The sequence below is a fragment of the Galliscardovia ingluviei genome (genome assembly GCF_014635685.1).
Lineage (GTDB): Bacteria > Actinomycetota > Actinomycetes > Actinomycetales > Bifidobacteriaceae > Galliscardovia > Galliscardovia ingluviei.
Map to the genome: position 1 here is coordinate 1 of NZ_BMDH01000006.1, position 92,946 is coordinate 92,946.

Sequence of the window (92,946 nt, forward strand, 5' to 3'; positions counted from 1 at the left end):
CATGTGGACAAACACGGACAAGCACGTGGACAAACAAGAACAAAACCGTTATTCTGTGGAAAACCATGGGATAACGGGAACAAAACACGTGGACAAACGAGGACAGTAAGCGCTCACACAATCCGAACGCAACTATCCCGTGGAAAACCATGGACTAACAAGGACAATCGTGGAAAACCATGGGATAACGGGAACAAAACACGTGGACTAACAAGGACACTCACCAGATAAGCACCCTAAGCGCGTGGACTAACGGGAACACTCTATGTGGACTAACAAGGACAAACATGTGGACAAACACGGACAAGCACGTGGACAAACGAGGACAGTAAACCCCTCAAACCCCTTGCCACAACAAGCAAAACCCACACCCCATATAGTTATATACTATTATATTTTTATTTATAGCAAACCAAACTAGCTCTCCAACACTTGCCTCACCCGCTTAGCACTCACACTTGTAGGAGATGGATACAACACCACACCCTCACTAATAACCTCCCAATGAGCCAACGGGTACACCAAACTCACCTTCTCCAACGTCTGCTTAAACTTATACTTAAACTTTCGCTTCACTGTAATATTCTCCCCAAACCGCTCATACAGCCAATCCCACGACACCGTAATTGGATACCGCAACCCATGCATAGAAGCAGTAAGCCACACATACACGTCATACGCGAGCACACTACGCCCATTCAACAACACCACAGCCGCGCGAGTATCAAACGGCGCACTATCACGAGCCAAACGCTCCCACACCTGCTCACTCAACACAAACGCAAGCGAACCATCCGCAGCATCCTCAAAATCACGCACAGCCTCAATCAACGGCAAATACAACGTGTCCGACATAACCTTATCGCCCACACGGTTAATTTTATGAATACTAATACGCGCGGCAAGCAAACGGCGAAGCTGCACGCGCATCTGCTCAACCGTGCGCCCACCATGCCCCAAGCCAATCTCATCACACAACCGGTTCACACTGTGAATAATAATCATATGCTTACTGGGCACCACAAAAGCAGTTTCCTTATCACCAGCAGCACGAATCTGCTTACTCATCCACGCCATCACCAGTCGAGGGTATTTCCCAAACGGAAACTTACGCTCCTTACTCACTGAATCCACGCCAGCCTCAAGCATATACTCGTAAGAACCGTTCGTTTTCATCACATAATCAGGGTCGTTCTTCGGTTCGGTAGCAGGAAACAATGCGCTCGTCAAAAGCGTGTGACCGTACCAGATTTCCTTACGGCTTGGCTCACGGTTGAGAATATCACTCACCTTATAGGCTTGCTGGAGAGCTTTCTCCTCCGCGCTGTTACGCTGCGGGTACGCGCCTTCAAAGTTTTCGTCTAACACATCTACCATACGTTCTAGTGTACACGCCACCACCGTAGCGTACTGCAACACGGCTTTTGCTAGAAAAACACTTAAAGGATAGTATTAAAGCAACACACAACAGTAGCGCACACGGTTTAATGGTAGTTCGCCATACCGTTCTTTAACGTGCACTAACACCCAATACAGGAAAGGAAACCACGGTGAACACTAGTATTATTCAAGGCGAAAGCCTATTAAAAGAAATCCCATCAGGCATAACCCCGGGAGTGCCCTACACGCCGCCCGAACTGTTCATCGCCCTGTACGCGGACTACGCGAAAACCCATGAAACAGCGCTCATTCCATTCTCTAGCATGTTCGTGCCCGCAACACTAAACGAACGGTGCGAGCATGTTATTTTCCTGAACTCAGCAACCATGCGCGCGCTCGTGGCGGAAGTCATTGAATTTGGTTCCGACTATAATCCACAAACATGGAACACGGAAAGCCCCTACCAGATTCCTGACGGGTTCCCCGCAGCTCCTACAGGCTGTTGGGTTGCTGTCGAACAAGTACGCGAAACAGTGATTGATATTGAAGCATACAATAAGATACGCTACCGAAGAGTTGGTAAAGAACTCGTTGAAGTCACCCCGTTGAGCAGAGAGTTCATGAGCGCTCACTCGTCTCACACGGAAATGATTATCGCCCCACGCGCGTAAAACAGGGGTGGTGCATGATGAAATTTACACAGTACGTGGTGCAGCGCACGAATAAACGTTACATTCGAGCAACCCAGTATGAAATTACTCCAGCGCCGGGGTTCACGTTAAACTACAACAATCGCAACGACTTACAGTCAGTGAACCTCACCGCCCCAACCTACATTGACATGTACGCGCAGCACGCCCAACACCATGGCGGCAAGCTCCTCCTGCCGGTGGCTTCTGTAGCTTCTGTCAGCAGAATGGAAGCTGTGCAACGGTTTCTGCGCCTTGTTGTGGACGCTGATACGGGCATGTACACGTTTCTTGACGCTCGTATTGACTTGATGGGGCAACAGTATTCGCCCGGATTGAGTTTCAACGGGTATACGACCGTGCCCACGCTCTACTATGGTGAGAAAAAACTGTGGTTCGCGCTCTCCGACATTCACACGGGTGAGGCTGATAATCTTGACGAGTTTCAATACTACACGGTGGCTGGCGCTCAGCCGCTTGCTGAGGCACTCAAGTATACGAGTACGAGTTTAATTTACGCAACGAGAGTGGAGGCATGATGGCTGGTGTGAGTAAGGAAGCGGCGATTATCCCGTTCACTATGCGCGTGAAGCATGATTTTGAGCAGCCGATTACATTCCGTGCCGCTGATATTGGTGGCATGGTATCGGACATGCTATACGAGTGCAATTGGTGCAGTATTCTGCTTGTCCGATTCGGGTTTGACCAGCCTTGGCAGGTGGCTCAAGTGAATATGAGAATACGCCATAGTGGCGATACCACTGCCGTATACCATTACCGTAATGTGGAGCGGGTTGATGGCAAGTTAAGCCGTACCCTACTCGATGTGGTGGGGGAGGCGTTCGCGCTTGAACAGCGTTTTTCTCTCGGAACCCCACCTTCTAGTATCGGTAGTATGAGCTTGCACGGAGTTCCGGAATACCCGACCGACTATAGTACGCTCGCCTATTAGCGCAATCGGCGCATAGTCCTTCATACGGGTGTGTGCTGCCTCTGTTGAGCTGCCACCCGTCCTCTTCGAGCTGGCTGCATGGGGCAGTGTGTTCGCCGCCACAGTCTCTACACGTGTAGGTGGTGCAGTTGGGGCATACTGCTTCTTGTAGGCTGTCGTTGTCGAATATCCAATCCTGTTCGTAGAGCTCGCAGATGGCGTACTCTTTGGGATTGTCGTATTTTCGTGGTGCTGGTAGCGGTAGGGTGGCGGCGGTGTCGCATTGTGTGCAGGTGATGGTTATTCCTGTGGGCATGGTGTGCTTCTTTCTGCTTGTTTTGTTGCCTGTTATTGTAGGCTGTGAATCTTGGTGAAGCGAGCTTGTTGAACAGTAGCCGCACCCACTCTCAAGGGCAGGGGTTCGTAGACTAGCCGTTATGGTACAGTTAAAAACTAGTGAGCGGCATGACTGCTGGCGACAAGGCGACAAAACTCTCGCTTTCTCAGTGGCAGTTCTTCCGCTCACCTTTTTATTTCTATAGCATTGTGCGGCAGTAGCCGTGTTTATTTCCACAATAACGTTTCACAGCATAGTATTAAAGTAACAACAAAATGTTACGTGAAGAAAAGAGCAGTCTACTATGCGCATCATCTTATACATTATCATTCTCATCAGCGTTATCTCCATCAACCTCATGTGGTGGTCACTTTGCCGCGTCAGCACCAACTGCGATAGGGAGGAAGAAGTGCAAGCAGCCACACGCAACAAGAGGGAGAAGGAGGGAAACAAGTGAACACTAACATGTTCAACCCGATTCTTCGAGCAGCTAACAACACGGCAAGCCAAGCGCTACGACAGCAGCTCGACACCTACCTGCATCCTGAAACCACAGTGACGATGAGCCTCATGAGTGAAAACCAAGTGTACATCACATTCAACTATCTGAATGCGGAAATCTGCTTGAACATGTATATCACTTATCCGACTATTGAACACGCATATTTCAGTAACAAGACTAGTGGCGTGGAATCCTACGGTAACGTGGATTTTCCTCAATTCCTTACTGTGGTGCAGCAGCTTCTCAACACGATACACGAGAATGGTGTGTTGGAGGCTGTGGAAGCGTATGAGCGTTTGATTGAAGAGTAGCGTATGTTGTACACGCATTATGCTCGTCTCGCGCAAGCTGTGCGGGAAGCGTCACTCTCTCAAACAAGGTTGGAGACGATGCTCACGTATTTTCAGAATCTGCAACGCTACCAGCCTGATGTGATTGATATTGATGTGGATACGGGTGAGGAAGAACCTGATTTTTAACGGTTTAACGCGATTCGCAAATCTTGTAATACACCCAAGAAGCGCCGACTACAACTGCTCGAACAATAGCGCCAACCACTCGAATGGTGAATCTTACCACAGCTGGGATTACCCAAAAAAGAAAAAATCCCCATATAGCGCCTGCTATACCAAATATTGTTCTTAACATGCTTCAATTCACCACCCTTCTTTTCCGTGCGTGTTTGCGTGCGATAGTTATTCTGTACTAGCATCATATCTCAAGAGGAAACAAAAACCATAATTTCGTATCCACCTGCCGCACGAGCGCATCTACAGGGTTAGGGCAAGCCAATATTGTCTTGTTCTGTGTGCCACCATGATGGTTAAACAGCTCTTGACGCTACACTATCATGTACGTTATACTGTACATGTTTAGCAGGGGAGGATTACTATGGTTACCACAACCGCAACCAACTTTCGCCGTAACTTATTTGGAATGCTTGAACAAACTATCGCATACAACGAACCAATAACAGTGAGTTCTAAAAACGGCAACGTTGTAGTATTAAGCGAAGAAGAATACGACAACATGATGGAAACGCTATACCTTACATCAATTCCCGGTATGGAGCAAAGCATTATCGAGGGAAAGAATACCCCTGTCGAAGATTGCATTCCTGTAAGTGAGATTCTGTCGTGAAATATGAACTAGTTATGACCAAGCAGGCGGTTAAAGATTTGCAAAAAATTACCGCTTCAGGCTTGCTTCCTAAAGTGCGTGCGCTCATGGATGTTGTTGGCGACAACCCTTTTCAAACGCCACCGTCATTCAAAAAACTGGTAGGCAATATGCAGGGTATCTATTCACGGCGTATTACACTACAGCACCGTTTTGTTTATGAGGTAGATGAAGAGCGTCATGTAGTGAAAATTATTCGCTTGTGGACGCATTACGGCGAGTAGTGCGGCAGGTGCAAAACAGGCTACGTAGTGCAACACCTCACCGCCTACAATAAAACCATGAACACACAACAATCGATAAGGAGTAAATGCGTTATGGCATGTAATCAAACAAGCGCTCACGTATTCACCGTGAACGCGCTACCCGACACTAGTGATAAATCTCCAGCGACTGGCACGTTCCCAGTGGACACGAATACTATCGACTTCGAGCAGATTATCGCATATTTCAATCTCAACACAACAGTTGCAGAGCTGGCTGAAGATATGGAGGATTATCTTACCACCGCAGCTTACGTGTACACAGACTACAATGCAAGCACATTCTACAATGGGGCAATTAACCACATCGACATCAGAATGGAATACCTCGTATCCTACATGTATAAGATTCCTGAACGTTTCCACGGAGATGACACGTTCAGTAACGTGTGGGTGCAAGTGAACATGTTCAGTGAGAGTACGGAAAATTACCGTAATCCTCGCGCGGTGAGTTTGTTGAGCGGTGACGAGTTGAATGAGTTTATGAGCAAGAGTATGCAGGGATAGCGTGCTGCGCTTGCAAACGATAGAGCCTCAACCAGCAATCATGTTGGTTGAGGCTCCACTTTTGCTAGGCAGCGGCTAGACTACCTCACACGATGCCTGCCGGTTCTACGAGTACGCACAAGCAGCACGCCCGCAACACCCGCAAGCAGTACACTAGTTATCGCAGCCAGTGCAATATTCGCGCCCGTGCTCGCCAACACTGACTGTTCAGGCTCAGCAGGTTCGACCGGTTCAGGGAGTTTATCCCACTGTGCGCACAGTTCCACGCCACCGTCAGGGAGTGTAATCTCACTGCCCGCCTTGTACGGAGTGCTAGTCTTGCACTCCTTCCAGCCGGTGAACTGGTATCCGTTTCTGCTTGGTGTCTTGCCGGTAACTTTCACGGTTTCATCCACGTGACCCTTAGTGTCTGGGATACTGCCGTCTCCGCCCTTGAGATTATAGGTGACTTGAGATGGGTTCGCAGACCACATGGCGTACAACACCATGCCACCATCAGGCAGCGTAATACTATCCGCCGGCTGCATGACATCACCCGACCCGTCAGGCTTCACATTCCAACCCGTAAACGAGTAGCCTTTACGCTCGAACCCGCTACCCGCAGCCTTAACGGTTTCATCAACCTCACCCGTGGTCGGGTTAGTGACACCCGTACCGCCGTTCGGGTCATACGTGACTTGGCTAGGGTTCGCAGACCACTCGGCACACAATGCGACACCACCATCATGGAGCGTAATCTCACTGTTTGGCTGATACACGGTGTTCGCCTTGCAATCCTTCCACCCGTTGAACGAGTAACCCTTACGTGTCGGGGTTTTATCAGTCACATGCACGGTCTCATCAACCTTACCAACCGTGTTCGGGATAACGCTATCACCGCCCTTAAGATTATAAGTGATGCGGCTTGGGTTAGCAGCCCACATGGCGTACAAGACGAGCGGCTGGCGAGACACTTTCAACGCATCCTGAGGCTGATACGCTACCGTGCCTTGAGGAGTGAGAGCCCACCCTGTGAACGAGTAACCCTTACGTTCAAACCCGTTTTTAGCGACCGTCACGGTCGCGTCCGTAATGGTTTCCACGTCACTCATGATACCCGCGCCGCCGTTCGCATTATAGGAGACGATAGCCTTGTTTGCAGTCCACTGTGCAAACCATGTGGTTGTTCCCGCTGGCAGCGTGTACTCGGTTTCTGGCGCGTGCCCCACGCCATTGCCGTCCTTGCTGGTGTTCCAGCCGGTGAGCGTGTAGCCTGCTCGGGTTGGCACATGCCCCGTAGTGGATACTTGACCGCCGGTCACACCATTCAAGGTTGCCGTGTCGCCTACACCACCGTTAGGGTTGAGGATGAGTTGAGCAGGGTTGGCTTTCCACTGCGCGTACACGATACTGTCGCCAATATGCAGGCGGAATGTGGAGTTTACGGCAACTGGAGTGCCTGTCCCGTCAGCCTTGGTGTTCCAGCCGGTGAACGTGTACCCGTTGCGCGTGAACTGGCTGTCTGCCACTCGCACGTCACTGTCAGTGTGCCCCGTGGTGGCTGGCATCATGCCGTTGCCGCCGTTATGCATGTACACGAGGCGTGCTGGTAGCGCATACCATTGTGCGCACAAGCGGATACCGCCGTCTGGTAGGGTGAGTGGACTGTTAGCGTGGTAGATGGTGGTGCTGCTAGCCGTAGTGCAGTCTTTCCACCCGGTGAACGAGTAACCTTTGCGGGTTGGTGGGGTGCTGGTTACGGTTATCTTGTCGTCCACGTGTCCGTTTACTGGAGGGAAGTCACCTTCACCGCCGTCAGGGTCATAGGTGAGGCTACTTGGGTTCGCTTGCCATTGCGCGTATAGGGTCATGCCGCCGGCGGGGAGGGTTACTTTCGACTGTGGTTTGACTGTTGTACCGTCCGCTGGCTTTGTAGCCCACCCGGTGAACGTGTATCCTTTACGGGTGAACCCGTTCTCGGATACGGTGACCTGCTCGTCCGTGTGACCAACGGTTGGGGTCATTTTCCCTGTTCCACCGTTAGGGTCGTAGGCGAGTTGTGTTTTGTCGGCAGACCATTGAGCGCACAAGCGTAAACCGCCGTCGGGTAGGGTTACCTGCTGGCTTGCATGATACGTAGCTGTAGCGTTGCAGTCTTTCCAACCAGTGAACGTATACCCGCCGCGGGTTGGCTTGTCTGGCGTGATTTTCACGGTTTCATCCACGTTTCCTGTGGTTGGTGGGATAGTTCCCGAGCCCCCGTTAGGGTCGTAAGTGACTTGAGCTGGGTTCGCTTTCCACTGCGCGTAGAGGGTTGCTCCTCCTGCTGGTAGCGTGTATTTTGCTCCTACGTTCACACTGGTGCCGCCTGATGGTTTAGTGTTCCAGCCCATGAACTTGTAGCCGTTGCGCGTGAACTCGTTGTTTGCAACAGTAACCTGCTCATCAGTGTGACCTTTGGTTGGTGGCATGGTGCCAGCACCGCCGTTCGCATCATAGTTCAGTTGCGCACTATCAGCCTGCCACTGGGCAATCAGCTCCATGTTACGACTGATAGTAATGGGGTCTCCGGGCTTATAGTTTGCGCCGTATGGTGTCTTCCACCCGATGAACGAGTACCCTTTTCGAGTGTATGGGTTGTTTGGCGCAGTGGTTGAGTTGCCGGTGACGAATGTTTGCTTGTGGTCATCGTCCGTGGGGATGCCATTGCCTGCGTTGAGAGTGAGTGTGGCTTGTGGAGGCTGGATAGGGTGCAGGTAGATGCCTCGCGTAGTGTAGTCGTAGAGTGCTCCAACATAGTATCGCATGGTGAAATCAGGTTTTACGGTAGTGAGGAGCATGTGTTGCATAATATGGTCGTTTAGCTCCACGTTGTTTTCTGATTCGTCTAAACCTTGATACCCGTTTATGCCGTATTCTTTGAGGTGCCCGCCCGTGTCAGGGGTTTTGTAGATAGCTGTTGCTCCGCTAACGAGTTCCACGCCTTCTTTTTCGTCTAGGTCGCTGATGCCGGTGAGGAATTCTTTGCCTTGTAGGCTACTGCCGTCCTCGCTGGTTAAATGCATGGTGATGTCGAGGGTTTCACTGCCCGGTGAGAGCATTACGTTATATATGCTGAATCCTACGCTTTTATGACCGTTCACATTGTATCCGCCTTGATACATGATTACGTTGGGATTTTGTGGGGTGGCGAATGTGGCGTTCACCCAATGTTTATTACCGTTTTCGTCTGTCCAGTATCCGATATGGTTGATGGTTGCAATGTTTGTCGGGTCGCTGGCTTGGTAGCAGATGTTTCTGCTGGGGTCGCTGCACTCTATGCTAAAGTCGCCATTGACTTGTCGGAAGCCTTGTTGAATAGTGATACTGCCATGGTTGAGCATGTCGTAAGTGTCGATAATGTTACCGACTGTGTTTGCTGGAACGTCTGTGATGTTGCGTACTGGGATGGTGTGTTGTATTGGGGTGTCAATGTTGGCTGATGCGCTGGTGATGCCAACCATCAGCATGGTGGCTGTGGCGGCGAGGAGCGCTGTGATTTTTCTCCCTATTTTTCTTGGGGGAGGGTATACGTTTTGTGCATTTTTACTCTCTTCATAAAAAGGGAGCGTGGTATGCGAAAAGCGGGGATTAACAGTCGCACACCACGCAACATATTGGAGGAGGGGGAGTGTTAGCCGCCCCGAATGGGAGACAGCTAACACTCTCACGTGCATGGGTTAGGCAATATGACGTGCACGATTACGGCGGCGTACCGTGTGTAAGCCGAGCGCGCCAGCCAAGAGGCTACCTGCCGCAACCATGAGCATGGTGGCGGTTTGTGCGCCAGTCTCAGCCAAAGTGAGCTTGTAGCCGCTCCAGTCGTCCGTGTTGGAGGTGACTTCTGGGGCATCGCACTCAGTGGTCATGCCACCGTCCTCACTGGTCTCGCCAGTCTTACCGGTGTTCGTGTTGAACGGGTCAGGGTCAGTGACAGGGCACACCACGTTAGGCTTACCAGTAACCTGCACGCGGTCAGTGTGCTTGTCGCCAGCGTTCACGCCCTTAAGCGTGCCAGTCACCACGGTGCTTTCACCCGGCTTCAACACGAGCGTGTCCCAACCGTCCGGGTACTTGAAATCTTCAACCGTACCCACGCCGGCAATGGTCTTGTCGGTGAGCTTCAAGTTCTTACCAGTAAAGGTTGCACCCTTACCAGTCCTTGGGTCAGTCTTGCTCGTGTTTGTAATCTTGAAGCCGATTTCCACCCAGTCGCCGTGAATCTGCAAAGCATCCTTCACATCGTCACGGTCACCCAACACTTCGCCGGTTTCCACATCGTACTTTTCAACGTGCAGGCTAGGGGTTAGGTCTGGAGTGTATGTCCACACGATGTTGCTTTCAAGATTCTTGTCATCGAAATGCTCAACGAACTGGTTCTCATGATGCTCAACGATGGCGATGCGCTTGACTTGAATGTAGGCGCGCCATGCTTGCTCATGAACGGTGTCAGCGGACACCATCTTGAGATAAGCGGCGGTGGCTTGAATACTCACTGCGCCGGTCTTAGGGTCAAGTTTCGCAGTGAACAGTTCACCGAGCGTGCTCTTGAACTTGCTTCCATCGAGCTTATCGCCCTTAGCGGCAACCTTCTTACCATCCTTATACAGGTCAGCGTTCGCGTACACTGCCCACTGACCGGACAGCTGGTCTACGGTTGGGTCGAGCTGGTCGTCAATACCCCACTTCGCTACCTGAGGGTAAGCGCGGTTGGTTGGGATAGTGGAGGAATCCAGCTGGTACAAGAAGTCGGAGTTCAAGTAGATGGCTTGCGTGTCCTTGCTTTCACCATTCACCTTGATGGTCACGTCCTTGTCAGGGTTGATTTCCTTGATTGGGTTCTTGACGGTTTCGGTTTGCTTCTTCAAATCGTTGGTGACTTGCAGTGCCGTGTTTTTCACTACCGTGTTGTTGCCGCCGGCGATGACCGTGTATGGCAGTTCGATAGTGTAGCGGTGTCCAAGCAGGGTTTGGTCAATGCTTGGGTCTTTCAACGGGTTGTACTTGCGGTCGAGTTTGCTGTAGGCTGCAAGGTCGCTTGGCTGTGGGTCGCCTTTTGCGTTTTCGCCGGTTGCTGGAATCAGCGTGTCTACGGTTTTGGCGTAAATGTAGGCGACACCGTTCTTGACTTGAACATTGAACTTGCCGGTCACGTCTTTGCCAGTGTCAGACAGTACGGTGATGTCCTGCGGGTTGATTTTCACGTATTTTTCGTCAAAATCATCCGTCATGCCTAGTCGCCATACTTTGTAAGCGTTGTTGTTGTCGGTTGCGTCCAAAGATAGCTGGTATAAGCCTTGTTCGCCTACCAGTAGGGTTTTGCCGTCAATGTTTACGCTCTTGTTTTTGATGCTCTTGTCCTGCTTGTGTGGTTCGAGCTCTGGTGGCTCAACCTTGACAATGTTGGATGGGGTGATGCTGTTGTTTAATGTCAGCTTCCACTCGTTATCCACAGTCTTAGTGGTTGGAGCGTCCTTACGCACCGTGCCCTCGAAGCGGACAAGGAGACGCGGGTTTTGACCGTTTTTCCACTGTTCTTGCGCGAACTTGCTGTCGAAGGTGAGCTGGAACTGGTGGTTCTTGTCATCCCACTTGGTGGTGTAGCGTGTTTTCGCAATCATGGTGGCGGTGTTCAGGTCGGTGACTTCCACGGTTTGCTTGTCTGGGGTGAGGAATGGGTCGTAGGTGTCGGTTACGCCAACTTTTTCAATGGTGTAGCCTAGGTTGTTTGGTAGTTTTGGCTGGGTGACCAGCTGGTATTCTACTTTCTGCCCGGGGTACACGGTTTTGAGTTCGATGTTGGCTTGGTCGCCGCCCTGTGAGCTTTCGGCGATGATTTTCTTCTTTACTGGTGGCGTGTATACGCAAATATGAGGCTCGTTGGTGGCGACATTGTGGTTGTTGAGTTGTTCTGCGCCACTGTTGGAGAGCTTACCGCCATTAACATCACTGCCAGTGTTTGGGTTTACGCACGTGGTGAGTTCGTCTCCCGGCTGCTTGCCGAAGTCTTTGCGTGCTTGTGCTGCGCCTTTACCGTTCGCCAAGTTAATGGTTCCCGGGATGAAGAGGGTGATTTGCTTAGCCTTGGTGAGACCCTTCAAGCCTTTGAGATAGGAGGCTTTGGCGGTAGCGGTCACCACCGTGCCTTTAACCGTGATATTCCACTCGCTGGTCACATCCTTGCCCGTGTTAATAATGTCTGCGACACTGCTCTTACGGTCAGTGTCCGCGTCCGCCTCGTACACGCGCATCTGCTTAACATCCTTAACGGTGTCCCACACGTAGTCCGCGTTCTTATAGTCGTCAGTCAAAGTGAGGGATTCTGGGGCGGCAATCAGGTTCTTGCCGATAGTGCCGTTCACCACGGAGCCTACTTTATCGCCGTCCAAAAAGGTCATCGTGTCCGCGCCCGTAGCGTTACTATGCTCAGGGTCGATAACCGCCTGCCACTTACCCGAAGCCTTATCAAACCTAATCCAAGACTTATCAGGCTTAGGCTGCCACGTGTCAAAACGCTTCTCATCAGTGGAAACTGCTGGCTCGTGATTCCACGTGCGGTCTGCCGTATCCTTCACCTGCTTAAAATCAGATGGCTTATCCACAGTCACGCCGAAACTGAACTCAATCTTATGGTTCAATGGCAGCATATCCGTTTCTTTGAATGGTAGCGTACCATTGTTTGGATTGTAGACTGCGGTAACCGTGTTCGCATTCTTATCCCACGTGGTTTGATACTGGCTGGTAACATCTTTCTTGTCGGTCAAATCAGTAACCTTCATGTTGCTGATACTGTAGTCAATACCGTTAGGGTTGATATGGTCGGTAATCGTCATCTGATAGCCACCACGACCCGTACCAGTGGTGATGCGCGTGGTGTTGGTCATGCGGCTTGCGGATACTGGCTTGTCGATGGTTTTGGTGAGTTCGGTTGGTGGCTCTTCTACCACATCGAACATTTCCCTACCGTCACGGTCGTTGGTGTTTACCGCACTGTCCATGTTGCCTTGTTTTGGCACGTCAATGTCGAACCAGTAGGTGCCTTTTTGCCATGTTTTCCACCCGAAGTCCGCTGGCGTGAAGTCTGGGCTTTTGGTGGTGCCGTTGTTGGGTAGGGTTACTTGTTTGGATACGGCTTGTGGCTTGGTGAGGTAGAACTTGTCATCAGTATCAACGTTCAACCATACAGTGGCGTTGATGTTTTCTGGTTTGACATCCATTTGCTCGTTGCCGTTTTGTGGGCTGACTGGCTTGGTGTGGATGGTGTCGGCTACGGGGTTGGTGTCGCCGACTTTGTATTGGCTTGCTGCGGCGCGGTCGGTTTCCACGTGTAGGCGGTAGTTTGGTGGTGCTGGCTGGTTTTTGTCGAGTACGATGATGATGAGGTTGCGCTTGTCTTTGCCGGTGCTGTCTGGCATTTGTTCGTAGGCGATGCTGTCTACGCTGCGTCCGGGGTCGTCATCGAATGGTTGTGATGTCATGTATGGTCGTAGACCACCGTAGTTGTATTTGTTGGGTTTAACGAGAGTGTCCCATGCGTTCTTCCAATCGTCACGGGGTGTCCAAGCTAAATTTTCATCCCATGAGCGCTTACCCGCGTGAATAGGAGCACCCACAGCTACAACACGGCACTCACCGTCACCCTGATTCGGGTGACGAGCCATGAACCCGGTTGCGCACTTAACACGAGCACGCTCTAAAGTCGTCCTAATCCTATCCATGCCACCATTTTTGATAGTGATACCAGCCGCATTAAACGCATTCACCACGCTCTGCGGGTCAGCGGCAGAACCGAATGAGCCGGAAGCATCATCCTTATACTCCCACATGATGCTCATCGGGACGGCTTCACCACCAGCACCATCACCATGGTCGCCCTCACCCGCAGCATACGCGGCGACAGCGCCAGTACCGAGCGTGGCAACAGCAAGCACCGAAGCCACCACGGGTTTCCATGCTTTACTCCACTTGCTTGTATTGTTTCTTTCTGTTGGGGATTCCATGCACCCTCCAAATGTGCTTAGAATATGGTCGATATTGCACAGCACGCGCCAACCCGCGTAACCGGTTAGGGGACTATGGGTTGAGAGACGAGTATTGTGCTTGCTTTAATTATAGACTGTAATACAAAACGAACGCAACACGACAACCAAAGACAGACAGTAAGAGCGAGCTATTGCATACAAAAAGGAGGGCGAGACTTGAATAGTGTCGCCCTCTTATGTGTTGCGCCGTAAAACCTCCGGCTTTAGCCGGGGGATATAAGGCGCTTCTCTTTTACAATTCTAGCTCACATATGTAAAAGAGGGTGCTATAATGGAAACATGAACACCAAGACAGTAAAGCGGGCATACCGGTTCCGCTTCTACCCCATGACGGAACAGGAGAATATGCTTCGTCGTACTCTGGGATGCTGCCGCAAGGTGTACAATATGGCTTTGGACGCACGCTCGACCGCGTGGACACTCCACCGGGAGAAGGTCGGCTACAAGGACACGAGCCGAATGCTCACCGCTTGGAAGAAGACCAAGGAACACTCCTATCTGACGGAAGTGTCGTCCGTCCCACTGCAACAATCGCTACGGCATTTGCAGACCGCATTCAAGAGGTTCTTCGACAAGACCGGCTCCTATCCGAGATTCAAAGCGAAACACGAGGGCGGTTCCGCCACCTACACCGTCTCCGCATTCACATGGGATGGGGAGCGCAGGACGCTGACGTTGGCGAAGATGCGCGAACCATTGCATATACGTTGGTCGCGCACCCTGCCACGCGAAAGCCGACCGTCCAGTGTGACGGTCAGTTTGGACGCGGCTGGACGTTGGCACGTCAGCATACTGGTCGAAGATGTCATCCTCCAACCAGCCAAGAATGGAAACATGGTCGGCATCGACATGGGATTGGAACACTTCGCTATCCTCAGCAATGGTGAAAAAATCGACAATCCACGATACTTGAGAAAACACTTGAAGAAACTTCGGCTGGCGCAACGAAAACTCGCCCGGAAGAAGAAAGGAAGCAATAACTATCGGAAAACCCGGTTGAAGGTGGCTAAGGCGTATGTGAAGGTCAAGGACAGTCGCACAGACTTTCTCCACAAGCTCTCGACCAGAATCATCCGTGAAAACCAAACGGTTGTCATCGAGGACTTGGCTGTCGCGAACATGAGCCGACGCTGCAAGCCGAAAACTGACCCGGACAATTCGGGACAGTACCTCCCCAACGGGCAGAGGGCGAAAAGCGGTCTGAACAAAAGCATCCGGGACGCGGCTTGGAGACAATTCCGCACCATGCTCGAATACAAAGCCGAATGGTACGGACGCCAACTCACAGTCATCGACCAATGGTATCCCAGCAGTCAAATCTGCCACACGTGCGGCAAAAACACTGGCAGGAAGACATTGGACGTCAGAACATGGGAATGCCCATACTGCCATACCGTGCAAGACCGCGACCTGAACGCCGCCGTAAACATACTATCCGCCGGACTGGCGGTTCGAGCCTGCGGGGATTCACGCCTCACCGAAGCGACACTCCGGTGAACAACAGAGTGTGAATCGTCTAAACCTACAGGAAACTCCTCCCTGCGAGGGGAGGAATCCCTTGACTTCAGTCGGGGGAGGGAGTCAAGTCTAAGAGAAAGAGACGCGAATAACAAGCGCCTCGCCGAATGCAACCATCTCCCTGTAAGTCTATCTTGTGCCAGCGCACCAGCTTTGGGAGATGTGACCTGTTACCTTCGACAGCATTCATTGTATTGAGTATGTTCGACTTGTCGAGACGTTTTCTTTAACCGGAGAACGTATTGACCGTGCCGCTATTCGGTGGCAGGATGGTTGAGTTGTTTTAATACACCACATTATTGTGATACATTATTGTGATACAATACTAGTATGGTACTAGACAGAGGCATCGAATTTGAAACATCAGCCAGCAAACATGGCTACACGCTCGATGACGTACTCTACGCAGTACAACACCCTATAAGCCACGACATGTACATGGAGAATGGTCAAACATACGTGCGATTCATCGGCAAACATCATGGAGACCCACTCGTCCCATACATAGAAATAGTTATGAGACAAGAAAGAAATGGACGCATACATGTGTTCCATGTCAATGCGGTACAAGGAAAATATCTACACTAGGAGCAGGCTCATGAAAGAATATGAATTTGATGAATCAAAGGCTACGCACTATGAGGGTGAAGAATCTAAGCAAATGCTCCAGCACATGTTTATGGTTGCTGCTGATGATGCGCCAACGATAGAAGAAGCGGTGCATAGGCTATCGCAGGGCAGACCGCGCCTAGGACAGCCTAGTAAGGAATCAAAAGGAATTAATACGCGATTCACTGATGATTGGATTGCTATATTGGATTCCATTAGTAAAAGCGTAGGTCAAACGCGCAGTCAGCTCATTCGTAATGCTGTGTACCAAGTGTATATCCAGCCTAGCCAGCAGCACTGAATAGTTAAGGTGGGTAACTCACTAAAAAGGAGAAGGCTATGAATCAAGAGGAACGTTACGAGGCTATGAGTGACTATTTTGTTGAACATACTCCACAGTTAGGGGAGCATGTGGTAGCGCTACCACATCGTCAAATTGAGGTCAGTGACCTTGATGACATTTTTGCTGGTAGACCACTTGCAGAACAGCCACGATATGACACCGCCAAGCAGGAAAATACTGTTAGGGTTGGAGTGGAAAGGAGATAAGTGTGGATATTGAGCGATTTATGCGTAAGCATCATGTAACTGATGAAATGCTCGATGAAATGGCTGCCCCTTTCGAGCGAGGCGACTTTGAGCTGTCTGATGGTACCATGTATTCAGGTTCTCATCTCGGTGCAGGAGCGCCTAAGACCCCTAATGCAGAAACTATCGAAGCTATAGATGAGGTGCGTAGGAGAAAACAAGACCCAAGTATTGGAAAAACCTACGATAGCGTTGAGAACATGATGAAGGATTTACTATAAGAGCGTACAGATGTTTTATAGGGGGGAGGCTCAAAATATGAGCCTCCCTAGGTATTCATCAGGACAGATTATGCGCTCTACAGTAGGCAGCCAACCTCTAAAAGTCTCTAGTTTCCAGCACCCAAAGGTGAGAGGAAGTAGCACGCCACCATACTGCAATATCTATTACAAACCCAAGTGTTGTTTAGCGCACAGCACCTAGAGTACGTGCTTTATCTACATGGTGCGTGGGCGACCTACTAGCTTAATATTTGCTTCTTCTAGTGTTTGTGAGTGTGTTGCTTGTTTGAGGAGTTTGTTCATGTAGTTTTGCGCTTCTACACCTTCGCGTGTAGTGATGATGAGGTCGCCTTCAATGCGTGTGGTTGCCATAATGTTTCCCTGTTTGCCTATTCTTGCTGGGTTAAGCCTGCCGCTTCTCTAGCTTTCATGAGCATGTATGCTGCGTCAAGTTCGCGTCCTGCTGCTTCTAGACGGTTTTTATCTTCTTGTGTGGGGTATTGTTCGGCGAGGTGTTGTTCAAAATTTTTTAGTGGCATGACCATTCCTTGTGCTGTAACAATATCGACTATTGCTGTTTGAATGAGCTGTGCGTCTCCTGTTGCTGTGCAAGCGTTAAGGTAGGCAATAGCGTCCTCTTGACTGTTGAGGTATTTGCTCGCGTCCCATGGATTTGTTTCCATGCCAATATGGTATCGCATAAGATATAAATGCCTTGGTGCGAGCGTTGTTGCCTTGCTCTTTTTTGCGGCTGTTGTGTTTTTGGTTTGACAGGTTGTGTTGCCGCTGTTGATGCTGGTAGCGTAATATACATGTACACGCGCTTAGGGGCGTGTGGAAGAGGAAAGGATTTTGGGGGAACCTGAAATGGAAAACAAGCAAACAAACGAACAGGTATCAGAAGAGGTACGTGAAGAACGTAAGGTAGAACAGGATACCACTGCGAGCATTAAACAAGAGGATGAGACCACGGTAATCACCTCGGTAGAGGATGAGCAGTCTACCAACGATGAGAATGCTGAGGATACTCCTCCATCTGCTGGTGTGGCGCCACAGGGAAGTCGGAAGCGCACAGCAATTATTGCAGGGAGCATTATTGTCGCACTGTTGGCTGCTGGTGGCGTGTATGCTGGGGTGACTGCGCATGAGAATCGTGCTGCGGAGAGCATGTATTTGCAGGCGCAGAGCATGGATAAGCAGCTTGTTAAGAGTGTGAACACAGCTACTCCTCTCGCTAAGTTGGATAAGAGTAAGGTCACTGACGCGAAAGTACTATCCGAACTCAAACAAGCGTTGGATGATGCGAAAGCTAATCTTGGGGTCAGCCAACAGGACATGAATCAGGCGCTGTTGTGGCAGGTGTTGGGTGTGAAGCAGGATTACGTGCAGGATAAGGATACTGCCAGCAAACTGCGTGAAGCCTTAGATAAAGCAATCAAGAAAGTAAACGCATCAGTTGCTGCGAAACAGCTTGCAGACGCGAAACAAACCCTGACCGACAAAGTGAATGCTGCACAACAGTCACTCACTGATTCAGATGGTAAAGTGGCGGATAATGCGACCCGTGACCAGTTGCAGGCTGCCATCGACAATGCAAACAAAATCCTCGCCAACAAGAACGCCACGTTGAAAGCCTTGCAGGACGAGCCAGCAAAACTAGACAACGCCATCAACACCGTAAACGCATCAGTGGAAGCGAAACGCCAAGCAGACGAGGAAGCAGCACGCAAGGCAGCAGAAGAGGAGGCTGCACGCCAAGCAGCAGCTGCGCAAGCACAACAAACCTACAACGCGCCACGATACTCATACAATAGTGGAGGATACTCCGGCGGCGGATACACAGCCCCGCGCAACAGTGGAGGCGGAAACTACAGCGCACCACAACAAAGCACCCCACCAACAAACAACAGCTCTGTAGGCTTCATCGGCGGAGGACACGGCATTGAATGCGATGATGCATGTTGGGCACAATGGAAAGATGTCCCTATTCATCACTAGTAATTGAATGGGAATTCACAAAAAGTTCTATGGAATATAGAAGTTCTCTGGCATTCCATTTCCTCACAAGAGTGAGCATCTAATATGATGCTCACTCCATTTTTTTATATGGACACATTGTTAGGGCACATTCATGAGTATTGTTGGTGTTACGCCGCAGCGTGTAAGCGCACTCACACGCGCATAACCCAAAAAATAAAGAGGAATAGTGCTGGAAGGTAGACGAAATGGCAGCACCCGTAGGCGCTTAATAACACACAAATAAAGAAAGAAAACCAAACGTCACACTTTGGAATCTTCCAGCACTATACAATTATTACACGCAGTAAGACTAACCATGTCCTACAATCTAATATTATACGATACTATTCTGAAAAAAACCTGAAAACATGCGGGATAGTTAGCAAATCCTACGGGAAGCCTCATGCTTAATCGCATACGCGCGTGTATTCACCTTAAGCACATCTAAACCGAGTTCACGAAGCAGGCGCACAGCATCATCATCACTATCAGCTGCTGGTAGTTGCTCGCGCTGACGGTCAAGAAACACGGTGAGCACGTTCAACATGTTAATCACATGCTCAGTCGTGTCCACAACCTGCGCCCAAGTTTCAGTATTCTGTTCTGTAACGTCACCCATTGTTTCTCCTCCTAAAAAAGTGTTTAGCGTTGTGGGTTACGAGCTTTAATATAGTTGCCTCAACGTGAGGAGGGAACTCATTGATGCTCATGCCGCACAACACCATACAATCATAACGCCGATAATCTACCTTATGTCAAAAAATATTTTATTCGTCCGCGTCAAGAATACGAAGTAACACACGCAACGCATCATCCTCACTCGCAGCTAACACTGGCATTAAAACGTACACAACCACTGTAGTCACAGTCCGCTCCCTGTCATCAAACATGCCATCATAGCGCTCTAACAAATACTCTTCGGACATGTTCATCAATCGGGCAACCAGTCGAACACTTAAACCCTCAGGAATTTTCATGTCGTAAGCAACCAGCACGGCACCAAGATAATTGTCCTGCTCATCGAACAAGACCATGCCGTCCGGTGTTACAGTCTCACCGTCAGCCATGAATGGTGTGCACATAAGCATTGGGGTATGCTCGCTACTTGCAATCATCGTGTGCTGGAGTTCATGCCAGCTGTCCTCATCAATGTTGAGACGGACAATGTTCAAGTTTTCCATACTAGGCTCCTCAAAGGGTGAGAGGGTGCTGCTAGGTGAAGCGTTCGGGGAAGAAACCTAGCAGCACGTTCAGGGTTGAATTGAAGTAGAGGAATTTTTTGAAGGGGATTTTCCTCACTTGTTAAGCGTACACGCTGTTGTGGTTTTGCGCATTCGACACGCTACACGTGGGGTTTGCCGTGCTTTTGGGCATGTTGCATACGCAAAAAAGGTTGGAACAAAACCTAAGGCATGGTTTTGTTCCAACCTTTCCACTATTGCGCCAGAGTACTGGAGAAGGTGCATGTTTTCTCCACTCGCCTAGTGTACGCGCGTTCAGAGTTTCCCGCACGTGGACACGCTAATCCTAGGCTGTACGACACGCAATATTCGGGATAGTTGAGCATAAAAAAGGAGGCTAAACGCTAGTGAAAGAGTGCTTAGCCTCGGATGTTCTGCATACCCAGCCTTAAGGAGCATAATGTGGCTGCGTACATTATCCATAATACGGGTGGTGTTTAGTTGGCGCAATCACACACGCAGCCTACCGCACAGGCACTCGTTTCAATCTGCTGTAGCCTGTTACGCTGGCAACGGCGCAACTGTAAGCGTACCACCCAAGGCTTGAATAACCTTAAGCATGGTTTGGAATGATGGGTTTCCGTTCTTGCTTAAACTTTTATACAGGCTTTCTCTACCTACGCCTGCTTGCTGCGCGATGGTGCTCATGCCTTGTGCCTTTGCGATATCACCTATGGCTGATTGAATAAGTTGCGCGTCTCCTGTTTCCATGCAAGCGTTGAGGTAGGCTATTTTATCTTCTTGAGTGTTAAGGTATTTGCTTGCGTCCCATGGTTGTGTTTCCATTTGTGACCACTCCTTAGTTCTCGGATAATTGTTGTGCTAACTGTTTTGCGTTGTTGATGTCCCGTTGTTGGGTGCTTTTATCGCCTCCAGCAAGCAGGATAACAAGAGTATTTCCGTGTTGGGTGTAGTAGATTCGGTATCCCGCTCCGAAGTGGAAGCGCATTTCGTGTACGTTGTCTCCTACGCTTTTAATGTCTCCGAAGAGTTGTCCTGCTTGTTGGCATTGCTGTATTTTTGCGATAATTCGTGTTTTTGCAGCAATGTTTTTCATGGTGTTAAGCCATTGGTCGAACGTTGCTGTGGTGCGTATTTCCATACACGTACTGTATCATACAGGATACAGTCATGCAAATTTTACACTGTCTGCCGCATAAGCGTATAAAAGCATTATCACTAATGGTTAATTATTTCCACGGCGTAAGCGTTGTTAAACGCGCAATATTGGTTTGCGCTCTAACTGTTTAAGCTCCCGCGCAATAAGCAGCTTGCCGAGTGTATCGTCCGGCAATCCTAACTGTTTAAGCCGGCGCTTCGAGTACCCGCCCGCCACCAAACTACCTATTTGGTGTTCCAGCCATTGGTCTGTTGGTGTGAGCAAGCGTCCCGTCTCCAAATCAGTGACCGGGCGCTTCAAGAGAAAATCATGATGCTCGAACGCATACAAGGCGCTCTGCTCGCTCGGCTGCGGGTAGAAGGTTCGTGCCGGGCAAGCCGTGTTAGAGCATTCGGCGTACCATGCGCGGAACCATATCATGACTGGCTTGCCTTGGTTGGGCGCGTAATGTCCTTCAAGTGTTGTGCTCGTGGTGGCGTGCCCGCGAACGCACACTGGGCAGAGAATCGTGGTATCCATGGTTGTTGGCATTATCCGTTCTTGTTCGAGTTCGCAATATTAAAAAGTGTATTTCCTACACTTTAACCATAAAAAAATAAGCAAAGTGTAAAAAATACACTCTTCCGTCTACCGGGAGCGGGACATAATATCCAAACGCTCCACCAGCATCCAATCGCTAAACGGGATGATACGTGAAGCTGGCACATGCTCGCGCACGAGCCTCCACATGCTCAACGTCTGGCTATCGTCAAGTTCAAGGTTTTGCTGGAAGATAACCGTGTGGTTCTCATCCTCCACACTGAAACTCGCTGTCCCGTCACTATTACCATGCACACTCAATACGCGCACCTGCTCATACGGTACTCTTTTCCGCTTGGCGAACCGCTGCCTGCAATACATGCCATCCTCAGCAAACACCACATTGCCGTAGAGCGCTTGTTCCGCGAGCAGTAGTATGCATGGGAAAACAATGAGCGCGAGCAGCACCCAAATTGTGTGAGACGTGGCGGGAAACCACCAGTTGCTGAGCAAAAACAGCACTGAACCGGGCATGATAAGCAAAAACAGCACGCTCATAAGCCGGTTAAGATACCGCTCCCCGCCTGCCTCGAACCGCACACTCTCAACCATGGTTTACGCGCCGCCCTTCGAGTGCATGAGCTGCTCCCACGTAACCCACGGAATTTCAGGCAGTAGCCGATGCACTCCCTCATGCTGCCCGAACAGGATAGCAGCCACAATCAGTAGAATAATCACCACAATGAGACCGCCTATAAACTGTAGAAACGGGTGTCGTCCACGCATCAGTAACCCCTCCTCACATAACGCCTTGAATAATGGTGACAATCAGCGCGACTGCGAGAGCACCCACAATGATTTCGCCGAGGATTTTACCGCGCCCGTAATTGTTTTCACTCAGCCACTCGTTGAACGTCGGCTTATTGTTGTTGTCCGTCATTGTTCTGCTCCTTCTGCTGCATGAGCTGGCTAATTTTGTTTTCATCATCGAATGTTGGAATCATGGTTTTGTCTACAGCGTGAGCGAACGGGCGTAGCGTGGTGACAGCCCCGTTACTTCCCCAATCCACGATGCGCGCGCTACCCGAGGTGGGGTTTTTCACGAGCACGAGCATTTGCGTGCCTACGGTGGCGCGTTCTGAGCCGGTGGGTTTGAAATTGATGCTGATTTGCGCAATCGCATACTCTGGGTTTTTGGCTTCCTCATCGCTGGCGGGTTCTCCACTGCTGGTGGATGCTACCATCCAGTCGGCGCTGCTACTCACCCACTCTCCTAACCCTGCTGGAGCGTAGGCGTGTTCACTGTTGGGGTCGCTGACAAGCACGGTGAGTGCGTTACTGTCTGTGCTGAGGTAGGCTTTGCTCCATGATTCGACCATGCTGCTGATGGTTGGTGTGGGGTCGAGTTCTCTGTACCCGTTTGGTTTGCTTATCATGGTGTTGGTTTCGCCTGCCGCTTGGATGGGTAGGATGGTTGGCTGCCCTATCACGGTGGGGATGTTGTTGGTGACTTGTACGAGTTGGCTTATGGTGCGGGGAATGTTTGACCCGTGGACGAGTATGGTGAACTCGTGGCTCCACCAGCTGTTGGTGTCGCCGTTGTTGTCTGTCCATTCTTTTACTTTGTTGCCGCGCACATACTGGTAGCTGTCTATGCCTGTTGGGAATGGTGGATTTTCGCTGTTGTTGAGCCACTGGTATACGTTTTCAGTGGCTTGTGTTCTACCGGGTGTTCCGGTGTCGCCGCGTTTGACGTAGTTGGTGATGTTGTTGATGCTTTCGGTGACTTGGCTTCCTACTCTCATGCTGATGGTGAGTGCTGTGATGCTGATGATGATGAGGGTGATGAGGAGGATTGCTGTGCCGTTGATGTGGTGTCCTGTTTCTATGGCTAGGATGCGTGCATCTTCCCAGTCTTGGTTTGTTTTTTTGGTGTTCCACATGTCGCGTGGCTTGTTGTGTTTGTCGCGTTTTGGTTTTGTTGTGCGCATTATTTGGGGTCTTTCATGGGGTTGGGGAGGTAGGGTTGTGTATTACGGTCTAGTATAGGAGCGTTTGCTGTGTGGTGGCAAGCTAACATGGTTGGGTCTGGTATGGTTGTTGGCATGGATGTTGAAGTGTTGTTGCAAATGGTTGAGGATTATCGTGCGGGCAAACTTGAAACAGTAAGCCTTGAGGAGGTGGAGCGTCAGCTTGACCGGTTAGGTGCTCATGCTGAGTAGAGTTTGCAGTTCTTTGTCAGGTAGGAAGTATGCTGCTGACCACACGGATGGTGGTAGTGTTTTTATGGCGTTGATGTTGCGCCGTGAACGCTCGGTGATAATGCGTGTCATGTCGCGCTGGTTCACAAGCACACTCGTAGTAGAAAACTTTTGATAATAGTGTTCGTACCGCTCGTAACTGTTGCATGGCTGGAAACTAGGGTCGCGTTGAGCCAGCAACGTTTCCACTTCTTTCTGGTGTAGCATGGCGTAGATAGTGCGCTGCTTCAAATACTTAATAACCATGCGCGGCTCACGCACCGCGCTAATATCGCCCGCTTCGTGCATAGCATACACACCCACCCGTTCACCGCAAGGCATGTGCTCAAGTAGTCCACACAGTTCACGTATCTTCTCATCTTTAGCTAACACACTCACATGCGTGAAGCCCGTAAAGTATTGGGCAATCTGGTGCTCAAGCCGCGCGAAACTATCAAGGTCACTTTTAATCTCGATAGCCTCACCACGCTCGCAGTCGATAAGGTCAGCGACACATCTTCCCGCCCAGTTTTGCCTGAGTACGCTCACGCTGGTTTGGTGTTGGGCGAACTGGGTGAACCATTGGTTTTGGTAGTAGTATTCGTTGCGCCTTGACTGTTCGGCAATATTGTATAGTTGGTCGAGCGCGTCCACTAATGGCATGTTCGGGTTGTTGAGGAGTGTGCACACAGTGCGGAATGTTTTATCCTCGTACCCGCGCAACAATTTAGTGAGCGTTTGCTTGTAGTACACGTAGTCGAGTGCTTGTAACGGTTGCATATTATTCCTCATCGGTCGAATACTTAAAACGACATGAAAGCGCATAAGGGAACATTCCATCAATAATGGTTGCACTCACAATAAAGGCATCAAGTAGCACGCATAACACTATACTCTCGTAACCTTGAGAGCGGACGAGTATAAACGCAATGAGCGCGAGTGGCTGCGTGGTGAGCGTTGCATAGATTACGTTTTCGGCAGTCTTGTTAGCAGTATGAGCGTCCACAAGGTCGATGAACTTGCAATATGCTTGGTAGCTTGCCGTCCCCGTAGCGATAGCTGCTAATAGAACAAGAATCATGAGCAGGTCTTGCGTGCTTGCGTGTAAGCTATCCAAAACTGACTGCACGTGCGCGTTGTATAACCGTGCTTGTGGGTTGAATCCTTTCCATAGAAGCCATGCTTCAACCATGGCACAAACCACGGTAAGCATGGCGTACACTATGAGCTTTAACCGCGCCCTCATACCATCACCTTCTTCCGCGCAGTCCAATAAGCACGCCTAACTGGGTTGTCGCACACATGGTAAACAATGCGAAGAAACCCGCCCCCACCATGGGCGCAACACTAGCGAACACGACAACGAGCAGCGCGCTCACCACCATCACGCCGAGCGCCATGAGGTCAAGATTTATATCCTCAAGCAGTATGGTCACCTGCTTGCCGGTAGCGCGCGTGGCGATAGCCACCATTGCTACACTGCAAGCCAATAACAGTATTGCGGATAAGAACAGGGTGAGGCTGATTGGTTTCGCCATGGTGATGCTCAGCCAGTATATGATTCCGCTTGCTAGGGTGACTATTGTTGCTGCGAGAATGTGTGCTTTTTGTTTAATGCTCATGCCTTTTATTGTAGGCTGTGAAACTTGATGGTGCATGTTCTCTTTGGGGCTGCCGCACATCGTGTTAGTCTAATGCTCCGCGAAGAAACTGGTTCAGCGCATGAACTACCGTTGGGTTGAAACCGCAACGGTTTCCTGTTTCACTGAGCGCGTGGAGAACATACGTAGATTAGTTGCGTATGACTCCGATGCGTTCTCCGCAGGCTTATATTCCCCTCGTTCCAAGGGTATTTGTTGAGCGTATTCTGTCTGCCCTATCCATACCATGCTCTGCGCCGCTTTAATATCGCGTGGCGCGGTATAGTTGCAATACTCACAACGGTAGGTGTGTTGGGTGAGTGGCGTGCGTGTTTTTTCATGGCAGATGGGGCACAGTTGTGTAGTAGCCTCCCATTTTGAGAGTACTACGGTTTGCTCATGGTGTCGTATTAGTCGAGTTTTTACTCGACCAAGTACGCTATGTTGGATTGTTTTTCCATATCGGCGTTGCCATTGTTTAATCTGTTCGTCTTGCATAAACACAATTTGGTTGCGCAGTAGTTTGGCTACTATTTGGTTGGCAGCATTATTGAGTTTATGCTGTTGGCGCTGGTAGACTCGGTTTATGGCGTGTTTGGTACGGCGATAATTGTTTGACCCCTTGTGTTTGTGCCGCAACGTTCTTTGTTTGCGTTTGAGGCGGTCTGTTTCTCCAATCATCACGTTGTATTCAGTGCCATCTGAGCAGGTGATTGAGGTTTTCACCCCCATATCGATGCCGATAATGGTGTTGGCTTGTGGCGCTAGGTTTTTTGCTTCACGGCGTTGAGCGTATTCCTCCTTGTTCATGTAGCAGGTGACATGTAGATGCCATCCGTCTGCTTCGCTGGTAAGGTTGGCTTTGGCTTGTTCCCAGCCTTCGAGTTGTCTTACGCCTCGTACTCGAACCCAGCCGGGAATGTTTTGTATACGGGCTTTTTGCCCGCGTATTTTATACGTGGTATCAGGTTGCGGCAACCCGAGTGCTGTGACTGCTTTTGTGAATCCGACTGCTCCTACTTTTTTCCCTTGCTGTTTGAGTGTGGCGAGGGTTTTAATGTTAGCGCGTATAGTTTTTACGAGCGCTTGTTTCATTTGAGAGCCGAGTACGTGGTATTCTCGTTGTTCGATTGTTCCTGAATGGGTTTTTACTGTGACGCTGCTGGCTGGCTGGTATGTGAATGGGTTGCCGCTAGCAATACATTCGTTCCATAACCATTTTGCTTCGAGAAATACCCTAGTGAGTGCTTCTCGTTGTGTTCGTGAGAGTTTGTTGGTGACTATTTTAAGGTCAAAGGTTGAGCATACTTGTGTTTTACGGCGTGCTTTTGTTGCTTTGATTGATTGTTTTATTTGCTGGTTTTTAGCAAGTCTTGCAGTTTCGGAGGTGGTGCGCGGTGAGCCAATAAGACGAACAGTCATGCTAACACCTCCGTTTCTTGTATAATGCTGTTAGCATTAAGTATACATGATTGGATACCCAAATGAACAACACTCAATACAAGGCAAAAGCCTCAGCAAAAGTCCGTACAAGATACCATATTGTACTTGTCACAAAATACAGAAAACAAGCCTTAGCGGGAATAGAACAAGCCGTCATTACCAGCATAAACCAAGTAGAACAACAATCAGCTTTCACTATACATCAAATCAACACAGGAGACGGCAATCATGTGCACATGCTCATCAGCATTCCCCCAAACAAAACCATTAGCGAAACTGTCAGTAGAATAAAACAGCTCACTACACACGCCTTATGGCAACAATACGCCGACCATTTACAACACTACTATTGGGGGAAACACCATAAACTCTGGTCAGGCGGCTACTATTGCGAAACCGTAGGAAACAGTAGTGAAAAAACAGTGAAACAATACATTACACACCAAAAACAAGCCTCATAGCGATTCATCCGTGACGTTCAAAACATCACGGCTTTCTCGCACAACAACACGACAAGTAATGGCTGACTGGTGGGGATAGTGCGTTTTTCTGATAGTCCTTCTCTCGCGTAGTACAGCTTCATGCTGGTTACGATGTCTTGCACGCAAGCTAGGTCGATACACACCCATGGTGGTGTGTCAGTTAAATCCGTGCCGATGAGGATACTGCACTGGCGTGCGCCTTCGAGAGTAACCACTATAGTGGCATGTTTTGGTAGGTATGATTGGAGCATGGCGTGCATATCGTGCTGCGCTACAGTCTCCAGTTTTTCGTACAGCTGGTCGAGCATGATAGGTGCTTCCTTGTTAGATGAGGTGTCGGAATGCTTGACGGATTTGTTCCTGCTCAAGATAGGCGATAGCTTGTTTAATTCTTGGCAGTATGTCCTCTAGCGGCTCAATCCAGTTACCAATCGCGTAGAGCGTATTGTTCATGCGTGCTGGTGTATCACGAAGGTTGTGTACAGCAAACCCGAGGTACTGGATTATTTGCCTGCCGTTTACCGTGATGGTGAGCAAGTATTTCATACGGGTTGAGTATTCGCGCTCAATATCTATACTCGTATTACCGTTGTTCCGTTCCTCGATGGCAAGCGTGTAGCCGTCTGGAATATACGGCGTGATAATTGCTTGATTGATTAACATAAGCATAGTCTTTTCTCATTAGAGGTCAGTGAGCACTTTCATTGCGTCATCTAGTTCGTCTTGTTCCACCAGCGTGAGCGCTTCTTTGATATTGTCTACAATGTCGTCAAGCGCTAGGTCGGTTTCGTTAATATCTTTGCCTAAGCCTGTAGCACTACCGACACCAACGGAAATAGTGTCGATATAATCTTCATCCATGGCGATTTCTATGTATGCGCCACCTGTGTTTTCGATGGTGATGGTGTAGTCGCTGAACAAGTCTTTATCCACCGTAATGAAGTACGGTTCGGGTACGTAGGGGCATAGTAGTTGTTCGAGTTTTTGTTGGACTACTTGTTGTACTGCTTCTTCTACTTGCTCGAAAATATAGCTGCTCATGGTTTTATGTTTCCTCCTGTTTATTGTTGCAGGTCTTAAACGCGCTATCATTCGACAATAGCTGTGAGTGCTTCGTTCACCATGCCTTGTTTTAACAACTCAAGCGTGTATTCAAAGTTGTTGGCTAACCCTTCAAGAATGAACTCACCGTGTTTGACAAGTGCGCCATCTTTGTTGCCGACAATAATTTTGGTAACAACCTCGTCTTCTGTAGTGAGTTCGATATAGGACGATTCCTTTTCGCCAATGAGCATGGTGTAGTCGCCGAACATGTCTGCATCCACGCTAATATCGTACTGTTGAGGAGTATAGTAGCGCAGTTCGTGCACGAAAGCGTACTCTCGCGCCTGTCGGGCTGCTGCCTCTACTCGCTTGAAAATATTGTTGCTCATAGTTTTATGTTTCCTTTATTAGGTTCAAGTATTACTACGCCCGGTTGGGCACAAAGCGCGTGCAAAGCAAGGTTTGTTTGCTCTTGTTCCAGTAAGTAAAGCACTTGAGCAAAATTGGGCGCAATGTCATCAACACGTAGGTGCTGTTGGCGGATACTTTGTCCAATATTGGGTTTTCCAGTCGCTTTCATGCGCACCCACCACACGATATCATCAGCACGGTGGCTTGTTTCCAATTCCACAGCCACGCCCGTTACGTCACCCACCATGATACGAAACTCTAATTTGTCGAGTAGGGACACGGTAATCGGATACTGTTCAGGCACGTAAGGGCGGAGCAGGCGCTCAAGCGTCGAGCAGGCAGTCTGCTCCGCCATGGTGAGCGCCTGCTCTACTATCATCGTCTCAGCCCTTCTAACGGACGGAAAATGTCCCTCGCCATGGCTGCCGCGTCACTGACACCGAACTCTTCGAGTTCTTCCATAATCTCAGGCAAGTGGCTTACCATGCTGCCAATATCAATAAAGAGGTCGTCTATAGTTACCCCTTCATATGCCTGTTGGTCGGCTAGTTGTATCTCCTCCACCCACCCGGGTAGCTCCACGGCTACACGAACACTGCGTACTTGCTTTTCAGTAGCAATCGTGCAGATTACACGTCTATGTTCCACAGTGGTCGTAATACGATAGGGGCAATCCTCAAACACACGCTTGACCTGAGTGCTGACACGGGTTTGCAGCTTCTTCACTTGCTTATCCAAGCATGAGGGGCAACGCACGAAAAACGGTCGCACAACCCAACCGTACTCCTCATACTTGCAGGTGCCGAGATAGTGTGCCAACCCGTAGCAGTCCTCACCCCCACACTCTTCTTCACGCATCGCTCTCTTACATAGGTCGCACGTAACCTTCGCATAATGCAACTGTTCAATACTCATTGCTCTTCTCCCATCTCCACGCGACAGTAATACTGTTCTGTTTCCTCGAAACGGTCAAAAACGTTAAAAGCGCTGTCAATGCCTTGACTGGTGAACGCTTCCAACATGTCTGGTATCCAAGGCAAGAGACTTTGTGCCGAGTAGCCGATTTCAAGCTCTTGTTCTTGCTCTTCGGCTATATCCTCCAGCTTCATAGCAACTACCGTGTTAGTAGCGTCAATCAGCATGGTGAGATTAACAAGACGCGGATTGAACGTGGTGACCGTGGCTGCTGTACCAATTTCTACAACCACCAAATCGTCATCAACCTGCACATCCACCTCGTAAGGGTAATCTTCGAGGATTCGTGTAAGTGTTTCCAGTACTTCGTTTTTAATCTGTTCCATAATAGTATGCTCCTTAGCGCGTAACCATACGTGTATGCTTCTACTATAGGCTGTAAAACAGTGTGAGCCTATTTCTTATACAGTCTGCCGCACTCGCGAATAAGCTGTTCTAATCGGCGCATACACTGACTTTACGGTGCAGAATAAACGTGCCTAGCAGGTTCATGCGGGCTATTGCCTCCTCTAGCGAGGGGAACTGTTTTGATTCAACAATAATGTTCTCCACTTTCATGGGAGTGAGCTTCCCCTCCTCCACTTCGAGGAGAAAATACGGGTGTTTGCTTGTTGGATTGTGAATAATCGCGTGCATGTGTGTGCCTTGACTACTCACGCCCATGTAATCACGGTACAGGAACGTGTAATTGTTGGATATGGTAATGCTGTTACGCATATAATATTCCCCTTCAAATATTGTGGTGTGTGTTAGCGAGAGAGTGTGTGTTGTTTCTCGTTTATTCCAGTATAGTATTACGTCAGCCGATTTTTCTGTAATTGTCCGGATTGTCGCCGCAAACTGTTGTTTATTGCTTTTGCGGCAGCTTGTGTTTCTGTTTTACGCTTCCTGAACTACAGGATACTATTAGAGTGTTCTACACGCGAGATTTGACCCACACTTTCTCCTACCCTTGCACGTGAATATTGGAGTATTCGCACGCGAGCTAGGGGGTGTGGTTTTTGGAGGGAAAAACATGGTCATGAACACTAATACACGGGCGGTGAAATTGCCATCAAACCTGTGGTACAACGAACAGTTTTTGCAGCTTGCCGAGCTTAATCCGCACGCTTTCTGTGTGTGGCTGCTTGCCTTGGATTATTGCGCAGCGCACGACACGGATACGTTCACTTGGTTTATTGCTGAACGGTTTTTCCAAGCTACGCAAGATGATTTTCAGACGCTCCGCGAGTTTGGTCTTATAGGTGAGGCTGACGATAAGTGGCGTATTAGACGTTTTGAGCCAGCTGTTATCGAGCAGCCTGTCTGCCACGATGATGATGGTGAGGCTGTTGAGTTTAAGCCTTGGTATGACAAGGTTTCTGCACAGTCGGCTGACGGTTCTGACGTGTTTTTAGATTAAGGAAGATGACTTATGAGTGGCATTCAGAACCTTTCTGGTTACGCGAAAATTAGTAACGATTTTTTCTTGAATCGTAAAATGTTGCAATTCGCGCAATCTCACTACCGGGCAGCTTTCAAATGGGTGGTGGCGTTATCGTATTGCAGTTTCAGGATGTCTGATGGGTTGTTTGATGATTGGGATAATGCGCAGTACTTGCATATTGAGCCTGATGACCTTGAAGTATTGGTGAATGCTGGGCTGTTGGATGTTGTGAATGGTGGTTACAGGATTCATGACTATGAGCAGTATCAATTGCCATCAACGGATACGCGAAATACCATGGCTTTTTTGCCGCATCAACGCGGTATTTTTGCGGAGGACTGTCACAGAGCTGGTCTAAGCGCTCAACTTAAAGCAAATAAGAAAAAAGCGTATACGAGTTTTTGAGCAAATGTTTAGGTAATAATCTACCTATTACTAGCCCCTACATAGGGGCTATATAGCCCCTATCAGACCCCTATTATATCCCTATCAAACCCCTATCGGACCCCTATTATTTTTACGAAAGAAAACACTCTTATGACACTCACAGATGAACGATTCGCTAAACTTAATGTCAAATTTTGGCAGAACCAAAAAGCACACGAACTTTCCAAACAAAACCCCCATGCTCTCAATATTTGGACATTCGCTTTGGCTTATTGTTCAGATAATTACACCGATGGAATTTTTACAGATTTTATTGTGAAACAATTTCTTGGTGCAGAAGAAAAAGACATCGAAGCATTATTGGAAGCGAATTTTATAGAGCTATTAGATACTGGAAAATATAAGATTCACGACTTTGAGCAGTATCAGATATCTGTGAACGATGCTCAAGATATACGCAGTAAATTTGTCGAGGCTGGGCGCAGAGGAGCAATGAAACGTTGGGGTAAGAAGCATAAGGATGTCTCACATTCTGAAACGGAAAAAACTGAGAGTGATTCAGAACTCGATTCTTGCGATAGCCTCCATGATAGCCCCCATGTAGCCCCTAATAACCCCTATATAGCAGATAAAGATAAAGATAAAGAAATAGATAAAGATATAGATATTAAAAAAGAAAATATTAAAAGAAAAAAATCCGAAACCGAAAAATCTGAACCTAACCCTCAAAGCGAACCCACGCCGGAAATTTCTCACACTGAGCTCACGCCCACACAAGACAGCGAACCCAGTGCGGAACTCACTGCCTACCCCAAACACAACCCTCAACAGTTCGCCGACCTCACCACGAGGCTCAAAGCCATTTACCCCGTAGCACGCTTCGACCTTGAGACCAGCCACAACCAGAACCTACTGGAAGCATACTGGTTCAAAGTCGAACAGCACGCACACAAAGCAGGAGCAGTAGACCCGTTCTCGTGGCTGGTATCGCAGACACTCGACTATGTGAACGCTACCGAACCGAAGTACGTGAAACGGTTCAGCAAATACTTCATGGAGGAAATCTACTGCCAAGACTGGCATAACGCTGAACGCCCGATGAGCAGGAGTGAAGCAAACCTGAAACACAATCTTGCCTACATTCGGCATCTTGCTGAGTTGGAGGCTCAAGGCATTAACCCGTTTGCGAAGGAGGCAACGGTATGATTACGCCAAAACAGGCAGCGGCTATTCTCACGAAGATTAACTTGCATCACGGGAATATGCCTATCGACGATTTTGCTTTGGCTACGTTTTTGGAGGAGATTGACCCTCATGTCACTGTTGATGAGTGCATGGAGGCTGTACGCTCGTATTATGCGCAGAATGCTGGGGATAAGTGGCTTACTGCGGGGAAGATTAACGCGATGGTGCGTGCTAAGCGTGATGCGTTGCGTCCTAGTGATTGGCAGGTGCAGGAGGAATCTCGTCAGCTTGAGGAGGTTCTTGGTCGGGTTCTTACGCCTGATGAGTTTTGGTGGTTTCGTAGGGCTCGCCGTGGTTTGTTGTCGTTGGAGCGGTCTGCTCGTGCAGCGTTGGAGCCGGCTAGTGAGGAGCGTAGGTTGATTGCGGTGAAGCCTCGGGTTGAGTGTTCGGGGTCTCGCGGTTTGTCTCAGCTTTCTGCTGCTGATTTTGGTTTGCGTGGCGTGCTAGAATCCTCTCACGCCCCAAATCGTGAAATAATGGGGTCAAACACGCAAGAAAAAGGCGAACATGAGTAAAGTATCACGTTCGCCAAAAAAGTTGCTTACAGGGGCGTTTATGTGAGGTTTTAAGAATTACGCTCCTGAACATACGCATCAAACACGCGCATATCAAAATTCCCCTCAACCAACGCCCAATGCAAAACCTCCTCAACAATCGCCTGCTTCTGCATATCACGCTCAAACGCAGCACGGCGAAGCGCCTCATACGTCTCATCGCTCATCTTCGAGGAAAACCGCTTACGCCCAGCAGCCAAACGCTCATCTAACGCGCGAGCGCGAGCAGCATAACCATCCTCAACCACCGCGCGAACGGGGGTATCAACGGGGGTGTGCTCCACAGTAGGCGCAACAGGCTCACCACTCACACCCTCATCAACCCCAGCATCAGTAGCAGTTTCCTGAACCTCAACCACAGAACCAACCGGCTTAGCAGGCTGCTTCCACACATTCTTATTCACCACAGCCACAACAATCACTCCTCACCCAACTGCGCAACCACATCAACAAGCTCACCAGCAATCGCAGCATACGCCACATCACTAGCCGTGGAACCCCACAACCGCTTCACCGATTCACGGTCAGGAACCACCGTTTCAAAACGCGACACCTCAGCCTCATCCAAATCAGCCAACGCCTGACGCGCCAACTTCGTATGAGCCTTAACCTTCGTCAGCAACACCAACGACTGAGGAATCGCCGCATACGTTTGCGAAGCCAGCATCATATCCGGAGGAGAAGGCGTAGTCGGAATAATCGTAATATCCGCAGCTTGCACCGCAGCGTCAATTACGCTCGTATCCGAAGGAGGCGTATCAATCACTACCCACAACCCCGGATACCGCTGCTGTAAACGGTCACGCTGCATGTAAGGAATATTCACCGGAATCACATCAAAACCAAGCTGCTGACCACTATCCATCACATCATCAGACCACTTAGTCGCACCACCAGTCTGGTCAGCGTCAAGCACCAACACATGCTTTCCGCGAACGGTTAAAGCGCGTGCAAGCATCATTGCCGTGGTGGTTTTCGCCACCCCGCCTTTCGCGCACGCCACTGCAATAATTGGCATAGTACAACTCTTTCTTCAAACCCCTGCAAGACAGGGGATGCTTGTGTGTTCTATACCAGCGTAAGCGATACTCATTGCGCGCGCAAACATGCTTGCGTGTCCAACAGTTTACAAGCAGCCCAACGTGCGAACGCACAAGTGCACGAGTGTGCGAGTGTGCGCACGCGCATCCGTTTACGAGTTGTATCCGTTGAGCGCCACCTCGAACATGCGGTGTAAAAACATGCCAAAATCGTTAATAAGGCGAGGGAGGAACGCGAATACAGTTTCCAAGGTTGCGCGCACGGGCACACCCCACGCCTCTAACAGTCCGCCGAGCACAAACAACACGAGTAGGGTGAGGCACGCGCCCATAAGCCACATGATGAGCCGCGCCCCCTTGCCGAGGAGACGTAGTAGTCCCGCTACAGCGCCAAACCCCATGGATAGGAGCGACAAGGTAGCGCCTGACGGTGACACTATCCACGACAAGAGCACGGTGATGAGTGGTGTCGCTTGGTCGAATAGTCCATTCATGTGTGTTTCCTTACATTGGTTGGCGGTTTACGCGGGCGCGTTCGTGTTTGACAGTGATTACGGTGTCGCCGTCTGGTTTGGTGTTGGTTTCTACTATTGGTTGTGTTTCTGTTGGTGTGGGGGTTGTTGGCTTGGGTTGATTGCCAGTTGGTTCAGGGTCAAGGGTTTTACGGTTTTCGCTCTTGGGTTGTGGTGTGGGTTGTGGTGTGGGTTGTGGCTGTTGTTCGCTTGTGGGCTGGTTGCTGTTCTCAGTGTTTGTGTTGGTTGAGTCTGAACCGTGGGTGTTTGTAGTTTCACTCGTGTTCTGCGTGGTGGTGTTCTGCGTGGTGGTGTCACCGCTATTTTCATTAGCGTCCTGAGCCGGGTTCGGTTTCGGCTGAGTGGTGGTTTGTGGTTGTGGCTGCTGCTCATCTTCCAGCACACGGCGGTTACCACGATAACGCCTACCGCGAACGCCACCACCCGACACGGCATGAATACCACGGCGAACACCACGCTTACCCATACGCTCAGCACGGCGCAGACCTCGCACACCCTCACGTTCCACAGACTTCAACCCCTGATACACTGCGCCACCGCCAGCAGCAGTCATGAACGCGCGGAGGTTAAACGGGTTTTGAATCTTCAACAAGCGAGTGCAGGTTATTATCATCAGCGACAGGGCGATAGCTGGAGAACAGGATGCGAGTGTTTGAAATAGGAGCGTGTCCCCAACCATGCTACCCGCGTCAAGCATGAGCATAGTAATGAACGTGCACAAGTTAGCGAGCATCGAGTAGACGACACCAACAAGGCTCATGTTTAACGTGATTCTAGCCCAATTCTTCACTGCGCCGCTAGCAGGACGGAAGAAGCTCGCGCTTTGCAACAGGAGCGCTACTATCCACAGGAGCGCCATGAGTGCCATCATGGTTTTTGCAAAAATCAACACGATACTGAAACTGCCGAAGATGACGAGCGCTACAATACCGCCCAACATGCTACTAAACGCGCCCAGTGGGTCTATGCTCTTGTTGCCGTACATGATGTCTACAGTTGTTTTCACCGCCTGTTCGCTTGGGTTTGAAGGCGATTGCATGTTTGCTTCATTCCATGTGGCTTCATGATTCGGTATGTCAAACCTCCACCCAAGAGCGGCAGCTAAATCATATTTGGTCTCAATCTCTGCGCCGGTGACAGCCTTGTATGCGGTAACCCAACTTTTGATAGCTTCCTGTGCCATTTTTGGAAGAGCTGTGAAACATGGTTGGTCTGAAAGAAGGTCTACTCCGGGGAGAGTGATTGCGCAGCTGCTTGCAGCACTCATCTCAGCTTTAGTGAGACCTTTTAACGAGTTCAAATAGTCATCTAGAGTAACCGTGCGACTGCCCGCAAAACCTTTAGGATTACTAAACACCGTTTGACAAAGGTTCCGCACCTCTGAGGAAGCATCAGTACTACTCCCGGCAGAAAATTCAGGAGCTTGGTTGAGCACTGAAACGGTATCCTCGTTATCGACACCCGGTCGTAAGAGAGCGCCACCGTTACCTTTTATATCTCCAGAATTAGCGTCACTAATATTGTGAATGAGTTTCGACCAGCCATCACGCGCCACTACCTTCGACCCTTGAGTGGAACACGTCTCCCAAAACATGGCAGCACGATACTCGCGCAATGTGTTATCGCCACCCGCTGGAGTAGTATCTTTACTATCTTTCGTGTACACGTAACGCGAATACGGGTCAGCCCACCCGTCATGCGAGAAAATCATACGCCCAGTATCCGCGTTAATCTTCGTGCCGTAAGCCTTATTGGTTAGTAGCCGCTGCTGTTCTGTACTAGTGTTTGCTTTCATTTCCAAAATATGACAGTAGGCTTGCAAACTATTCTCCGCCACACCATACGAAGTGGTCACGCTCTCCGTAGTGTTACCATACTGCATGTTCACCCAGCCGCGTAGAGCGGTCTCCTGCCACAATCGGTCTACAGCCAGTGTAATAGCACTCGCCTGAGCATTATTAGCCTGTGACAGTAGCGTACTATTATCGGCTTTAGGCTGTCCACGCTTATATGTTTCCTGCATCTGATACAGGTAGTCACGGCACGACACCACGCTACCATTCTTCGCAGTGTTCGCAGCCATGAGACTATCATTGTTATTGAGCAAACTATCGGAAAAATCAAGCTGCGCGCCAACTTTATTCACCGCGGAATTGATGGTGCGCACCATCCACCACGGGCTACCCACGTGAGGAGAATTTGTCACACCGCCCTTTACCCCGGGAACATCAACGTGGGACACTTGTGAGGCTTGCATTCCACTAAAAAGCAGCATACCGAGAGCCAGTACAGTTACGCCGATACGGCGCAACCCGACAGCGGTTTGCCCACGCCACACGGCAACGACAATTGCAGAAAGAATACTCGCCGCCACAAGAGCAGCAAGAATAGCACTCCATGAGGCAGCACCATGAGCGTCACCAGCAGAAAACATACTCTCCACGAGCGTGCGAATCGTCTCATCAATCATCGCACCCGCTTTATCCAGTATTTCAAACGAGGCAGCAAACTGACTAAGCGAAAGCGTCATACTCCAACAGATTTGCATGAACGTGAGCATGATATTCGGCAACAGCGTGCGCTGAACAATACTAATATAGTTGCCAATCGAGCTAAGTGAGCCGAAAAGACCGCCACTTGCTTCGGTGCGCATGTTAATCACGCCAATAGTCTGACCCCACCTGCCAGAAGGCAAGCACGACACGTAAGACGTGGTATCCGCATACGTGCCCAACGACTGCGCACACTCCGTAGGGTCAATACCCTCAGACCCCGAGCCAGTAGCAGCCAACGCCTGCTGCGGCACCATCATCAGCGCACACACTACAGCCACCAGCGCCAGCATCGCCAAAGGAAACCAGCGAACACGAACCTCACTTGAATGCTTTACGCGACCCATACCACAAACCTTTCCACCAGCATACCCGTTAAATGCTCAGGGGTAACCGAGTTCGGGTAGAACACGCCCCCGTCAATGTTCTTCGACTTCAACCGTTGATGCAGTCTCCTCCAACGGAAATCCGCAGCACGGTCACGCACCCGCCCCGCAAACAACAGCACAAACGCAACTACAGTCACAGGAATCATGACGCTCACCGCCCACACCACGCCAATAAAAGGAAGCAGCGTACCCACAATAAAACCCATGAGTGCGCCAACACCAAGACCGACCAGCACAGCAAGCACCGTGCGTGAACGCATCTCCATATTGCGGGTCACATCAATCGTGTTTTTCGCGCTCACACGAAGCGGATTAGACACGTCTGTAATATCATCCATCGTGGTACGGGGGTGAGCCATCATACACTCCAAACTGTGTTACGAGTTAAGTTTTGGCAGGAAGTCAGAACCAAGGAACGTGATAAGCAAATCAGTCCACCCGAGGAACAAGCCCATCAAACCGGCTGGAAGAAGCAATAACGCGATAAGCACGAGGCAAAAGAGCGTGGATTTCAGCGAGCAGAACTTGCCGGTAAATGACGGGGCACGTCCCATTGCGTGGCAAATCCACGCGACAATAAGCACAATCGCTAAACAAAGCGCCGCAATTGCAAACAGGTTGGTGAGGATACGCCCGGCAGGATGGTCAAGAATCGGGGCGAGAAACTTATCCCACCCAGCTTTCAACGAGGACTGCCCGCCAACCGCGAGCACCATAGCGTCACCCATAATAGTATTCCCTTCTAGGATTGTGGGGTTTCGAGAGAGAAAAAGGGGGTTACGAGTAAGAAGCATGTAATCATGCTCCACGCTCAACCCCCATTATACTATTATGCCTGCTTTAATACTAGGCTGTGATACATAACCATGTTGCACCACCGTTCAACCAATAGGCTCACGCTCAAAATCACGCACCCGCACCAAAAACGTAGGCTGCTGCTGCACCGCCGTCCTCGTGCGCACCGCGGCAGTAAACTGCGGCAGATTCGTCACCGCCGCCCGCGTCCAACCATCCTCACCATCCGCATCAGTGAAACGGTCAGCCGTCTCCTGAGCCACCAGCGGGTTTGCGTTAGCAAACGACACTAGCGTGCCATACCCCATGAAACTCGCCCGAAGCTCCACCGGCAGTTTCGCCGGAAACTGCGTAGCAAACACCAGCATCGCCCCATACGCCCTCCACTGGTCACGCATCTTCGGCAAAATCGTATCCCCCTCTTTAGCAAGCACACTCAACTCGTCACACACAATCATCACATGCTTACCCTGCTCTTGCCAGCCCTCACAAAAACGCGGCACATCACGATTCAACGCATACAACACCCACTTCGCAAGAATAGGGTGCATGTCATCAGCAATCGAATGCCTCACACCCTGCTCGTCCGTAACCGGAGCAAACACCAAATGACAGTCAAACCTATGCTGCAACACCGACTGCCACGAGATACGCGCACGCTTCGGGTCAAACACATGCTCAATAGCCATAAGATGCTGAATCTTATTCAAACTCGCACGCACCTTACCCAGCACCGTGTTATCTGAAATCTTCGGCACATTATCAATCCCACCATACAGTTGTTGCGCAGCGCTCGCCGCCTGCTTCAAGTCCACACTGTCCGCATACTCAACAGCCAACCCAGCCATCACCTGTCCCAACGCCCGGGCGGCGCTAATCTGCCCCTCCGCGCTAGTCATCGCCATAGCAGCCCACCCGAGCGGGGTTCGCGGTGTAACCGCCTTCCCCGCACCCGGGAACGCCTGCTCCAGTGAGCGCACACGGTCAGTAATCACCTGCGGGTGTTGTTCTTCAAAGCGTTGTGCTGCCACGCCAATGGTGAACGCTTGGACGAGCGCGTAGAGGCTGTCACCGCGAATGTCTCCCTCCTCGAAGGAGTATTGCATACTTGCTGCGATATGTTCTGCCGTGTTGCGTGCGCTCATGTGCTCATGGTAGGCGAACAGGTCTAGCGTGTACGTGTTTGGGTTGGCGAATTGGATGGCTCTGCCGAGAGCAAGATGATGGTTGGTGCGGAACTCGTTTAAGTATTGTACGGTTCTGGTGTCTTTCATCTCGAAAGTGATGATGCGTGCATCGTTGCCCCACACGCTGCTTGGAGTGTCTTGTTTGTGTAGGACTGCCCATTGGAGGATGCCGAGTGTGAGGACGCTTTTTCCTGAACCCATTTCACCGAGGATGGCTACGCCTTTCCATAGTTGTTGCGCGTCAAGATAGCCGTCACGGTCGGTTTGGTCAGTGCCGATGAGTACGCCGCCGTGCGTGAGGGTTTCTGGCACGGGGTGGAGTTCTTGTCTTGTGGCTTGCCCTTCCCCGCTTGGTGTGATGAGGCAGGTGGTGGTCATGGGGTCGATGATGAGCGTGGAGTATTGCGTAGGGTAGGCTTTTGCCCATTTAGCTTGGTTGATGTGCCCGTCTGGAGCGATATTGTCAGACGGGTTGCTGCCTCTCAACCGTGGGATAGGTGACCAGTAGTGTCTTGGTCGTGTTTCAATGTCATCCCACGCGCTGTCGCGGGTTACAAGCCGGTAGGTTGCGTACACGGTGAGTAGGCTTGGGAATGTGAGTGTCCACCAAGGGATAGGCAAGGTCATGAGCGCTATCGCTACTGCCATGAGTATGGCGGCACGGAACACGGGCAGTGGGATACTACGCGGTCGATGTACCAGAGAGGATACGCCCACTACTAGTATGTTAGTGGCAAGTAGCACAAGCAGTGGCGCAACCCCAACAAGGGTAACCTGCCATTGGACAGGCGATATAATACAGCCAACCGTCCACACGACTAATACGAGCAGGCTCACCGCAAGCAACCCCAAGCGTGGGCGTGAACGGTGCGCTTTCATCGTGTCCATGAGCGGCATCAGCGCGTGCCCCACATTATACGCAAGGTCACGGCTTACCATGGCATCATTCGTGCCTACGCTCACACGGCACATGAGCGTACCGGCAGTAACCAGCTCACTATCATCCTCCGTGCGCTGATACTCGTCACTCACCCAATTGTGAATACGCGCGTGCTCAAAATGCCCCTGCTGTCGAAAATGCACAGCAACGAAACTATTCGCCGGCATCTGCATTTCCAGCACGTGGCGCAACTGGGTAGTGTCCGTGCGTAGCTTTTCCATGTTACTGACACGGTTCAACCGCGACCTGAACGGGATAACCGGGTGTGCCATACTAGTCGCCTCCACAGGAAGCAGCTCCTCAAGCTGCTCATCGGCAACAGGCTGCACCGTAAACCCAGCAGCACGACCCGCTGTTTTTAACCGCTGCGCATCCCCATACACGTACTCTTGCACCGGCTGCTCATTGTGGCGCACCAGTAGCATAATCCCATCCGCGATTTGTGAAGGCACACTCCTACTACGCTCACGTAGCTGGTCGCCGTCAAGCTGCGTGAACGTGCGCTCCACGCGAAACCATCGCATATCTCGTTGCCCAACCATCATCTACTCCTTTACCGTATACAACTGTTGATAAGGAAACCCGTCAGGAAGCACCAGTGCCGCCCGCTTTTCACGCACAAGCATGCACCACAGCCACGCCACCATGCGCTGACTATCCCGCTGGGAGGCTAACGCCCAAGCGAGCGTCACATACCCGTCAGGCGTGCCCATAGCATCCCCCGTAATCGTGCGAGCCTCACGAATCGTCTGCAACGCGCGATACCGGCTCGTACCAAACAAGCACGCATCCACCTGCCACAAGTGAATGCCAGCCACCGCCGGCTCTTCAACCATGCGACCAATCAAATACGGGATAACACGGTTATGCTCACCACGGTGCACCAACTCCAATATGTGGGCGAGAGCGCGTTTACGCACCCGGCTATCCTGTGAGAGCTTCTCCCTACCTAAATGCGCAACATCACGCACATTTACGCTTGGCATCCTGCACCCCCATTCACTAAACCATAAAACCCGCCTTCAAGCGCCTCAGGCACTGTCCACGAGCTAATATCCCAACCGTAAAACTGTTGAATACTCTCAGCAACCACATCCTGCCCCCAATGGTCAAGACGCAAAGGCTGCACGCTCGGGGTGAGTTCCCGCCACTTCGGGTCAAACATACTCTGCTCATGAGCAAGCAAACTCATATAACAGCCAAACCTTGAAGTCGGATATCCCTCACTATCAAACCAGTCATCCCAAGACGCAAACCCCACGCGCTCACCCGTCAAAGGACTACCAGTAGTGGCAAGAGGATTCGCTTGTGCGTGACTAATCTGTGTCGTATAGTTCGCATACTGCAACTGCAAGCCTTTAGGCGCGGGCACAATCAGCCAAATATTCAACAAACCCCGCCTGCTCATAGGCGAGTGCGCGAGCATAGCAAGCCAATTATCGAGCTTCGTATCCACTTTCACAGTGTGCGACTGCACTTCAACCGCCGCCATCACCCCAGCATCCGTGAGCGCCACCACGTCCGCGGCAGTAGACATGGAAAGCTGCGCATCCTTCACAGCCACAGGGTCAATGCGAGCAAACCCACCCCAACCGTCCCCACCGGTGAACTGTATATGCTCATGATGCGCGAACGCCAACCCCGCGTGCGCCGCATACACGTTATGGCGAGCAAACACGCGCTTAGCACCCAACCCGCCAGCACTATCGTATATCGGTGAACGCTGCCACCACTTCGGAAACAGCACGCGCACCTGCTGTCGAATCAGCTTAGCGTCCGTGCCAAGGCTCACAAACGTGAGCTCACTCGGCGTGCCATCAATACGCTCGCTCGGGTTAAATCCCACGTTAATCAACCCAAGCCGACACAACGCGCCATACAAGTTCGGCGTATCGCGCGTAAACCGCGGTATCGGTTTAACTGCAAGCCCAGCCTCCAACTGGCTCGTAGTAGCAACCCTCCAACTCGACAATGCGCCAAGAATCGCGCGCACCGCATCCAACTGTCGTACAGCCATGTCCTTTGCCTGCTGGAGTGAACCAACCAGCCACGGGTGCATTCGCGTAAACCGCTTATAATGGTTGTTTTCAAACACCATGTGACCTTTAATCCAATCAACATCACTGCCATACTCCCACAGTCGAGCACTATTAGGGTTAAACGGATACTCAAACACCAACATTCACCCCCTATCGGTTCTTCCTACCGAACCAGCAGCGCTTCACCACCGTAGGCTCATGAGCAAACCCACGGTCAGGCAACACCCAATCCAGCACACGGTCACGCACATCATCAAGCTGCGGGTCACTAAACCCCGTTTTCCCCTGCGCAATCTCATCAGCCACCATGTCACTCATCCGCTCCGCACCCAAAAACACGCCAAACGGCTTATAGTTCAACGTCCGATACGCTCTCTCATCCATGCCAAGAGGAATAACCTCCTTAAACCCACAAAACTGGTTCGGCAACCCTAAGAAGTCAAACGACCGTAACTGACGCGCAGCATCACCCTGCGTTTGCAACCCAGCTTTAACCACAAACAAGGTTGCAGTGCCAGCTCGAAGCAACGGCGCAAGCAACGCTCCGCCCGCGCTTGCATCATCCTGCATACTCTCCACGCTCACACGGTCATAGTCCACGACAATGAAATCCCACACAAGACTAGCCTCATGCAAAAACTGCCGGTAATGCTCCCACGATGCCTCCTGCCCCGCGCTCGGCGCGAAAGCAATATCAAACGGCACCTGAAACAGTCGGCTACCCTGATTAGCGCCAGCCACCGCCGGCGCTCCCTGCACCCAGTCCGCTACCGTGCGCACCTGTAACCGCTCCCCGGGGTCAAAAAAACTACGCACACTCGACTGGTCACGGTTCGCATCCACAAGCAGCGTGCGCACCCCATGCTCAGCAGCAGCAAGCGCAAGCCTCCATGCGCTTGTAGTTTTACCCACGCCGCCAGTAAAACCGGTAACTTGTAGCATGGTTGCGGTGGTATGCGTGCGACCATGCACAAGGTCACCCACCTGCCTCATGTCAGGCGCTTCTGCACGCCATAATCGAGCGCATAAGTCACGCACCGTGTCATCGGCGAATGATTGTAGTACACTTACGCATCCTACCGGCGGGCTTGTTGGCTCACACCACAACACTTGCCAGCCAAGTTGGGCGACTGAGCTCCAATTGCCACCAACGTTAGTGAGGACAATTTTCTGTTGTGAGCGAGGGGCGGGGACCTGTGCGAGCATACGCATTTGTTCTATTTCATCGCCGCCGAATGGCGGGTGCCATGACTGTTCAGGCACGTGTTTGCGTATGGTGTCGAGTAAATTATTTGAGCCGATTACCAGCGCTACCATCATCACCTCGATAGTTATGATTCTTGGCTGTGCCGTCAGCCTCGAATAAGCCCTAGAACTTTCAAAAAAATTAAGCAACCGCTCACTAACCATTCAGCTTAGTAAACGTTACACTTTCAAAAACCAAAGGAATTGTGTGCTTACTCTTATTATATACTATAATCCTCGCCATCACACAATGCTGTATCTTTGAATGTTTTTTCCATTTCCACGTTTCCTCAGCTGTCTGCTTTGTGAGGTCTGCGACACTACACATTGCCTCTCAATCTATGATTGATAGTCGCTATGTTTTTTGAGTGCGTGACATGATACTCATATCACTTTTATTCTTATGTTTTCTTTGTTGTTCTTTTTGGTTACACTCTTGTGCTTTCATTGCATTTTTGCTTGCTTCGTATTGTTTAAGTTTGTATCGTTATGCTTCTTAAATTTTTCTTCTCATTTTTTCTTCTCCTTTTTGTGTTTTTGATTCCGCTCCTCAAATTGCACAACGGGGGCGGGGCGTGCGCCACGCGCATCACAGGGAAATTGCTTAACGTAATCCTATGCTATAATACAAGCGAGTAGACCTTTCATCACCACTCACCACATTATTTGGAGTATTCTTATGGCATTATTTGATTCACCATTCCGCGCCACTGACCCTGAACCAGAGCCAGAACCAGTGTCGTTTGATTTTCCCTCAGTGAACGCTGACAACACGGCATACGATGCCTCTGCTGCCCCATCACTAGTAGAGGAAACAGAACCAGTGGAAGAACCTACACCAGTATCCGAGACTGAACCAGAACCAGCGGACTCTCAGCCAGTAGACAACGGGGAACAGACCGGCGATAAGCAAACACGGAAAACCAAACGAGGTGTAGACCTGAGCAAACTCAACGCGCAAAACATTCAAACCGTAGTAGACCTCTACCAGTACATCAACACAGACACGGGTATGAAACTTGCACAAGTGCTCCTCGACACAAGCGCCCACAACACAGCAAACCTCACCGAGCAAGTATTAGACGCGAAAACACAAAAACGTGTCGAACCATTCATCAAAGCACTCACCCCACTATCAGCAGACGGCGCGGATAGCCTCACACGCATTGCAGACCTCTCACTCATGGCGGGCGAAAACACTGATAACCTGTACATGCTCCTGCGCGTGCTACGTCTCATCGCCCCAGACAAGACGTGGGCTGCTTCCACTAAAGCGCCACGAGACATTGCGCTTAATATTGCGCGAACATGGGACGACAGTATTGACCTGAGTGGCGTGCAACTGTTCCTCATGAAATAGGCTTGAGTGTAGCGCGGGTAGTTATTTTCCTTCTCTTCTCCTCCACGCTACACTCACACGAATAATGCCCGACACGGAAAACTTCATGTCGGGCATTTTCTTACGCAAAAAAGTGTACGCCTATAATGCGGGCATCACTGGAATAAACTGTGTTATTGGCGGAATGTCATGAATTGCTGTAGTCACCATCGCCTGCTCTACAGCCTCACGCCACTGGAGCACATACTCTTTACGGTAAAACTCAGGACGAGACGGGTTATTGTACTGTTCAGTAAGCCAATCGCGAATCTCACCGAGCGTCTCCCACTGCTCCATACGCAAACTTGTCATCTCATCATTTTTCAGAATCTGATTTTTCATCATTGAACCACTCTCTTACTGTAGGTTGAATCCCAGCGTGCACACAGCTAGTGTGAGTAAAGACAGTATGAACAACACCATGCCAACAGTCGCAGTCCATGAAATAATAGACGAAGCGCCATGATACGTGTTAGCGCCTGTAACACCAACGCGAACCAGTGTCACAGCGAACACGAGAATGCTGATAGTAAACAATCCCAATGCGCACGCGAAACACATGCCAGCAAGGTTTGCGACCAGTTGCGTGAAAAGGGTAAGCGTGTTCATAATCAATGTCCTTAACGTGTTGAATCGTATTGACTAGTGTGCACGCTTTAATTATATGGCGTAATACGCTACGCCAATAATCGACATGATAATTGCCGCATAAACATTAGAAAACAACACGTGCGGCAACACGAGCAAAAATTTTGAACCACTAATCCAGTAACGCATAATAGAAAGTGCACGGCGTAATCATACGTTGCGAAACACGCTATAGAGAAAGAACACAACTATTATGGCAACAACACAAAATCACATTACTCTCGACATGAACCAGCTAGAAGCAATTGGCATTCCAGAAGCACTCGCCTACACGATGGACTGTGTGCAGCATTTCCACACTGTGCCCGATGTTGGTAACCTGCACGCCACGCTACCAGTGCTGGAATCCTATGTTGAAAGTATTGAACGCACTACGCCAAGTCTCTTGAGCACTATCCCACAACAGTACGTTCACCTGCTGTACCGGTATGTGATTAACAAAATTACCAGCACCGAACCACCAGAACAGCGTTTTTGGTTCACCATTAAGCAAGGATTACAAGACCCGACAGAGCTTACAGCACTCCCTCACTATGTGAATGAGCTTATTGAACAACACCAGTAACAAGATTATGGCACGCAGAATTAACGGGTTACGGCTCTCTCCTAAGCAGTGCGACATGATACGAGCATTGTTTGAGCGAAGCGTTGTTACCACTTTGAACGGGTATGAAGAGCGTACTGCTCTCTCACTTGAACAGTTGGATATTTGTGAGTGTGTGAACGAGAGTGTTTATGCACTCACCGAGTACGGGTATGAGTTGGCGCTTCGTCTTGAGCGCAGATACATGCAACAGGAAAGGAAAACAGCATGAATAATAAACAAGGGCAAACTATGCGTAATATGAACGACAATAACCAACTGCAACAATTCACTTTTAATGATAGTGAAGTTCGCATAATCACTGATAGTAAGAATGACCCATGGTTTGTTGCTAAAGATGTCTGCATTATTCTAGGTCACACTAATCCATCTGTGGCACTAGCTCAATTAGATGAAGATGAGATTACAAAAATTGACCCTAAACAATTCTTAGGGTCAGAGAATCGCAGTAATCAAGCCGTAAACATCATATCTGAGGCTGGCTTATATAAGCTCATCATGCGCTCACGCAAAGAAAATGCCAAGCCATTTCAACGTTGGGTAGCTCACGAAGTACTTCCAAGTATCCGTAAACACGGCGCGTATGCCACCCCAGAAACCATAGAAAACATCATCAACGACCCCGAGTTCGGCATACGCCTTCTAACCGAACTAAAAAACGAAAAAGACAAACGCATAGAAGCTGAACGTAAACAAGCAGCGGCAGAAACCCACGCGAAAATGCTTGAACCTAAAGCACGGTTCGCGGACGCATACTCAGCAAGCAGCAAATGCATCCTCGTAGGCGAACTCGCAAAAATCCTCACACAAAACGGATACACAACCGGACAACAACGGCTCTTTCAACAGTTAAAACAAGAAGGCTACCTCATGAAAAGAAACGGCAACCCACACTTCCCCACACAAAAAAGCATGAATCTAGGATTATTCGAGATAAAAACAACTATCATCACACACTCAAACGGTGAAGAACACCCATCATTCACCACAAAAGTCACCCCGAAAGGACAAGCCTACTTCATTAACAAATACCTCCACAGCAAGCCAGCAGCATTACGCGCGTAACCAACATCAAGAAAGGACACAGCATTGAGCAAATACACCATCACCCCAGAACAAGCCACCCACCACCAACAGCAACGACAAGACTACCTCGAAGCCTACGCGCACGCCATCCACACCCTCACAGGCAACACCTACACCGCGGACGAAATCCAAGGGCACGCGGACGCAGTAGCCGACAGCATCATCCACCGTCTCACCCTCGAACCACTCAACCAACTCACCCTCCAAACACTCGTCACCATCATAGACGGCAGACCCTTCGACATCGCGTGGGCACACATGAGCGAACAACAACAAACCGAATACAAAAACCAAGCCAGCACCATCGCCGAACACCTACAACAACGCCTCGCCTACAGTTGGATAATCCCAAATATCGCCGCCACACAAGCCAGCAACAACGACTACATCACCCTCAGTCGAGACCAATACGAACAACTCCAAGCACTCGCAAAAAACGCCATCAACAAGCAACAGTAAAAGGACACAACATGCAGCAAACATGCGACATCTGCCTCCAAACACTCAATATCACGCAAACGCCACTCCTCGCCTACTACAAGAAAACCATGCGCAACGGGAAAACAGCAGTCAGCTGCAAAAAAATCTGCCCTCAGTGCGCCACCAGTCACACCACAGGAGACAACCCCGACTACATCAACCCCGCGTGCAGCCAATGCGGAACCCCATTCGACAAGCACGTGTTCGCAACAAGCCTATGGGACAGCAGTAAAGAATGGCAGCCCGACAACGGGTTCTTCCACATCATTTTCACCCGCAACGCGCAATGGCGCATCAACAGCATGAAAAACGTCACCTGCAATAAGTGCGCCACACGACAACAGTAAAAAGGAAACAATCATCATGAGTATCACCACCATCGGCAACTATCCGACAAACGCTACCTGCGCGGCAAGCCACTGCAATAACAGCGTGGACGCGGAAAAAATCTACGACAGTGTAGAAGAGTTCACCGCCATGCTCCGCGCCCACGGATGGCAGGCAACCCCATACGAACAATACTGCCCCGTACACGCCTACACAAAACCGTCAAAACGGAAGCGGGGTGCATGATGCACGCGATACTACAAGCCAGACTAATCCAACTCGCAACCAGCACCCAACAGCATCGGGCACACGTAACCCAAACCGAAAACCGGGTGCGCAAACTCAAAACCCAACTCGACCGGGCGGAACAAGTCACGGAAATAGAAACGCTCGCACGACAGCTTACGCAAGCGATAAGCAAACTACGAACCCTCAACAGCAAACTCAACCAAGAGCAAGCAGCATATGAGCGAACATGGGACATAGCGGACAAGCTCACCGAAGAAATCAGCCTCCCGACAACAGCAGCATGTGCGTGGAACATTAACGGAACACAGTGTGAAAAGCCAACCGTAGACAACAGTAGATACTGCAAGCAGCACGCCTATCGTTGGTGTAAACAATGCCAACTCCACCATGCTACAGGAGGCAACAGTCCGCGTGCTCAATTGTGTGACCGGTGCAGAAAGGAGCAGCAGTGAACGCGCAAACCATGCTCACTACGGTGTGCGACCAAATGGAAGCCTACCAGCTTGACCATGACGGTGAACACGTGAACACTACCGTTATCGCCATACTCAAATACGTGGAATCGCAAGACGAGAACACGAGTATCGTGGAAGCGTTACCAGACCTACAAACCGTGTACACGATGATACGGCGTATCGAAACGAACCTACTACACACTAGTGATTGGGAAGCTATTTTTTGGGAGTGGCTGTTCTACGGGCTGCGCGATAACGAGTGTTTGCGTATGAGCTTGGCGCAACTCATGATAGTGCAGCAAATCGTGTTCAATAACGAGGAGGTGGAGTAGTGTACGGACTGCCACAACCAGTGGAGGCAAGCATAAAACTCATGGAAGCCTACCAGTCGGAGCACGACCCGAATACTCTACAGCAGGCGGTGCGAGAGCTGGAATCCTACACGCAAACACGGGAAGCAGAAGAACCCATCATAAGCCAGCTTGGCGTGCAGCAAGCTACGGAACTCTACCAGCGGATAGCGGGCAACATTAACCGAACCAGCGGAACGGAACAAGCATTTTGGCAGAACCTGTATATTGGAATACGATACACGGAATACGTGCCATACGCGCTCAAACAACTCCACAAACTGCAACCGTGAACTCTACTCATGCGGCAGTCAATGCGAAAACTAGCCCCACAGTGCACTACAGCATAGTATTAAAACTACACACGCAAACAGGTACACGCACGTTAGGAGCACATCATGGAACCGAATCAGAACAACACTCTACGCCAAGAACTCACTGTATGGGCAAAATTATGGCTCAGGTGGGTTGATGATACCGTATCCCTTGACGAGGAAGAGAGGGACGTTCTTGTCGAATTGGCTACGCGCAACCGTGAACTCCGTGACGTGTTCATTTATTCCGCTGTAAGCCACCTGAACATTGAAGAGCTTATAGCCTTATACAATCCACGAACAACCCACCATGAACTGGGTCGCATGATTAAAAAATCATGGAAATCGCCATTAAACTTGGAGCGCGTGCAGCTTGTATTAACTCGATTAGATGAGCTTGTGCAAGGCTTAGACATCACGGACGATAACCAGATTATGTTGGACACTGTGCGCGGATATATCGCGTACTGGAGTGCTCCACTAGTTGAGGACGGAGCGAAGCAGGTTGAACGGTATGTTGAGCATATTGACAGTTTGAAGCCTTACGCCACAGACCCCAAGAATACGATTATGGCTGAGATTATGCGCTACGGGGTTGAGCATGAAGTGTACCCGACTGGAGTGTTAGAACAAGCAGCGTGATAGCTTGAACGTGCTCGCTGGTGGCTAGTAGAAACGGCTAGCCACTACTGTTTTGCGGCAGCCAGTAGAGAAACTAGTACCCATCATGTTTACAGCCTAGTATTAAAACTATACACAAACAAAGTTACACGCAAATAAGGAGCAGGAATCATGACCTACAAGATTGACACTATCCTCATGCAGACCATGCGCGCGCTCGACCGTAACATTCCACGAGGCTACAACTATGGTGTGGAAATCAATGAGGAAATGAGCACCAACACCACAACCTACTATCGTATTGAGATAGAAAAACGCTTGTCTGAAAACTACACTGCTAGAGCACTCATTAACTATGACGTGACCAATAAGCGCGTAGAATCCGTGTCTTTTGTAAACCATCGTCTACACCAACGCGACTGGTATGGTGGCGTGCGAATCCTCAGGGGCAGTAAAAAGCTCACGTTGCGTCACGCTTTGCAGCTCATGCCTGAAAGCATACTGCTACTTGACGCTAAGCAGGCGTGTGAAGCGAATGACTTGTATGTGGATATGCTGCGCGCTGAACGTAATTATCTCTAAACAGGCGCGTTCGCACAAGTGAAGGAGGAATCTCTATGGAAAAGGATGGCAGGAAAGCGAAATTCCTAAGAAAATACTATGGTCGCGGGTTTGACGCTCACATGGTCTATCTCGATTACTTGTATCGTGGACATGAATACACGGTGTATGAGAATCGAGCCCGAGGCAATGAGCCGTTAGCGTGGCAACATCGTTCCGCACAGGCGCGGATAGACATGCTAATCGAGGAAGAGAATAGACCGAAGAAACCGTACCGGTACGAGGATTCAGCTGACGCCGGTTTCGACCTATTCTGGCGACTCGTTGAGGGTGATGAGGAGTGAGCTACTATATCTAACCATGCTACTGGTGTGCTAAGCGCATGGGTTTGGCACACCACTCTAGAGCATATACCTCTTGTAAAGGATACATATTATGGAAACCACAATGATAAGCACTATGCTGAATGCCGTGCAGGATACGCTCAATTGTGAGGCGGAACGCTTACTGCGCCCTTATGTGTCTGACGATTACGAAATTACCGCGGAATTTTACGGAGACGAATTTTACAGCATTGATTCCATTAAAATCACGGTGATTCACCGTGACGATAATGGCGTGCGCGATGTGACATTGATAGCGGACGCGGAGAGAAACTATCTCATCAATAGCGCGAACGTAACCTATTTCAGGCACGGATACGGCAACCGTAAAGGCTGGAAGAACCCGAAAACCACCCTAGAGCATATCGCGCCACGTATTCGTGAAGCGTTACGCTGGCTGGAGGCAGGCGACACGGAACAAGCAAGCGCATACCTCGCGGGATTAACTCATTCCACATACACCAATTAAGGAGCACCATCATGCAATACACTATTTTTAGAGACCACAATGTCACGGTAGTGCATGTCACCACAGCGGACGATAAGAGCGTGCACGACCGTGAACATATTTGCGCTGGCTTTTATCTTACAGAAGATGATTATAAGACGATTGCTCGCGAGTTCGGTATCCCTGTCGATAACGTTAATGATTTTATCGATATCATTAAAAATTGCATGGTGAAAACCGAAGAACACTACCAGTGCGAATGGTTTCCCAACAACGCCATTGAAGGCTACGACATTCGCTGCCGCTACGCGGTTGTATGGGCAGGTAAACTCACTGAGCGTGCTCTTCTTTTCATAACTGTGAAGGATAGGAAAATGTGCCTCTACGACAATGCGGAAGCGCAACGTTTAGTAGACGAGGACAGTTTAAGACGCGCTCAAGCACGATACCAGTCTGAGCTTTATGAAGCGGAGTTGGAACAGCAAGCGCTCGATGACGCTTTTTGGGGCGAATGTCACCGGTCTGTTCGTGAGGCTTAACTGGAGCGGATTTCCCAAGCGGAGCGAGTGAAGAAAGAGCGTGAAGAGCTTGAAGAGAATCAACGGTTGTCCCATCATCTTTTTTGAGGAGGTCATCATGAGAGCAGTTCAGCCAAAAATTGTCATCGCTAAAATTCAGCGTCAATACTGGAACGCCATCGCACGAGGTGAAAAAACGCTTGAAATACGCGATGAATACATTCCTGCGCAATACATGGTGTTCACTGACCTAGAGGGCGAGCGTGTGTATGGTGTTTGTCGAGTTAAGGGTATTACTACGCTGTCTGCCGGTTTGGTTGAGCTGCCTATTGGTGCTTGTTGTACGGTTGCACAGTTGGCTGCGTGTTACCCTCATGCGGTAGATGAGGGGTGTACGGTTCGTCCGTTGTATGCGTATAGTGTTGAGCTACTATCTTGCGAGGCAGTGTTTACGAGGGTTATGCGAGAAAGCTCGGGATTTTTAATCCCGAGATGAATCACGCGGGACGCATGAACTACAAATAGCAACAGTCAATCGAAAAAAAGGAATACATTATGAATACATGGATTATTCTCGCAGACGGCTCAGCGTCAAACAGTGATGGCACTACGTTGAGCGCTGAACAAGTAGAAGAGCTTGCTACAAACTATTTCGAGCGGTACGGCGAACCAAAACCAAAAGGGAATGGATACTACATCACACGGCACGGCGAACTCATTAAAAAAGTATGGAGAGGTGGCTGGGAGCATTACGACCTTGATAAGCAGGATTATACTGTATGGGCTACAGGTGAGGAAGAGACCCTAGATTGGAATGTTGTGCTCCAAGAGTTCGGTAAGGATGCCTTCCCAGTAAAGCGAGTTACTAAACCGATGCTCGCTAATCTTGCGCAATCCCCAACGGAAAAATGGACTATTCGCACAGACGGGGCAACACAATCCGGTGACAGTATTACGTTGAACGCTGAGCAAACACGAGCATTTATGCTTGCAACCTTGGAACAGTTTTTTGATGAACCAAAAGAGAAGGCGCCTTATGCCGCGCGCAATGGCGACCTACTGTGGAAAATCAGAGATGGTTATTGGTATCGTTTTACTTTTGAAGACTCTGGAGACTATCACTACATTGAAGATGGAAATTGGGAGGACATGCTGGAATCGTACGCGAGAGATGATTTGCCAGTGAAAAAACTGAGCAAACAGCTTTTCGCCAACCTTGTTTAATTCCGTAATAAGATTCAAGATTACAGTGCGGCAACCAGCAAGAGAACATGACACTGTAATGCTCCACAGCCTACAATAAAAGCATACACAAACACGCAAAGTAAGGAGTACACCATGTCTGTTGCAATCGTAGGTAACACAGGAATTAACGCTATCGCTCACGCTGCAAGTTCGTTTATCTATGAGTATGGACAATTTCTCTCAACGGAAGAAAAACTGCCGATAACAACGTTTGATATTACAACTATTGGGCAGTACCTGTATCAGCGCAATATGGATGCTTTTAACCAGCGCTATTGCGGGGATAATCCTGCCCCACAGTTCAAGCCGTATTATAGCGATGATATTTCACCAGTATTCACGCTTGCCGCTATCGATGCTTACCTCTATCAAGTGTCCGACTTGTATGATGATAAACTCACTTATCTGCTCACACAGGCACGCTTGTATACCATCGAAACAATGGACGGATATGACGAAGCATGGCGACAAGCCATGAGTAACTAGTCTACAAGCGCTCGTATTGTTCGGGCGCTTTCTTTTTTAGGGACGCATGAAGTTGTGATAACAACAAAGTAAGGGGAACACCATGGAACTGAAACAACAACTTGAACAAGTAGCAACACCAATGTTCACCACATTCAAACTCAACGTGCGCACAAAAGACGGTATCACTTATGCGAACATTGAAGGCAGTATATCAAACGCTAAAAACCCACGAATCGTGATAAACCTAGAAGTAGACGCGGGCAAACAGCTTATCAAATCGGTAAAAATATACGCGACCGACAATAGTAACGCTTTTTTCCCATGGAACATGTACACGTGGAACGAACCCATATATGACAAGTGTCAAATACTACCCATATACAACAAGTATCGAATACTGCCTGTAGAGACATGCTTGCAACTATTACCCGAAGTTGTGCGCCATGCAAGCGCCAACCAACACGGCGCGGAACAGTCACTCTACGAAGCGTCCAAACACGTTGAAACAACCCTTCTAACATTTATCAACATGGTAGAGCATTGCGCGTCAAACGGAGAGCAAGTACACGTCTTAGATGTCAGCAAACAGGACGGAGTTTTCCGCATAGTCGTACAACCACCATACGAACAGTTCGACCGGTTTTTTCACACCACTTTGTTTGAAATCAACGTCAGTACGCTCACCCTACAGCGGGTTGCAACAAGAAGTATTAAAGGCTACTCGTCTGCACCGCACAACCTGCCACTCACTGCTATCCCGCCGGACGCGCTACGCGGACTTCTAACCTAGAAGCATTCGCCCATGCCCCTATGGAAAGGAAAAACCCATGAGTAACACACTACAGAATCTAGCATCCAATGTTACTGTAATCGAACACAACAACGGCGACACCGACCTCGTATTCTACACGAACGGCGTAGGATACATCACCCAAAAAATAACCATAAACAGCACACTCGCCCATCAGCTCTACCTTGAGCTCAAGCAACACTTTGAGCAGGAACTCTATGCCGAACCCGAAGAGCTCGGCATGTACGTCACACAGCAAGGTAGTCTCCTACTCAAAGACAGGCGTGGCTGGTCATACTACACCAAGACAGCAGACGGCATAGACCAGTGGACGGGTGGCAAATGGTATACAACCGACTGGCAGCTTGTTGTGGGCGACCTTGGAGCGGAAGCGTTCCCACTCGCGCCAATCAGCCAAGAACCGTTTGCGGAGCTTATTGCAGAAGCAAACGTGAAGGCAACGTTTACCCTACCACAAGAGCACGCGGACATACCAGAAGAACCCGTAGAGCCCGGCATGTATGCCGCACCAAACGGTCTCACCCTATTCAAGGATGAGAACGGAGACTGGACGCGAAGAATGTATCCGTACTCGGAAGAAGAATTTTGGTGTGGAGAAATCTACCACGATATGGATGACTGGCGTGACATAACCCGGACGGTAGGCTATGGGATTTTCCCGCTGAAAAAAATAGAACTAGAGGACATCATACAGTTCGCAACCAAGCAACAAGACAAGGAGCAAAATATCACATCTAACATCTTTGAAGAACCCGAACCCGTGGGACTATATCTCACGCAAGACGGCAGAATCGTATCTAACGATGAATACGGGTACTGGAAGCTACGCACCCAAGAACTCGCATGGAATGACCCTGTTGCCGACTTGGACGAACAGCACTACGACACGGACTTTTGGGAGGATTTTGTCGAAGAGCACCTGCACGCTCGGGCGCTACCTCTCGTGCAGATAACGCCGGAAATGCTCGCCAACGCCTGCCTACAAGTAGTACACAACAGGCAAGAAGAAAACATAGAAGAGTTTATTAACCAGCCGTTCAGCAGTGCACTCATATTCCAGCAGCTCATTAACCAAACGCGAAACAACAGGAAGGACTAACCATGAACATCACAGCCGAAACCATTAACCGAGAGTTCAAGCAACTTTTAGCCCACGAACAGTGGCTCGACAAGCATGTACGCCGATACACGCGACTACTCGACCAACCCGACACCATGTATATTGACCAACAGTACGACACGGAGCTTATTGGCGGCGTACTTGTCACCGTCCCAAACGTGCTACAAGTACACGTGCAGTGGCTCACTAACACGTTAGAAACGTTCTCTATCCACGTGGTAACACCCGTCTGCCCACCTATCACCATGGGTTATCAAGCACCCATCAGCCAAACCCTACCAGCACTCGCCGGGCTACTCACTCCTGACCATCGGAGCTTATGGATTACAGACGGCATCCCTAACGCGGGACTACTCGCCCAATACCTGCACGCCATCGGGATGAACCTACAAGTACCGGGCGATAAGCGGACGGAATAACAGGCTCACAGCGCATGTTTGCGGCGTACATTGAGGAAACTAGCCTCAATGTGCACTACGGCATAGTATAAAAGCGTACACGTAAACACGTTAAGGAGTACCCGCCATGAGCAAACCAGACTACGATACTGTAAACAATCCAAAACACTACCATCGGCAAGGCATTAACTTCGAGTGTGTAGAACTATCCACGCTATTCCCCCACCCCGTAGCAAGCGCAATAGAATACGTATTCCGACATCAATGCAAGAACGGAATAGAAGATTTACGGAAAGCCATGTGGTGGCTACAGTATGCGCAAGCACACGAACAGCTCATTTCGTTCAGAGTAGACGGGGACACAGCAAACGAACGAAGCAAACAATTAGCGCAAACCGTTAGCGGAGCGGAGGCAGCGTTTTGGAATAGCCTAGCCCAGTTCTCAACCCCGCAAGGAATGAAACACAAGCAGGAAACAATCGGCAATATGCTGAAAACACTAGAGCAACTCATTAAACAAGAGGAAGAGCAATAATCATGCTCACGTTTACGGCTACTACTCATGAAACTAGCTCCACAACGTACTACAGCATAGAATAAAACTGTACACGCAAAGTAAGGAGTGCATACCATGAAACTAGAAATCACACAAGCACTAGCAACCATCGCCACTAAGTCAAGATACACTCGCATCGGCTTTGTTCAACAACTCGTAAGCGCCTATGAAGATTATCAACACAGCCCACGCGCACAGCGATACCAGCGATACTCTGTAAGAATCGCGCGTGCATGTCCGAAAATGATGGAAGGGGCACACTATGCGCGACAAGTACTCGACAACGATATTGCGTTTGCTGGACGATACCGTGTCACCAGAGGCGCATATTTGCGCATGGTATACGACATCTATACCGATAGCGATATGAACAAGGAAATTAGCTGGGAAGGAATTGCGAACACACTCCCACAACTATACAGCTAACACTGCAAACAACCGCACGCGCACAGAATGGAGAAACAACACCATGTACCACATCGAAACCATAATTGACAACACCTGCAACAAAAACTTTAAGATTGGAGCATACCTCGTGCTCGCGGGATTCCATAAAGATGTAGCCGAAATGGATGCGCAAGCCAACGAGTTCACCGCCATTAACGTGAACAACGCTATCGTGTACGCTAAACGCTACCGAACCGAATTGTACGATGGTGCGCGAGCAGCACACAAGGCAATCATTAACGATTTTGCAACCATGGAATATCAACAGATTGCGGACTACATGCAATGCGTCTACCGAATGCTCAAACAACCCGCCGTGGCGACTATAATGCGCCAATTCAGAGCGGAACTCATCGCTACCAAAGACCAAAACTAAACGTGTACAAGCGTGGACAATAGTGCACGTTTGCGGCAGACAATCAAATAATTCGATTCACCATGTCTCACAGCCTATTATAAAAATATAAACAAAAGCACACAAGACAAGGAGCATCACAATGAGCGTAGCAATCTTAGGTAATCGAGGCATTGACACAATCGCACTCGCAGCGTACACTTACTTCCGCAACGACCCGCAAACCACAGGTCAATGGCTCTACCAGCGCAACATTGACGCATGGAACATGCACTATAATGAGCATGACACTGCACCAAAATTCCAACAAGACCTCAACTACTTGAATAGTATTGAAGTCCTTGGAGCTGTATCAGCCTACCGCTACCAAGTAGCAGACCTAGACGACCCAGAACTATTCAAGTTTTTGAACAAAATCGAGCGAGAAGCAATCGCTCACCTTGATGGCTACGATGACGCTTGGCAGCTAGCTTTCAAGGAAGAATAAATACTTGCCCTTGTGCGTGTACAAGAGAGCACCCACCATTGTGTGGGTGCTCAATTTTTGCCCGAAACAAACTATAGAAAGGAAACTATTATGCAAACAAGGAATGCGCAACACACTACGGACAGTGCGGAATGGCGGAAGCTCGACCAGCAGGCACAAGAATACGGGATAGAACTCTAGTATTTAGAAAACGGAGGAACAACAATCCATGCTTCGCATAACACCACGCGGGAAACATGCAAAACGCAACACCACAGCCAGCCAGTGGGAACGGTTATGGACGCAACCCGCAACAGTGGAAACAGTGCGCGGAATCATACACAACGCGCCACTCGACCTTAATGGTGCAAGCAAATAACCGTTGTAACCTTTGCGGCTAGGGCTCACGAAAGTAGCTCTAGCCACACTCAAAGCCTATTATCGAAACATAAACAAAGAAAACACACAGGACAAGGGGCAAACATCATGAACACGCTAGTCGCTGAAAACCTCAAAAACAACATGCTCAACATGCTGAACAAGCAGCTCGACAAGAGAATCCCCAACGAGTTTGAAATCGGGTACATCACCCCAGACCCCGAAAACAATCCACTCAATGGAATCATCACGCTCGCTAAATGCGATAGGTTCGTGAACCTTATCGCACAACTCGGCTACGACTATGCGACAAACAGCGTACAGTACGTGACCATCAGCAAAGGTAAAACGTCCGAAAACAAGCAAGAACGAACCCTTTTCGCATTTGAACAACTAGAACTCGACAACATTCCACTACACGCAGCCTTACAAGCAATCCGCCCCGCACTCACCGTGTTAGACGCGGAACTGAACGTTACAGAAGCGATGAGCGTGTTTGAAGTGGAATGCCTACTAGCAGAAAGAAACAACCTTGAATAGCAACATGCTCAACGAAGCATTTCAAAGTGTGAGCGCGGACAGCAACTACTACCTTTATGCCATGCGCGACCTACTGAAATACTTAGAATACGACCCGCAGTGCACAAAAAGTGAACTATGCGATTGGCTGTATCTTATTAACGAAGAAACATGGAGAAACAACTATCAGACGCTCATACAGCCAGCCGTACACTTCGGGCTTATTGAACGGCAGGTGAACGCAGAGGATACCCGATATTCGGTTTCACCACTCGGAGAGCTGGTATTGCGCGTACTTAAACAATACTGTTAGCGGAGCAGTGTGCCCCATGCTCCTTACAGCGTGCGGCAGGTAAGCAGTGAACTCGCGCCCACCATGTGCCACAGCATACAATAAAACCGTACAAAGTAAGGAGCATACATTATGAGCACGTGGGAACACAACATCGAACAACAAGTACACGCCACACTAGACGCACACCTTCCAGAAAACTACCAGTATGAGCTTAAAACGCGAACATGCGGAACAGGAACACTCGTAATCAGAAACCACAACAACACTAACTGTATTGAACTGTATTTTGAAGCAATAAGCATTAACGAAAATCTTGTAGACAGCTATGTGCTCGCCGAAGGAAACAACGTCCATTCGGCAGTAGCTAGAGCAATCCCACTCACGGACGCATTGAACGCCATACCAGCCACGCTCCAGCAGCTTGACAAGCACGGTATCAATAGCGCACTCAAAGAGTTCAGGTACAGGACACAAGGCTAACAACAGCATAATGCAGCTGGTGTGCAGCAAACTAGTAGCATACTAGCCTCACAGCATACAATAGAACCGTACAAAACAGTTACACTCATTTTAAGGAGCAAACAATGGCATACATGCAATTTAAGGGACTACCAGCAACACGAGTATCATTCGAGAACCACACAGATATTGCATTCTCAAGCAACATTTTCATTCAACGCTTTATCCACGAGCTCATTGATAGTGAAACTATCCTCACACGTCTCACAGCTCTCACAGTGCAAAACGTGAGAGATTGGGAAGATTGCTATTTAGAGTTTGAACATCTTTGCACCATGATTGAACTGCATAACAGCTACTACAGTCAGCAAATCAGGGAAGAAATTAACTACTACCTGTATAGCGTGCGTCAATTACTTCGGTGACGAGCACCGGAGCTTGTCCCTGCCCGGCAGTGATAGCGGAAAAGATTTTTCCTCCTGCTTTTTGTTCCCTTTGAGGGGTGGCGGAACATCTAAGGGGTGATTGACTGCACCCCGCCCAAGTTCAGAGCTTGTCCGACTGGGATTCAACGAGTTGCATATAGCCGATTCGTTGAATGTTCATAGCTGCTACACGGTCGTCATTTGACTGGTATGAGCAGTTTGCACACCGGTATTCGTGCATACGCTTATTACGGTTTGTTTTACAAACCATCCCGCATCGAGGGCATGTTTGACTGGTGTATTTAGGGTCAATGGCTATGCAAGTGTGCCCATGCTGTTTTGCCTTGTACTCTATCATGGTGCGCAATTGATAATATGCCCAACTAACTTGCACATACCTGTCGCGTTTACGTACTTTTTGTGTGGCTTGCCGAATTCCGGTAAGGTTTTCCAGTACAAAGAGTGTGGGCTCAGCTTGTTGGCTGATAAGTGCCTGAGATACTTGATGGTTAATGTCTCGCATCCAACGGTTTTCTCTCTTGCCAATAGCTTGTAGCTTGCGTCTTGCACTGCGCGTACCTTTCTTCTGCAATTGAGCACGTAACGTCTTGTAGTGTGCGCGTTTATTACTCACCTCCTTTCCGCTAAAGAACGTGGTATGACCGTCACTATCGTATGCGGTAGCGAGGAATCGTAATCCCATGTCAATACCGACTATTTGCTGAGGCTGTTTTGGTTCAGAAATGGTTATGGTACTTGGGATAAGTAGTAGCCACTTGTTGTTTCTTTGTAAGATTCGCGCTGTACCAAACTTACCGTGTCGATACGGTTGAGGCATGTGTGACCAGTCTACTGTGAATTTGACGCGACCTTGTAGCGTGTTAATGCTGATTCTACCGTCTTTGAGTACACTGTAGTCACGGTTGTATACGAGGTCGTATCCCATAGTGTGGTAGTGGGGGTGCTTACCATGCCATGAACTGCCGTGGAGTTCTGCAATAGTTCGGTAGTTGCCGATAACGCGGATAATGGCGGACTGAGCCATTTGAGCGCCTACATGATACTCTTCGCGCAGTTTATGATAGGTGAGCTTGTTAAGTTTCTTTTGACTGATTGTCCGCTGCTGGTATGCGGTGTCGCTTACCGTGTTGCAACATGAGAGAAAAGCTGTACACGTGTCAGTGAGGAGCTGTGTTTCTTGCATAGTGGTGTGTAAGCGCACTGCATACGTGAGTGTGTTCAGCATGTGCGGCACCTCCACAAAAACTTTCAATAACAGTAAAAATTATAGCATACTATTGAAAAGAAAGGAAGGCGTTCCTCCCTAGCCACAAGGGCTAAGGTATCCACGCTAATAACAATCATGAAGCTATCGACGATATTGAAAACACGGAAATGCTACTCGCCATCTACATGGCACTCAAAGGGTTCTCCAAGAACGAGAAAGTAGTGTACAAGCGACCAAGCGAACCAGACGAATATTCTACGAGCCTATCAAGGTTCTTCGCCTAACATTCAAGGGGTGCGGGGGTGTGCGCGACAAGCGCGCACGCCACCACAGCCTAAAAATCAACCAAACGCAAAAATCGAAACCAAGGAGCAAACCACCGTGAAAAACAAGTACAAAATCGAAGTTGTATTTAACATGCTCAACCAGCTACCACAAGAACAAAAAGCCTACATGTACAGTGTCCTTGCAGCACTATGGTTGGACTTGTCGGCAATAGTGCGCTCAATACGCGAACAAAAGGACGAAGCAAGCGCAAAAGCCTTAACCGACTACGTTTTCTATATCCTCGATACCGTGGATGCGAAGCAAGCACAAGCCGCTATTCATGCTCATCGCCAAAAATTAGAGGAGACAACCGTTGAGCAACGTTAAAGCCAGCCAAATAGCCACACTGAAAGCAACAATCTACCATAAGGACGGTTTCGCAAGCTACGAGTGGGACACCACGCCACAGAAGCTCATAGCCTACTTGCAGGAGCGCATACACGGCGAACCGCCACTCATTCTCGAAGCGTTACCATTTGGCACGCCAGCATTACAGCGCCTAGCGCAACAATATTGTAAGCTATACAAGCCAACAATCCCGCTAGAAGAACGCCAACCAGTTGAACAGCGCATACAGTGCGAACTAGAAAAACTCATAGACGAGCCGATAGAAATACTCTGCCAACTAGCCACCTTGTGCGAATGGGAAGAACCCGACTTGGAACAGTGGACAGGTACGCTTACGGACGGGCAAACTATTGTAATTAACACTAGCATGTAGCGCGACATCACTTCTGCGGTAGTCGCTTTTGAAACTAGCCCCACCTTGTCTCACAGCATAGAATCTAATCATAAGCAAAAACACAAGGAAGGAATACACAGTGAACACTATTATTGCCAATCAAGTATCTACCCTCACTTGCACACGAGTAGAAGATAGCGACACCTTTGAAACCACAGTGCCAGACCTCATTGATTACATGCAATTCCGCGCGACTAATAGTCCAGACCTCATACACGATGAGCTCTACCACTATGGTGGTGAAATGTTCAAAGAACTCACCGAACAGTATCGAGCACTGTACAAGAAGGCAAACGCCGACCCTGTAGAAACCCCAGTACTACCAGCACCATACAGGCAACAGCAACAGCAGTTAGAACAGCAGATTATAGACAAGTTCACCAGCCTTGCAGACGAGCCTATCACCATCTTGTGCTGTCTCGCTACGGTGTTCGAGTATCGAGACCCAGACGAAGAATCATGGACTGGTGTACTCAACAACGGGCACGAAATCATTATCGACATTCTTAAAATGCGCGTGCTCTAAAACCTTATAGCAAGGCGTGTAGTCGGCTTATACCCGCCAACTACACGCCATCAATATCAAGAGAGGAATAAACCATGAACGACACAACCATCAACTTCACCATCACCATGAGCTCACAGGATATTGTGCACAGGATAGCAGAAAAAACCCACGGCACTATCAGCTACTACAAACGCTCATACAAGCTCAGCGCAAAAGCACGCAAAATGCTAGAAAAAACAGAAACATACCGTAATACTGAACAGCTCATAAACGAGCTAGAAGCCACGCCATACGAGTACATTAACCAAGAAAAAATTGAACAGTTGCGCACGCAATGCGACAGAGCGTTTTGGCGTGCAGTAACACTATTCAGCGAAATGACCCCACGGGAGCAAGCAATCATGGTGAACATGGTTCTCAACTATCCAACAGGTAGCGAACAGGAGCACGTGCAAGCACAAGCATAAGCACCGTGAGCCTCAATAACGTACACAGGTTGTTGAGGCTCAACTTCGTGCGCGTGTGAGTTTCCCGAAGCAAAGTAGCACAGCCTATAATTAAATCACACACAAACACATAAACCCCAACCAACAGTAGAAACGGAGACAACACTATGAGCGACCTCGCCCGACTAGCAGGACAATTAAACGACACCACACCAACCACCACCATACAAGCCACACCAACCCCACCCAAGCAGAAGCCAGTGGAGCGGACAGTAGACACCAGTATCCCCGTCACACCACCAGCCGCCGTATACACGGACAAATGGTACTACCATTCTAATCTTGTGCAAGCAGTCACATTCCTCACGCTAGTATCCTTATTTATCATCATTGACCATCTACCTCCACAAACCAAGCCAGAAGCCAGTGAAATATACCTCATAGTAAACGGGCTCATCGCCGCCGCAGTATTCGCAGGAATCGCCTATATTGCATTCAAAGTAGTGGAAGAGTTCACAGACAGAGCGCGCAACAATCAAATACGCAAAACTCTCGAAAACGCCTACGGTCTGAAAGTCAGCCACGTGCTACGCACCGTAGAAGGCTACACCATCACCACGCTGGAATCCGGCGGAGACAACACGTGGCATACGAGAGACCAGCGCGTCTACGAGCATGGCACACACTTGTACTTGGGTGAAATCCTAGACGAAGGAGACAACCAGTGAAACAGCAACAGCCTGAAAACCTCCTCGAACAAGACGTGCAAGAATACGTGAACGAACACCCTAACGTGAGCGTTGCGGAAGCGTACAGGGACGGGCGTATCACCGACCCAACCGACCGTGAAATCTTGGCGGCTAGCCGCTCTATCGGAAAGCATCATGCTCGCACAGTGAAGAAGAATCATGAGCCGGTATTGTACTGCCCGTCTTGTCTTGTGTTTTTTGACAGTTGGACTGATGCGAATAAGCATGTGGTTGAGCAGTTGTTGGATGCTATGGCGTTTGAGCGGCAACTGTAGCGTGGTGCGGCAGCTTGTTTTTCGGTTTTGGTTGAGCGTGGTTTCACAGCCTAGTATTACGGTGCCACTTTTCAGAATCGCGTAATCAGGAGCGGAGTGTACCGCTGCCACAACGGTCGTAACAATAGTGAAAGGAACAAGATTATGGAACAGAACAGTATCCAACAATACACATTCGAGAACAGTAACATTCGCACGATTGAAGAGAACGGCAATGTGTTGTTTTGCGGGAAAGATGTCGCTACAGCACTCGGATACACTAACCCAAATAAAGCAATTACAGACCATTGCCATGGGGTAACGAAACGTTACCCCATCGTAGATAGCCTTGGAAGGACACAAGAAGCACGCTTCATCACAGAAGGTGACGTATACCGTCTCATCGCATCAAGCAAACTCCCCCAAGCAGTCAAATTCGAGCACTGGCTGTTCGATGAAGTCGTACCCTCAATTCGCAAGCACGGCGCATACATGACCGAACAAACCCTCGAACAAGCACTCACCGACCCCGACTTCCTTATCAGGCTCGCAACCGAACTTAAAGAAGAAAAACAAGCCCGCCTACAAGCAGAACAAAAAATCCAAGAACTCGAACCCAAAGCCAAACTCATGGAGGACTTTATTAACCTCGACAGCACGTACAGCGTAGCCGACACCGCCAAACTCTTACGCAACGTAGGCATCAACATGGGGCAAAACCAGCTCTACCAGCAGCTCGCACAAATGCACTGGATATTCCGGCGCGAAGGCGCGTGGAAACCCTACGAAACGCACGTGCAAGCAGGAGACTTAGCGCTCAGACCCTACACCAAGCAGGGCAAACACTCAGACGGCACACCATTCGCCTACCAACCACAGGTGCGTTTAACCGGACGCGGCATCATGCTCCTCACTGGACGGTTAAGTGAGCAGCAACTCCAGCAGGCACTCCAAACAGCACTCTAACCAACCCACTTAGTCAAACAGAAAGTAACCATTGTGAGTGAAAAACAACTCAAAACCATCATCAGCCTCATTGACCAAGGGCACAGTGACGCGGAAATCAGCCAACTCACGAACACGCAGCTCCCCGTCATCGCACAAATACGATGGGACTATAATCATAGAAAAATCAGCGTGTAGACGGGAGACTAAACCTACTATGAGAAGCCCATGCCCACAATGCGGGTTCATACAGCTCGCTCTCACTACAAGCGGCTGGAAGTGCATGGCTTGCCAATACAAGCTACAGACAGCAAGCCGCACACCACCAAGAACCGTAGCATGGAAGGCGCGCGCTAACAGCGGATACCTCGCCCCCGTCATCAGCTACACGAGCCCAAAACCAGCACCACCATCCTATGAGCCAACCACGAGCTCGCATCGAAAACGACACCGTAAACAACACCAACACCATTAAGGAGAACAGTATTATGGCAAACGAACCACACATTGAAATCACCGGATACGCTTCCAACGTGAAACACTGGCAGAACGAGCGCATCACGTTCAGCGTGGCAGTCACCCCATCATATAAAAACCAGCAAGGGCAGTGGGTGAACCAGCCGACCATGTTCTTTAACGTGTCATGCACGCGCAACGAAACCAAAAAAACGGCGCAGCAGATTGAACAGTTACTGAACAGCGGTAACGCGGTTCGCGTGCTGGTGACGGGAGCGTTCACTGAATCAGAAAACAAGCAGGGTGGCGCGGCGTTCAAGAATGTTATGCCTGACCGGATTGGTATTGTGGAATATCATCCGAAACGTAACAGTAGCGCGCCGAACGGTGGCGGTCAGCCGATGTTCCAGCAGCCGCAGTCGGCGGGCGGGCAGGCTTATGACCCTTGGTCACCTCAAGGCGTATAAACTGCCATTGGATATGGTTGAGCCTCCTTGTTTTCTGCACGTGTTGTGTGAGAAAGCTAGGAGGCTCTTTTGTTTAGGCGCTAACAGTGGTACGCAATAACTGATGTACGCGCTGGTAGCTAATACCAAGCAGTGCGCCAATATCCCTCAAGGTCATGCCGTTACTATGCAAACTGAGTGCGGCTTGACGCTGCTTGTGTTGCGCTTCCTGTTCGAGACGTTGTGCTTCTGCCTTGAGCTGTATAGATTCTTCTACCTCATTTGGAATGGCATATTGGATATTGAGTTGTGGGTTTTGTTCGCCCGTAACGACCGTAATAAAGTCTTGTGCCATGCTGCGTATTTCTTTTACGTTAGTCGCCATGGTGTATTGGTCGAGTTCTGGGATTTCTAGTGCCCAGTATTTTCCGTCTGGTATGGCTCGCACGGTGTATGTTTGGCTCATTTCCACCAGTCCTTTCCAAGTTTTTCTGCGGCTTGCTTGTATATTGAAGCGGTTGTAAGCTCAGGTATTTCTTTATGCCTTGGAATGACAATCATTTTGCCGTCTAGTAGCCAAATGTCGTGGTTGCCTCCTTTGCGTGGGGCTTGCTCGAATGGCATGTTACGCGCTTTGGCGGCTTTTCGTAGTGCTTTGATGATTGCCTTTTGCTTTGTCACAAAAGCTATTCTACCACACTAGACAAACAGCTGTGAATATGTATCACCAAAAAACCACACCATTGTATTGTAGCCTAGTATTAAAGCAATAACACTGTATAATAGAACCAATAACCCAGCCACCCCCACAGCAAAGGACAAACCATGCGCACAAGCATAAAAACCACCATCACAACCCTCACCATCAGCGCCCTCACAATCCTCACCTTACCCGCCCTAGCACAAGCCGACACCGCCCCAACAGCCATCAACACCCTCAACACGCTCACCGTCAGTCCGCAAGCCAACAACTACTCACAAAAACGAGACCGACCAGCAGACTGGGCACAAGCCAACAACAATCCCGGCGACTACTCCACCACAAGAGACACCATACTCGCCAGAGACATGACCAACACCACATACAACAAATACCACCAAGTACAATCAGGCACACTCAACGACCCATACACCGGCAAAACCATCAACTTCCAACGCACCAACAGGGCAACAGGCACAGGTGACAGCACAGCCGTACAAATCGACCACGTAGTAGCATTCGGCGAAGCATGGGAATCAGGTTTAAGCCAACAAAACAAAAACACCATCAACCAGTACTACAACGACCCATACGTGCTCATCGCCGTAGACGGCAAAGCCAACATGGCAAAAAGCGACAAAGACGCAGCACAATGGCTACCATCAAACGCAGGCAACCCGGACTACAACTGCTACTATGTTGCGCGACAAATCGGTATTAAACACAAATATCATTTAAGCGTTGATAACGCTGAAAAAGCAGCAATGGAGCATGTACTCGCCTCATGCCCAGCCATCACCATTCCAACCGAAGGTGGCATCACATGGCAAACCAACACCAGCGCCAATACTGGAAACAATGACAGCAGCAACACCGGCAACGCCGGTAATGCTGAAAACTCGGGCAGCAGTGACAGTACGCCAACACCAGCAGAACAACCAAAACCAGAAACCAGCAACCCTACCAGCCCACAACAGCCACAATCCCCAGTAACCAACCCCGCTGACAGTGGACAACACGTGAGCACACAACCCAACCACACCAACAACACAACTACCAGCACGCCACGAGAACAACAACTCGCACAAACGGGCATAGCGTTAGGCACACTCACCACCATCGTGGTGGCGCTCACCATCGCAGGAATCGCACTCACCACAACACGACTGAAAGAAACACGATAACATGGCAAAATCAACCAAAAGTTTCATCGGCAGTATCAGCCGCAACGGGCTCATGAGAGCCTCCACCCCAGACAAACGTATATGGTTGTACGCTCGCGTACCCGCAGGCGGAGCGCTCCTCGAAGGCGCACAAGACAAGTCACGCGCACAAGCAGCCAGCACACTCGACTTATTCTTTGACGGACTCGCCAACCTCGTGCCACAAGCAGCAACACGAAACCGCGACCTCATGCAATCTAAATACCGTGAGTTCCACCTCCTCACCGCAAGTATGCCCATCCACTACCAAATACCAGCCGCGCTGCGCGGCACAGAACTCGGCGTATGGTTATCCAAAAACTACAAGAACGAAAATATTCAACGCCAATTCACCGTTATAGGCGTACCCCTCATCAACAACGGGTTCGGCTTCGGTAGACAGTACAAGCACGCCAGCCTCCTACGAAAAAGCCTCGTATGGACAAACCGCATGGCATATAGTATTAAAAACCACGCGCCACGCTTCGATGAATACGATGAGGACACGCACCGTATTGAACGCATCATGCTAGATGCTGGACTAGAACCATTCACCCGCATGGACAGGGACGAACGCGACCAGCTCATCCAACAAGTCAGCGGATTCTGGGTAAGTAACAATAATGTCACCGACCTGCCAATCATGGCGGAAAGCGACCATATTCACCTATTCGCAGACAGCCAGCATTGCGCCACCGCGGAACGGCTCTACGAACAACACGTAGACTGTAGAGACTGGAATATGCGCGGGCAAATGCCAGCAACCCTATGCACTGTAACCAACACCAGCTTCCACGGTGACCCGATTATTAGCCCAGAAAACATGTGGGGGGCGCGCCTCATGACCGTGGCTACAGCGGGCGGCGCAAACGCCATCGCTGTGAGTGTGCGCGGGCGCGTAGAACCAGCACCAGTCACCGCGTCACAAATCCGCAAAAACGGGCAGAGTATCGACCAGAATACGCGCAAACGTGCTGAGCGTGGGCATGAAGCAACCGGCGAAATGATTGACACTCGCCGCGACATTGCCAGCGCGGAGGACATGTACACGATGAAAGATATGCCAGCCACGCTCATAGACTTGTCGTGCGTAGTGCTCGCAGACGGTGAATCACAAGACGCTACCGACAGTCTCCTCAGTATTGGTCAAATGGAGTTTGCTCCAGCGCCAACAGCTAACGAGCAGCTCATGCAGTTTAAGAGTATGCAAGTGTGCAGCCCCGTGCGTATTCCAAGCACACTGGAATGGTCAAGCACCATGGTTACGGGCGCAGGGTTCACCAGTTTCGCAGTCGCGGGAGACGCTAGTGGCGTATTCCTCGGCATGACCGAAGCGAACGAACAACCCGTGTACATTAGCCCAACCGCAGTGCAGGATGAAAGCAAAGCACCATTTTTTGTTATTGTCGGGCAAACCGGTAGCGGTAAAAGCATGGTGCTCGTGAACCTGATGCGACAGTTCGCTATGACTGTTTCCCGCACGGGAGGACGCACTTGCGCGATTCTCATCAACCCTAAGAGTGGTAATGATTTTGAAACCATCGCGGAGCATATCATCCGCATTGACAAGGATATTTCAGCAGGCACATTTGACCCGTTCAACGTGCTACTAAACATGAGTGAAGCTATTGAGCTTGCTGCCACTATCATTAACGACATTTTCCAATTCGGCGCAACCGACCAGATAGACGTGCAGTACATGATTAGCTACGGTGCTCAGCATGGCGCGAAAACCACAGGTCAGGCGCTACGGTTCGCGGCGCAAGCGTACCAGAATCATGAGCAGGGAGCGAACCTTCCAGAAAGCACGTCACGCTTGTACGAGACTATTGTTCGCGCATGGGAATCCAGCCAGCAGCTCAGGCTCATTATCGGCATGAAACCTGTAGAAACACCGTTGCGTATCAGCGAGGGGCTTACGCTCATTAACGCTGGAGAACGCTCCCTCATCCCAGAAAAGGACGCGGCAAACACGGTGAGCGGGCGTATTAAACAGTGGGTGCTGCGCATGATTGTTACCGGCGCAGGATACTCGGTGCGCGGGCGTGACGGCGTGGTGGCGCTTGACGAGGCGTGGGTTGCTGTCAATGGTAGTAGCGGCACGGCAGCCACCTTGCAGGAGTGGGAGCGTATGGCTCGAAGCCAACGATTCCTGCCTATTCTCGCTAGTCAGAAGGTGAAAGAGTTCGTGGACGCGGGGCTCTCGGGTGGTATCAGTCGTGGTCTTATCTTGTCGTTGAAAGACCTTGAGGAAACTAACGGCATGGTGTCGGACGCGAAATCAGCGTTGCGCCTGTTCCATATCAATGATGACCATGACCGTTTGCGTAGGCGTATGCCCCTTGACGCGGTGAAGAAGAATGGTGAAGCAAACTATCAGAGTATGAGAGCGTTCACTGACCCGCATACGGGTCAGACGCGCGGCTCGGTTGCGTTTTTTATTGACGGTAACGAGCAGCCTGTTCCTGTGCGTATTGATATTAGTGCGGAAAGCCTCGCTTTGACGGGTACGAGCGCGCTTGAGAAGATTCGCCGTGAGCAAGCTCAAGGTGAGGTGGTGTCGCGTGGATAAGAATTGGAAGAATGTTGGTATTGCTGCCGGGCTGGCGGGCGTGATGCTGCTGCCTGTGCTTATGTTGGGTCAAGCTGCTGACGTGGTTGGTGCTGGTATTAGTGCCGCTACTGTGTCGCAGTCGGGCGGTAATACGGGGTTTTCATGGTGGCGTAATCACCGTAAATGTAGGCAGAATGATGCGAACGCTACTACGGGTAGTGTGATTGCAGTGGCGGACGGCAAGGGTAAAAACCCGTATCATGGGAAAACATGGGGTGAAATCACTTCTATGGTCACGGAGAAAACAGGAGATGCGGGCGCGTGCTCATCATACGATGTGGGACAGTGCACGTGGTGGGCGTGCATGAGATACCGTCTCGCCGGCATCACCGTAGACCCTTACATGGGTAACGGGCAAGACTGGGTAAACAGTGCGGTAAACAAGCTCGGCTGGGAGAAAGACAAGCTCGTAGTGGGTTCAGTTATTTCTAACCGTGCAGGAGCTCGCGTAGGCAGCTGGAACGCTGACCCAAAGTATGGGCATGTGATGGTGGTGGAAAGCATTGACGAAGCCACGAAAACTGTTATTGCTTCCAGTGGTGGTGCGGGATACGGTGGTGTTATTAGCACGGAAACCTTCCACTATGACCCTCTACCTGAGGGCACTACGGTTGCCGCGCCAACCGCGAACGCGAAAAACGCTATCAGTGTTACCGGCACTCAAGATACGGGCACAGTCTGCGACATGACGGACAGTTCAGGCGATACCACGCCAATAGCGGATAATCTCACCGTGGGAGACGGTTACCACGCTACAGCAGAAAAAGCTAAGGAGATTGCTCGCGCACTCCTACCGAAAGTGTTCCCCGGAGCAACTGAGCAAGACTGGAAAGACCTAGAATGGTTATGGACTAAAGAATCTAGCTGGCGTTGGGATGCGGACAATCCATCAAGTGACGCTTACGGTATCCCCCAAAGCCTACCCGGCGACAAAATGGCAGCGTATGGGGCTGACTGGCATGATAATGCGGCAACGCAAATCACGTGGGGGTTGCACTATATTCAAGAACGCTACGGTAGTATTGCTAACGCTCGTAGTTTTTGGGAAAACCACCACTGGTATTAACTGTGAGCAGCCATGCAAGCATTGTATGAGCGTGATAAGGTATCCATCCAGTGGTAAGCGTTTAAGAAATCCTCCTGACTTTCACCGGAAGAGGGAGGATTTTGTAATAGTTTGTCAGCCTCTACGCATGTGATTTGTGGACGGTTCTGCATTTTCACTTTTATCAGAGGCTGAATATTAGCGTTAGCTGTTTCCCACACGCCATGCTCAAAATCAGACCATGCTTGCTGTAGGCGTTGCATATTCTGCCGGTAATCGGTGTCACGCTCACCCGGGTTGGCGGCAACATCTTTGAGAGTGTCCTCTAACCGTGTTTGCAACTCGTTGAGAGTGTCTGTACTGTTAGCAGTAGCGAAAAACTCGCTGACAGTGATACTGCTGTTCGTTTGAGACACTGGCATGGTTATGAGTGCAGTTTCTTTTCTTGATAATTGTTTCACGAGGTTTGTCACATCGTCCACACTAGTGGAAGGTTGTGCCGTGTGCTGTGGCGTGGACTGTGCTGGTGTTTGCTGCACTCTCGCCACGCTTGGCGTAGTCTGCTGTTGTGGCGCACGGGTTGCGCGCCACGCGGAAAACCCGAGGAACGCTCCAGCTAAAGCGATAACAACTATGATGAATACGAGCACCGGTTTAACCTGCTGCCATAGCATGGATTGTCGCTGTCGTGCGGAAACCTCAACTGGTTCTGTAATATTGTGTTTTTTTGCCATAATAAGCACCTACTAGTTAAGAAAAATTTTTGCGTGCAAAAGGATACGCTCCTATTATCGCACACGCCGTGTCTCACAGACTAGTATTAAAGCAGCCACAAAGGTAAAATTAGAGACACAATCCCCCAAACCTAATCCCCTATGCAAGGTTATGCCACTCATGCCAAGAAGAACCGCACCACGCAGAAAAACCACGCCACAACACACCCCAGCAAGCCTCCCCACCGTGGTTGCGTGCCTCACCACACCATTATGGGCACTCCTACACCTGCCAGTCATGCCCGTTATCCTCATTGGCAGCATCATCAGCATCATCATCAACAAGCCCCCACAATCCCCAACCAGCAGGCGAAGTGACCCGCCACTACCAAGACACCAACGCGCCTACGACCGTTGGAGCCAGTACAAGCGCGGGCTACTGCACCCCCTTGACGGGAGAACCCGCAGCCAGTGGGGCAGGTGGATGAACATTCGCCGCGTTTCATGGTGGCTTGGCATCAGCATCGGTCTCATGGTGAGTTTTAACACCCCATGGTGGGGAACCCTCGCCAACACGGTATGTGCGTGGCTCACCCTCATGGGCATAAGCGCTAGAACCGACCGCAAAACAGACAAGCGACACCCTAACCGTGGGGTCAGTATCCCCGCGTTCATCACCAACGCGGCAACACCAACACGCATCATCATGCTCGTTATCACCATACTCGCCTACCCGTTAAGCGCCGCATCCCGACACATGCTCCTCCTCGCCGCGCACGACAGCACGCCACTGTGGAGCCCGCAACTCATCCACCCTAGCGTCATCGGCATGTGGGCAACCCTCACCCTCACCATCCTTTACCTCATTGACCGACCACGCCAAACTGAAACATGGCAGCAAATCATCAACGCGCAGCAAACCATAGACGAGTGGAAAGAAAACCTCAGCAAAAGCTGGGAGCAAGCCTACGTCACCGATGCGCAAACCATCACCGTAGGAGACTGTGAACCCGTCACCGTTATCAAAGTGCGTCTCACCGGTCAAGACATTTTCAGTATTATCCGCAACGACCAGCCCATCATTGCCAGCCTCGCCTCCGAACAACACTACCGTTGGGCACAACTCCTCGCCAACCCGCGACAGCGCGGCAACCGTGAACCAGACTTTGACCTCACCCAAGTGCGCGTCATCCTCGCTAACAACGAGCAGCAGCTGCCAAACCTCACCACGCCGGGCATTGACAACACTATTGCCACGCTCATCACCGACATGGCATACGCGCACGCCAGTAACCAAGCCAACAAGCCAGCACCACTCACCTACACGTTCAACGTGAGCGCTAACCCAGAGGAAGCGCCAGCATGGCTCACCCTCATTAGCCAAGACCGCACGCACGCTATCCCCATTGAAGAAATCGGCTTACGGTGGCTACCAGACGAAAACGGCACTACGCGCATCACCCACCTACCAGCCTTCTGCGACTTTGATAACCGATTCCACCTATACGCCGAAGAAGATACAGAACTCTCCAACGAAGGCAACCCCTACCGTCACCCAGAAGCCATCACCAGCAGTGACAGTTTCAACGATTACATTGCTCTCAGCCGCCGATACTCAGACGAGGACACGAATTGGCATGACGCACTACCCTCCATCGTCCAGCCACCAATCCCCGACTACGATAGTGAATACCAGCAAGAGTACGCGCAATACGCCGTCACTGTCACCCCATACCAAGTGTCCAGCCTCACTGACATGCACGACATGTACGATTGTGCACCACTCGCCATGCACCCCGACTGTGCGAACATGCTCATCGCCCCAACCAGCGACTACACTATCGCACTACTCACCTTCTACGGCACACCACCACTACGCATCGACCTCCTCACCATCAACGATGAAGCAGGCGAACTACAAGCACGCGCGCTCGCCTACCGTGCGCTGAACAACGCGCTCTTGCAAGCGCAAGAAGCGCGAATCATTAACAGTAGGCTGGAAACCAACGGCAATAATCCCGTCTGGTCATTCACCATTAGTCTCAACAATGGCGCAACCCTCACCCAGCTGCGCAAAAAACAAAACAGTATTCTCACTGATATTGGCGCGCACGCTATCTTGTGGGAAACACTCCCAGACGGCAATATTGTCATGTACGCGCTCAACAGCACGCCGCCGCTTGAACTCAAACAGCTCAACCAGTGGCGTATCGGCAGTAGACAAAAAGCGCTCATCGAACTCATTCTCGCGGACGCATGGGGTGCTATCGGATTAACTAACAGTGAGGGTCAAGCGCCACAAGTCACTGACCTTAAGCCACTACCCCACAACCATGATGTGCTTATCGCTAGTTTTCTCATGCCCGCAGGTTTAGCGGAAAGTAGATTTAACACTAATCTCGACAAGTATCTCACGCAAGCCAACTATTTCTACGGTAGGCTCCTACCGCGCGGTGAAGAGCATGGTGCTCGTGGTTTTGATATGATACTCGCTAAGCAAAGCCCGTTCCCCACCAAGGTTATGGCAGACTGGCAGCTCATACGCCAAACCGATTATCTTACCCTCCCGTTCGCGGTGGATGACCTTGGTGCCCCAGTCTCATGGGATTTAACTAACACTTACCATATTGCTGTCATGGGCGGCACGGGCACGGGTAAAAGTAGCCTCATGCAAATTCTCGTAGCGGACGCGCTCATCAAACAGTGGAATATCATCATTATTGACCCCAGTAAAGGAGCTATGGATTTCACGCAATGGGCAAAACCACGAGCGCTTAACTTCGTGGGGTTAGGGCAGCTTCGAGAAACAGAAGCAACCGTCAGCTGGCTCGTGAACGAAATGGAACAGCGCGCTAAACTCATGAGCGAACACGGCGTAGGTAACATTCGTCTACTGCCCGAAGAAACCCGACCACACCCCATCCTCCTCGTGTTTGACGAACTCAACGGCTACCTCGGCAGACACAGGCAAGAGGCAGCCAACCCGGGAAGAGACACCGACATTGCGCAAAGCAACGCGCAAATACGCGAAATCAACAACAGTCTGCAACGCACTATGACAGCACTCAGTCGTATCGCGCTTGAAGGACGCGCCTCAGGTATTCACCTGTTGCTCGGCGGGCAGAGGCTCAGCCTAGACGACTTCCGCTCATACGGCGGTGACGCATTCTACCGTTCACTCGCCCGTGTGCTCCTCGGCAACGGGGAAGCCGCCGGCGTGGTAAGCCAAAACAACATTGTTGCCGCCCACCGCCTCCAAAACGGCATTAAAAGTAACGGCGGCACCATCCCCGTGGGTCGAGGCATATGGCAGAACGCGGAAGGCGCACTCAATGCTATTCAAACCTACTACGGTGGTAAGCAAGACAGTCTCCTCGAACAAGTGCAACACATTCCAGAAATCACGCCAGTGGACGTGAGCATGTTCATGCCAAACCAGACTGCACAACTCGGCAACATTAGCGCGGAAGAACTCCTCGCAGAACAAGACACCACCACCATTATCACCGACACTGACCTTGATGATGCAGAAGAAATCGAACTGTAGAAAGGAAACGTCTCATGGATAAGAACCCAGTGAAAAAAATCAGCCTGAAAAAACTGTTCCCCAACGGGTTCAACCCCGATAACGGTGAGGACACTATGCGCCTCAACGTGCTCCTGCAAGAAAAAGCAGCAGCAAACCCTGCGCTCAACGGGTACACTATCATTCGCCTAGACCATGACACAGCATACATTGCGCCCGTAGGGTACGAGACGGAGGATGAAGTAGCAGAAACCGCGCAAGACACTAAAGTCATTGGCGTAGACCCCACCGCGCAAGGCAACACCACCGCCCTAAGAAAAATCGTCCTCGACCTGCAAAACAAAAACGAAGGATACACTGTCACCGAGTTCGCGCGCAAAGGTATCGACTATGTAGCCTACCTGAGGCAGCTTGATGAGAAAACCATTACCGTGCGGTACGCGCTTGCGGATGCGTTACAGGTTGAACCGTATGAGCTTCGTTTGAAGCGCACCCCTGAAAATGGGTGGCATGTGCGTGTGCTGAAAGATGGGTTTGAGTTTCGTGCTAGTAAGCATCATGCGCGACTGCAAGAATCCATTGAAACGAGTATTGGCAAAGAAGGCTGGTGGTATCAGGCGTTTGCTGAGCAGCGTATTATTATCATTCACCCGGGTAAACTCCCCACGTTTCCTGCTCGCGTGGAATACAATAGCGGGTTGTGGGATAGGAACACGGTGAAAAGCATTTATTTCGGTATGAAACTGCCTGACCGTGGGCGTGAAACTGGTGACCCGCTCGCACTGAATCTTAAATCCTCGCCGGGTATTTTGGTTGCTGGTGAAACGTCCGGCGGTAAAAGCACTGTGATTAACAGCATTATTTACGGCGCGGTCATGGCGGGCTGTGTGCTCGCTATCTGTGATGATGAGGATAAGAGCGTGGATTTCACCTACGCGCAACCGTGGGTGATGCGCCACGGGTACGGTTGTGACGGTAAAGACAGTATTGTCGCTGTGCTCACCATGATTATGGACGAGTGTAAACGCCGCGCTGAGATTATTAAGCAAGAGCACAAGATGAATTATTGGGAGCTTGATGAAAGTATCCGTAAGGATATGCCTCCTATCATGCTGATTTGTGATGAGATTGCGCAGTGGGCTGCTCCTATTACTGTGCCCGCAGGTCTTGCTAAGGATGACCCTACTCGCATTGCCGCAGAATATGAGAAAGGTATTCATGCGATGGCTTTTCTCCTGTTGCGCCGTATCACGCAGAAAGCGCGTTTTACTGGTATTTGTTTCTTGTTTGCCGCCCAGTCCCCTACTGCGAATAATGGTCTTGACCCGAGTATTCGCACGAACCTTACTAGCAAAATTCTTCTTGGCGAAACAGTGAGTGATGATATTCGTAAGCTCGTGTTGAAAGACGCTAGGAAAGCTCCTAAAGTCCCTGAGAATGTGAAAGCGGACGGCGTGGGTAAAGGCACTGGTGTTGCTGAGCTTGGTGGTATTGAGCCAGCTGTGTTTAAGGGTTATTACATGGATGACCCTGAGCGTGATATGACATGGGCGGATATTTTGTGTGAGCGTCTTGAACAGCATGTGCCTCACGTGTGTGAGAATCTTGATGATATTCATTGGACGCGCGCTGAAATTATCGAGCGTATTCCGTTTACTGCATTCAACCCTGATGACGTGTTTATGGAGGACATGTCGGATGAGGCTACTGATGACCGCTTGTCTGTTGAAGGTGGTTTCGGTGAGGATGGGCGTGATGTTGCTGACCGTGACAAGCCTTTGACTGGAGCTGCGGCAGCTGCACATGCTTTGAATGTAGAGGCTCGTATTGCCCAGTCAATGGCATCTCAGCCGGTTGCGCATTCTGGTTTAAGTGGCTTAGATGCGTTGGATGCTGCTGGTCGTGATGCTGCGGCTCGTGGCTTGTAGTGAACGGAGTTTACTGTGGGTAGGAAGAGTAGCAATAGTTGGATGGTTGGTAATAATTTTTTGCCGACTGAACGTGAGCAGTCTGCCGATGTTCACGATGGTGAGCGCGTAAGCGCGCAAACAGGCACGAATGCAGGCGCGCAAACACGTGAGCTTGAGCAGGTGCACAATGTTGAGCATGTGAACATGGACAATGACACACACACTAACACGTGCCCCCCTACCCCCGTACATGCGCAGAGTGACAGTCCCGAGAACATGCAGGTGGTTGAGGGTGCAGGCACGGGCGTTGATGTGTGGGCAAACATGGGCGCAGACGCTAGCGCAGGCTTGCAAGAAGTTACAGGTGCACAAGTTCACGAGGCTAGTTTGCCACACACTCGCGAAGCAGCAAGCGTAGACCCGTGGGAATCTTTTGACGATGGTCTTGCACATGCACACCCGCGCGATACTACACCCATAGAGGAAGAAGCTCGCATACCCGTAAGCGTGCCCACATCCTCCATTACTGACCCGTCCACTGACGCGGAATCAGTCAAACATACCCCCGTAGGCACGGGCGCACGCGCAAGTGAGGACATGCAACAATCCACGAATGTAGACCCGTGGTCAGCATTTAGCGAAGCAAGCGTAAACGTGGACGCGGGCAATGCTGTACCCGTGAAAGCAGAACCATGTGCGCCTGTAGACACGCGAAAATCTACGATGACTGACCCTTGGACTGAAACAGAAGTCACAAGTGTTAAACCTGTGCAAGCGCAGCCACCTACACTTGCACATGCACAGAATCTTGCACCCGCCGACATGCAAACTGATACAAACACGAATGTAAACGCTAATGTGTGGTCGGACGTAGACACTGCCACGGATACAAGCACGCACGATACTACAGGTGCACACACTCACAATGATACAAGTACAGACCCATGGGCTGCATTTGACGAAGCGACAGAGAACACAGACATCAGCAATGCCACACTCGCAGGCACGCAGGTCTCTACACCCGTAGACCCGTGGGCAACATATGACATCTCCCAAACACACGAACCCGTGCCCGTGCCCGAGGCTACACTCGCAAACGCGCAAAACGCTACGAGTACAGACCCGTGGGAGGACACTCAACCCCACAACAGCGCACCATTGCAGGAACGCAAACCCGCGCTCACGCAACCATCAGCAGGCGTAGCCCCGTGGGCAGCATACAATGAACCCACCGAACCAGCAGCACAAAACCCGTGGGGCGAAAACGAAAACCAACCCACGCAAACCAGCAGCAACACGGACACAGCCGTATGGTTAGACGAACTCCCAGACGACAACTACCAACACCAGCCACAACAAGCCAACAACAGCAAAGCAAAAACACTCATACTCCGAACCGTAGCCGTACTCGCCGCCATACTCCTTCTCGCAGGAGCAGGCACAGGCGCATACTACGGAATACGACACTACCAGCATCAACAACAGCAAGCACAAGCACAGGAAGCCTACGCGCGAGCAGTACGCGCATACAACAAGCAACTCAAACAAGCTGAACAGCTTATTAAACAAGCAAACCAACCCCAATATCAAAGCCAAAAAAATATTCATGAAGCGGCAACAGTGTTAGCGAAAACACTGAAAACCAAGCCAACAACAACCAGCCAATTAGAGAAGCAAACCACGCTGATAGGGGAGCGGAGTAGGAAACTACAAAACCAGTTCGACCAATACCAGCTTGAACAAGACAAGAAACTCAAACAACAGCTTGACGACATCAGCGCACAGTACACGCAACTCACAAGCGTGCCAGACAATGACAGTAAGAAAAAACTAGAACAGTTAATCGCCAAGTGGAAAACCACGAGCGTGAAAAACCATGAGACAGACGCTGAGGAAGATTACGCAACGATGAGCCAACTGTTGAGCCAGTTGAAAGCTGACATTCAAGCCGAACAGCAGCGGAAGCAGGAGGAAGAGCAGCGTAAACAGCAGGAGGAGGAAGCGCAGAGACAGCAGCAGGAAGCGCAACAGCAGCAACAGTATGTTGCACCACGGCAACAGTACTCTACGCCACGCTACACTGCGCCAAAACAACAGTCCACGCCACAACAGCAAACCCCAGCGCCACAACCCGCGCCCTCGCCCGGCAATAGTGGCGTGAACCTCGGCTAACGCTGAAACAACGCATTATTGTTTTCAACATCGCCCGTGAGCAGGGAAACCGTTTTGCTCGGCAAGACTAGTAGCGTGTTCTCGAACATGCAGTCCGCTTCAAAGTATGCGCTCGGATACTGTTCTTCTTGCACTATTTGCTCAAATCGAGTGTGCAGGAGTGTACTGTACTGGAATCCCGTGTTGCGAAGCTCGCACATATAGAACGATACGGTATCGAGCACGCACCCATCGAACATGCAGTCGATAAACGTGCAGTACCTGAACACCGTATGATACAGGTCGCAGGAGCTGAACTGCACGTTAATAAAAGTCATGTTCGTATAGGTGCAGTAGGCGTAGAGGATTTTCTCGTATGTTTTGCCGCTCACGGTTCGGTCTTGTTCGTGGTGGAGGAAGAGGCTGCTTTCGGGTGTTTCGTGTGGCGTGAATGGTAGTGCGGTGGCTTGCATGGCAGGTTGCTCCTTACTTGTGGTGTGTGTTTAATGAGAGTATGCGCTCACGCACGCACATGTGTACATGTGTATGTGTTCGACTGGTTGCAGGTGTACGCGCTTACGCTTGTACTATCATACACGCGCACAGTTGAGTACATGCAGGCATGTGCGTGTACGCGAGCAAGCGTGCGGCAGGTGCTCAAGAAAATTGAACCACCACGTTCACACACGTACAGTAGCAAACACAACAACAAACTTGTAGAGGAAGGAAATTCTCATGGCAAACAGTAAAGGCACAACTCTTATTATTGGAGATAAGAACCCAATCACTCTTGGCTCATTCCCTCACTTGTATGAGGCAAGCGCTTACAAGGCAAGTAAGGAGGAGGCTGAGAAATCACAGGAGAAAGCAACCTCACCAACATTCAGCATTAAAGTGTCGTTTGACAAGGACAATAAGGGCGACATGGCAAACGTGGATATTTTGCAAGACACCATTGATAAGGTCATGGAGGACGCAGGATGGAGTACTCGAATGCGCGACCGTGCAAGCCGATTCCTGTTAGACGGCGATGAAGATATGGTAACTAAATCCATTGGCAGTGATGAAGTGGTCTTGCTTGCAGAAAAGTATCCTGAGCTCAAGAACCATTACAGTATGAACGCTAAGAACTCTATGCGCCCTGACGTGAAATATGTGAACCCTAAAACTGGGACGATTGAGCGTATGCCCATGCCAAAACTGCACCCAGTAGGAGAGAAAGAGGAGCAGGAAGCGCAGGAGATTAAAGACATGTGGCGCGAATGGGTGTATTGGGGTCAGAAAGTTGCACTCGTGCTGAACGTTCGCACATATATGATTGGTTCCTCAACGTTTGGTGTTCGCGCAAAACTTGACGGGGTTGTGTTGCTTGGCGGCGGTGAGCACCTTGGTAAATCCAATATTGATAACGTGCTCACCGAGCAGGTGACAGGCAATCTTGTGGCACTTGCACAACAGTTGAATGGGGGAGTGCAGGAAGAGGCTGAGGGTAAGCGTGCTAAGCGCCGTACTCCAGAAGATGAGTTTATGGAGGAGGATGATATTTTCTAACACACAAAAAAGAAAGTTGGCTGGTGGGAAATGCTTCGAGTGTTTCCCACCAGCCAGTTTCGTGTTTGTGGTAGAATCGTTGGAAAATCAACGAAATGTGAAAGTGCGGCTGCTGTAAAAACATTTTGACAATCCCACAGTAACACTAATAAGCTCAGCAGTAAGCAATATAGGCAGTAACCCTCTCTTACGCTAAGAAGGGGGAGGGGATAGCAAGAAAGGAAAAATACCATGCCATTCTTAGGACACGTTAAAGTAGTTGGTAAAACCCACTACGAGGACGATGATGAGGACGAGTATCGCCCACCATATGACGGTATCGAGTTCCCCGGAGATTTCGAGACCAGCCGACCAGTAACGCCGGGCGAATACAATGCGCTAGTGCTTCACGGTGAGGAAATCTACCCGGGTGCGCGCGCAGAGCTCGCCGACTGGGAGGGACGTATGGATGCGTACTCGCTTGCGGAAGCAAAAGCGAACGGCTACTACGTGCACGAGTATGAGAATAGTGCAATCCCTGATTTTGATGCGTTAGAGCGTGAGAACATGCCAACGCTTGTGCAGCCTGACGAAGGAGCACCATACGAAACCAGCGCCAACAGTCTCGCCTATGACAATAGACCACAAATGTTAAAAGAGCTGGAAGAATGGGAAGATGAGCACCCGCTCACACCAGAGCAGCAAGCCCTCGCCGATGAAGCAGAACAATACGGCATTATCTTGAAAAACCAGCCAGACGATGACTGGAATCCCGTGTTCGACTTCTACTGTGCAATAACTCAACCAGCTGAACTGAAAAAAGCAGCAGACCAAGGTTACACTGATTTTACCAGTGAAGAACGCAAAGAACTCAAACAGTTTGAAAGAACACTACCAGACAGGCTCAAAAAAGCGTTAGCAAAAATGCCGTATACGCGCAAGACATATGAGCCTATCGATTTCGGCGATTAGCTAATAACCGTATAACAATGGCGTGCATTCTTTAACAGGGTGCACGCCATTGTTGTTTGTGCGGCTACTGCTCACATAACTCGCTTCACCTCGTTTCGCAGTCTACTATGGAAGCAACAATCCACGCACAAGTAAGGAGTAATCATGAGTAACGCACAAATCGTAGCAATGGAAGATAAAGAATATTTCGCCCTACCAGACCTCGACCAAAGCCAGCTGAAACAGTATATGCGCAACCCTCGCATGTGGGCGTATCAGAGGCTCAACCCCATTGTGAAAACCACGCCAGCGTTAAACTTCGGTAGCGCATTCCACAGTCTCATGCTTGGTGGTAACCCAGTAGTGACCATGCCAGAAGGCATGAATTTACGCACCAAAGCAGGTAAGGAATGGAAAGCTGAACAGGAAGAGCAGGACGCTATTGTGGTGAACGCTGAGGAAATGAGCATGTTACAAACCATGAAAGCAACCATGCTCAGCGACCCCGAAGCTGCCGCCATGCTTAATGAAGGTCTCACAGAGCAAGTAATCCTATGGCAAGATAAGCCCACGGGATTAAATTTGAAAGCTAAAATTGACCTTATCCCAGTGGGAGACACCCCATACATTGTAGACCTCAAAACCACAGATGACGCTAGTGCAGAAAAGTTCGGCAAACACGCCATCGACTACGGGTATCACATTCAAGCAGAGTTCTACAGGAGTGCTATCGCCTTACTCAACCCTAAAACCCTCAACAGGGCGCGTAGAGTACCACCAAGCATGGTGTTTTGGGTCATTGAAAAAACCATGGCACCAAACTTCGCGAAATATCAAATTCATAAGGAAACAGAAATCGCGAAGATTGCGCGCAAACAGATTCGTAACGCGCTCACCAAAATCAGCAATGGCATGGAAGCGCGTAACGTGACCACGCTGGACGAGTACGCGCAAGCTATTCTCGATGAAGCTCAAGCGCCAAGCGTACAAGACATGCTGATTCCAACATGGGCGGTACGGGAACAGGCGAAACTCATCTAACTTGTTGCCTATCAGTTTACAGACTATAATTAGAGCATACGCTAGATGTATGCTCTAATTTTTTACGCCCGCACAACCCCACACTGGAGACACCATGCCAACAGCACGAAAACCCGCGCGCAAACGCCAACCATGGCAGCCAAACCAACAGCAAGCACGCAACGGGTACAGTGCTATATTCCAAATCCCCCCAGCATGGTGGACAAGCACCGACAGCCCACTAACCGAGCGGGAACGCTCCAACAGACGACACATAGTACGCTCACACGCAAAAACCATATGGGCTACCAGTAAAAAACAACGTCAAGCATGGCATGTGGAACGCTTCGTACTTATCATTACCGTAAGCCCGCCACGCACCATAACCAACCCCACGCGCATATTCCCCGCAAAAGCAGCAGAAACATGCAAACCAATCATTGACGCAGGCACAGACGCAAAACTATGGGACGATGACGACAGTAAACACCGTTACGCCACCACATTCATAGCCGTGCCACCAGTACACGAACAGTATTGGACACTCACCGTGTACGTGCTCCCCATCCCATCACACACGCCACGTTGGGAAATCAGACATTTAAGCAGCTCCATCCGCTCCGCATGGAAAGCAAGCTACGAAAAAACCCCTCCAGCATGGTACGCGGGATACAACGCAGGGTTCACTATCCCCAAACGGTTATGGCTCACCAGCAATATCACCGACAGTGACTTACACAACATGCACCACGCGCAACAAGTCGCGTGGGGAAGTGGCAGGGCGCACGGTGAGCGAGAGCGCATCCGCCAACAGTTGCAGGCGAACACATACCAGCAGTGGAAACGCCAATACCACTTGTGGTCAAACAGGTTCACGCTTGAAATTGGCGTATCCTACCCTCCAGCCGTGGGGGACGCTGACCCCGATAATGCGGCAGAAACCGTGAACACTGTACTGCAAGCAGGCACGCAGGCGGGCGCTTGGGACGCTATCACCGCAGCAAACTGTAAAGCTGTCACCTTCTACCGGCAAGCCAACAACATGACACCGGGCATACACAAGCTCAACATTACGGTCACACCAATCCCTGACACGTGTACCGCTTCGAGCTTGTGGGTGAACGCTATTCGCAGAGCGTGGCGTATGCATGATGAGAGGAGTAGCCAGTGAAAGAGCGGACGATTAACACGCTGATTTTCTCAGTATCTAGCCTCCTGCTTGGCGTCATTTTTGCCATGCACGCCGGGTTAGATGGTGTTATCACTGTTACAGAAACCACCATTACGGGCACGCTCATCACCATGGGTGTTTTCGGGCTTCTGCTTGCACTCTTCCGTGCAGTCAAATACGTGATAATGCGACTGCGCGACCAGCATACGCTACGACAGCAGGCAACCAACCAACAGTAGCGCACAATATTTCCCCCAACAATAATCCACCAATCACAGCCGAAGGAGGCAATCATGGTACGCAAGGTCACGAAGCCGAAAGGCAAGAAATACGTGTACAGGGAGAAAGACCATCCACGTAACATTATCGGACAGTGGCGGTTAAAAAACCTTGGAGCAGGATGGCACAAGGCAACCAGTAGTAGAGGCAAAGTCTACCACTATTATGTAGGTTCAACGAGCCCAGAAGCCGTGTACCGGCTCACGGGCGGGCAGACGAATCTGCTTTCTCGTGGCACTGTTGGTGGCGCGACAGCCACACAGTTTAGTGACGAGATGGAAGTTGTGCATTTCACGCGAACCGATGACAACCAGTATCTCGCTATTGCTGGCAGTGAGCATTACGCAGTAGGTATTGTTAATCACGACCAGCAGCCACCTGAGCATGATTTCCGTGTTACTCGCAACTCGCAGTTTGAGCCGGTAGCAGGTGAGTTTGATGAAGATGAAAACAAATACGGGTATGAATCTCACGTGGACGTGGCAGACAGTGAACGCACCAATAGGGAAGTGTTCAACGACCCTGATGCGCTCGTGCAGGAAGTGAACCCGCAGGAGCTGGCTGATGAGGTTGCTCGTATTCGCCGTGAGGAATACGTGGGGCACACCTACATGGAGAAGAATAAGCAAACCGGTGAGGAAGAGGCGATAACTGTCACCCCGAATCGGGCTCGTAACATGCCAATGTTCGTGTACATTGACGGTAAGAGTGGAGAACTGAAAGTTGAACGCGCCTACAACGTTACTAAAGACGGTGTCCTCAAGAGGCGTCACTCGCCAAACTCTCATGGCGGTAGCCCTGTAGTGAGATTGAACGCCGCTGACTTGACGCGCATTACTCGCGCTATGGACGCGGACGGCACAAGAAGCGTGCAGGTGGCGGTCGGCTCTGGTACGAAACAAACCAAAACCGGCAGAAGAGCGAATAACGCGCTGTTCTTCCGCGCTGATGGCACAACGAGCAAGAACGAGCAGATTACCACGTGGGCGACTTTGGAGAATAACCCTGAGCCGACACGGCGTGAGGAGCTGACGACTGCGCAGCGTGAGGCGCGTAGAAAGGACGCGATTCAACGCAATCTGAACCCTACTACCGATGATGGTAGGCGTGCTCTAGCGGCAGCGGTGTTCGATTCTAAGCGTCCTGACCGGTACTATGTTCCTAAAAAGCAGCAGACTGAACAGCATACAGTCGTAGGGGGCGCGTATCGGAACGTATACCGTATCGACAATAAGACCGGTGAAATTAACGGCATGAATATTACGGACGTGAGGGGAGCTGTGTTTGAAGTGCAGCGTCAAGGCTACTTTGTTGGTGCTGGACGCGGAGCTGTGCAAGCAGCTGAACGTAAGAACGGTTGGGTATTCCATCACGGTGAAGAGCAACTGTTTATTGACCATCATGGGCGTATCAACCAGTTATAGTTGCTGAGAGCATGGTGCAGTGGCTGGGCTTGCTAGACATGTTCTAGCGCCCAGCATCGCACGGTGTCGTGTTTTCAAACCACGGTTTACAGCCTATAATTAAAGCAACCATAATATTCTTTTATGATAGCACCACGCAAAACTGCAACAATCGTAAACAAATGAGGTATATTGTGAAACCAAACAAGTATGCTGCACTCAGCATGATTATCCCCACCGTAGCTGTTTCTCTCATCGCGCCAAGCGCATTCGCCAACGATAATGAGGATAATGCTACAGCACCGGGGAGCGAAGCCGTAGACACGAACACGTCTGACACTTCAACACAGCCTAGTATCCCATTGCACGCGGTGAGCGCGACCATTGACGGGCAGGATGTGAACGTCACTACCAAGGATAATACGGTGGTGGCTGATGGCAGTATTGATGTGAAAGTCACTAAGGATAGTGTGCTGAAACTCACGTACTCGGATGGCAGTACGCGAACCGTCCCCGTAACCAGTTACCGCACAGTCAGACAAAATTTCCTTGGCGTAGACGACTACAAGCAAGTCGGCGCGTTCACAGCAGACGCGGACAACACCTATAAGGACAGTGTGAACGTACAAACCTCACACGCATGGTCTGAGGGTGAAGAAACCACTATCACCAGCCCAACCGGCATGAACTTCACCAAGGACGAACAAGGCGACTATTCCGCAACCCTACCAAACATAGCGTTAAGCGATAAAAACGTGCCAGAAACTAACGAAATAGAACTCTCCGATGGCACAAAACTCCCTATCACGTGGGGCAACGTGGAAACCGTCACCAACGATGGAGCAACTACCGTGGTACGCCACGGCACCGCCAAATACCACACGTCAAGAATAGGGGGAACTACCAGCTGGTCAAACTCAGGAACACACCCAACCGGTAATGGCACATCCAACGACCTGCCAGTAACCATCCCAATCACCATCACCGCAAGCCGAAGCCAAGACACCAGCATCAAAACCCTCACTCTCGAAACCACCACGCCAGATGGCACCAAAACCAGCACCCCAATCCCCGGATTCCAACCAAACACCCACGAATACACCATCACCCTCCCCGCCGCAGCAGCAGCCAACGCCTACACCCTCAACACCACAACTGGCGTAGACGCAACCCAAACCGCGCCAACAACCAGCCTCACCCCAAACGGAGGACGCGACACCACCATCACCATCAACAACACCACCTACACCATCCACATCAACTTCCAGCCAGCAGACATCCAACCAGACAGCCCCGCAAAACTCGAAGGCATCTACATCAACACCAGCGGGCAAGCCACCAAAGGCATCCTCATCAGCAACTGGAACCCAAACAGGCTCGAATACGCCATCAACCTAGGAGCAAACGACCCAAGCCCATTCATCCTCCCCATCAGCCGAGAAGGCGTAACCATCAAAGCCGGCAAAGTCACCCAAACCAGCCAATCCGCAACCCAAGAATGGCAAGTCACCGACACCACAACCGGCACCAGCCGAACCTACAAAGTCACCGTCACACGACCCGTAGAAACCAAAGTCACCAAATTCAAACCAAACAAGCCCATAGCCCAAGACCAAACCACCCCAGCCGACAGTGACACCGACACCACACTCGATTCACACGGCTACGTGGACAAAAACGGCAAATACCACACCATCAACGGCAACACCTACCAAATCCCAGAAGGAGGCGTATTCTCCTACCAAACCAAAACCGGACAAACCGCAACCGTCACCAGCACAAGACAAGGCATGACCGTCACCTACAAAGTCACCGTGCTACCAAAACAAACCAGCGCACTACCAGCCTCCTACACGTTTACCACCACCTACATCACCGAAGCCACCCACAAGGCACAACTCACCGGCATCACCGTAGACGGCAACAAAGTGAACGAGTTCAACACTGACAAGCACGAATACACCGTAACCGTAAACAACCCAGACGAGTGGACAATCGTCCCACAATACGACAAAACCACGGGCATGAGCGTCACCACCAACAAGCAGGGCGCGGACGCAACCATCACCGTCACCAGTGGAGACGGGCTCGTGAAAACCGTGTACAAGGTGCACGCGCAGCGAGCATTGTTCGGCGGGCAGGGGAGTAGTGGCGTGAGCCTCGCGGAAACGGGGTCTAATGTGCGCACACTCACGATAGCTGCGGTAAGCGCCATGCTGCTTGCAGCAGCAGCCGCAGTCGCAGCAGTCGTGACCAGCAAACACTCCAAGCGCGGAAAACACGAAACCACAGTCACGGAGAATGGTAGCGCAGAAAATAACCAGTAGTAGATTTTCCCCTATGCGCAGCAAGAGTTACGTCATGGTGGCGTGGTTTGTCCGCGCAAAACGACAGGATAGGGAATGCTGATAATAGTTAGGTTTTCCGCCTATTATCGGCAAACCCCTGAACCAAATGAGATAATGGGTGCCATACAGAACACCACTGTATGACACCCATTAGTGTATGCAAGGCTCAGTATTCGCGGCTCACCACTGTAATATTGCTGAACTCACGCCTATACACACTTAAACCGTAAGTATCGCGCACATAGTCGCCCATCCTAGAGATTTCCTCCTCATTAAGGAAACGCAATTGTGCACGCTCCACACTGTTGAGCTTACGAGTGTGCAGCTCACCATGCTTAATGTTTGTATTGTTAAGCGTGCTACTAGCAATGTTTAACGCTTGCTCATGTAACTCCACCTCTTCAAGGAGCTGGTTGAGACTGTCGAGAAGAAAACACGTTTGACACATCTTGTCGTTTTCGGTTTTGTTTTCAACAAGCGTGGCAGGCGCGTTTTTCAGTAGGCTACTGATAATTTCCGCGCCGTTTTCCACGTAGCTGATTTCATGCAGTTCTTTTTCGGCTGTGAGTGCATAATACATGGGTTACTCCTAGTATTTATAGGTACACGTGGCTGATTTGCTTACCTACAAGTCGCTCGTGTAGTGCAGTGCGTTCTGCTTCGTCTAGCTTGCGCACGTGTAGTTCGCCTTTGACCGCGGGTTTTCTGCTAAGTTTTCGCGCGTAGTTAAGCGAGTTCTCCCACTCGCCCACCCTGCGTTGTAATGCCAGCAGATTATTCATCCTAACAAAGTAGTCTAGCTGATTTTCGTTTTGGGTTTTCACTACTCGTACTGTAGTGTTTTTGAATACATTGTTAATGTGGTTAGTGTTATTCAACTTGTAGGAGACTTCGTAGATTGCTCCGGGGACTTGTACGTAGTACATGATTGTTGTGCTCCTCAAATTGCGTGTAAATGTTTTTGTTTGTGCTTTTATTCTAGGCTGTGGTGGTGGGGAGATTCTAGTTTGTTTGTTTAGTGCCGCATTGTGTTGAGATGGTTATGCAGCAACTTGACTATCGTAGCCTATAAGCTACAATAGTTGTATGGAAATCATAACCAGCAGCGACTTCAACTCGTGGCTAAACACCCTAAAAGACAAACACGCACAACGCAGAATCATACACGCAATAACACGATGCGAAGCACACGGAACAATGATAGGAGACATTAAACCAGTAGGAGACAAAGTATACGAAATGCGCTTCCACTTCGGAGCAGGATACCGCATCTACTACACCCAAGTCGGCTCTATCACCATATTCCTCCTTGCAGGCGGAGACAAATCAACGCAAAGTAAAGACATAGCAAAAGCCAAACAACTAGCACACAACATTCATCAGGAGCACTAATATGAACACTACAACCTACAGCAAATTCGATGCAAGCCAATACCTCAACAACGAAGAAGCAATACGAGACTACCTCGCCATCGCACTCGAGGACGGCGACACAGCAACCATACAACTTGTTCTACGCGACATAGCCAAAGCACGAGGCATGAGCGAACTCGCACGCAAAACACAACTCAACCGCGAATCACTCTACAAATCACTATCAGCACAAGGCAATCCATCATTCGCATCCATTATGAAAATCATGAACGCTCTCGACTTGAAAATGACACTAGTTGGTCATGAGAAATAAATAATAATCCCTGAATAGCAGCATATGCTACTCAGGGATTATTGCAATACGTTAGCCCGTCACGTTAAAACGGTAGCCAACACGCAAAACTAAACTTGTTCCGAATCTCGCCGTTCAGCCTCCTCAATACAAATACGAGCTATCTCCTCACGCACATTCAGGCTAAAAGTCCTCGGGAAAACAATATCATCACGCACACTAAAATCCGGAAGCTCAGGCAGCTTATTCACAGCAGGCGGGCGGAACAACGCATTATCCACAAGCTGTTGAATTGTTAGCACCGTGTCCTCAATATCAATAGTGCACCATACAAGCGGCTTATTCATCACAGTATCCCATGCTTTTTGCATGATACGCTGACGGCGCTCAGGAAACACCACACTGTAATAGTGGGCTCGTATCTGCCTGTTCTTCTCATCAATATCCGCAAGTGTCTGCTGGTATTGTTGCAATATTTTCTGATACGCGACTGCGTTGGCAGCATCTTCACGCTCCGCCTCACGCTTACTGGTTTTACCAATTTGTGGAATTATTTTTTTAATACCCCAAACCGCGCCGATAATGAACGGGGACACAATCGCAATCATGATAATGAAAGCAATGCCGAGACTTATCGTGTCAAATATTCCCTGAGGCTTCCCGAAGTAGTCTTGATAAATAGTTCTTAGACCGACAATACAGTAGACGATAACTCCGATAAGAAAAAGTATAGCCACTGTTATCCCAAACTTCTGCAAATTATCTTCCCGCCGATTATATTTCTGGGATGGGGCAGGAGGCAATGGTTTTGCCGGATATTGCTTGTACCGAATACTATCCTCACCAAACTCACCACGATGCTTTTCCAATTGTGCAACCGCGTAAGCGTAAGCATCCTTTTCCCTCGCGGCAATAATACGTTGGAGGAGTGCTGTCGGGCGTTCAAGCCATGCTTGCGCACGGTCTGCCCACTCAGTGTATACGCGCCCATCTGGCGTTTGCCTCCATTGTGCGAAAAACTGGTAGGCTTGGTCTACTCGCGCTTGGTGGACTTCATCTCCAACCTCAGCGATGAGACCGTTTTGTATGTTGAGTTGGCGTGAGATTTCAGCACTTGCTGCGGTGAGCTGGGTGAGCTGGTTGTTGGCTTTTTTGAGTTCTTGTGTGCCTTGTGCTACCTCGTTGCGGATGGTGGATATGTCTCCGCTCATGTCCTCTAGGATGGCGTTGGTGTGCTGTTGCTCTTCGAGTGTTTGCTCGTGGAGGCGGTTGGCTTCTTTGAGGAGTTTATTAGTTTTGCGTTGTTCGTGGAGTTGTTGTTGGTTAATGCGGTTGGTTTTGGCTTGTTGAGCTACGTTTATGGTGCCCATGGCTGCTGACCATTGTGCGGCGTTGCTGGTTGTGCGTTGCTCGTTTTCGATGTCTTGTAGGATTTGGCGTGTGTCTCTGTTGTCTGCCATGTGTGCTCTTTCTCTCTTGTGCTTCGTTGCGTTGTGTGTTGGTTGTTATGGTAGTGGTTGGGGTGGTGTTTTGGCGGGTTTTGTGTCGCACTTTGAGCTTTGCAATCGTTTGCAATATTACTGGACAACACGTTGAACGATACGTGGACAAACACGGACACCACCCAAAACCCCAATAATTGCAACCATTCCCACCCGCAACCACCACGCGCACACGTGGACAAACAAGGACACCCGCCACTATCCCGCCCAACCCACACTCCACACACCACAATCGCGTGGACAAACAAGGACAGTAAACCAGTGGACAAACAAGGACAGCAAGTGAAACCGTTGAAAAATCAACGATAAGCACACAATCAACACCGTGGACTAACAAGGACAAGCACGTGGACAAACGGGAACGGCACGGCTTTCTGTGGAAAACCGTGGACTAACAAGGACACTAAGCCCATCCTCCATGTGGACAAACACGGACAAGCACGTGGACAAACAAGAACAAAACCGTTATTCTGTGGAAAACCATGGGATAACGGGAACAA

General features: G+C 50.0%; 113 protein-coding genes. 67 read left to right on the forward strand and 46 right to left on the reverse strand.

What is annotated here, in order from left to right; translation table 11 throughout:
* Positions 1-231, forward strand: a 231-nt coding sequence (locus IEU85_RS08750) for a hypothetical protein (protein ID WP_229714838.1), incomplete at its 5' end; no start/stop codon positions are given.
* Positions 232-417: 186 nt separating this feature from the next.
* Here IEU85_RS08750 and IEU85_RS07690 read toward each other — a convergent pair.
* A complete protein-coding gene (locus IEU85_RS07690; RefSeq protein ID WP_188355679.1) occupies positions 418-1,377 on the reverse strand; it encodes a replication protein RepA in 960 nt (319 codons plus the stop codon).
* 173 nt (positions 1,378-1,550) lie between these two features.
* Between IEU85_RS07690 and IEU85_RS07695 the strand changes: the two genes are divergently transcribed.
* The 8 genes from IEU85_RS07695 (at position 1,551) to IEU85_RS07730 (ending at position 5,788) form a co-directional block, all read left to right on the forward strand.
* Entirely contained in the window at positions 1,551-2,051 is a 501-nt protein-coding gene (locus IEU85_RS07695) for a hypothetical protein (RefSeq protein WP_188355680.1), read from the forward strand.
* Between the two features lie 14 nt (positions 2,052-2,065).
* Positions 2,066-2,608, forward strand: a complete 543-nt coding sequence (locus IEU85_RS07700) for a hypothetical protein (RefSeq protein WP_188355681.1) — start codon at positions 2,066-2,068, stop codon at positions 2,606-2,608.
* Positions 2,608-3,021 carry a hypothetical protein gene (locus IEU85_RS07705; protein ID WP_188355682.1) on the forward strand — a complete coding sequence of 138 codons (414 nt, stop codon included), beginning with the start codon at positions 2,608-2,610 and terminating at the stop codon, positions 3,019-3,021. The genes IEU85_RS07700 and IEU85_RS07705 overlap by 1 nt, the downstream gene beginning before the upstream one ends.
* 769 nt (positions 3,022-3,790) lie before the next feature.
* Complete coding sequence (locus tag IEU85_RS07710) at positions 3,791-4,150, forward strand: hypothetical protein (protein ID WP_188355683.1); 360 nt, start codon at positions 3,791-3,793, stop codon at positions 4,148-4,150.
* A 3-nt stretch (positions 4,151-4,153) separates the two neighbouring features.
* On the forward strand, positions 4,154-4,318 hold the full coding sequence (locus tag IEU85_RS07715; protein WP_188355684.1) for a hypothetical protein: 165 nt from the start codon (positions 4,154-4,156) through the stop codon (positions 4,316-4,318).
* 412 nt (positions 4,319-4,730) lie between these two features.
* Positions 4,731-4,979 carry a type II toxin-antitoxin system Phd/YefM family antitoxin gene (locus IEU85_RS07720; protein ID WP_188355685.1) on the forward strand — a complete coding sequence of 83 codons (249 nt, stop codon included), beginning with the start codon at positions 4,731-4,733 and terminating at the stop codon, positions 4,977-4,979.
* Positions 4,976-5,242: a Txe/YoeB family addiction module toxin gene (locus tag IEU85_RS07725; protein ID WP_188355686.1), complete on the forward strand. Its 267-nt coding sequence runs from the start codon at positions 4,976-4,978 to the stop codon at positions 5,240-5,242. The genes IEU85_RS07720 and IEU85_RS07725 overlap by 4 nt, the downstream gene beginning before the upstream one ends.
* Before the next feature lie 93 nt (positions 5,243-5,335).
* Positions 5,336-5,788 (forward strand): hypothetical protein, encoded by a 453-nt coding sequence (locus IEU85_RS07730; protein WP_188355687.1) that lies wholly within the window; start codon positions 5,336-5,338, stop codon positions 5,786-5,788.
* Positions 5,789-5,868: 80 nt separating this feature from the next.
* Here IEU85_RS07730 and IEU85_RS07735 read toward each other — a convergent pair whose 3' ends face one another.
* Entirely contained in the window at positions 5,869-9,270 is a 3,402-nt protein-coding gene (locus tag IEU85_RS07735) for an InlB B-repeat-containing protein (RefSeq protein WP_188355688.1), read from the reverse strand.
* Positions 9,271-9,486: 216 nt separating this feature from the next.
* Entirely contained in the window at positions 9,487-13,806 is a 4,320-nt protein-coding gene (locus tag IEU85_RS07740) for an LPXTG cell wall anchor domain-containing protein (RefSeq protein ID WP_188355689.1), read from the reverse strand.
* 321 nt (positions 13,807-14,127) lie between these two features.
* On the opposite strand from IEU85_RS07740, the gene IEU85_RS07745 reads away from it, so the two are divergent.
* The 4 genes from IEU85_RS07745 (at position 14,128) to IEU85_RS08755 (ending at position 16,784) form a co-directional block, all read left to right on the forward strand.
* A complete protein-coding gene (locus IEU85_RS07745; protein WP_188355690.1) occupies positions 14,128-15,345 on the forward strand; it encodes an RNA-guided endonuclease InsQ/TnpB family protein in 1,218 nt (405 codons plus the stop codon).
* A gap of 619 nt (positions 15,346-15,964) precedes the next feature.
* Entirely contained in the window at positions 15,965-16,276 is a 312-nt protein-coding gene (locus IEU85_RS07750; RefSeq protein ID WP_188355691.1) for a hypothetical protein, read from the forward strand.
* Positions 16,277-16,314: 38 nt separating this feature from the next.
* On the forward strand, positions 16,315-16,524 hold the full coding sequence (locus tag IEU85_RS07755) for a hypothetical protein (protein ID WP_188355692.1): 210 nt from the start codon (positions 16,315-16,317) through the stop codon (positions 16,522-16,524).
* Positions 16,525-16,526: 2 nt separating this feature from the next.
* Entirely contained in the window at positions 16,527-16,784 is a 258-nt protein-coding gene (locus IEU85_RS08755) for a hypothetical protein (protein ID WP_229714839.1), read from the forward strand.
* Positions 16,785-17,000: 216 nt separating this feature from the next.
* Here IEU85_RS08755 and IEU85_RS07765 read toward each other — a convergent pair whose 3' ends face one another.
* The gene (locus IEU85_RS07765) at positions 17,001-17,156 is read right to left on the reverse strand and encodes a hypothetical protein (RefSeq protein ID WP_188355693.1); all 156 of its coding nucleotides are present in this window, start codon (positions 17,154-17,156) and stop codon (positions 17,001-17,003) included.
* Positions 17,157-17,173: 17 nt separating this feature from the next.
* Positions 17,174-17,467, reverse strand: a complete 294-nt coding sequence (locus IEU85_RS07770) for a helix-turn-helix domain-containing transcriptional regulator (RefSeq protein ID WP_188355694.1) — start codon at positions 17,465-17,467, stop codon at positions 17,174-17,176.
* 184 nt (positions 17,468-17,651) lie between these two features.
* Between IEU85_RS07770 and IEU85_RS07775 the strand changes: the two genes are divergently transcribed.
* On the forward strand, positions 17,652-18,782 hold the full coding sequence (locus IEU85_RS07775; protein ID WP_188355695.1) for a hypothetical protein: 1,131 nt from the start codon (positions 17,652-17,654) through the stop codon (positions 18,780-18,782).
* A gap of 400 nt (positions 18,783-19,182) precedes the next feature.
* Here IEU85_RS07775 and IEU85_RS07780 read toward each other — a convergent pair whose 3' ends face one another.
* The 9 genes from IEU85_RS07780 to IEU85_RS07820 all read right to left on the reverse strand — a co-directional run bounded on the left by IEU85_RS07780 (position 19,183) and on the right by IEU85_RS07820 (position 23,674).
* On the reverse strand, positions 19,183-19,422 hold the full coding sequence (locus IEU85_RS07780) for a hypothetical protein (RefSeq protein ID WP_188355696.1): 240 nt from the start codon (positions 19,420-19,422) through the stop codon (positions 19,183-19,185).
* 148 nt (positions 19,423-19,570) lie between these two features.
* On the reverse strand, positions 19,571-19,984 hold the full coding sequence (locus IEU85_RS07785; RefSeq protein WP_188355697.1) for a hypothetical protein: 414 nt from the start codon (positions 19,982-19,984) through the stop codon (positions 19,571-19,573).
* Between the two features lie 561 nt (positions 19,985-20,545).
* Positions 20,546-20,830 (reverse strand): addiction module antidote protein, encoded by a 285-nt coding sequence (locus IEU85_RS07790; RefSeq protein ID WP_188355698.1) that lies wholly within the window; start codon positions 20,828-20,830, stop codon positions 20,546-20,548.
* A gap of 13 nt (positions 20,831-20,843) precedes the next feature.
* Positions 20,844-21,146 (reverse strand): type II toxin-antitoxin system RelE/ParE family toxin, encoded by a 303-nt coding sequence (locus tag IEU85_RS07795; RefSeq protein ID WP_188355699.1) that lies wholly within the window; start codon positions 21,144-21,146, stop codon positions 20,844-20,846.
* A 111-nt stretch (positions 21,147-21,257) separates the two neighbouring features.
* The gene (locus IEU85_RS07800; protein ID WP_188355700.1) at positions 21,258-21,683 is read right to left on the reverse strand and encodes a hypothetical protein; all 426 of its coding nucleotides are present in this window, start codon (positions 21,681-21,683) and stop codon (positions 21,258-21,260) included.
* A 108-nt stretch (positions 21,684-21,791) separates the two neighbouring features.
* Positions 21,792-22,283: a hypothetical protein gene (locus IEU85_RS07805; RefSeq protein ID WP_188355701.1), complete on the reverse strand. Its 492-nt coding sequence runs from the start codon at positions 22,281-22,283 to the stop codon at positions 21,792-21,794.
* 15 nt (positions 22,284-22,298) lie between these two features.
* The gene (locus IEU85_RS07810) at positions 22,299-22,469 is read right to left on the reverse strand and encodes a hypothetical protein (protein WP_188355702.1); all 171 of its coding nucleotides are present in this window, start codon (positions 22,467-22,469) and stop codon (positions 22,299-22,301) included.
* 13 nt (positions 22,470-22,482) lie between these two features.
* Positions 22,483-22,623, reverse strand: a complete 141-nt coding sequence (locus tag IEU85_RS07815; RefSeq protein WP_188355703.1) for a hypothetical protein — start codon at positions 22,621-22,623, stop codon at positions 22,483-22,485.
* A complete protein-coding gene (locus IEU85_RS07820; RefSeq protein ID WP_188355704.1) occupies positions 22,604-23,674 on the reverse strand; it encodes a hypothetical protein in 1,071 nt (356 codons plus the stop codon). The genes IEU85_RS07815 and IEU85_RS07820 overlap by 20 nt, the downstream gene beginning before the upstream one ends.
* A gap of 69 nt (positions 23,675-23,743) precedes the next feature.
* Between IEU85_RS07820 and IEU85_RS07825 the strand changes: the two genes are divergently transcribed.
* Complete coding sequence (locus IEU85_RS07825; protein WP_188355705.1) at positions 23,744-23,905, forward strand: YlcI/YnfO family protein; 162 nt, start codon at positions 23,744-23,746, stop codon at positions 23,903-23,905.
* On the opposite strand, the gene IEU85_RS07830 is transcribed toward IEU85_RS07825, so the two are convergent.
* From IEU85_RS07830 to IEU85_RS07845, 4 genes are all read right to left on the reverse strand, one after another.
* Positions 23,885-24,703, reverse strand: a complete 819-nt coding sequence (locus tag IEU85_RS07830) for a sce7726 family protein (protein WP_188355706.1) — start codon at positions 24,701-24,703, stop codon at positions 23,885-23,887. The two genes, IEU85_RS07825 and IEU85_RS07830, sit on opposite strands and share 21 nt — an antisense overlap.
* Before the next feature lies 1 nt (position 24,704).
* Entirely contained in the window at positions 24,705-25,169 is a 465-nt protein-coding gene (locus tag IEU85_RS07835) for a hypothetical protein (protein WP_188355707.1), read from the reverse strand.
* Between the two features lie 4 nt (positions 25,170-25,173).
* The gene (locus IEU85_RS07840; protein WP_188355708.1) at positions 25,174-25,545 is read right to left on the reverse strand and encodes a hypothetical protein; all 372 of its coding nucleotides are present in this window, start codon (positions 25,543-25,545) and stop codon (positions 25,174-25,176) included.
* 105 nt (positions 25,546-25,650) lie between these two features.
* Positions 25,651-26,985, reverse strand: a complete 1,335-nt coding sequence (locus IEU85_RS07845; protein WP_188355709.1) for an RNA-guided endonuclease InsQ/TnpB family protein — start codon at positions 26,983-26,985, stop codon at positions 25,651-25,653.
* 62 nt (positions 26,986-27,047) lie between these two features.
* Between IEU85_RS07845 and tnpA the strand changes: the two genes are divergently transcribed.
* Entirely contained in the window at positions 27,048-27,467 is a 420-nt protein-coding gene (gene tnpA / locus IEU85_RS07850) for an IS200/IS605 family transposase (protein ID WP_188355710.1), read from the forward strand.
* A gap of 345 nt (positions 27,468-27,812) precedes the next feature.
* Here tnpA and IEU85_RS07860 read toward each other — a convergent pair whose 3' ends face one another.
* The 7 genes from IEU85_RS07860 to IEU85_RS07890 all read right to left on the reverse strand — a co-directional run bounded on the left by IEU85_RS07860 (position 27,813) and on the right by IEU85_RS07890 (position 30,635).
* Positions 27,813-28,151, reverse strand: coding sequence for a hypothetical protein (locus IEU85_RS07860; RefSeq protein WP_188355712.1), 339 nt, complete (start codon positions 28,149-28,151; stop codon positions 27,813-27,815).
* Positions 28,152-28,169: 18 nt separating this feature from the next.
* Complete coding sequence (locus IEU85_RS07865) at positions 28,170-28,529, reverse strand: hypothetical protein (RefSeq protein WP_188355713.1); 360 nt, start codon at positions 28,527-28,529, stop codon at positions 28,170-28,172.
* Positions 28,530-28,576: 47 nt separating this feature from the next.
* On the reverse strand, positions 28,577-28,921 hold the full coding sequence (locus IEU85_RS07870) for a hypothetical protein (protein WP_188355714.1): 345 nt from the start codon (positions 28,919-28,921) through the stop codon (positions 28,577-28,579).
* Positions 28,918-29,298: a hypothetical protein gene (locus IEU85_RS07875; RefSeq protein ID WP_188355715.1), complete on the reverse strand. Its 381-nt coding sequence runs from the start codon at positions 29,296-29,298 to the stop codon at positions 28,918-28,920. Before IEU85_RS07875 ends, IEU85_RS07870 begins: the two co-directional genes overlap by 4 nt.
* Before the next feature lie 20 nt (positions 29,299-29,318).
* Positions 29,319-29,858 carry a hypothetical protein gene (locus tag IEU85_RS07880; RefSeq protein ID WP_188355716.1) on the reverse strand — a complete coding sequence of 180 codons (540 nt, stop codon included), beginning with the start codon at positions 29,856-29,858 and terminating at the stop codon, positions 29,319-29,321.
* Positions 29,855-30,244, reverse strand: coding sequence for a hypothetical protein (locus IEU85_RS07885; protein WP_188355717.1), 390 nt, complete (start codon positions 30,242-30,244; stop codon positions 29,855-29,857). The genes IEU85_RS07880 and IEU85_RS07885 overlap by 4 nt, the downstream gene beginning before the upstream one ends.
* Before the next feature lie 109 nt (positions 30,245-30,353).
* Positions 30,354-30,635: a hypothetical protein gene (locus tag IEU85_RS07890; protein ID WP_188355718.1), complete on the reverse strand. Its 282-nt coding sequence runs from the start codon at positions 30,633-30,635 to the stop codon at positions 30,354-30,356.
* 304 nt (positions 30,636-30,939) lie between these two features.
* Here IEU85_RS07890 and IEU85_RS07895 point away from each other — a divergent pair, with 304 nt between their 5' ends.
* From IEU85_RS07895 to IEU85_RS07910, 4 genes are all read left to right on the forward strand, one after another.
* Entirely contained in the window at positions 30,940-31,320 is a 381-nt protein-coding gene (locus tag IEU85_RS07895; RefSeq protein WP_188355719.1) for a hypothetical protein, read from the forward strand.
* A 153-nt stretch (positions 31,321-31,473) separates the two neighbouring features.
* Entirely contained in the window at positions 31,474-31,749 is a 276-nt protein-coding gene (locus tag IEU85_RS07900) for a hypothetical protein (protein WP_188355720.1), read from the forward strand.
* Positions 31,750-31,881: 132 nt separating this feature from the next.
* Complete coding sequence (locus IEU85_RS07905; protein WP_188355721.1) at positions 31,882-32,937, forward strand: hypothetical protein; 1,056 nt, start codon at positions 31,882-31,884, stop codon at positions 32,935-32,937.
* Positions 32,934-33,491 carry a hypothetical protein gene (locus tag IEU85_RS07910; RefSeq protein ID WP_188355722.1) on the forward strand — a complete coding sequence of 186 codons (558 nt, stop codon included), beginning with the start codon at positions 32,934-32,936 and terminating at the stop codon, positions 33,489-33,491. The genes IEU85_RS07905 and IEU85_RS07910 overlap by 4 nt, the downstream gene beginning before the upstream one ends.
* Before the next feature lie 50 nt (positions 33,492-33,541).
* Here IEU85_RS07910 and IEU85_RS07915 read toward each other — a convergent pair whose 3' ends face one another.
* From IEU85_RS07915 to IEU85_RS07960, 10 genes are all read right to left on the reverse strand, one after another.
* On the reverse strand, positions 33,542-33,943 hold the full coding sequence (locus IEU85_RS07915) for a hypothetical protein (RefSeq protein ID WP_188355723.1): 402 nt from the start codon (positions 33,941-33,943) through the stop codon (positions 33,542-33,544).
* Between the two features lie 5 nt (positions 33,944-33,948).
* On the reverse strand, positions 33,949-34,548 hold the full coding sequence (locus IEU85_RS07920; protein ID WP_188355724.1) for an AAA family ATPase: 600 nt from the start codon (positions 34,546-34,548) through the stop codon (positions 33,949-33,951).
* Positions 34,549-34,722: 174 nt separating this feature from the next.
* Positions 34,723-35,064: a hypothetical protein gene (locus tag IEU85_RS07925; RefSeq protein ID WP_188355725.1), complete on the reverse strand. Its 342-nt coding sequence runs from the start codon at positions 35,062-35,064 to the stop codon at positions 34,723-34,725.
* Positions 35,065-35,074: 10 nt separating this feature from the next.
* On the reverse strand, positions 35,075-38,002 hold the full coding sequence (locus IEU85_RS07930) for a TrbL/VirB6 family protein (RefSeq protein WP_188355726.1): 2,928 nt from the start codon (positions 38,000-38,002) through the stop codon (positions 35,075-35,077).
* Positions 37,990-38,403, reverse strand: a complete 414-nt coding sequence (locus IEU85_RS07935; RefSeq protein ID WP_188355727.1) for a hypothetical protein — start codon at positions 38,401-38,403, stop codon at positions 37,990-37,992. Before IEU85_RS07935 ends, IEU85_RS07930 begins: the two co-directional genes overlap by 13 nt.
* Positions 38,404-38,421: 18 nt before the next feature.
* Entirely contained in the window at positions 38,422-38,772 is a 351-nt protein-coding gene (locus IEU85_RS07940; protein ID WP_188355728.1) for a hypothetical protein, read from the reverse strand.
* Positions 38,773-38,925: 153 nt separating this feature from the next.
* Positions 38,926-41,508 (reverse strand): ATP-binding protein, encoded by a 2,583-nt coding sequence (locus IEU85_RS07945; protein WP_229714840.1) that lies wholly within the window; start codon positions 41,506-41,508, stop codon positions 38,926-38,928.
* A gap of 3 nt (positions 41,509-41,511) precedes the next feature.
* Positions 41,512-41,952 (reverse strand): hypothetical protein, encoded by a 441-nt coding sequence (locus IEU85_RS07950; RefSeq protein WP_188355730.1) that lies wholly within the window; start codon positions 41,950-41,952, stop codon positions 41,512-41,514.
* The gene (locus IEU85_RS07955; protein ID WP_188355731.1) at positions 41,940-43,148 is read right to left on the reverse strand and encodes a hypothetical protein; all 1,209 of its coding nucleotides are present in this window, start codon (positions 43,146-43,148) and stop codon (positions 41,940-41,942) included. The genes IEU85_RS07950 and IEU85_RS07955 overlap by 13 nt, the downstream gene beginning before the upstream one ends.
* Positions 43,149-43,155: 7 nt before the next feature.
* On the reverse strand, positions 43,156-44,415 hold the full coding sequence (locus IEU85_RS07960) for a nucleotide-binding protein (protein WP_188355732.1): 1,260 nt from the start codon (positions 44,413-44,415) through the stop codon (positions 43,156-43,158).
* A gap of 514 nt (positions 44,416-44,929) precedes the next feature.
* Here IEU85_RS07960 and IEU85_RS07965 point away from each other — a divergent pair.
* Positions 44,930-45,610, forward strand: a complete 681-nt coding sequence (locus IEU85_RS07965; protein WP_188355733.1) for a hypothetical protein — start codon at positions 44,930-44,932, stop codon at positions 45,608-45,610.
* Between the two features lie 120 nt (positions 45,611-45,730).
* On the opposite strand, the gene IEU85_RS07970 is transcribed toward IEU85_RS07965, so the two are convergent.
* Both IEU85_RS07970 and IEU85_RS07975 read right to left on the reverse strand, forming a co-directional pair.
* Positions 45,731-45,973 carry a hypothetical protein gene (locus IEU85_RS07970; protein ID WP_188355734.1) on the reverse strand — a complete coding sequence of 81 codons (243 nt, stop codon included), beginning with the start codon at positions 45,971-45,973 and terminating at the stop codon, positions 45,731-45,733.
* A 12-nt stretch (positions 45,974-45,985) separates the two neighbouring features.
* Complete coding sequence (locus IEU85_RS07975; protein WP_188355735.1) at positions 45,986-46,237, reverse strand: hypothetical protein; 252 nt, start codon at positions 46,235-46,237, stop codon at positions 45,986-45,988.
* A gap of 232 nt (positions 46,238-46,469) precedes the next feature.
* Here IEU85_RS07975 and IEU85_RS07980 point away from each other — a divergent pair, with 232 nt between their 5' ends.
* The 4 genes from IEU85_RS07980 to IEU85_RS07995 are packed head-to-tail and all read left to right on the forward strand — an operon-like array spanning position 46,470 to position 48,425.
* Positions 46,470-46,841 carry a hypothetical protein gene (locus tag IEU85_RS07980; RefSeq protein WP_188355736.1) on the forward strand — a complete coding sequence of 124 codons (372 nt, stop codon included), beginning with the start codon at positions 46,470-46,472 and terminating at the stop codon, positions 46,839-46,841.
* A gap of 7 nt (positions 46,842-46,848) precedes the next feature.
* Positions 46,849-47,091: a hypothetical protein gene (locus IEU85_RS07985; RefSeq protein WP_188355737.1), complete on the forward strand. Its 243-nt coding sequence runs from the start codon at positions 46,849-46,851 to the stop codon at positions 47,089-47,091.
* A complete protein-coding gene (locus IEU85_RS07990; RefSeq protein WP_229714841.1) occupies positions 47,088-47,945 on the forward strand; it encodes a phage antirepressor in 858 nt (285 codons plus the stop codon). Before IEU85_RS07985 ends, IEU85_RS07990 begins: the two co-directional genes overlap by 4 nt.
* Positions 47,946-47,969: 24 nt before the next feature.
* Entirely contained in the window at positions 47,970-48,425 is a 456-nt protein-coding gene (locus tag IEU85_RS07995) for a hypothetical protein (RefSeq protein ID WP_188355738.1), read from the forward strand.
* Between the two features lie 236 nt (positions 48,426-48,661).
* Here IEU85_RS07995 and IEU85_RS08000 read toward each other — a convergent pair whose 3' ends face one another.
* On the reverse strand, positions 48,662-48,811 hold the full coding sequence (locus tag IEU85_RS08000) for a hypothetical protein (RefSeq protein WP_188355739.1): 150 nt from the start codon (positions 48,809-48,811) through the stop codon (positions 48,662-48,664).
* A 659-nt stretch (positions 48,812-49,470) separates the two neighbouring features.
* Between IEU85_RS08000 and IEU85_RS08010 the strand changes: the two genes are divergently transcribed.
* The 19 genes from IEU85_RS08010 (at position 49,471) to IEU85_RS08100 (ending at position 60,210) form a co-directional block, all read left to right on the forward strand.
* Positions 49,471-49,809: a hypothetical protein gene (locus tag IEU85_RS08010; protein WP_188355741.1), complete on the forward strand. Its 339-nt coding sequence runs from the start codon at positions 49,471-49,473 to the stop codon at positions 49,807-49,809.
* Positions 49,809-50,120, forward strand: coding sequence for a hypothetical protein (locus tag IEU85_RS08015; RefSeq protein WP_188355742.1), 312 nt, complete (start codon positions 49,809-49,811; stop codon positions 50,118-50,120). The genes IEU85_RS08010 and IEU85_RS08015 overlap by 1 nt, the downstream gene beginning before the upstream one ends.
* 105 nt (positions 50,121-50,225) lie before the next feature.
* Positions 50,226-50,783 (forward strand): hypothetical protein, encoded by a 558-nt coding sequence (locus IEU85_RS08020; protein ID WP_188355743.1) that lies wholly within the window; start codon positions 50,226-50,228, stop codon positions 50,781-50,783.
* 150 nt (positions 50,784-50,933) lie between these two features.
* Positions 50,934-51,344, forward strand: coding sequence for a hypothetical protein (locus IEU85_RS08025; protein WP_188355744.1), 411 nt, complete (start codon positions 50,934-50,936; stop codon positions 51,342-51,344).
* A gap of 35 nt (positions 51,345-51,379) precedes the next feature.
* Positions 51,380-51,667, forward strand: coding sequence for a hypothetical protein (locus IEU85_RS08030; RefSeq protein ID WP_188355745.1), 288 nt, complete (start codon positions 51,380-51,382; stop codon positions 51,665-51,667).
* A 91-nt stretch (positions 51,668-51,758) separates the two neighbouring features.
* Positions 51,759-52,175: a hypothetical protein gene (locus IEU85_RS08035; RefSeq protein WP_188355746.1), complete on the forward strand. Its 417-nt coding sequence runs from the start codon at positions 51,759-51,761 to the stop codon at positions 52,173-52,175.
* 11 nt (positions 52,176-52,186) lie between these two features.
* Positions 52,187-52,693 (forward strand): hypothetical protein, encoded by a 507-nt coding sequence (locus tag IEU85_RS08040; protein ID WP_188355747.1) that lies wholly within the window; start codon positions 52,187-52,189, stop codon positions 52,691-52,693.
* A 97-nt stretch (positions 52,694-52,790) separates the two neighbouring features.
* Positions 52,791-53,168 carry an ASCH domain-containing protein gene (locus IEU85_RS08045; protein ID WP_188355748.1) on the forward strand — a complete coding sequence of 126 codons (378 nt, stop codon included), beginning with the start codon at positions 52,791-52,793 and terminating at the stop codon, positions 53,166-53,168.
* A gap of 59 nt (positions 53,169-53,227) precedes the next feature.
* Entirely contained in the window at positions 53,228-53,896 is a 669-nt protein-coding gene (locus IEU85_RS08050) for a hypothetical protein (RefSeq protein WP_188355749.1), read from the forward strand.
* Between the two features lie 114 nt (positions 53,897-54,010).
* Positions 54,011-54,403, forward strand: a complete 393-nt coding sequence (locus IEU85_RS08055) for a hypothetical protein (protein ID WP_188355750.1) — start codon at positions 54,011-54,013, stop codon at positions 54,401-54,403.
* 82 nt (positions 54,404-54,485) lie between these two features.
* Complete coding sequence (locus IEU85_RS08060; RefSeq protein WP_188355751.1) at positions 54,486-55,175, forward strand: hypothetical protein; 690 nt, start codon at positions 54,486-54,488, stop codon at positions 55,173-55,175.
* A gap of 37 nt (positions 55,176-55,212) precedes the next feature.
* Positions 55,213-56,295 (forward strand): hypothetical protein, encoded by a 1,083-nt coding sequence (locus IEU85_RS08065; RefSeq protein ID WP_188355752.1) that lies wholly within the window; start codon positions 55,213-55,215, stop codon positions 56,293-56,295.
* Between the two features lie 2 nt (positions 56,296-56,297).
* On the forward strand, positions 56,298-56,735 hold the full coding sequence (locus tag IEU85_RS08070; RefSeq protein ID WP_188355753.1) for a hypothetical protein: 438 nt from the start codon (positions 56,298-56,300) through the stop codon (positions 56,733-56,735).
* Between the two features lie 106 nt (positions 56,736-56,841).
* Positions 56,842-57,249: a DUF3310 domain-containing protein gene (locus IEU85_RS08075; RefSeq protein WP_188355754.1), complete on the forward strand. Its 408-nt coding sequence runs from the start codon at positions 56,842-56,844 to the stop codon at positions 57,247-57,249.
* 96 nt (positions 57,250-57,345) lie between these two features.
* On the forward strand, positions 57,346-57,696 hold the full coding sequence (locus tag IEU85_RS08080; RefSeq protein WP_188355755.1) for a hypothetical protein: 351 nt from the start codon (positions 57,346-57,348) through the stop codon (positions 57,694-57,696).
* 43 nt (positions 57,697-57,739) lie between these two features.
* Entirely contained in the window at positions 57,740-58,093 is a 354-nt protein-coding gene (locus IEU85_RS08085; RefSeq protein WP_188355756.1) for a hypothetical protein, read from the forward strand.
* Positions 58,094-58,214: 121 nt separating this feature from the next.
* Positions 58,215-58,559, forward strand: coding sequence for a hypothetical protein (locus tag IEU85_RS08090; RefSeq protein ID WP_188355757.1), 345 nt, complete (start codon positions 58,215-58,217; stop codon positions 58,557-58,559).
* Positions 58,560-59,024: 465 nt separating this feature from the next.
* A complete protein-coding gene (locus tag IEU85_RS08095; protein WP_188355758.1) occupies positions 59,025-59,456 on the forward strand; it encodes a hypothetical protein in 432 nt (143 codons plus the stop codon).
* Between the two features lie 403 nt (positions 59,457-59,859).
* Complete coding sequence (locus IEU85_RS08100; protein ID WP_188355759.1) at positions 59,860-60,210, forward strand: hypothetical protein; 351 nt, start codon at positions 59,860-59,862, stop codon at positions 60,208-60,210.
* Between the two features lie 525 nt (positions 60,211-60,735).
* Here the strand turns inward: IEU85_RS08100 and IEU85_RS08105 are convergent.
* Complete coding sequence (locus IEU85_RS08105; protein ID WP_188355760.1) at positions 60,736-61,860, reverse strand: RNA-guided endonuclease InsQ/TnpB family protein; 1,125 nt, start codon at positions 61,858-61,860, stop codon at positions 60,736-60,738.
* Positions 61,861-62,223: 363 nt separating this feature from the next.
* On the opposite strand from IEU85_RS08105, the gene IEU85_RS08110 reads away from it, so the two are divergent.
* From IEU85_RS08110 to IEU85_RS08140, 7 genes are all read left to right on the forward strand, one after another.
* Positions 62,224-62,496, forward strand: a complete 273-nt coding sequence (locus IEU85_RS08110; RefSeq protein WP_188355761.1) for a hypothetical protein — start codon at positions 62,224-62,226, stop codon at positions 62,494-62,496.
* Positions 62,483-62,890 carry a hypothetical protein gene (locus IEU85_RS08115; protein WP_188355762.1) on the forward strand — a complete coding sequence of 136 codons (408 nt, stop codon included), beginning with the start codon at positions 62,483-62,485 and terminating at the stop codon, positions 62,888-62,890. Before IEU85_RS08110 ends, IEU85_RS08115 begins: the two co-directional genes overlap by 14 nt.
* A 100-nt stretch (positions 62,891-62,990) precedes the next feature.
* On the forward strand, positions 62,991-63,437 hold the full coding sequence (locus IEU85_RS08120) for a hypothetical protein (RefSeq protein WP_188355763.1): 447 nt from the start codon (positions 62,991-62,993) through the stop codon (positions 63,435-63,437).
* A gap of 74 nt (positions 63,438-63,511) precedes the next feature.
* Positions 63,512-63,886, forward strand: a complete 375-nt coding sequence (locus IEU85_RS08125; RefSeq protein WP_188355764.1) for a hypothetical protein — start codon at positions 63,512-63,514, stop codon at positions 63,884-63,886.
* A 146-nt stretch (positions 63,887-64,032) separates the two neighbouring features.
* The gene (locus IEU85_RS08130; protein ID WP_188355765.1) at positions 64,033-64,593 is read left to right on the forward strand and encodes a hypothetical protein; all 561 of its coding nucleotides are present in this window, start codon (positions 64,033-64,035) and stop codon (positions 64,591-64,593) included.
* Positions 64,590-64,889: a hypothetical protein gene (locus IEU85_RS08135; protein ID WP_188355766.1), complete on the forward strand. Its 300-nt coding sequence runs from the start codon at positions 64,590-64,592 to the stop codon at positions 64,887-64,889. Before IEU85_RS08130 ends, IEU85_RS08135 begins: the two co-directional genes overlap by 4 nt.
* A 144-nt stretch (positions 64,890-65,033) precedes the next feature.
* A complete protein-coding gene (locus IEU85_RS08140; RefSeq protein WP_188355767.1) occupies positions 65,034-65,834 on the forward strand; it encodes a phage antirepressor in 801 nt (266 codons plus the stop codon).
* 9 nt (positions 65,835-65,843) lie between these two features.
* On the opposite strand, the gene IEU85_RS08145 is transcribed toward IEU85_RS08140, so the two are convergent.
* Positions 65,844-66,062, reverse strand: a complete 219-nt coding sequence (locus IEU85_RS08145; protein WP_188355768.1) for a hypothetical protein — start codon at positions 66,060-66,062, stop codon at positions 65,844-65,846.
* A 239-nt stretch (positions 66,063-66,301) separates the two neighbouring features.
* On the opposite strand from IEU85_RS08145, the gene IEU85_RS08150 reads away from it, so the two are divergent.
* Positions 66,302-66,736, forward strand: a complete 435-nt coding sequence (locus tag IEU85_RS08150) for a single-stranded DNA-binding protein (RefSeq protein WP_188355769.1) — start codon at positions 66,302-66,304, stop codon at positions 66,734-66,736.
* A 73-nt stretch (positions 66,737-66,809) separates the two neighbouring features.
* On the opposite strand, the gene IEU85_RS08155 is transcribed toward IEU85_RS08150, so the two are convergent.
* Positions 66,810-67,181 (reverse strand): helix-turn-helix domain-containing protein, encoded by a 372-nt coding sequence (locus tag IEU85_RS08155; RefSeq protein WP_188355770.1) that lies wholly within the window; start codon positions 67,179-67,181, stop codon positions 66,810-66,812.
* Positions 67,178-67,396, reverse strand: a complete 219-nt coding sequence (locus IEU85_RS08160; protein ID WP_188355771.1) for a type II toxin-antitoxin system HicA family toxin — start codon at positions 67,394-67,396, stop codon at positions 67,178-67,180. Before IEU85_RS08160 ends, IEU85_RS08155 begins: the two co-directional genes overlap by 4 nt.
* Before the next feature lie 144 nt (positions 67,397-67,540).
* Here IEU85_RS08160 and IEU85_RS08165 point away from each other — a divergent pair, with 144 nt between their 5' ends.
* From IEU85_RS08165 to IEU85_RS08175, 3 genes are read left to right on the forward strand one after another with little or no spacing between them, the layout of a single operon-like run.
* A complete protein-coding gene (locus IEU85_RS08165; protein ID WP_188355772.1) occupies positions 67,541-68,599 on the forward strand; it encodes an HNH endonuclease family protein in 1,059 nt (352 codons plus the stop codon).
* A gap of 1 nt (position 68,600) precedes the next feature.
* A complete protein-coding gene (locus IEU85_RS08170) occupies positions 68,601-71,189 on the forward strand; it encodes an ATP-binding protein (protein ID WP_188355773.1) in 2,589 nt (862 codons plus the stop codon).
* A complete protein-coding gene (locus IEU85_RS08175; protein WP_188355774.1) occupies positions 71,182-72,297 on the forward strand; it encodes an aggregation-promoting factor C-terminal-like domain-containing protein in 1,116 nt (371 codons plus the stop codon). Before IEU85_RS08170 ends, IEU85_RS08175 begins: the two co-directional genes overlap by 8 nt.
* Here IEU85_RS08175 and IEU85_RS08180 read toward each other — a convergent pair.
* Positions 72,294-73,010 (reverse strand): hypothetical protein, encoded by a 717-nt coding sequence (locus tag IEU85_RS08180; protein WP_188355775.1) that lies wholly within the window; start codon positions 73,008-73,010, stop codon positions 72,294-72,296. The genes IEU85_RS08175 and IEU85_RS08180 overlap by 4 nt on opposite strands.
* Before the next feature lie 160 nt (positions 73,011-73,170).
* Between IEU85_RS08180 and IEU85_RS08185 the strand changes: the two genes are divergently transcribed.
* The 3 genes from IEU85_RS08185 to IEU85_RS08195 are packed head-to-tail and all read left to right on the forward strand — an operon-like array spanning position 73,171 to position 80,597.
* Complete coding sequence (locus tag IEU85_RS08185) at positions 73,171-76,536, forward strand: FtsK/SpoIIIE domain-containing protein (RefSeq protein ID WP_188355776.1); 3,366 nt, start codon at positions 73,171-73,173, stop codon at positions 76,534-76,536.
* Between the two features lie 14 nt (positions 76,537-76,550).
* Entirely contained in the window at positions 76,551-78,443 is a 1,893-nt protein-coding gene (locus IEU85_RS08190; RefSeq protein ID WP_188355777.1) for a cell division protein FtsK, read from the forward strand.
* A 15-nt stretch (positions 78,444-78,458) separates the two neighbouring features.
* On the forward strand, positions 78,459-80,597 hold the full coding sequence (locus IEU85_RS08195) for a hypothetical protein (protein WP_188355778.1): 2,139 nt from the start codon (positions 78,459-78,461) through the stop codon (positions 80,595-80,597).
* On the opposite strand, the gene IEU85_RS08200 is transcribed toward IEU85_RS08195, so the two are convergent.
* On the reverse strand, positions 80,594-81,049 hold the full coding sequence (locus IEU85_RS08200) for a pentapeptide repeat-containing protein (protein ID WP_188355779.1): 456 nt from the start codon (positions 81,047-81,049) through the stop codon (positions 80,594-80,596). The two genes, IEU85_RS08195 and IEU85_RS08200, sit on opposite strands and share 4 nt — an antisense overlap.
* Before the next feature lie 262 nt (positions 81,050-81,311).
* On the opposite strand from IEU85_RS08200, the gene IEU85_RS08205 reads away from it, so the two are divergent.
* The 7 genes from IEU85_RS08205 (at position 81,312) to IEU85_RS08235 (ending at position 89,257) form a co-directional block, all read left to right on the forward strand.
* Positions 81,312-82,127 carry an ssDNA-binding protein gene (locus IEU85_RS08205; protein WP_188355780.1) on the forward strand — a complete coding sequence of 272 codons (816 nt, stop codon included), beginning with the start codon at positions 81,312-81,314 and terminating at the stop codon, positions 82,125-82,127.
* A 231-nt stretch (positions 82,128-82,358) separates the two neighbouring features.
* The gene (locus IEU85_RS08210) at positions 82,359-83,078 is read left to right on the forward strand and encodes a hypothetical protein (RefSeq protein ID WP_188355781.1); all 720 of its coding nucleotides are present in this window, start codon (positions 82,359-82,361) and stop codon (positions 83,076-83,078) included.
* A 144-nt stretch (positions 83,079-83,222) separates the two neighbouring features.
* Positions 83,223-84,098: a PD-(D/E)XK nuclease-like domain-containing protein gene (locus IEU85_RS08215; RefSeq protein WP_188355782.1), complete on the forward strand. Its 876-nt coding sequence runs from the start codon at positions 83,223-83,225 to the stop codon at positions 84,096-84,098.
* Between the two features lie 94 nt (positions 84,099-84,192).
* Positions 84,193-85,248, forward strand: a complete 1,056-nt coding sequence (locus tag IEU85_RS08220) for a hypothetical protein (RefSeq protein ID WP_188355783.1) — start codon at positions 84,193-84,195, stop codon at positions 85,246-85,248.
* A complete protein-coding gene (locus IEU85_RS08225; RefSeq protein WP_188355784.1) occupies positions 85,245-85,487 on the forward strand; it encodes a hypothetical protein in 243 nt (80 codons plus the stop codon). Before IEU85_RS08220 ends, IEU85_RS08225 begins: the two co-directional genes overlap by 4 nt.
* 54 nt (positions 85,488-85,541) lie before the next feature.
* Positions 85,542-86,951 carry a hypothetical protein gene (locus IEU85_RS08230; protein ID WP_188355785.1) on the forward strand — a complete coding sequence of 470 codons (1,410 nt, stop codon included), beginning with the start codon at positions 85,542-85,544 and terminating at the stop codon, positions 86,949-86,951.
* A 173-nt stretch (positions 86,952-87,124) separates the two neighbouring features.
* Complete coding sequence (locus IEU85_RS08235) at positions 87,125-89,257, forward strand: hypothetical protein (protein ID WP_188355786.1); 2,133 nt, start codon at positions 87,125-87,127, stop codon at positions 89,255-89,257.
* A gap of 187 nt (positions 89,258-89,444) precedes the next feature.
* Here IEU85_RS08235 and IEU85_RS08240 read toward each other — a convergent pair whose 3' ends face one another.
* Positions 89,445-89,858 (reverse strand): hypothetical protein, encoded by a 414-nt coding sequence (locus IEU85_RS08240; RefSeq protein ID WP_188355787.1) that lies wholly within the window; start codon positions 89,856-89,858, stop codon positions 89,445-89,447.
* Positions 89,859-90,364: 506 nt separating this feature from the next.
* Here IEU85_RS08240 and IEU85_RS08245 point away from each other — a divergent pair.
* Both IEU85_RS08245 and IEU85_RS08250 read left to right on the forward strand, forming a co-directional pair.
* A complete protein-coding gene (locus IEU85_RS08245) occupies positions 90,365-90,670 on the forward strand; it encodes a type II toxin-antitoxin system RelE/ParE family toxin (protein WP_188355788.1) in 306 nt (101 codons plus the stop codon).
* Between the two features lies 1 nt (position 90,671).
* Positions 90,672-90,965: an addiction module antidote protein gene (locus IEU85_RS08250; RefSeq protein WP_188355789.1), complete on the forward strand. Its 294-nt coding sequence runs from the start codon at positions 90,672-90,674 to the stop codon at positions 90,963-90,965.
* An 89-nt stretch (positions 90,966-91,054) separates the two neighbouring features.
* Here the strand turns inward: IEU85_RS08250 and IEU85_RS08255 are convergent, their stop codons facing one another.
* Entirely contained in the window at positions 91,055-92,404 is a 1,350-nt protein-coding gene (locus IEU85_RS08255) for a hypothetical protein (protein WP_188355790.1), read from the reverse strand.
* Between the last annotated feature and the right edge of the window lie 542 nt (positions 92,405-92,946).

Coding starts and splice junctions, on each gene's coding strand:
- IEU85_RS07690 (WP_188355679.1), bottom strand. CDS start 1,377: ATGGTAGATGTGTTAGACGAAAACTTTGAAGGCGCGTACCCGCAGCGT.
- IEU85_RS07700 (WP_188355681.1), top strand. CDS start 2,066: ATGATGAAATTTACACAGTACGTGGTGCAGCGCACGAATAAACGTTAC.
- IEU85_RS07705 (WP_188355682.1), top strand. CDS start 2,608: ATGGCTGGTGTGAGTAAGGAAGCGGCGATTATCCCGTTCACTATGCGC.
- IEU85_RS07715 (WP_188355684.1), top strand. CDS start 4,154: ATGTTGTACACGCATTATGCTCGTCTCGCGCAAGCTGTGCGGGAAGCG.
- IEU85_RS07720 (WP_188355685.1), top strand. CDS start 4,731: ATGGTTACCACAACCGCAACCAACTTTCGCCGTAACTTATTTGGAATG.
- IEU85_RS07730 (WP_188355687.1), top strand. CDS start 5,336: ATGGCATGTAATCAAACAAGCGCTCACGTATTCACCGTGAACGCGCTA.
- IEU85_RS07735 (WP_188355688.1), bottom strand. CDS start 9,270: ATGGTTGGCATCACCAGCGCATCAGCCAACATTGACACCCCAATACAA.
- IEU85_RS07740 (WP_188355689.1), bottom strand. CDS start 13,806: ATGGAATCCCCAACAGAAAGAAACAATACAAGCAAGTGGAGTAAAGCA.
- IEU85_RS07745 (WP_188355690.1), top strand. CDS start 14,128: ATGAACACCAAGACAGTAAAGCGGGCATACCGGTTCCGCTTCTACCCC.
- IEU85_RS07750 (WP_188355691.1), top strand. CDS start 15,965: ATGAAAGAATATGAATTTGATGAATCAAAGGCTACGCACTATGAGGGT.
- IEU85_RS07755 (WP_188355692.1), top strand. CDS start 16,315: ATGAATCAAGAGGAACGTTACGAGGCTATGAGTGACTATTTTGTTGAA.
- IEU85_RS07765 (WP_188355693.1), bottom strand. CDS start 17,156: ATGGCAACCACACGCATTGAAGGCGACCTCATCATCACTACACGCGAA.
- IEU85_RS07770 (WP_188355694.1), bottom strand. CDS start 17,467: ATGGAAACAAATCCATGGGACGCGAGCAAATACCTCAACAGTCAAGAG.
- IEU85_RS07775 (WP_188355695.1), top strand. CDS start 17,652: ATGGAAAACAAGCAAACAAACGAACAGGTATCAGAAGAGGTACGTGAA.
- IEU85_RS07780 (WP_188355696.1), bottom strand. CDS start 19,422: ATGGGTGACGTTACAGAACAGAATACTGAAACTTGGGCGCAGGTTGTG.
- IEU85_RS07785 (WP_188355697.1), bottom strand. CDS start 19,984: ATGGAAAACTTGAACATTGTCCGTCTCAACATTGATGAGGACAGCTGG.
- IEU85_RS07790 (WP_188355698.1), bottom strand. CDS start 20,830: ATGGAAACACAACCATGGGACGCAAGCAAATACCTTAACACTCAAGAA.
- IEU85_RS07795 (WP_188355699.1), bottom strand. CDS start 21,146: ATGGAAATACGCACCACAGCAACGTTCGACCAATGGCTTAACACCATG.
- IEU85_RS07800 (WP_188355700.1), bottom strand. CDS start 21,683: ATGGATACCACGATTCTCTGCCCAGTGTGCGTTCGCGGGCACGCCACC.
- IEU85_RS07810 (WP_188355702.1), bottom strand. CDS start 22,469: ATGCGTGGACGACACCCGTTTCTACAGTTTATAGGCGGTCTCATTGTG.
- IEU85_RS07815 (WP_188355703.1), bottom strand. CDS start 22,623: ATGACGGACAACAACAATAAGCCGACGTTCAACGAGTGGCTGAGTGAA.
- IEU85_RS07820 (WP_188355704.1), bottom strand. CDS start 23,674: ATGCGCACAACAAAACCAAAACGCGACAAACACAACAAGCCACGCGAC.
- IEU85_RS07830 (WP_188355706.1), bottom strand. CDS start 24,703: ATGCAACCGTTACAAGCACTCGACTACGTGTACTACAAGCAAACGCTC.
- IEU85_RS07835 (WP_188355707.1), bottom strand. CDS start 25,169: ATGAGGGCGCGGTTAAAGCTCATAGTGTACGCCATGCTTACCGTGGTT.
- IEU85_RS07840 (WP_188355708.1), bottom strand. CDS start 25,545: ATGAGCATTAAACAAAAAGCACACATTCTCGCAGCAACAATAGTCACC.
- IEU85_RS07845 (WP_188355709.1), bottom strand. CDS start 26,985: ATGACTGTTCGTCTTATTGGCTCACCGCGCACCACCTCCGAAACTGCA.
- tnpA (WP_188355710.1), top strand. CDS start 27,048: ATGAACAACACTCAATACAAGGCAAAAGCCTCAGCAAAAGTCCGTACA.
- IEU85_RS07860 (WP_188355712.1), bottom strand. CDS start 28,151: ATGTTAATCAATCAAGCAATTATCACGCCGTATATTCCAGACGGCTAC.
- IEU85_RS07865 (WP_188355713.1), bottom strand. CDS start 28,529: ATGAGCAGCTATATTTTCGAGCAAGTAGAAGAAGCAGTACAACAAGTA.
- IEU85_RS07870 (WP_188355714.1), bottom strand. CDS start 28,921: ATGAGCAACAATATTTTCAAGCGAGTAGAGGCAGCAGCCCGACAGGCG.
- IEU85_RS07875 (WP_188355715.1), bottom strand. CDS start 29,298: ATGGCGGAGCAGACTGCCTGCTCGACGCTTGAGCGCCTGCTCCGCCCT.
- IEU85_RS07880 (WP_188355716.1), bottom strand. CDS start 29,858: ATGAGTATTGAACAGTTGCATTATGCGAAGGTTACGTGCGACCTATGT.
- IEU85_RS07885 (WP_188355717.1), bottom strand. CDS start 30,244: ATGGAACAGATTAAAAACGAAGTACTGGAAACACTTACACGAATCCTC.
- IEU85_RS07890 (WP_188355718.1), bottom strand. CDS start 30,635: ATGCGTAACAGCATTACCATATCCAACAATTACACGTTCCTGTACCGT.
- IEU85_RS07895 (WP_188355719.1), top strand. CDS start 30,940: ATGAACACTAATACACGGGCGGTGAAATTGCCATCAAACCTGTGGTAC.
- IEU85_RS07900 (WP_188355720.1), top strand. CDS start 31,474: ATGTCTGATGGGTTGTTTGATGATTGGGATAATGCGCAGTACTTGCAT.
- IEU85_RS07905 (WP_188355721.1), top strand. CDS start 31,882: ATGACACTCACAGATGAACGATTCGCTAAACTTAATGTCAAATTTTGG.
- IEU85_RS07910 (WP_188355722.1), top strand. CDS start 32,934: ATGATTACGCCAAAACAGGCAGCGGCTATTCTCACGAAGATTAACTTG.
- IEU85_RS07920 (WP_188355724.1), bottom strand. CDS start 34,548: ATGCCAATTATTGCAGTGGCGTGCGCGAAAGGCGGGGTGGCGAAAACC.
- IEU85_RS07925 (WP_188355725.1), bottom strand. CDS start 35,064: ATGAATGGACTATTCGACCAAGCGACACCACTCATCACCGTGCTCTTG.
- IEU85_RS07930 (WP_188355726.1), bottom strand. CDS start 38,002: ATGGGTCGCGTAAAGCATTCAAGTGAGGTTCGTGTTCGCTGGTTTCCT.
- IEU85_RS07935 (WP_188355727.1), bottom strand. CDS start 38,403: ATGGCTCACCCCCGTACCACGATGGATGATATTACAGACGTGTCTAAT.
- IEU85_RS07940 (WP_188355728.1), bottom strand. CDS start 38,772: ATGGGTGACGCTATGGTGCTCGCGGTTGGCGGGCAGTCCTCGTTGAAA.
- IEU85_RS07945 (WP_229714840.1), bottom strand. CDS start 41,508: ATGGTTGGGCAACGAGATATGCGATGGTTTCGCGTGGAGCGCACGTTC.
- IEU85_RS07950 (WP_188355730.1), bottom strand. CDS start 41,952: ATGCCAAGCGTAAATGTGCGTGATGTTGCGCATTTAGGTAGGGAGAAG.
- IEU85_RS07955 (WP_188355731.1), bottom strand. CDS start 43,148: ATGTTGGTGTTTGAGTATCCGTTTAACCCTAATAGTGCTCGACTGTGG.
- IEU85_RS07960 (WP_188355732.1), bottom strand. CDS start 44,415: ATGGTTAGTGAGCGGTTGCTTAATTTTTTTGAAAGTTCTAGGGCTTAT.
- IEU85_RS07965 (WP_188355733.1), top strand. CDS start 44,930: ATGGCATTATTTGATTCACCATTCCGCGCCACTGACCCTGAACCAGAG.
- IEU85_RS07970 (WP_188355734.1), bottom strand. CDS start 45,973: ATGATGAAAAATCAGATTCTGAAAAATGATGAGATGACAAGTTTGCGT.
- IEU85_RS07975 (WP_188355735.1), bottom strand. CDS start 46,237: ATGAACACGCTTACCCTTTTCACGCAACTGGTCGCAAACCTTGCTGGC.
- IEU85_RS07980 (WP_188355736.1), top strand. CDS start 46,470: ATGGCAACAACACAAAATCACATTACTCTCGACATGAACCAGCTAGAA.
- IEU85_RS07985 (WP_188355737.1), top strand. CDS start 46,849: ATGGCACGCAGAATTAACGGGTTACGGCTCTCTCCTAAGCAGTGCGAC.
- IEU85_RS07990 (WP_229714841.1), top strand. CDS start 47,088: ATGAATAATAAACAAGGGCAAACTATGCGTAATATGAACGACAATAAC.
- IEU85_RS08000 (WP_188355739.1), bottom strand. CDS start 48,811: ATGATGATTGTTTCCTTTTTACTGTTGTCGTGTGGCGCACTTATTGCA.
- IEU85_RS08020 (WP_188355743.1), top strand. CDS start 50,226: ATGGAACCGAATCAGAACAACACTCTACGCCAAGAACTCACTGTATGG.
- IEU85_RS08025 (WP_188355744.1), top strand. CDS start 50,934: ATGACCTACAAGATTGACACTATCCTCATGCAGACCATGCGCGCGCTC.
- IEU85_RS08030 (WP_188355745.1), top strand. CDS start 51,380: ATGGAAAAGGATGGCAGGAAAGCGAAATTCCTAAGAAAATACTATGGT.
- IEU85_RS08035 (WP_188355746.1), top strand. CDS start 51,759: ATGGAAACCACAATGATAAGCACTATGCTGAATGCCGTGCAGGATACG.
- IEU85_RS08040 (WP_188355747.1), top strand. CDS start 52,187: ATGCAATACACTATTTTTAGAGACCACAATGTCACGGTAGTGCATGTC.
- IEU85_RS08045 (WP_188355748.1), top strand. CDS start 52,791: ATGAGAGCAGTTCAGCCAAAAATTGTCATCGCTAAAATTCAGCGTCAA.
- IEU85_RS08050 (WP_188355749.1), top strand. CDS start 53,228: ATGAATACATGGATTATTCTCGCAGACGGCTCAGCGTCAAACAGTGAT.
- IEU85_RS08055 (WP_188355750.1), top strand. CDS start 54,011: ATGTCTGTTGCAATCGTAGGTAACACAGGAATTAACGCTATCGCTCAC.
- IEU85_RS08060 (WP_188355751.1), top strand. CDS start 54,486: ATGGAACTGAAACAACAACTTGAACAAGTAGCAACACCAATGTTCACC.
- IEU85_RS08065 (WP_188355752.1), top strand. CDS start 55,213: ATGAGTAACACACTACAGAATCTAGCATCCAATGTTACTGTAATCGAA.
- IEU85_RS08070 (WP_188355753.1), top strand. CDS start 56,298: ATGAACATCACAGCCGAAACCATTAACCGAGAGTTCAAGCAACTTTTA.
- IEU85_RS08075 (WP_188355754.1), top strand. CDS start 56,842: ATGAGCAAACCAGACTACGATACTGTAAACAATCCAAAACACTACCAT.
- IEU85_RS08080 (WP_188355755.1), top strand. CDS start 57,346: ATGAAACTAGAAATCACACAAGCACTAGCAACCATCGCCACTAAGTCA.
- IEU85_RS08085 (WP_188355756.1), top strand. CDS start 57,740: ATGTACCACATCGAAACCATAATTGACAACACCTGCAACAAAAACTTT.
- IEU85_RS08090 (WP_188355757.1), top strand. CDS start 58,215: ATGAGCGTAGCAATCTTAGGTAATCGAGGCATTGACACAATCGCACTC.
- IEU85_RS08095 (WP_188355758.1), top strand. CDS start 59,025: ATGAACACGCTAGTCGCTGAAAACCTCAAAAACAACATGCTCAACATG.
- IEU85_RS08100 (WP_188355759.1), top strand. CDS start 59,860: ATGAGCACGTGGGAACACAACATCGAACAACAAGTACACGCCACACTA.
- IEU85_RS08105 (WP_188355760.1), bottom strand. CDS start 61,860: ATGCTGAACACACTCACGTATGCAGTGCGCTTACACACCACTATGCAA.
- IEU85_RS08125 (WP_188355764.1), top strand. CDS start 63,512: ATGAACGACACAACCATCAACTTCACCATCACCATGAGCTCACAGGAT.
- IEU85_RS08130 (WP_188355765.1), top strand. CDS start 64,033: ATGAGCGACCTCGCCCGACTAGCAGGACAATTAAACGACACCACACCA.
- IEU85_RS08140 (WP_188355767.1), top strand. CDS start 65,034: ATGGAACAGAACAGTATCCAACAATACACATTCGAGAACAGTAACATT.
- IEU85_RS08145 (WP_188355768.1), bottom strand. CDS start 66,062: ATGAACCCGCATTGTGGGCATGGGCTTCTCATAGTAGGTTTAGTCTCC.
- IEU85_RS08150 (WP_188355769.1), top strand. CDS start 66,302: ATGGCAAACGAACCACACATTGAAATCACCGGATACGCTTCCAACGTG.
- IEU85_RS08155 (WP_188355770.1), bottom strand. CDS start 67,181: ATGAGCCAAACATACACCGTGCGAGCCATACCAGACGGAAAATACTGG.
- IEU85_RS08165 (WP_188355772.1), top strand. CDS start 67,541: ATGCGCACAAGCATAAAAACCACCATCACAACCCTCACCATCAGCGCC.
- IEU85_RS08170 (WP_188355773.1), top strand. CDS start 68,601: ATGGCAAAATCAACCAAAAGTTTCATCGGCAGTATCAGCCGCAACGGG.
- IEU85_RS08180 (WP_188355775.1), bottom strand. CDS start 73,010: ATGGCAAAAAAACACAATATTACAGAACCAGTTGAGGTTTCCGCACGA.
- IEU85_RS08185 (WP_188355776.1), top strand. CDS start 73,171: ATGCCAAGAAGAACCGCACCACGCAGAAAAACCACGCCACAACACACC.
- IEU85_RS08190 (WP_188355777.1), top strand. CDS start 76,551: ATGGATAAGAACCCAGTGAAAAAAATCAGCCTGAAAAAACTGTTCCCC.
- IEU85_RS08200 (WP_188355779.1), bottom strand. CDS start 81,049: ATGCAAGCCACCGCACTACCATTCACGCCACACGAAACACCCGAAAGC.
- IEU85_RS08205 (WP_188355780.1), top strand. CDS start 81,312: ATGGCAAACAGTAAAGGCACAACTCTTATTATTGGAGATAAGAACCCA.
- IEU85_RS08210 (WP_188355781.1), top strand. CDS start 82,359: ATGCCATTCTTAGGACACGTTAAAGTAGTTGGTAAAACCCACTACGAG.
- IEU85_RS08215 (WP_188355782.1), top strand. CDS start 83,223: ATGAGTAACGCACAAATCGTAGCAATGGAAGATAAAGAATATTTCGCC.
- IEU85_RS08220 (WP_188355783.1), top strand. CDS start 84,193: ATGCCAACAGCACGAAAACCCGCGCGCAAACGCCAACCATGGCAGCCA.
- IEU85_RS08230 (WP_188355785.1), top strand. CDS start 85,542: ATGGTACGCAAGGTCACGAAGCCGAAAGGCAAGAAATACGTGTACAGG.
- IEU85_RS08240 (WP_188355787.1), bottom strand. CDS start 89,858: ATGTATTATGCACTCACAGCCGAAAAAGAACTGCATGAAATCAGCTAC.
- IEU85_RS08245 (WP_188355788.1), top strand. CDS start 90,365: ATGGAAATCATAACCAGCAGCGACTTCAACTCGTGGCTAAACACCCTA.
- IEU85_RS08250 (WP_188355789.1), top strand. CDS start 90,672: ATGAACACTACAACCTACAGCAAATTCGATGCAAGCCAATACCTCAAC.
- IEU85_RS08255 (WP_188355790.1), bottom strand. CDS start 92,404: ATGGCAGACAACAGAGACACACGCCAAATCCTACAAGACATCGAAAAC.